A 115,343-nucleotide genomic window follows, 5' to 3' on the forward strand; every position below is an offset into this window, starting at 1 on the left:
TACTACGATCAAATTGGCTTGCTTCATCCATCGTCAAAATCAGAAAATGGAAAGCGCTCTTACTCAGAAACGGACTTAGTCACACTAGAGAAAATTACCCTTTTAAAAAACTTAGCCGTTCCTTTGCGAGATATTGAACTTATTCTTCATCAAGTAAGTATTGATAAACTTCTAGGGATTCATCAGCAAAAACTTCAGCAAAAAGCTTCAGAAATTCAGCGAGCTTTAGAACACACCCACACGCTTCGCAACAGTATAAAAATAGAAGGTGAATTAAACTGGAAGCAGCTCCTTCCTTTAGTTGACAATGAAACTAATGCCAAGAGCAGCTGGACTGATCTGCTTTCGCTTTCATTAGAAGAAAGCAAGATTCTGCAGCATGATTTGCCTAAAATGGAGAATGCGAGTGCCGATAAATGGATTAGCATGATAAAGCGAATTCAGCTTTGCTTAAAGCATCAGCGTGCACCTCAATCTGAAGATGGGCAGCTGATTGCAGCAGATATTCTGCTTTTATCAGCTGAACTATTTGGGCAGCATACCGCTTTAGAAGAAACTTTTTGGGATATTCGCAAATCTCCTGAGGCATCAAGTTCACTTAATCTCTACCCTATTGACAGCGAAGTCCTTCAATTTATTGAAGATGCGATTATTTTTTACGAACAACACGTAAAGGAATGAAGGTATTGAGAAAAGAAAAGCTGTTTGCTAATTTTTCTTATAAAAGATTATTTATTTCAAGCACCGCAGCAAGCTTCGGAGATTTATTTGATATGTTTGCGGTGATAACGCTTTTTACATACGTGTGGCACGCAAATTCCCTCTGGATTACGCTTATTCCTGTCGCGTACGCTTTGCCTAGCATCCTGCTAAGTCAAGCAGCAGGAAATTTAGCGGACCGCTATGATAAAGTACAGCTGATGTTTTTGTCTGAACTAGTCCGTCTTCTGTTCACATGTCTGTTATTTTTCACAAATGAACCGCTTTTGGCACTAACGGTGCTGACGCTGCGCTCGATGAGTTCTGTTATGAAAGTGCCTGCACAGCTGGCTTACGTTCGAGAAGTGGTCAAAGAAGAGCAGCTGCTGCAGGCCTCTACTTTACAAAACATTATGTTTCAAATTGCCAAAGTTGTGGGGCCGTTTCTCGGAGCCGCCGCGCTGACGTTCACAACGCCAAAAGCATGCATTTTAGTTAATGCCGCAGCTTGTATGATTTCTATTGGTGTGCTGTTTTCACTTAAAAAAGCAGGTAAAAACATTCAAGGGCAAGCTGCTCGTTCTTCCCATCAACTGAAAGAAACGTACTCAAACGGCTGGAAAATCGTTTTTCAGCACTCAATCCTTTTACGCGCCGTTATGTTGTTTCACCTTTCGTATTTTGTAGTCATGCTTGTTGACGCTCAAATCAGCATCTTCCTACGAGATGTGCTGCCTCACCATCCGGAAATGCTCGGCTGGCTGCTTTCTGGAATCGGGCTGGGAGCGCTAGCAACAGGAATGTATCTTAATAGAAAAAAACAGGTTCACCATCCATTTAGACTTTTATCACTCGGCCTGCTTCTATTTGGAAGTTCTTTATTTTTCATTAGCTGCTTTAATCCAGCCGTTATGTCACCCTATTTCATTTTGATTGCTGCACCTATTGGAGGGGCCGGAGTTGGGCTTAATTTACTGCTGTTTAACTATATCGTTCAAACCTACAGCGACAAGGAACACCTCGGAAAAGTGTACGGATTCATCAACACCTTAACGAGTGCCGTTTTACTTACTGCTCCTCTTCTTGGAGGCATGATCGTAAAGCTTGCAGGGGCTCAGACGACTTTTTTAACGGCGGCAATCATCGTAGTAGTCGTTGGATTTGTGAGTATGGTGATGCCTCTGCGTGATAAACGGGAAGGAAACGTTCAGATTGACGCATAAAAAAACAGCTTGAGGTTGTACCTCAAGCTGTTTTTTTAGACTTCTGTTCATCAACCACCGGCTACATAAATCAAAGCAGCTAATACGTTCGGTACCGCAACCGTTTTGCATCTTCAACTCGGCTCACCTTGCGCGTCTTTTTGGCTGAAAAGAATGTGCCTGTACTTCCTAGCACGATACTGTCAATAAGGTATGCCAAAGCTAAAACGAGCGATACTGCCCCCATTGTGCCTGACACAAAATAGAGATAGCTCCACTTCCCTGTAAAAGAAGCAAGAGCAAGAACAATCCCGACCATCACGATTCCTGCTATAAATCCTTTTTTAATCAATGCATCCCTCTTCCCTTTCTACTCTTCAAATTTTACCATATACTTCTTTTTTTGTATGACACCTTACATTTTATTCTACTATACTCATATCTTATGGTAAAATTAGTAAGAGAGGTGGTACATATGAAAAAACGTCAAGGAATCACGCTGCTTTTATTTATACTCGGAGCAGCCTCTATTTCTTGTGGGATGGCTTTAAAAAAGATCTTTCCTTATTCTCCTGCAGCCGGGTGGATTTTAGGGACACTGCTTTTGCTAGGAAACTCGTTTTATACGAGAAGATACTTACATAGAAGGTCAATTAAGAAGTAAATATCCGCCCCGAGCCGTATATACAAACCTTCATTCGGTTATGGTAAAATAGATAAGCAAAAACTGGATGTAAGGAGATTTTGAGTTTGAAAACAGGATTAATATCTGGCATTATATCTTTAATTATTGTGATTATCATTTCTATTACAGCAGGCAACTGGCAGTATATTTACTATATTTCAGGTCCTCTTGGCATATTACTTACAGCGATTGCACTCGTTACGCTTCTCGACGCATTTCGATTTGAAACAAGAGGTCCTTACTTTACACCCGTCCGGCAGCGAGAGGATACAGAGTGGATGAAACGTTTTATTATTGCAGCTGTTCCTCACTTAGTTGCTTCATGTATTTGTATTTTATTTTTATAGAAACCAAAAAGCCAATGAATGATATTCATTGGCTTTTCTCATTTCTTATATTAAATACCGCGCGACATACCGTAATAATCAATCCGGTAGTCCACAGCTCCTTCTGCAAATACATTTACAGCTGATTTGGAATCTTTTTTCGGGAAAACGCGGGAAGTGAAGACAATTTTGCCGCCGTTTATATAAATTTCGACGATGCTTTTGTCGACAAACACACGAACATCGACTTCATTTGACGCTGTCCATTTTTCAGAGCGAACCACACCGTATTCCGTTGCATATTGATGGTGGAATGAAGAACGGTCGAGTCGCACTTCTTGCTTTTCTGTATCAAACACGAGGCGAAGCTCTTCTTCTTTACTATTAAACAGCTCTAAACCAAACTGTTTGGCCGCTATCTCGCGGAACGTCATATTGATTTCATATGCATTGTTTGTTGCTTCATCAATAATCACTTCTTCATTTTTCAGCGTTCCTCTAAAATGAACCGCTTGATCTCGAAGCTTATTTAACTCTTCTACAGGCTTTTGAACAAGTTCATTTCCTTCAAGCGAAAGCTCACGAGGAAGCGTTAAGGCATGAGCCCATCCATATTCGTCTGACGGATAGTCAACGTCCGGGTTTCCAATCCATGCAAATAGCAAGCGACGTCCGCTTTCATCTTGGAACGTTTGCGGTGCATAAAAGTCAAACCCTTTATCAATTTCACGGTAATACTCCATTTCAAACGTTAAACTTTCCACATCGAATGTTCCCACCGCGTAAATCACATTATAAATATTATGAAAATCGTGGCCATCCGCTTTGATTCCTTGCGGTGAAAAGACAAACACATCTTTTCCGTCCAGTTTAAAGTAATCCGGGCACTCCCACATATAGCCAAAGTCAGGAAGCGATGTTTTAACTTCGCCTTTAAATGACCACTGAAGCGCATCGCTTGATTCATACACAATTAATGCGCCCGTCTCGTTTTCACGCTGAGCGCCTAGCAGCATATAATATGTATCATTTTCTTTCCATACTTTCGGATCGCGCACATGTCCTGTATATCCATCAGGAACGCCTCGTACCGCTGGATTATGCGTATACTTTTCCACGCTTCCATCTTCGCTTAGCATTGCGATACATTGATTAGCTGAACGTGAGCCGTCTTCGTATTTTACATTCCCCGTATAAAACAGCAGCCCTTGACCATCTTTTTCAATCGCGCCGCCTGAGTATGCGCCGTGCGATTCATATTCTTCCGTTGGCGTTAATGCAACCGGAAGGCGTTCCCACGTCACTAAATCCGTAGATTTCACATGAGCCCAGTGCTTCATTCCATGCATCGCACCGTACGGATACCACTGATAAAACACGTGATATTCACCGTTTAATTGAATCAATCCGTTCGGATCATTCATCAACCCGTACTGTGGATGAATATGATAGATCGGCTGCCAGCTGTCTTTGATTGCTTTCTCTTTTAATGCTTCTAACTCTCCAGATTTTGCTTCTAAAATCGTTCTGTACTTCGATTCAGCCATTTCTTCAATCCCTCCAGCATCTAAAAAAAAGAGAACGTATTCTCCTTGCATTCTATGATATAAAATTTCAAGTGAAAATGCTACCAAAGAACGAATGTTGTCGTTTTCTTGTGTCGGATTTTACAGATAAGTTTTTTTCTGTTTTTATAGCAGAAAAGAAGGTTTTTCTGTCAGGTGGTTGAATACTATATACAATCAAATTTCACCAGCCTGTACGAGCGTCCGACGGCACTTGCAGATTTTTTTAGCGAATCATTTGCGTTTTACAGGAAGTATTCAACAAAATGGTAAACCCTTCATATTACATATTATAAAAGGAGGAAATGTCATGACAAAAGAAAACGTAAAAGAAACAGTAGGTAAAGAAACAAAAGGTGGAAGCAAAGAGTTATTAGTCGGTACGTTAGTAGGTAGCGTAGTGGGCGTAACAACAGCTTTACTAGTAGCGCCAAAGTCAGGAAAAGAGCTGCGTGCTTCTATTCAAGACGGAGCGAATCAAGCACTTGCTAAAACAGGTCAAGTGAAAGAAACGGTATATGCAAAAGGCCAAGACCTCAAACAGCGCACGGCTCGTCTTTCACAAAAAGTCTCCGAACAGTCTTCGCAAGTTGTCAACAAAGTGAAATCTTTGCGCACGGCTAAAGAGGAGCCGCTTGCAGAAACGGCTGCAGCAGAAGAGCTTGAAACGACAGAAATCGTTCAAGATCCTGTTCTTGAAGCGGAAGCGGTGCAAGAAGAATTAAATACAATTACGCAAGAAGTAAGTGACTTAGAACAATCTGTCGATGAAACAAGACGTTAATAACGAGCTGTAGAGATATCTCTACAGCTTTTATGTATATTCGCTACCCTTCCTTCCACCCTTCAAAGAAATAGCCTCCGTACGGACACGGCTCTGATTCCGGCAGTTCTTCATAACGCTGTCCGCTGTAATACTTCGCCAGCACAATCTTAGGCTTAAAAGCCACTAACCCTTCACTGTCTTCTTTCTCCGCTCCGTCTTCTCTCATCAAACAAAAAATATCTATTCCTGCAAACTCTCCGTACCCTTGATAGCACGACTCATAATAAACTTTACCAGGTGTCACCAAATAACACTCCCGCTGCCACGACGGCTGCTTACTGTAGACACTTGCAATACTTATTCCACTCACCGCACACTTCCAGCTGCAAATTCCAACCATACAACGCCTCCAACGACTTGATAGTCTATTCATCTACAACTTTTGATAAAATCAAACATCCGTTGAAATGTACAAAATTCTCTCTTCAGTCTAAAAGCCACACTCCCAGATTCCCAGTCCCCTTAACTTCACCCCAAAAGGTTCATCTAAGCGTAAGTTGGCAGCCCGCAAGGGAGGCCAACTTACGCTTAGGTCTAGCGCTGTCTCCTTGGCTGCTCTTTAGCCAAGGAGACAGCGCTACATCGATAAAAATAAAAAAGGTCTGATAAATCGACCATTTCTGGTGATTATCAGACCTCAAGTTTTTCTGCATTTGAGCGGCTTATTTGCTGTTCAAGCGATTTAGCCAGCAGTACGATTTCATGATCTACATATTTTGTTTTGATTTCTTCGATTTCCATTAATGTTTTAGAAAAGCTTTCTGCATTATTTCCCTGTCTGTGCTGCACATCTTTAAAGAAATCAAGCAGTGCCTCGTTAGACTGCGTTGGACGGCTAAAATCAATCGTGTACATTTTGTACCCCAGTGTTAAATTTGTTGTAGTTGTCATAATTATTTCCCCCATTCTTCCTATAGTGATATATCTTCTACTCTTTACCCTTTAATTCCTTCTTTTTAACCTAAATTAATTATTTTTTTCAAAAAAACTTCCCATTATAAGAAAAAACACCCTTATAACAAGGATGTTAGAGTATTCTTCCCTTCGGTACAATTCCAGATGCAAAGTCATCTTTGAACTTAAAGCTAGCAGAATTGTTTTCCGTTAGAAAATGTATTTCCCATTTAAAGACCGGATATTCGGGCTTGTACATTTCGACTTTCTGATGGGGATTTTCTTCTAATCTTGCAATTACTCGTTTGAACCCTTCATATGCAATCCACCAATCGCTTCCGGTTTCATCGGTAATAAAACAAATAGAACCGTCAATTAAATGAAGGTTTTGCTTGATATCATCAGCATTTGTAAAATACGCATTTCCAAACTTTTGCAGACAATGATCGCAATAACCTGCTTTGCCTCCATCTTTATAAATCCAGTGCGCGATTGGCTCACTGCAGTCTTTACACGTATTCGTCACTTCTTGGAGAAATGTTTTTCCGCTCCACTGTTCCTTTTCATCTTCAAAAACGGTCCATACTAAATAACTTTCCGTTTGTTCTGAAATAAAAAGGCGAAACGGCTCGTCTCGATGCCAAAAGTGAATATTTTGTTCGTCTGATTCTTCAAAGTCAATGACAAAATTATCTCGTTCTAGTATATGTCGAATAACGTTGGTTAAAAAGGTAACATCCATATAAGGACCTCCCGTACTAAGCGTGGCTTCTAGTAAAAATAGCGTTTATGAGTTAAAACATATCACGCGCGCTGAAATACCGTCAACGATTACCTCTTGCTTTCTCCGAAAACTGGAAAAGAAATGGTCAAACGCGTTATAATGGTAGTCGTGTTGAAACGGAAAGGAGATTTTATGAAGTTTACCGTTCAATCAACTGCACTTTTTCTTTTCTTTTTTATTTGTTTAAGCGGCTGTTCTGATAACGCCGAGCAGTCAAAAAAGCCGGCCGGCTATTTAGTTCAAGGGCGAATTTTAGAAGTGAAACAGGATGAAATTCTTATTGCAAACGTCATTCCGCGAGATACCGCGCTTGACTATACAACAAAAGAAATACTTGGTTCTAGCGATGTACAGCCTATTTATGTAAAAGTTTCGGATGATCAAACATACAAAAAAGGACAGCTCGTTAAAGCATGGCTCAAAAAAGACAAAAGCGTTCAGTATTCCGTTCCGGCAAAAGGCGAAGCTGTTGAAGTCAACATTTTAAAACAGCCGTAGAAAAGCTCCTGTTACGGGAGCTTTCTTCGTGTCAGCTGCCGTCCGGTTCGATTCATTTTATGCTGTTCAAAATCCCACTTTTCTAAAAAGCGCTTTGCTGATATATAACCAGATTCATATAAAAATTCGATTTCTTCTTCCTTTAAGGCAAAATCCGTTGCCGTAATCACACCGGTTGGAATTTGCACCGTTCGTTCTTTTGTCTCCGCGTTCAAATACCGCAAATCATGAGCTTGCAGCATCGTCGTAAACATACTTTTAAATAAATGGACCGGCGTCGGAATAATAGCGGCTGTATCAATTTCTTCTTTGACAAATCGAAAACCAAATGTCGGGAAACGCGGATGCTCCGTATCAAACAGCCAAATCGGAAAATTGCTTAAAAGCGCTCCATCGACAATGTATGATCTCTTGAACCCTTTGGACTTCCAGATAACGGGACGAAAGAAAAAAGGAATGGACGCACTCATCATCACGGCTTGTGAAATCTTCATATCGCTTGGCTGCATTCCGTAGCGAGGCAAGTCGTCAGGCAGCACAAGCATCTGCCCGTTCGAAATGTCTGAGGCAATAATTTTCAGCTTATCTGCCGGCAAATCCGCAAACGTTTCGATTCCTTTTTCACGCAGCAAACCGTACACCCATTTTTCCAAATAATCATTTTTATAAAAACCTAAATGAATCATCAGCTCAATCAAGTTTCCAATCAGAGGAATTCGGTTAATGATCGTTTTCCCGCGAAACTTAGCATAGTCCATGTTTTGAAGCTCCCTGCGAATTTCACTGCTTTTATAGCCACTCGCCAAAAGAGCCGCAATTAACGCGCCTGCTGACGTACCTGCTAGACGCTGCCATTCTACATTACTTTCTTCCATCGCTTCAATCGCACCCGTGAATGCAATTCCTCGAACGCCTCCCCCTTCAAATACAGCATCTGCTTTCACATTTTCCCCTCCAATACAACTCTCTACTTTTTATATACCCTTTTTTTATATTCAGGGTTTCATTACTCCATACCTTTTATTTCCCAACAAAAAAAGACTGTTTCTTTGATCGAAACAGTCTTTTCTTTACAGTCGCTTTATTACCATTCGGTAGTAATTCATTGTCAGCCAGTAGAAAAAGAAATAAATAATCCCGTATACTGCATCCGCTATTAAAACAGGGACTATCAGACTTTCACCGGTTAGATTCGTAATGACCTTCAGCGCAAATAGACTGTGCAAGATGCCAATTACTAAAGGCAAACCAAACGTAAACAGCTGCTGCTTTCGAACGGCACTCATCATTTGAGACACTGAAAACCCAAGTTTACGCAGAACTTCAAATCTTTTGCGCTCTTGTTCCGCTTCAGAGATTTGTTTAAAATAAATAATACTGCCCGTTGCCATCAAAAAGACAAGCCCTAAAAACCCTCCAATAAAAATAAACAATCCTTTACTCATTAAGCCTGCCTGAAACACATCATAGTATGAAGTACGGCTTTCGCCAGCTTCTTTTGCGATTTGATGATAGTTCTTAGCAAGTTCATTTTGTTTATTTCCATCATCGGTATTAAATACGTACACCGCTTGCTTTTGTCCAGCCTTTGAAAGTTTGATAAACGTGTCGTGATTGACTACAAACTGATAGCCGGCACTGTCAGAGTCAAGAATAAGTGAAGGTTCTGATTTAACGACTTTTAAAGCAAGCTGTTCTGATTTGTTCAGCTGCACAGCTGCGGTTTTACCTGTACTAGGCTTAAACACTTTTCCTTTTGCCATTGAATCAAAAATAACGGTTTCGTTTGCGCTTAGCGCAGGAACCGAAACGCCATTTTTCCGCACTTCTTCTTCATCTAAAAAGCTGATTTGTTCCCTATCTTTATAGTAGCCCGATGTAATAAATCGAAAATCCGATAAATCAGCAGAGTACTTCACGATATGATAGACATATCGATTTGATTGGATATCTAGCTCATCCAGTACATTCATAAATTCTTGCGCTGCTTTTTTGCTGTGCAGCGTATAGTCATAAGGCTGCATGCTTCTGGCGTCGGCTTTTGTGTTATAGTACGAGGAGTACGTCACACCAACTGCTACAAGTGTAGTAGCCGACAAGATTGTAATTAATGTTAAGACTCGTGCATTTGCTTTAATTCGATACATCATGGTAGAAACGCTTAGCATATTTGCAAACGAATAATATCCGCTTGCATGCTCTCGGTAAAGTCCCATCAGCCACTCAATTGTGGCTTTAAAAAGTAAAAATGTACCGAAAATGACCGAGAAAAGCACAACGACTACAACTAGAAAAAACTCAGGCGTCACAATGTTTCCCGATGAAAGGTAGTACCCATAGCCAACGAGTAAGATACCCAGTCCTCCCACTGCAATTGAGCGTTTCGAATTCATTTTATTTACGCGTTCACTTTTGCTTTCTGCTTGAAACAGATCTAATAGCGTATAGCGGTACATAATAAAATAGCCTTGAAACGATATAAAAATGGTAACAATCAAAAACACTACGGCTGTTTTTAAAACAGCTTGAAGAGAAAATGTGAGCGTAATAGAAAACGACAGTCCCATAAGCTTTAGTAAAAACAGCACAAACAGCCTTGAAAACACGGTACCTAGTAAAATACCGACCACCAAAGAAAAAATCCCCAGCAGCATATTCTCATAGAAAATCATTTTCCCAATCGTACGCTTTTCAATACCAACTAAATGATACAGCCCGAGCTCTCTCTTACGCTGCCTGATAAAAAATGAGTTTGTGTACCAAATAAAGACAACAATAAAGGTAAGCAGAACGTAGTTTGAAGCATTAAAAATGCCCTGCAGCCTCAGCTCTTCTCCAATAACCTTTGAAATCGATTGGTCGTACTGAAGCGTAGCAAACACATAGTACACAACAATACTAAAAATCATTGAAAAGAAATAAAGGCTGTACCGGCTAATATTTTTGCGCATATTCTTTTTAACAAGATCAAATACGGTCATAGCCTTCACCGCCTAATGCGCCTTGAATGTTCATAATTCGTTTAAAAAAAGCTTGTCTCGTTTGTTCGCCTTTAAACAGCTCCGTGTAAATTTGTCCGTCTTTAATAAACAGCACGCGGCTGCAGTAGCTTGAAGCCAGCGGATCATGCGTCACCATAATAATCGTGGCACGGTCTTCTTGATTTAATTGCGACAGCTTTTCAAGCAGGCTTGAAGCAGCTTTTGAATCAAGAGCTCCGGTAGGTTCATCGGCGAAAATAACAGCTGGATTCGTAATCATTGCTCTCGCTGCTGCAACGCGCTGTTTTTGTCCGCCAGAAATCTCATACGGATACTTATCCGCTAGCTCATAGATGCCTAGTCGCGTTGCGGTGTCTTTAAGCTTCGCTTCCATCTCTTTCTTAGACATTTTTGTAACCGTAAGCGGCAGAAGAATATTTTCTTTTACCGTTAACGTATCCAATAAATTATAATCTTGAAAAATAAACCCTAAATGATTGCGTCTGAAAGCAGACAGCTTCTTATCTTTCATGAGCGCCACGTTTTCTCCTTGAATCCATATCTCGCCGTCGGTGGGACGATCAATCGTTGAAAGAATGTTCATCAGCGTCGTTTTTCCCGCTCCAGATGGTCCCATAATACCGACAAACTCTCCTTCTTCGATTGTAAAATCAATTCCTTTTAGCGCTTCGTATACATTTCCTCTTGATCCAAACGTTTTGGTTACATTTTTTCCTTCAAGAACAATGCTCACTTTTCCTCCTCCTTTCGTTCTTTTGTAGGCCACACGCTTTTCACTCGCTGCGGCAGCTCATTCTTTGTTATAATGTCATATTTCCGAACTTCATTGCCTCGAACGAAAAGGTCAATAACCGTTCCTTCTTTTAACTGTTTAATCGTTGTAAACGTTTGAAACGTTGTTTGTCCTTTTTCGTTTATCACTGAAATGGTATATTGAACTCGTCCATACTCATCCACTTTTTTTGCTTCTTTTGGGATAATCCCGTATTGATGCTCCGTTGCAGCTTTTTGATAAATCTTTATTCCTCCTATACCTGCTCCTACAACCAAAAGCAGAGCTAAGAGGCTAATCCACTTTCGCTTCATGTACGTTCCCTCCTTGTGTATAGCTTTATCTTACTTTGAAACAAGGAAAGATTCGTTTGAAGCAGATGACAATCTCAGCGTGCAATCTTACATTTTTGAAAGGTTATCAAAAGAATTCCGTTTGTAGAAGGTCAGAACCACCGTGGTTCCTTCGTGTAAAAGTGAATTCACTTCTATTCGATGGCCCAGAGCATCTGTAATTTTTTTTGAAAAATACAGTCCTAGCCCCGTAGCTCCCTTCGTTTTTCTTCCCGCATTTCCTGTGAATCCTTTTTCAAAAACCCGGGGAAGATCTTGAGTTGGAATCCCTTTCCCTTGATCAGCGATAAATAACTTTACGTACTTTGGCGTTTCTTCACTAAAAAAAGAAAGCTTTCCTTCTAGAGGACTATATTTAATGGCGTTAGACAGCACTTGTCTCACAACAAACTGCATCCACTTTGGGTCAGTGTGCACCAGTGTGTCTAAATTTTTTTCATCAATATGCAGCTTCTTTTCAATACACCATTTTGAGAAATACGCAACGTTTGGAAAAACAAGTTCACTTAGCGACACTGCCTGCACCTGATAATCTTTTTCTAAGTACTGCAGGCGTGCGGAATATAAATTCTGATCTACTAACCCGTCAATTTTCATCCACTCATCTTCAATATCCTTTAGCCAAGGCCATTTATAAAGCTCTGTACGATGAGCATTAATAAGCAGCTTCATCGCAGTAAGCGGCGTCTTGATCTCATGAACCCAAGTCGTCACATATTCCTGCTGCTCTCGCTGCTGTACGTGAAGAGCATGAGTTTGTCTGCGATACACACTATCTATATGCTGCAGCAAACTCAGCATGTCTTCATCTGCTTTTGTTCGAACGTATGAATGCATTTCTTGTAAATCGTACGCATCATTCCGCAGCATTAAGCTCAACTTTTTTAGAAATCTTCTTTCTTTTATTCCTCTCCATAAAAGAAACAGAATCAGCAGGCACAGCGTTAATAGATTTAAATACCAAAACGAAGTGGACGACACCTTAATATCATACTCAAGCAGCAGCAGAGCATCGATTACACTCAACCATATAAGAACAAATAAAATCCAGCTTAGTCTTTCTCTTAAAAAACTTTTCCACATCTTAATTCACCAAATATCCTTGGCCTTTTTTAGTCACAATTTTATCATTCAGCCCGATTTCTTCCAGCTTGGTGCGAATGCGTGTGATGTTGACAGAAAGCGTATTGTCACTTACAAATTTCTCATCTTCCCATAACCTTCGCATAAGCTCTTCTCGCGATACAATCTTGCCTCGTTCTTCCAAAAGAAGCCGTAAAATAAAAAATTCATTTTTCGTTAAATGAATTTCTTGATCGTTGTAATGCAAACTTCCTTTTTTTAAGTCCAGTACCGCGCCGTTCCACTCGATAACATCTGAAATCGTGTCTCCATATGAATACGTTCTGCGCAGAAGCGCCTGCACTTTAGCAACAAGAACATCTAAGTTAAACGGCTTTTGAATATAGTCATCCGCGCCAACATTCATTGCCATAACAATATCCATCGGGTGTTCACGAGAGGAAAGAAAGACGATAGGAGCTTTTGAAACCGTACGTATTTGCTGACACCAGTAAAACCCGTCATATACAGGCAAATTCACGTCTAAAATGACCAGCTCTGGGCTTTCTGCAATAAATACTTCCATTACTTTTTGAAAATCTTCTACTCCAGCCACTTCAAATGACCACTGTTCAAATTTCTCTTTTACTAATTCATATATTTTACCATCGTCTTCTACAATTAAAATTTTCATACATTCACCTCTATATTCTCCTATATATTATGTATACCCGGCCGTTGAGTATTTTCTTAAAAGCTCATCTAATTCATTAGCATGACAGCAATTTTCTTAAAAATAAACCATTTATTTCTGTAAAACGAAGAATGAACGAGTATTATCGTAGTGTAAACTTGTATATGTTACAAGTTTCTCTGTTTAAATACTACAAAATAATGACAATATCGTTAATAAGTAATCTTTAAACTCCATTAAGTGCTCATTTTTTGTTACTATAGTATATAAGATGAAAACTTAAACTAATTTGACATGTGGATATGTAAAAAGGAGCTAGTTATCAATGAGTGTACCCAACAAATTACGCGACAACGCAATGGTGATGTTAAAAGAGACAAGCCGAACATTTTTTATTCCAATTAGCCACTTGCCGGCAGAATTGCAGGATGCAGTAGGATCTGCTTACTTATGTATGAGGGCAATTGATGAAATTGAAGATCACCCTGAGCTAGAAGCCGGTGTAAAAAGCCGCTTGCTTTACGCCATTAGTGACCTGTTAAAAAAGTCTTTTAACGAAGACGAGTACATGGCATTAGTAGGTCCTTATCAAGCTGATTTACCTGACGTAACGCTTCAGCTCGGCAACTGGATTGCGCTTTGTCCGACTGGAGTTGCAGATCAAGTATTAGATGCAACTTCTATTATGGCCAAAGGAATGGCCGATTGGGTAGAAAAAGACTGGCATATTCAAAATGAAGCGGATTTAGATGACTATACGTTCTACGTAGCTGGTCTAGTAGGTGTGATGCTTAATGACATTTGGAAATGGTATGACGGCACGGAAACAGACAAAGAATTAGCTATTGCGTTTGGACGCGGCTTGCAGTCTGTTAATATTCTGCGTAATACCTCGGAAGATTCAGAGCGCGGAGTCAGCTTCTTTCCTAACAATTGGAGCAGAGAAGATATGTTTGCCTACGCTCGCCGCAATCTTTCACTAGGAAAGAAATATTTAGAAGATGTTAAATCGCTTCCGATCCTTCATTTCTGTAAAATTCCGTTAGCGCTTGCTGATGGAACATTAAACGCATTGATGAAAGGAAAAGAAAAAATGACGCGTGACGATGTAAATAAAACGGTAAATGAAGTTGTGGATATGTAAAAACAAAAGCACGGAGCCCCTTGGTTCCGTGCTTTTTATATTTCCACCTGCAGACTTTCATATAAAGCGACTATTTCTCCTTGAATAATTGGATAGTGTTTCAGGGTCGGAACACTTGAAAGCTTTGGCGCTCGTTTTTGCTCAGCTGCTGCAGCTAGCTGAGCAAACGTTTCCTTAAGCTCTCGTTTCTCCGTTTCTGACAGCTCATATCCTTCATACGACGCAAGAAGCATATAACCTAACTGCTGGGTAGCGACAACTGCCGGCCACAGTCCTTCAAGCTTGACGGCCGTTTTAGAATATTCTCCAATCACATTATCGTACAGCGCCCGAAGATTAACAAGTTCCCCTTGAAGCTTATTTCTTTCTTGTTTAATTCTTTCTTCATCTTGTTCGGTGCTTAGCATTTCTAAAAATTGTCCTTCTTTTCGAATGACATCTCCAAGTAAATACGGCAGACGAAGCGAAGAAGCTCGTTTAAAAACTAATACCGTACCGACCACTCCAATAACAGAACCAATAACAATATCAATCACCCGAGCGGACGTAAAGTAGCTAATCGCTTTGTCCGGATGACCGCTTTCAGCAATTAAAAGAGCATTCGGTGTGATAAAAAGCGTGCCGAGCGCGTAGTTTTTAACAATTACAATTTCAATCGTTGACTGAAGCACAAAGACAATGAGCGCAATGACGATTCCCGTTGGTTCAAGCATGAGAATCCCGGTTCCAATTAAAATACCTAAAATGGTTCCGACAGAGCGTTGAATACCTCGCTGAACCGTTGCACGAACGGTTGCGCCAAGCATCACTCCGGCACATGTGAGGGGAATCCAGTAAGACCTTGGAATATTTGTCGTGTAGGCAACGGCTGCTGCGATGATCATAATAATTCCATAGCGCAAAGCATTTTTAAGCACATACGAACGTTTGTGAAAAGCAGCTTTTAACCGTGTTTTTACACTGCCTTGTGAAAATTGAATATACTCCGTTTCTTTTAATTCCTTCATTTGAAGAACGTCATTTACATCCAATAGCAATGTGCGCAGCTCTTCTTTGATGGACAGCTCTTCAATTTCTTCACGCACGTCTCGAATTTTTTTATGTTTTTTTAACGTGGCCATTTCAGATGCGAACGTTTCAATCACCGCTTGTGCTTTTTTAGAAACAGCCGGATTAAAATCATTCGCAGCGGCCATTACAAAGATAAACAGCCCTTCGGCTTTTTGATTTAATAAAAACAGGCGATGCGCAAACGATGATTTTTTTCGATTAATTTTCGCTTGTTTCATCGCCGTTTCCGCTGCTCGAAGCTCTACAACCGTTTTATGCTGCTCGGCGTGAAACGATTCCGTACCAAGAGACCCGACAAATGAAGCTAGCTGCCTGTACGCTTTCGCCACAGCGGCAGTTTCAGGTCCGCGCGGGTTAATAAGCCAGCCGCTCATGCTAATAAACCAAGATAGTGCTCCCCCTAAAAAAACGAGTCCTGCATGCAAAAACACGGACTGCAAATTCGGAGCTGGAATGCTTGTGCTCACCGCAAATGACAGAACAAAAAACATGGCTGAAGGCCCCGGAATTTTTAATGCACCAAAGATATAAACTGATACAGCTCCAATCACACCAAATAAAATAGTTTTGATCCAAGCTACGTCAGCAAATAATGAGCCGAGTGTGAAACAGAGCGTAACGCCAAGCAAAGCTAAAAATAACTTAACGGCACGCTGCGCATAAGGCTCATCTTTTGTATATAAATATGTAAAGCCTCCAATACTTGCAATGAGTCCGTACTGCAAATGATCAAACAAAATTCCTATTAAAATCGGCAAACTTGAAGACAAGCCTGAGCTGATTCCTCTTACCCACGGAGAAGAAGCGTGGTTAAAGCGAAAAGCAGCTTTGATTCCCGGCGCTTTTGGAGAAGCCTCAATATTATGATGAATTTCCGTATGGTTATATGTTGGTGACTTTTTGTCATCACTCATCTTGACCTCCTCCTTTCTCTCCATATATCTTTCCTGTTCTTAAAACGAGATAAACCTAAAAAACCGCTGTTCCTATCCGTATTGTGTTTAGGAACAGCGGTTTTTATCCTTATGAGCAGCGTACAGTGAAAACAAAAAGCAGATGAAACGAATGTCTCATCTGCTTTTTACTAACAGCTCTACTGCTTCTTTTACTAAGTTTTCCGTATTCTCGCCTTTTTCAATGCTTTCTCTTACGCATTGTTCAAGATTGGTGCTAACAATAACACCCATCGTGCGATCAATTGCGCTTCTCGCTGCTGAGAGCTGTGTCACAATGTCACGGCAGTCTTTTCCTTGTTCCATCATATTTAAGACACCTTTTAACTGACCTTCAATACGTTTCAAACGATTTTTAACTTGCTTATCATATTCCATCATACTACTACCTCCGCTCATGCATGATTGCGTTTCTTGCTTTGAAGCTGTACGCAAGAAGTAAATGTATACACAACTTTATACCTATCAGGGTATAATGTCAAGTAAAGGAAGTTGACTCTTTTTTTCACTGCTGAGATTTCTTTTCGTTACCTACCTCTTCACACTGCATTTAACCTGACTGATAAGCAGGTTCACAATAAAAAGTATAATTCCCGGAATATTACGCAGCTTTTTTACTCCTTACAGATAAGACAAAAAGATCATTTTTACATAAATGTTAATACTTGTTTACACCGTATTTATTGTCCTGTAATCTAAACTTAGCAATCTGAGAGTATAGTTAAGCTGTAAAAACGACTTACACTGGAGGTTTGAGATGGCTACATACGGGAAAAAATTAATGGCAAGTCTATTCATTATCATGGCATGTATTTTAGGGTTTATGGGACATGCGGCTTTTTTAGCTCCTGAAAAAACGGAAGCTGAAGTAAACTATGATGCGACGCTTTATTTTCCGTTAGACCGATATCCTGAAACGGGTGATCATATTCGTGACGCAATTGCCGCTGGGCACTCTTCCGTTTGCACAATTGATCGCGACGGTGCTGAAGCGAACCGAGAAGAATCCCTGAAAGGATATCCGACAAAAACAGGTTATGACCGTGATGAATGGCCAATGGCTATGTGCGAAGAAGGCGGAGCAGGAGCTGACATTCGCTATATTTCACCTTCTGATAACCGCGGAGCCGGCTCATGGGTTGGAAATCAGTTAGAACAGTATCCAGATGGTACACGCGTACAATTTATCGTGCAATAATAGCAGAACAAGCTTTATTTTGAAGAGGTGAAATCATGAAAACAAAATGGAAAGAACAAGAGCTAACCATGTCTTATCATCAGTTTACGCTATTTCAAAAAGGACAGCCAAAGCCCCATCACGACTGGAGTGATGAAGATATTCAAAAAGGATATGTCGCAGACGATAAAGCTATTTCATTTGAAGCAGTATCCAACACAAAAGCCATTATTGAAGTGTGGGTAAACGAAACTCCAGACGCATCACGGGCTGAAAAGACCACTCGCCTTCCTTTTCATGTTGAAAGCGATGGGATTGAAATCAAAAGTGTCCTATCTGAAACCTTAAGCTATGATATTCCAAACGGGTATTATTACGTCACATGCCTGACCATTCCTCTTCAAGAAAAAACAAACTCAGGCCTTTATTTAGTAAAGTATTTGCTGCATTTTGAAAGTCAATGAAAAAAAGGCGGCCTACTGTAAACATTTCAGGCAATATACAACAGTGATAACTCATAAAAAGCTCAGAGCGATATATAGCTCTGAGCTTTTTGGTGCAAGATGCTAAAATATCCATCCATTAAAGACCATACCTAAATTAATAATAAAATGAAAAACTATGGCTGGGTATATGCTTTTCGTCTTTAAAACGACAAATGCATAGAAAAGTCCACCAAAAGAAAAAAGTAAACTCATGATTACAGGAATTCCTATTGATATATGCAAAAGACCGAATCCAATACTCGTAATGAAAACAGCGTAAAAAGTCGATAGATTACTTTTTAAATGAGATAACATGATCCCTCTCCAAAGCAACTCTTCTAAAATAGCGTTTATAACGGAGAATACTATACCGTATATGACGAATGATTTTGTATAGCTTATATCTTCAACGAACAGTAACGGTACAAAGATTGTAGCCGACCCAATTAGACCAAACAGTAAAAAATACGTTAGCTTAATCGAATGATATGGCATCACTATACGTTTCTGCCAGTCTGGTAACGATGCAAAAAGAAATACCTTTTGTTTGGACAACAAAATGGAAAGCAATAGTCCACCTATGATAAACAGAAGTAAAACTCTGTTTACAATGATGTTCATCTTTTTAGATAGATCCCATTCAATGAAATAATTGCTTCCTACTTGAAACATACATATTCCTACTAAAAAGAATAGAAAGAGAGAAACCGTTGAACGATATTTAGAGGTTAAAGCATAGATAAAAAGTAGACCTATGATGAGCAACATTCCCCAAGCAAATAACTTATAAGAAAAAAGAATAATACCTGAGAAAAATAAACTTATTATAAGGATGAGTAATACATTTATTCGTAAATATGGGATATAAAACTCCTCCTTTCACTGTCCTTCTGATTCGCTTTATGGTAGCTAGACTTTGACCAAACAATTTTTATTTAAGCAATAAAAATAAAAAATCGAGGGTAAAACCTTTGCGATTTCACCCTTGATTTTCCGTCTACTATTTCAAACACTCAAGATACTGACCGTTCTCTGTTTATTTACCATGGTATTCATAAGTTTCTTTATTTGATATAAACGGGCTGATTTCACCAAGTGAGAACAAGTGCAGCTCATGCATCGCTCTTGTGCATCCTGTATAAAATAAATTACGCTCGTATTCATCTTGGTAACATTCACTCGACGCATTGTAAATGATGACGGCATCAAATTCAATTCCTTTTGCTAAGTAAGCAGGCAGGACAAGCATGCCTTTTTCAAATGAACTTGTTTCTTTTGTCAGCAGCCTTGCAGACATCGAAGCAGGCAGTGCTTGGAATGCTTCTCGGCTTTCTTCAGCAGTTTTGGCAATCACAGCGATCGTTTTATAGTTTTGTTCCTTCAATTTATTAATTTTGTCTATGATCGCCTCATGTAGGTCTTGGACGTTATCTGCAGCCGTAACGGTTGGCTTCGCACCGTCTCGATTAAACGGCTCGATTAAATGACCGTTTGCTACCATATCCCTTGAAAACTCGACAATTTGACGTGTTGATCGGTAGCTTCTCGTAAGAGTCAGCGTTTCTGCTTCTTTCTCTTCGTACAGTTCGCTTGAAAGAATGGTCGGTGCGTTCAAGGCGTGCGCATAGATCGCTTGATTCAAGTCTCCAAGCAGCGTCATTCTGGCATGCGGAAACAGCTCTTTTAAAAACGCCAACTGAAACGGTGAATAGTCCTGTGCTTCATCAATAAACAAATAGCGAATGACAGGATTGGCTTTGCGCCCTTCAATTTGATCTTTTATATATAAGTAAGGCGTTACGTCTTCATAAGACAGTTTCATGTTCATGACTCTGTGCACCGTGTTTTTAGCAGTGTCTTCCCATCCCTCCACGTAGGAAAAAAGGTGATTTCTTTCAAACAGCTGCATATAGATACGGCGAATGTCGATAAATTTAAGCTGCTTGATGGCCTGCTTAATAAATTTTATTTTCTTAGCTACAACCGCTTTAGCTAAATACGCTTGTTCCCGGTCGAAATCATCAAATGAGCTTTCCGTATAGCCTTCCTTTTTCTGCAGGTGCTGATAGGCCTCCACATAATCTTCTTTTTCTAAAAGCTGAATTTCTTCTTGAACCCAATCTTTTTTACGCTCCAGTTTTTCAAGCTGGTTGATGAGCTTAAGCGCCCACTCGGCTACGAGCTGCATCCTGTTAGGAATGGAAATTCCCGTATCAAGCGAATAGAAATAAGACAGCAAACGCCGAGCAGATAACACGATTTCGCCGCGAAACTTAATATTTTTAAAAATGATGTCTTTAGTAGACAGTTCTTCAATATACGCATCTACCTGCTTTTTAAATTCACGGCTTGCTTTGTAGCGAATTTCCTGCATTTTTTGTTTTTTTGCCGCAGCATCTTTTTCCGTTAGCAAATATTCGATTTGAACGAACAAGTCCTCCACTTCAAACTCGTTTCCTAACCGGCCATCGGCATATTGCTGAAACGTTGTTTGTTTCATATTGTCTTCTCCAAGCTCCGGAAGAACGGTTGAGACGTAGCTGTTAAAAAGCGGATTTGGTGAAAACAGCATCATGTTTTCTGCAGTCAGCTGCTTTCGGTGATGATAGAGAAGATAAGCCACGCGCTGAAGAGCCGCAGACGTTTTACCGCTCCCTGCTACCCCTTGAACGATCAGCACTTTATTTTTTTCATTTCGAATAATTTGGTTTTGTTCTTTTTGAATGGTCGCTACAATACTTTTCATTTGACTGCTTGCATTGTGTCCGAGCACTTCTTGAAGCAGCTCGTCTCGAATGGTAATCCCTGTATCAAACATGCTTTTAATTACGCTATTTTCGATAATAAACTGACGCTTTAGCTTCATCTCGCCTTTAATCGCTTCACCTGGCGTTTCATACTGCGCTTTTCCAGGCGAATAATCATAATACAGACTCGAAATAGGCGCACGCCAATCATAAATTAAAAACTCTTCATCTTTTTGATCCATTAAAGAGCCCACGCCCACATAAATAGCTTCCGCTTCTTTTTCACCATTTTCTATAAAATCAAAACGTCCAAAATAAGGGGATTGCGTTAGTTTTTTTAATGTTTTTAATTGATCATACGCTTGTCTATGGGTAATTTCACGTTCAGCTAAAAGTTCTGCCTGCTGCTTAATACTCGTAAATGTCTCAATCACGTCATCCGGCTCATCCATATTAACCGTGACATCGTCCCAAAACGTGCTTCGCAAATCGACAATTTCGCCCTTTACGTTTCCTACGCTTTGGCCTATTTTTTCAGCTTTTTGGCTGATTTCTTCTACTACCCAATCAACTCGCTGCTGTTCTTCTGTTAAATTTTTGTCTTTCACTTATCCACACCCCTTACACACGTTACCCGATAACAAAACTTGTTACCGGGTAAAAGCGATCGTTGTTTATTTTTTTTCAGAGTCTACATACTTCCCTACTGAATTCGTAAATCCCTGCTATGTAACCATATTATGTCTTAATTTCCACCGTTAGTATACTGAAAAATAATGAACTCCACAACAAAAAGGGCTGAGAAAGTCTCAAGCCCCTTATCTTTATAGGTCATTCCTCTACTTATTAGCTATTACTGTTTCCAAAAAGTTAGCATATGAATGATGGCTGACACCACTTCTACCCCTTGAAACGCCAGTAAACCTGCTGCTGCCGCTGTAAACAATCCGACTACCGCTTCTTTAAAAATGAATGGCATTGATACCAGCTCCTTTGCTTATTTAAAATAAGTAGATTTGTTATCATTCTACTCCTTTTTTCAGAATTTTCAATACCTTTTCATCAACAAAATAAAATAAAAACGCTTTCACTTTATAAAAATAAAGTGAAAGCGTTTTTTAAGCTTCTTTTTCTAATGCGTTCAGTGCAAGTGAATATTCTAATCCTTTTCCTTTTTGCACAACGTGCTGTACTTTGCCCATATTGCACGCTTCTTGCGCACTAACGGTCATGCCGTTTGTTAACTTGAGCTGCACAGGTTCTTCCGCAATTCGTACGTCGCATGCTAAAGCTAACTCATACCCTCCGCCAAACGTAAAGTTTGTAAGAAGCGCAATCGTTTGTTTGGAGCTGCATGAAATACGCTGAAAAATCGCTCGAGCTGTTACTGCATGAATTGGCTGATAAAGCCTTCCTGTTTCTTCACGTAGGAAAGAGGTTGTTCTATGATCTCCGTTCATTTTATAGTACTCTCCCATAAATACAATAGATCCAACCGACGCGTCGTGCTGCAGCTCATTCATCGTTTCTTGCAGCTCATACATAACTTCACTGTTCAAACGATTAAGCATCGACTGATTCATTCGTATAACCGCCACATGATTTCTTTTTTCTACTTTGATAAATCTTTTCATCGTTCCTCCGCCCTTTCCCCTGTTGTTCTTTATGAATAAAGCGCTTTCAAAATATTTCGCTTTTTAATAGAAAAGTTATTTTCATAGTTTCATCATACAACAAACTCATAATTATTTCCATTACTTTTTTAATTTTCCGTCAATAATTCCATAAATCATTTGCATGTTTTTATCGAATAAGACGTGCTATAGTATAAACAGCACAAATGCAGCTGAACTCACTGATAAAAGGAGTAATCACTATGAAATACGACTTAACAAAATGGGAGCCTCACGGCTATTCTTGCCCTGTGGAAGCAGCCGTTGATGTAGTCGGAGGCAAATGGAAAAGCGTCATTTTGTATCAATTATCGAAGGAACGCCGTCGCTTTAACGAACTGCGCAGACTCATTCCCGGCGTAACTCAGCGAATGCTCACGCTGCAGCTTCGCGAACTTGAGCGCGACGGAATTATTCACCGCGAAGTCTATAAACAAGTTCCGCCTAAAGTAGAATATTATTTAACACCCTTTGGAGAAACGCTCATCCCTATTATCGAGCTGATGTTTAAATGGGGATATGATCATACGGATAAAATTGCTGAAGCGAGAATTCAAGCAGAGAAAGAGTAAAAAGCACGCAAAGCGTGCTTTTTTTATACATGTTTACGAATCAATAATTCTTTTAACCCGTACACAAACGTGCTTTCAATCGGCTTTAACTCAAATGACGGGCTCCAGTCCATCTGCGGATAGCGGTCAATCAGCTCAGCGAGCATAATTTTTGCTTCTATTCGAGCAAGCGGTGCTCCTAAGCAAAAGTGAATGCCTCTTCCAAATGCCATGTGCACATTTGGCTTTCGATCGATTTTAAATACATTCGGGTCTTCAAAATACTGAGCGTCTCGATGCGCAGATCCCATCCATGGAACGACGTGTTCACCCGCTTTTAGTTTCTGACCTGCAAGAGTCACATCTTCTTTTACGATTCGGTGAAGAGCCTGAACGGGTGAACGATAGCGAAGAACTTCTTCAATCGCAGAAGGCAAAAGTTCTTTCTCTCGTTTGAGTCGTTCAAAAGAAGCTTTATCTTCCATTAAACAATAAATCGTATTTGAAATTAAATTTGTGGTTGTTTCGTTTCCTGCAATCAGCAGCAAAATAGAAAAACCGACGATTTCTTCATCCGTTAGCTGTTTCCCTTCTTCTTTTGCCTGAAGAAGCACGGAGATAATATCATCTCCTGGACACGTGCGTTTTTCTTCAATGATTCGATAAAAGTAAGTTTCTAGCTCATCATTTGCTTTCATTTTTTCTTGCTGCAATTTTTCGAGCGTTTCACGTTCATTATTAGAAGGACCGGCTACGATAATATCCGACCAATCTTTAAACTGACGCTGATCTTCTATCGGCACGCCTAAAATATCGGCAATTACCATAACCGGAAGCGGATAGGACAGATGCTCGACTATATCAATATCTTCAAGATGCTCCACTTCTTGTAATAATTCAGCTGTAATACGCGCAATTTTAGGCTCCCATGCTTTCATTGCTTTAGGCGTAAAAGCTTTATTAACAAGCGCTCTCATTTCAGCATGCTTGGGCGGATCAATATTAATTAGGCTCGTTCCTAGAGCAGTTTGTCTTTGGTTTTGTGGAGGTCTGCGATCAGAAGAAAAAATATTCTTTTGTTCTAGCACTTCTTTGACCCCGTCATAGTGAAAAACATCCCATACCTGCCTTTCTTCATCCCATTGCACAGGCGCGCTGTTTCTCATCTCTTCATACCATGAAAAGGGATTAAAGCGTTCTTCTTTTGTTTGAATTGTATTCACTTGACGGACAATTCCGTTTTCTCTTTCGGTTTTCATGTTAAAACCTCCCCGTATCGTTCAAATAGAATGACTGTGTAGTCATCTATGACCAAATAGTACCATATATACGAATTTTCTTAAAAATGATAGCTGTATATTTTAGTAAAAATGAATCGATAGAAGGATATTTTTTACAAAAAAGGGTAGGCGCATAGCGCCTACCTTTTTAAGAATAATGTTCTTCTGTTTTTTGTAATCGGTTGTCTAACGCGTACGCGCCGCTTCCTGCTAGAATCATATGAAGCGAAACGACAAAAAGGGCAACCTCGAGCTCATAGCCGCCTGTAAAACCAGCACCGCTTTTCGCTGTAAAAATAGCGCCAATCATCACAATCGCAAACAAGACACCGATTAAACGCGTTTGAAATCCAAGAATCATAGCGGCTCCCCCTACGAATTCAATAACCGCAACCGCATAAGCGAAAAACGCAGGAATGCCCATGCTGTGGAAGAAACCGACCGTATTATCAATACCGCTTTGGAATTTGCCAAGACCATGAATAAAAAACGTTAGCCCTAACATAAGGCGAAGTAAAAACGTTCCAAGCTGATAGCTTTTCATTTCTTTTCCTCCTTTTTTACTTTTGTCTGCACATGTAACAATTTTAGTTACAACTGTGAACAAATTCAAGGGGTTAGAACAGAAAAACAAGATATCAGCAAATTTCTTTATCCCATTTTAAACGTTTTTTTGGAAATAAGGTTATACTCTATGCTCAGTCACGCTGAAGATAAGAGAGAAAAGCAAAAATATGGTCGTGAATAATAAGTTCTGCCGTAGGAGAATGGCTCTTCAATGGCAGGTGCTCAGAATATCGAAACCGATTGAATTTATTTACGTCAACATGGTGAACGGCCTGCACATGCAAATCTTCTATTATCGCTTTTACTTGAGCAAAAGCCGGTATCACAAGAGATTCGGCTCCAATTTTTTGCAGACACTCTCTGCTTATAGCATGAGGAACAGCTGTCATCGAGCTCATTAATAAATCTTTTCTTCCTACCGTCTCATTTAACACGTACTTCCACCCCTGCACAACATGCGTGAGCTTCGCTTCATCTTCACATACGTTTAAAGCTACATCAACGCCGCTCGCTACCGCTGAAGCAAACGGATACAACTCTTGAGCTGAAAGAACAAAATCCCCGTCTATAAAGAGAAGTATATCTCCTGTTGCTGCAAGGGCCCCCGCAGCTCTTCCGCAATCATGCCCTAACCGCTCATCGTAGACGAGGGTTTTGACACCCTGTTCTTTAGCATACGCCTCCGACTGATCAGTAGAACCGTTAATCACGACAATGATTTCTAACGGCTCGAGTTTTCTTGCTTCTGCAATCACTTGTTTGATTGTTTGTTCTTCGTTGCAAACTGGAACAATAACAGACAGCTGTTTGCCTCCGTAAAAAGAAGATAATTTCCCCCAGCCGTGCTCCACAACTGGAATGGGCTGCGCAAGCATATCCACTCGCCTTTTACGATTTGACGCCTGCGTATAGTATGTTTGAAGAAGCTGCTGATAGGAGTGCATTCGTTCTTTGCTGCGCAGCGGGCGATCAAACGGACGAAAGCTTCCTTTCCCCTGTGTTTCAATCGACATAGACATACTTACGCGGTACTGTGTTAAAAATGTCACAAATAATGAAAGAGGAGACAGCTCCCAGTAGTTTTTCAACACACTTAACTGTACACCGTAAGGCGCTTTTAAATAAGCGTTGGCATGATGAGGCTTCCCAATGGCATGATGCAAAACCGTGCTCCACGCCAGCTCGCTGCGGTTAAAAGCATTCATTTTCGTTTTTCCCCATTTGTTTAGCACCACGTCGCTATGTGCAAATAACAGCGGCTGAACAAAACGCTCAAGCTCGGAAGCCGAAAGAATAATATCTCCGTCTACAAATAAGACGGCATCTCCTTTGGCAGTCTTTGCCCCTTCCATTCTCGCTTCATGTGGAGACATACGCTTTTCTATTACTTTTACCGTGCACCCCTCTTCTTTCGCTATCTTCACTGAAGCATCGGTACAGCCATTTGCGACCACAATAATCTCAAGCACATTCACTTTTTTAATTTGCTTGAGCACGTTTTTTAACATTTCTTCCTCATTGTAAACGGGCAGAACGACAGAAAGAGTTTTCATTGATATCCCCCTAAAAAAAGAACCACTGAACAATTCAGCGGCTTCATTCATTTAAAATACCTCTTGTATCCACAACTTTCTTTGCACATTTTACAACTGACCAATCGATTTGACTGTGGTCGGTTAACACAAGTACAACATCGCTTTTTTCAACTTCTTCTTTTGTCAGCGGGACAGAAAAATACGTTTGTTTATTTAATATAGCAGAGTCAATGTAAGGGTCATGATACGTCAGCGCATATCCTTTTGCTAAAAGACCTTCACATACCGTGAGCGCCGGCGATTCACGCATATCATTTACGTCTTTTTTATACGCCATGCCTACAACAAACACGCGTTTCTCATTTGCTGCGAGCTGCTTTTCAACACGTCTAATTACTTTATTTGGCATTTCTTCATTAATATGATGAGCAGCTTCAATAAGTTCGCTTGTTAACCCATTTTGCTTTAGTTTCCATAAAAAATAAAGCGGATCAACGGGTATGCAGTGTCCTCCAATTCCAGGGCCTGGATAATACGGTGTGAACCCAAACGGCTTAGTAGATGCCGCCTGTAAGACCTCATGAAAATCAATCCCTAATTCCTCGCACAGTTCATTTGTTTCATTCACCAACGAAATATTGACAAGGCGCTGAATGTTTTCAAACAGCTTGCACATTTCCGCTACTTTTGGAGAAGAAACAGGTACGACTTGCTGAAAAATACTTTCATAAAACGTCTGCACGTGATAAAGGCAGTCTTTGCTGTAGCCGCTAATCACTTTTGGAATATACTCAATGTCGTATGACTTGTTTGCTGGATCGACTCGCTCTGGAGAGTAAGCTAAATAAAAATCAACTCCCGCCTGCAAATCAGACTCCTTTAAAATAGGTAAAACGACTTCTTCAAGCGTGCCTGGATAGGTAGAGCTTTCATAAATAACGGTTTGTCCTTTTACCATATGTTCTTTCAAAAATGTAGATGCGCTAATAACGGGCCCTAAGTCTGGATTATGATTCTCTGTAATAGGAGTTGGCACGGTTACCACTACATAATCGCATGCTTGAAATGCGGAAATACCTTTTTTTAATTCATATGCTTGAAAGTTTTTCTCGCTTTGAATCGCATCATTACGTACATCTGGAATATAGCTTTTCCCTTGTTTTAGCGCTTCAATTTTCCGGACGTCAATATCAAGTCCAATCACGGTATAGTTTTTCTTAGCAAACAAAAGAGCAAGCGGCAGTCCCACATACCCTAGACCAATAACGGCAACTTTTTTATTCATTCTTCAACACCTCAAACAAAAGATCATGTCTTCGTATGTCCGGAAGAAATTCGCCTCTTTCACTAGTTTGGCTAATATAGTACGCCATGGCCTCTACATAATCTCCTAGAATTCTCTGAGTTGATGCTGCTAGACCTTTGACTTTCATGTGCTCCTTTCGAATACGATTTGTCCGCGCCACGTCAACAAAATGAACGGCCTGAACCGTAAAGCCGTACATGATACTTTTTAATTGAAATAAAGGGGGAATAATAAGAGAATCATAGCCCACTTTCTCCATTACATCTCGTTTAATGGCATGGGGAATAGCCGTCGTTGTATTAATTGTTAAATCAGGACGTTTACAGACAAGGTTCAGAAAATATTTGGCAGTACTTACCGAGTGAATAGGATGCACTTCGTCAAGCAGACACTCTAAATTATTAAGCGCTACATCAATTCCTTGATCAGCAGCTTCTAAATACCGACGTAAATCTTCCGCAGAAATCACAATGTCTCCATCTATGAACAGGCAAATCTCACCGCTGCTGTACATCGCACCGATTGCTCGAGGTACGTTATGCCCAAGCCGCTGCTTGTAATGAAGAACAGTAGCACCCGCTTCAATTGCTCGCTTAACCGTCACTTCGTCTGCTCCGTTAGCAACCACAATGATTTCTTCCACTCCGGCTTTTTGCACTTCTTGGATCACGCTTGCAATCGTTTCTTTTTCTTCACCTACTGGAATAACAGCGCTGTATTTAACGCCTGTTTTCCGTTTCACATTCGGTGTATAAGCCGAAACAACTTCCCGGTTTCGATTGCCGTCTGTTAGTCCGCCTCTTATTCCTTTTTCTTCAATAAGATGAGCTAATGCTTTAATGTGATCTCCAATGATATAGTTAGTGGAAATAGGAAAAGGGGAATTGGTAGGAATGGTTTTATGAGTGTTTCGAATCTTGTTTGTATAAATAACGTCTGAAGAACAAGGTGCAACAATTGACATTCCTTTTAAAAGAGCAATCGTATGAGCTAGGGGCGGATGAGCTAAGTTCTCGTACCCGATTTTAGCTGCTGATGTTTTTTTGATAGCATGAGGAATAGCTGTTAATGCTTGAACAGATAAATCTTCACGCTGCAAGCATAAGTTCAGCATGTATTTCGCAATGGAAACAGGATGAGGACGCACCTTTCGTTTCATAATCCACGTAAGATTATTCAAAGCGATATCATGACCGGTTTCTATAGCTTGCGTATATTTTATCAGCTCTTGATGAGGAACCGCGATATCTCCGTCCAAAAAAAGCAAAATGTCTCCTTTTGCTTTTTTAGCCCCAATGGCTCTTCCGATATTTATGCCAAGAGCTTCCTCATAATAAATGACGCGGCAGCCTGCATCCTCAGCTATTGCCTTAGTTGCATCACTAGATCCATTTACTACGACAATAATCTCAAACGGCTTTATTTTTTGAACTTCTTTAAGCACAGGTAATAATGAATCTTCTTCGTTACAGGCTGGAATAATCACTGATACTTTCAAACTCACTCAACTCCGCTGAAAATTCGAACATACGTGATGGCTACTAGTGGAATGGTTACGTCCGTTGGCTCACCATATGAGCTTGATGTACGTACAACAGCCGCTGCGTCCGTAACAGCAAGCAGTGTTCCATTAATAACGTCAATAGCTGTGATGACTTGCACAAATGAGCCAACATTTTCTCGTAATGTATCTTGAAACATACTTTTCTCTCCTTTCGTTTAAGCGCCTTGAATAGTAACAATGCTTGTAAATGGAAGTAATACCGTTGATGTTGGAGACTCTACTAATTCTAAATAATCATCTCCTACAAATGTTACAACACCTTCTAGTGGACCAGCAGTTGTTTCAATCAAAACTTCTTTTCCGATATACTGCTCGGCAATTTCTTTAAAAGGTGATTCTTGAGATTCTTTAATAATGCTTATTACGTATTCTTTGAACGTGTCGGAATAAATAACGTCTTCTACTGCTTTTTTTGTGTTTTCCTGAATAAATTCAGCAAATCGATTTGAAAACAACAGACGTTTTATCTTTTCTATATAGCGACGGTAACAACAAAAAAACATAAAGTTTGTTCCTCCTTTTTATACTGCTATCCCTTCAAATTACCTATAACCATTGACGTAACCTAAGAGATTACTTTATCAATATATACAAGCTTTATCAGAAAGGTGACAGAACTTTCATTATATTTCCATACAAATACGCACATGACCAGCCCGTTTTGCATATGATTACTTCCTACTTCCTCCTACCTACTGAAACCCAAACAAAAAAAAAGACAAAGCTCCTAAGCTTTGTCTTTTCTTATCTATTAAATGAAGAATCAGTTGGCTGCAATACGCTTTGCTCCTATATAGCGCTCTTTCCAATAGCTTGAATTTTTATCGCTAATTGTAACGCCTTTAGAAGACGATGCGTTAATAAATTTTCCGTCTCCAAGATAAATACCTGCATGAGAAGGGCCTTCTTTGTACGTTTCAAAGAACACAAGATCTCCTATCTGCGGTTCACTTACATTTTCACCTGCTTTATAGATATCTTCAACCGTTCTTGGAATATCAACGCCTACGCTTTCTTTATATACATACTGAAGATATCCGCTGCAGTCAAATCCTGAAGGTGTAGTGCCACCCCATTTGTACGGCGTGCCCATTAAAGATTTTGCTTTGCTGATTACTTTATCCGTATTCACTTCTGATTCGCCTTCTACAACGCCGCCTTTACCTAATGCATTGTATGTATTCTCTCCAACAACTCCATCTGCCTCTAGATTATGTTTCTCTTGAAAAGCCATAACCGCTTTTTTTGTTTCATAATTAAAATAACGCGATACTTCGCCTTTTAAAAATCCTTTATCTTTTAACACCGTTTTAACTTGTTCAACATCATCATTTGTCATCCCTTGTTTTAAAACCGTGTCGCCAAACGCAGCGTGTCCCATTGCCGGACTTGCAAATAATGCTCCTCCTACAAGAAGCGCCGATAGCATTTTTTTCATTTCGTTTCCTCCCCGAATCATGTTTTAAGCACCGTACAACCATACCATCTGCGGATAACAATTCAATTAATAGAAGATAACAATTTGATAACAATCTTCTTAAACAGCCTCAACTCTTGGATGTAAAACGCCGAAATATAAGAAGAAGAGAAAACAACTATTCTAGCAAGTAAAGGTGATAAACATGAATTGGTTTAAACGAAACAAAGCGCACCCCGAAGCAGCGGCTGTCGAATCCGTCACTGTAAAGCTTCATGTATCGGACCCGATGATAAAAAAACAGATTAACATGATTTCCTTAACAGCAGAGGATCTCGAACGGATTGCCAGATTTCAAGTTCACGCGCTGAATGCCATCGAAGAGATCGTGAACGATTTTTACAAAGCTATTGGCGAACAGGCTCATTTGGTTGCGATTATCGAAAAGCACAGCAGCGTCCATGCATTAAAGCAAACGTTAAAACGGCATATTTTAGAAATGTTTGATGGACAAATAGACGATGCTTTTGTGGTAAAACGTCAAAAAATTTCCAAGATGCACGTCAAAATTGGACTTGAGCCAAACTGGTATTTGTGCGCATTTCAAAATTTATTTACTTCGCTTCTTTCAGTATGTGAACGTACGATGGAATCAAAAGAAGAATGTCTGGCTTTTATTGCAAGTATGACAAAGCTTATTAGTCTAGAACAGCAAATTGTGTTAAAAGCCTATGAGCTTGAATATGACGAGCAGCGCGCTGGACTTCAGACTCAAAAAGAGAAAATTCAGCTAGAAATCTCGCGTACATCATCTATCCTTTCTTCGTTATCTGAAGAAACGAAGACGTTTATGAATCAAATGCACAGTCAGTCTTCTGACGTCGTTTCTTATGCAAACAAAAGCTCTGAACTAGCAGAAGTCATTGAGAAAGAATCTGTTACGAGTCAAGCAAAATTAAAAGAAGAACAAAACATGCTTGGAAGCATACAAAAAAATACGTCGCTCATTCAAAACAAAATGAAAACGCTCGAACATACATCACAGCAAATTCATCAAATCGTTTCGATTGTTACTTCTATTGCGGAGCAAACGAATTTATTAGCACTAAACGCTTCAATTGAGTCTGCTCGAGCGGGCGAGCATGGAAAAGGATTTGCAGTGGTGGCACAGGAAGTACGGAAGCTTGCAGAAGAAACGAAGAAATCTATTGCTAATATTTCCACTTTTATCGGAGACATTCAAAAACAAATCGAAAGCGTCTCGGCATTAGGCGGAGAAGTCGCTACATTAACAAAAGATACGGCTGACAATATGAACAACATTACTTCTTTTTTCACGAACGTTCTTAGCATAACAACCGAGAACAAACAGCAAACCGTTCTAACAAAAAAAGAGCTTGAAAAAATAGCCGACGTAATGAAGCAGCTGTCTCTGCGAATTGAAAAGATGGCCCATTCCTCAGAAGAACTTGAACGGTTAACTGAAAAAAGTTGATATACAAAAAAGCCTTCTCAGCTTGCACAAGAAGGCTTTTTTATTTTTTCAAGCTAGCGGGCTCTTGAGAAGAACGTTCGATAAACTGGACAAAATCCTCTCCGTATATACTTCGAATCAGAGCCGTCAGCTCCACAAAGTCAGGCAGCTCTCCGTAAACATCTCGAAGCGGCATCGCTCCTTGAAACAAAGGATTTTCAAGAGGGTTATAATCCTCAAGCGTTCTTAAAAACATCTTTTTTCCTTCTTCTGTGAGCTGTACGTATGTATTCCGCTTATCTTTCTCATTTTTGGAAAGGGTAAGATAGCCTCGCAAGTGCAATTTTTTTGCAAAGTTAAAAGCTGTGGATAAATGCATGACGCCTAGCTTTGAAATGTCGGTCATCGACGCAATTTCCAGCTGATAAGCAATCCCCAAAATGTGATGCTCATTAATGCTCAGATCGTACGGCTTAACCCACTGCTCCCAATCCTTTTCAGTAGACTTCCAAAGAGCTTTGCTTACTTGCATCACAAGCTGATTAAACAGCATGGCATCTTTAATTGTATCTTGATTTAACGTGCGTTTCACCTCTTCACTTCCTCTCTAGAAATGCAACCGTTCACATCATTTTCCCCTAAGACTTTACAAACAAAAAGAATGAAAATATATACAGAATATTATACATGATTGCTTATATATTTCAACTTATTTTGCATAAAAATAAATTTAAACGTTTCTTTATGTAAAAAAACAGGCGTGAACGTTCAGCGTTCACGCCTGTTTTTTAATGAATATACCGTTTACCAACCAGAAGGTTTGAAATAACGTCCGTTGGAATTTCAAACTCAACGTTTCCCATATATCCTGGGGCGACTTTGTATTTATCAAATACAATTCTAAGCTTATGATCTTTCGTAATGTAGAAGCTTTGATTTTCATCAATCTCTTTAAAAGGATCCATATCTTCTTCAGTCAGCCAGTAGATTTTGCCTTCTTCATGTTTCATTTGATCTTTCATTTGCTGTTTAATATTTTCACTAATGACCTTTATATAGCTTTGATCTTTGAACAAACTTGGAAGCGTAACGAGCACTTCGTGTTTTTTATCAATCGTGTCGTACTGATTGACGCTCGACGTTGTTAATCGATTCTTGCACAATATCAAGCGCATCTTCTTGATTCTTTACATAGCTAAAAGCAAGCCGGTAAAAATCCGCTTTATGCTCGGTTACGCACGCTATGAGCACCTGATGTGCATCATGTTTTTTCATCGTCTTTCATACCCTTCTATTTTCTCTTGCTGAAGTACATCTATAAGGTAGACGGAATGAGTAGAAAAATAGTTTGGTTTTTTTTAAAAAAAGTAAAACTAAATGATGGTCTCATGCGTCTATTAGGTAGATATATACAAAAAGGGGAATATTACTACATGAAAACCATGGGCTACAAACGTATTTTGACACTGCTTGGATGCTGTATTTTGCTTCTTGGTACAGCAGGGTATATTGTCAAAGCAAACAGTACAGAGAAAAAAACGGCAAATATTCAAACAGATCAAACCTATCCAAACGTTGAAATTCAGACGCTAGTTAAGGACCTTACCGACGGAGGCTATGCCATTAGCTACCCTTCCTTTGGTAAAAAAGAAATCGATCAATCTATTCAAGCTTACGTAACAGATCAAGTTGCACACTATGAAAAAAAGCTGAAGAAGCAGTCAAAAAAGAAAAAAGCTGAGTTAACGATTACATATAAAATCGTCCATTACAGCAAGCAAACGCTAAGCGTTGTCTTTGATGAATATGAATCTGTAAATGGAGAGAAAGGAACGTCTTCTCTCAAAACCTTTACCTTCGACCTGCCTGTTCAAAAACAAATGACGTTAAAGGATTTATTTAAAGAAGATGCAAACTATTTAGATCGCCTTTCGGCTATTTCATATGCTGAATTAAAAAAACAAATGAAAACAGCTGATTTTGACCCGGACCTTCAAAAAGGCACTCAGGCAGCTAATCAAAATTTCAGTCAGTTTGCGCTGCTTGAAAACAGTATTGTGATCTATTTTAAGCCTTATCAGCTAGGTGCTGAACAAACGAAAACCAAAACAATCGCTATCCAAAAAGATTTATTTAAAGACATGCTGAGCGATGCTTACAAAGACGAAGCAGCAAATAAAAATAAAGTCAAAGAAACGCCTCCAAAACATATCGTTAACGAAATGCCGCGGCAAGGAGCGCCTATTGATCCAACTAAAAAAGTCGTTGCGATGACCTTTGATGATGGGCCTAACCCTTCATCTACCAATTTGATTTTAGATGGATTAAAAGAAGTGAACGGGCACGCTACCTTTTTTGTGTTAGGAAGCCGCGTTCAATATTATCCTGAAACAATCGAACGTATGGTCAAGGAAGGCAACGAAGTCGGAAATCACTCTTGGGATCACCCTCAGCTCACACGTTTGAACGAAGCGCAGGTCAAACACCAAATAGGCGATACCCAAGCGCTCATTAAACAAGTGAGCGGCTATGAACCGCTGCATGTACGCCCTCCCTATGGAGCCGTGAACGCAAATGTAAGACGTTATATCGGAAATGTTGGCGTGACTCTATGGGATATCGATCCCGAAGACTGGAAATATAGAAACGTTCCTCACTCCGTTCAAGCGGTTATGAGCCAAGTCGGAGACGGAAAAGTTATTTTAATGCATGATATTTATCAAACAAGTGCCGAAGCAGCGGTTGAAATTATGAAGCAGCTTCACGCACAAGGGTATCAGCTTGTTACGATTTCACAGCTAGAACAAGTAAAAAAAGAGCGGGAGCAGCTGCATGTGCAGTAGCAGATAGCAGACGAACGCGCTGCAGCCATCCTAATGGCTACAGCGCGTTTGCTTTTTTCATGCGATGTTTAATAAATGCTATACAGAGCAGCGTAAACGGAATCACTACGTGAAAAGGGATAAAAAGCAACACCGGCATAATCGTTAGCCCTTCTTTTAAATGCTCTTGAAAATTACTTGCAATCGTCAAAGAAAAAAATAAAATTACCGTGCCCACAGGATATGTGAGCGCAGAAGGTCGTTTCACCTTAAACAGTGTGGAAAGTCCAACAATCACGGCGTAAAAAAAGACGCTGATTTTAACAAATCCTCCGATGACTAAGGCAATCATAAAAAACACGTCCAGCCGTTCTAAAAAATCAGCTACCCTAATGCTCTCTACCGTACTTAAAAGCGGAAAGACTGACCTGTTAGTCAATCCTATCCCTAATACACTCACATTAATCGCCATTGTAATTGCTAAATTAATGCCGCTTAACACAATGCCGCAAAGGCCTACAAGCTTTACTTTTTTAGGATCTTTTACATATGGAAAAATCATCGTAAACACAACAGCTTCTCCGTACGGAATATACAGAGTCTGAGTAGCCACCGTTTTCAAAACTGGCCAAATCCCATCTTCGAGTATCGGTTTTAAAGAGCTAAAATCAATTAAGCCTGAAACAAAAATAAGCACAAATCCTGCTACAGCCAAGATATACATCAAAATAAACATTAGCTCTCCTGCCCGAGCCACTACTTCAAGTCCTTTGTGCACGGTATAAATAATCAACAGCATCAGCATCGCGTTCACCACAAACAAAGGGCTGTCGGGATAGCCAAATGTCAGCAGCATTTCTCCAAAATCTCGAAGTACGCGAGCGGCAGCATATGAAAAATGAAGCAAATATAAAAAAGCAAGTGCGGATCCCAAGACTTTTCCTAACAGCTTTTGCATGTATTCTGTCGGCAGCATGTTAGGGTAGTACCTATACAGCCGGTAGTAAATGAGGTAAAGCAACAAGCTCCCAAACATACCGAGTAAAATAGCAAGCCAGGCGTCTTGTTTTGCATCCATTGCAAGCGGAATGAGCAATGCGCTTCCATGTTCAAAAAGGACGATTAAAATAAAAAACTGCACAGAGCTAATTTTCACTTTTTCCACTCATTGCTCCCTCCTGTTTACTGTCGTTGTTTTACCGCATCAGACATAAACGACTTGTTTCGCAAACCTGCTCGTCTTACATACGCTTCTACTTTTACATCCATCTCCACTTCAGGAAAATACACATCGCTCCACTCGTGCTGAAGCCTTTTCCACTGCCTCGGATAATTTTCGTGCACGACTTCTCCAAATCCCACAACATCCGTCTGTTTCTTTTGAGCAAAAGCAAACGCTTCTTTTATTTCGTTTTCAATCGCTGCTTCTATTTTTTTTTCAATATCAAGAATCACAAATGGATTTTTAATATCTACAGGTACTTCCATTTCACCAATATCTCCTTCTACCCTAGTTCTTACAATCATCTTTGGTTTGCCGTTCACCATATTTGCACTCACGTTTGTTCGCTGACGGACGACTTGATAAGCAATAGCTTTCTTTTTATCTTTCCATGAAATATTCACATCTGTTCCCTGCACTTTATCCCGCAGCCACATTACGCCTCGCGCTTTTTTTCCATATAAAAATGTAATCAGCCTGCCATCTTTAAACATGCCGAGTCCTTCTGCACGAAGAGTCGATTCAGGAGCAGTTTGCTGCAGATTTTGCAGCGTTTGGGCTTTTTGAGCACTACCTCTTATTCCAAACCCTGACATCAGCGCTTGACTTCCAGGAGATTCGAGGTTTTTCATAACTTCTTGAGCCGATACTTTCATATGTTCTCCCCACTTTTGCTCTGTGAGCTCCAGCGTTTTAAGGACTTTATTAGCTGGAATTTTATCAATTGGCGTAAGAGATTTTACAAAGCTGGAAGCTTTTACGCCGTTTGCAATGACCATATCAGATGTAATTCGAAATTCCGGATCTCGGTCAATGGCATCAATAATAACATCAATGCCTTCGGTTCTCGCAAGACTTTCTCCGATAACAATTAAGTTTGTATGAGCGTAGTACAGTCTTCTTGATACAGTGCTCGATGCTCTTCTGCTTGCTTCCACTAAGTTTGCGCCTTTTGCTCCGTATACAGAAACAGACGGACTTTGTGTACCTCCGCCGCCTCCTTGAAGACCGCCGGCTACGTTGCCTGGATTAATAATTTGCAGCGTGATTTGATACTGACCATCTTTTGTTTTATCAATTCCCATCGCTGCGACAATCGCTAGATCGGTTAATTCCTTACTGCTCCAGCAGCTTGAAAGAAAGCAAATCGTAAACGCCATTACTGTACATAAGAGCCCTTTACGCATCATTTTGATCGCCTTCTTTCACCGTAGTGTTTGCCATTCCTCGGCTTTTAGGAGGCATTGGCCGCTGTCCGTCTCCTTCTCTCGTCATATTTCCACTGCTAATGAGCCTTGGTCTTTGTCTAAGCATCCACCATGGCATGCGAACAATGGTATCACCTGAGTTGCTCGGAATAAATGGAGCAAGAGGCGTCATATATGGAACGCCAAATGAACGAAGACTGCAGAGGTGAACAATCATCATTAAAAAGCACAGAATAATGCCATAAAATCCAAAAGTAGCTGCTGCAATCATAAAAACAAAACGAATGAGCCGTGCAGAAATCGCAATGGCAAAAGAAGGTGTAGCAAAGCTTGCAATTGCCGTCATCGCCACAACAATAACCATCGCTGGAGATACAATCCCCGCTTGAACCGATGCTTGCCCAATCACGAGCGCTCCTACAATTGAAACTGCAGAACCGATCGCCCTTGGAAGTCGAATACCGGCTTCTCGCAAAATTTCAAATGTGACTTCCATAATGAGCGCTTCAACCAAGGAAGGAAAGGGAACATCTTCCCGCTGTGCAGCAATGGCGATGAGCAGCTTTGTGGGAACCATTTCCTGATGAAACGTTGTGATCGCTACATACGTAGCGGGTGCAATTAGTGAAATAAAAAAAATAAGAATGCGTAAAAAACGAATCGATGTTGCAATATCAAAGCGCGAATAATAATCTTCAGGAGACTGAAAAAACTGAATGAAGACAGCCGGTGCAATCAGCACAAATGGCGTTCCGTCTACAAAAATCGCAATACGCCCTTCTAACAAATTTCCTGCAACGATATCGGGACGCTCCGTGTGATACATCGTAGGAAAAGTAGTGTACGTTTGGTCTTCAATAAGCTGCTCCACATAGCCTGATTCTAAGATGCTATCGATATTAATTTGGTTAAGACGCTGCTTCACTTCTTTTACGATTTTGTCATTGGCAATTCCATTAATATACATCATTGAAACATCTGTCTGCGTTACTTTCCCAATTTTCATCGTTTCTACCCATAAGTCGGGCGATTTGATAATTCGCCTAACCATGGGCATGTTTTTAGCAATCGATTCCGTGAACCCTTCCTTCGAACCCCGAACGACAAGCTGTGTAGTCGGCTCTTGAATCGAACGCCACTCTCCGCCTTTCGTACCTGCACTCATTGCATGGTTGTTTCCATCTATTAAAATAAGCGTGTCTCCTGACATCAAGGCTGGAAAAACTTCACTCCACGTATGTAAAATCGCAACGTCTCCAATTCCTACTACATCTTCTTTTAATAACGTAAAGGCGTTTTGAGGCGTTATTGGTTCAGAAAACACGTCATCTTTCATCATGGTGTCTACTAAAAGCTCTTGAATAGACTGATTGTCTACAATCCCGTCTATATAGATAACAGCCGCTTGAATGGATGCCCGTTCCCCGATTTTTATATAGCGGATCACCATATCCGAGCTGTTCCCCGTTCGCTTTTTTATGTTGGCTATATTACCTTCAAGCGACTGCTTCAGCAGTTCTTGTTCCTCCGGTAGCGAACCTTCTGTTTCCTTTTTATTGTCTTTGCTTTTTTTATTTTTAAATAAAGAAGGCACGATTAAAAACACCTTTCTTTTCTTTTTTTTAGCTTTTTCCAAATAAATGCTTTGTATGCAATTTTTAATAGAGCAATCAAAGCGTAAGACAAAAAAAACAACAAAAACTATCGGTAGAATGTTTTTAAGAAAAAAACAAAAACGGAGAGTGAGACGTATGAAAATCGTTTGGATATCAGCTTTGCTGTTAGGATGCTTAATGGGATTTTCGATCAGTGTGGATATGATGCAAGGGTTTAGTTTTTCAATGGCTCTTCAAAATGCCTACAGCCCGTTTCGCGTAATGGAGTTCGCCGAATTATTTGTTCTTTTTTTCCTTTTATTCTGTTTTGCAGCTGAAATATTTTACCGCTCATACAGAGTAAAAAAGGCAAAACAGCGCCAAAGATAAAACTCTGCGAAAAACACATATTTCTCCCTTTTACCACCTATTCTCCTTTTCATTTAAATGTTATAATTTTCATAATTGGAAAAACTTTTACACGCCTTTCTGCATGGAAAGCTGTACGCTTAAACTACAAAATAAACATTGACTTTGAACTAAAAGGTGAAGAAATGATGAAAAAAAAATTAGCCGTTATTAGTACAGCTTGCTTACTTATTCTTGCAAGTGATCCCATCCCTTCTTATGCTACTCCCGATTCCCCGGATTCCTCTTCCGATGTTTTGGACCAGTCAACAGACGTGGATACAACTGAAGATGTAAAAGCTATTTTTGACTCTCTCTATCAAGAAGGCTATTCGCTTGGAGAAGAAGATGGATACGCACAGAAAAAATTTGAACATTTTGATCAAACAACAGGGCTGGACAAATCTTCTGAAGAATTCACGTGGTTTATGATGGGGTATACGGTAGGATATAAAAAAGGTCAGCAGCAAAAAGAGGAAGAGCTTAAGACTGAACAAGAAAATGAAATGGCTGCCGGCGAAGAGGAAGGCTATCAGCAAGGCGTCCTTGATTACAAACATGCTACTATTCAATCAGAAATCGATCCTTTCCCTTCTAAGTCCTCCGACTGGAATAAAGGTTATGTTCAAGGCTACAAAAAAGCTATTTCTTTAATGGACTTATCTGTTAAAGCAAAAAAAGAAGGCTATGACCAAGGTCTTGAAAATGATTCAATGAGTGTTCCGAGCATGTATGATGATGAGGATGTCACACGTCAGGCTTTTACAGAAGGCTTTGAAACCGCTCAAGCCGAAGTGCTGGAGCAGCAAAAAAAGCAGTTTGAAAAGCAAGGCTACGTACAAGGTTATCATGACCTTCCACTCCAAGTACCTGCAGAAGCAGAAGGCGAATTGCAAACAGCCTTTGAGCAAGGATATGAAAAAGGACAGAAACAAAAACAAAAAGACGTAAAAGCAGACGGATACGACTCAGCTTTCACTTATCAGACCTATAGAGCGCCTAAAAGTCTTCAGGACAAGCCTGAGCTAGAAAAATGGTACAAAGCAGGTTTTTATTCGAATAAAGATGTGAAATCTTTACAGCAAAAAGCTTATAAAGACGGCTGGAAACTCGGAAAAGAAATGAGCGTTCCGAAAAAATACAAGCAAAATAAAGCTGCGGTGGCAATGTACAAGAAATATTTTGAACAAGGCCAAAAAAAGCAGGATAAAACAGTGAGTCATATCCTGCTGGGCAGCGGTATTGTTCTTACACTGGTTGCCCTTATCACACTATGGAGGCTCCGCCGACGTAAAAATGAAGACACAACACTAGATAGCTAAAAACGAGTACATAAAAAACCCGGAAAATCGTGCTTTTCCGGGTTTTTTATGTTAAATAATCATTCGTTTATTTTCCGCAAGCTGAACTTCTTGCTCTTGTTTTGACTGATTTTGTTTTCGAATTTTCAAATAATAATAAACATAGCAGCCTATAAAGAAAATACCTCCGCAGTATAACGCCATTCGCTGTTCAGGATCAAATGCAAGACTGATCATAACGATACAGTTCGTAATAAGCGCTACGATAGGAAGAACCGGATAAAGAGGTGTTCTAAATTTCAGATCTTCTACTTTTCCACCTTTAGCCACGTAAGCACGACGAAACGCAAGCAGTGAAGCTGTAATCGCAATCCAGCCAATTTGAGCGCCAAGTCCAGCTAGTGAAATCAGCCATACAAAAACGGTTTTAGCTGCCACTACGCTTGAAAGCAGCGAAAAACATGAAATTACAAGCGTAATTAATAGTGCATTAAACGGAACTCCTCTTTTGTTAACTTTTCCAAGCGCAGGACTTGCCATTCCTTCTCTTGAAAGAGAATAAAGCATACGTGTAGCCGCGTAAAATCCAGAGTTTGCGACTGAAAGAAGAGCAGTTAAAATGATAAAGTTCATAATATCCGCCGCGTAAGGTACACCTACACTGTCTAACACAACAACAAACGGACTTTCTACGACGCCTGCTTTTTCACGAGGAATCATGCTTGCTAGGACAAACACGGATAAGACGAAAAAGAAAAGCGTACGCCAAACCGTTTGCTTAATCGCTTTTGGAATTGTTTTTTCTGGATTTTCACTTTCCCCTGCCGCAATTCCAATCAATTCTGTTCCTTGGAACGAAAAATTCACCGTAATCATTGTAATTAGCAAAGCCGTTACGCCATTTGGAAACAGCCCTTCGGCAAAGAAGTTTGATAGAAGCGGTGCTTCCTGTCCGCTTTTCATATCAATGAGTCCAAACATTGCCGCTCCGCCTACAACAATAAACATAATGATGGCGAAAATTTTAACGCTTGAAAACCAAAATTCTGTTTCACCAAATGCTTTAGCTGAAAGTGCATTTAGTGAAAAAATTAACGCTCCAAAAATGGCGCACCATAACCAAACGGGCGAGTCTGGGAACCATCTTTGCATTAATTGCCCGGCAGCTAAAAACTCAAGTGCCACCGTTACTGCCCATCCTAGCCAGTACAGCCATCCAATCGCAAAACCGGTTGCAGGGCCGATAAATTTAGTGGAGTACGTTTGAAACGATCCTGCAACTGGCATAGCAACGGATAATTCTCCAAGACACAGCATCGTTAGATACATAATGATCCCTCCTACTAAGTAGGAAATCATTGCTCCCATCGGACCTGCTTCATTGATGGTATAACCTGAACCAAGAAAAAAACCGGTACCAATACATCCTCCTAGTGATATCATAAAAAGATGTCTTGTTTTCATCGTTCTTTTTAATTCTCCTGGCTGCCCCTGTGGAATATTCATCCCATTTCCTCCCTTTGCTGCATAAAAATGAAATCGCTTTCATTTTTTTAGGTTTATTTTGTTTTTCTAGCCGCTTACTAGGTAGCTCTTCATGGCTGAAGTCCATTAATGCCGGATGTTTTTCAAATGGCGCCAGCCCCGTAGCGAGGATGGCAGCCGATTAGCCCTGCATGACCGTTTATTGATCATAACAGATTTTCTTCTACACGATACCTATAAGTAGCTCTTTCTTATAAAAGCTTATCGCCAAACAATGAACTCATTAACGCAACCGCTACTTCTGCAGTTTTGTTATGCTGATCTAAAATAGGGTTCACTTCTACAAATTCAGCAGATGTCACCATATCTGCTTCCGCTAGCATTTCCATTGCTAAATGACTTTCTCGGTAGCTGATGCCGCCTTTTACAGGTGTACCTACGCCTGGTGCATCATCCGGATCTAAGCCGTCTAAGTCCAGCGACAGGTGCACGCCGTCTGTACCGCTTAAATAATCAATCGTTTCTTTCATCACTTGCGTCATACCTAAACGATCAATTTCATGCATGGTATACACTTTAATTCCTTTTTCTTTAATTAACTCTTTTTCACCATCATCCAATGAGCGTGCACCGATAATAACCAGATTTTCAGGTTTAATTTTTGGGGTATACCCTCCAATATTTAAAAGTACAGGATGTCCAATACCCAAGCTCACCGCTAACGGCATGCCGTGAATGTTGCCTGATGGGGATGTTTCAGCTGTGTTTAAATCACCGTGAGCATCATACCAAATAACGCCTAAATTTTCTGAACCTTTTGCGACTCCTGCAAGCGTTCCAATTGCAATGCTGTGGTCTCCGCCTAATATTAACGGAAAGCGGTCTTGCTCTCTCACCTCTTCAACTCTTGCAGCAAGCTGTTCATTTCCGCTGGCTACAGCCGCTAAGTTTTTCAAATTCGTATTTTTATCTACGTCTGCCCGCTCTTTAATTTCTACTTTAATATCGCCTTCATCGTGTACGGTATAGCCAAGAGCTTCTAAGCGTGTATTCATGCCTGCATAGCGGATCGCGCTCGGCCCCATGTCTACACCCCTTCTTGTTTGTCCGTAATCCATTGGTACACCGATAATTGAAATGTCTTTTTTCATTTTCTATACCTCCGTTGCATTTTATTCTGTGTGAAGTAAACATAGGTGTTTATGTAACTATGTATTTTTTTCATTGATACAGCCCCTCATCTATTTCTTATGCAAAAATGATGCCAACTTTGTTTGTAGCATTCTATCAGTCTTTTTATTACGGGTTTTCTTACACACGCCAAAAAAACTGTCAGTTTCTACAACTTTTTGGCAAAACACGCAAATTTTTTTGTCGTTCGGTTTAAAATCGCCAATTTTATTTGCTTTCATAAAAAAAGATTGCGACATAACAAAATCCATTCAATTTAAAGATGAACAAATGGAATAAAGGAGCGAGTATGGATCGCTCGTTACACCGCTGTTGATTTCCGTGCAACAGCTAGAAGTAACTACACACTGAAAACCTACGTTTGCCATACCAATAAAAAAATCCGAACGAGTTGGATTCTTCATCAAGAATCTCAATTCATCGTTCGGATTTTTCTTCACCTAAAATACTTTTGTCCCAGTTTCTTTTTTAATTTGTAATAACGTCTCCGTCTTCATCATCGCCGGCATCGTCTTCACCAGGATCTTTTTCTAATGAGACCACTTTCTTTTCGTCATCCCATTTCACTTTGTAGCCAAGTGATTTGGCTACTTTGATAACTGATAAATAAGAGTGATGATTTGGTGTATACAGCTTTAAGTCACTCGAATCAATGACGCCTAAGCCTAACAGCAGGCGATCAGACTGAACGTAAGGCTTTCCATCAATCAGCTTCACTTGCTTATCAGTAAATGGATAAACGGCACGGTTGACTTCAACTGTAAATTCTCCTTTTTTCTCTTCTTTAATTGGTTTTGGCTGTTTGGATACATATTTAATTGCGTCTACTCCTAATACCGTGCCCTGGCGCGTATTATCAGCGCCTCCGTACATTTTCCCCGTTTCATAGTCATAGATAACCGCTTGAACGTTTCCAATATGCTCAGGCTTTTCTTCAAACGCATGTCCTTTAGCCATCATTTCAAGAATTGTATCTTGGCTAAAGCCAGGTTCCCATCTTACGGTTGGATAGCCGCCTGAATAAATACGAGGTGTTAAAATCGCTTTTTGAATCGGCATCTTATGGTCAATAACATTCATAATCGTTTCTGCTACAGACGCAATAATGGTTGGGCCTCCCGGTGAACCAATTGCCATGAACGGCTTTCCGTCTTTTAACAGCATCGTTGGAGACATGCTGCTTCGAGGACGTTTTTTAGGCTCAACCTGGTTCACGCCTCCCGGAGTGGCATCAAAATCTGTCATTTCATTGTTGAGCATAAATCCGTAGTCAGGAACCATAATTCCTGAACCAAAAACTTGTTCAATGGTAGTCGTGTAAGAAACCATGTTTCCCCATTTGTCTACAACAGAGAAATGAGTCGTTTGGCCGATTGGATTTTCTTCCTTTACTGTTGCTTTATTTGGATTTTCTTTTCCTTCATATTTCCAAGGGTCTCCTTCTTTGACATTAGGCGTTGCTTTGTTTGGATTAATTAATTTACGACGTTCTTTAATATAATCTTCATCTAACAGTCCTTTTTTCGGCACTTCGTAAAAGTCTTCATCTGCCATATACGCCGCGCGGTCCGCGAAAGCTAAGTGCATCGCTTCCGTTAAATGCTGCAAATACTGAGGCGTATTGGAACCCATTTTTTCTACATCATAACCTTCCATTAGCTTTAAAATCTGCTGCACGGTTAATCCGCCGGAGCTAGGAGGAGCCGCACTAACCACATCGTAGCCTCGGTAAGTTGTTTTGACCGGCTCACGTTCTTTTACAACGTAATTTTTCAAATCATCCATGGTCATGTTTCCATCGCGTTTTTGAACTTCTTTAACAAGCGCTTTTCCAATTTCTCCTTTATAAAGAGCATCTGATCCTTCTTTTTGAATAAGCTTTAATGTTTTAGCAAGATCCGGCTGAACAAGCTTATCTCCTTCTTTCAACGGCTTGCCATTCGGCACAAATACATTACCGGCCGTTTGGTATCTTTCAAGCTTGTCTACATTTTCATCAATGTACTGAGCCATCGACCAATTTACTTTGATTCCTTGTTCTGCTTGAGTAATAGCTGGTTTAATAACATCTGATAAGTCCATTGTTCCATAATCTTTAAGGGCTGTTTCTACTCCTTTTAGCGTACCAGGAACTCCAACTGCCTTTCCTGTTATGTGACGCTTACTGAAAGGGATGACTTTTCCTTTTGAATCTAAAAACAGCTTAGGCGTAACATCAGTTGGTGCCATTTCACGGCTGTCTAGCATCGTAATTTTATCTTTCTTTTTTTCATAAATCATCATAAAGCCGCCGCCGCCGATACCTGACATCATCGGTTCCACAACGTTTAGAGATAATTGAATGGCAGCTGCCGCGTCCACAGCGTTTCCGCCTTCAGCTAAAACTTTCCTTCCCGCTTCAGCAGCCAGCGGGTGAGATGCCGCTACAATTCCTTGTGTAGCACCTCGTTTCATTGAATGGTCGACACCCGGAACTTCAGCAGCAGCTGGTGTGACAACTAAACTTAAACTACATAATGCAATAACCAACATCTTCATAACCTTCATCTGGGTCTCCTCCTTCAAATACATTATTTCACATCGCCTGAAACGATGGATTTCACAAAGAATAAATTGGTTTATTATAATATTTTTTACATATGTGTATAAATAAAAAGCAAAGTAAATCAGACCTTTGCTTTTTTAATTAGTCGCATGTTTAACTTTTTTCTCTATCCATTTACAATTATCTATATTTTCTAACAATTTATCCATAGGCTGATAGTTTCTTACTATTTTTGGAATTATGTAGACTGAACGCTCTAATAATGTAGAAAATCTAGCAGTTAAGAAGTCGTTGGACTTACATGCACTTCTTAAAATTTTTACAAATATTCTTATTGTTATATAAAAAGCAATTCTTTATGAAAATCAGCATATGTTTCCTTAAAACCAAAAATAAAACAGGACTTTTGATTCACCGTCCTGTTTGCAGCATGTTTTCGACTTTTTTAATATCTCCGTGAGTAGGATTGATTTCCCGGGCATAGGCGATTTGTTCTTTTGCTTTTTCCATTTCTTTTAATTGAATATAGGTTTTGGCGAGTTCGAGCGGCAGCATAATCCCTTCAAAACCAAGATCTCGCGCCCGCTGCAAATAAGATAGCGATTTTTCGTAATCCCCTCCAAACATAAGCGGAGTTTCCCGGTATTTTATTCCTCGAACGAAGTGCGCCAAGCTTGAAGATGGATTTAATGTTAGTGCCTGATGAAGAGCTCGGTCCATTTCTAAATTTAATACCATTTTTTCAAAAATAATTGATTCTTCGATTTGCTTTGCTAAACAAACCGCTAAGTAACAGTACAAATCAGATGCTTGAGGTTTTTTCTTCATTTCTTGTTGAATTTCACGTTTGATCTCTTTCCACTTACCCTCTTCTAGCTGATTCATGACGTATTCTACATGTATTCCCACCACTTTGCCCTCCTTTTCCTCTTTATCATAAAGGATTTCTGCACAAATGAAAAAAGTAAGTGTTCTTCAGTCTTCTCAAAAGATCGTTACCGTTAAAAAATAGGCAAATTTCTCAATCACTTAACCCAATTAGTACATAGGATATAGAGACTCTTACTAAAGGGGGTTACACATATGGGCGCAAAAGGCGGTTTTGGTTTTTCATTTATCGTTGTTTTATTTATTCTATTAGTAATCGTAGGATGTTCTTGCTACTACTAATTTTTTAGAGGGGATGAACATCATTCATCCTCTTATTTCAAAAAAAACCATGCTTTCGCATGGCTACATACCGATTAGATGAATGAGTAGAGGAACTCATTGTTCGGCAATATTGAAGAAATTTTTGTTTTTTACTTCCGCCTAGTATGCCCTTTTTGACGGGAGCTATGCGCAAATAAAGTTAACGTTTAAAAGCGAAAGCCAGATGCACCTACAATAACAAGTAAAACAAATAACACAACGATTAACGCAAAATTTTGTTTTCCCACGTACCATCCCTCACTTCCTGTTATCTGCTTTTAGTGTATGCAACAGCTTGGCAAAATGTTTAGGACAGGGGTGCGGATTTTTTTAACGAGAAAAACCTTCAAATTTCGTCAAAAAAGTGAATCATATTTTTGTTTCTTTCGTTATATATAGTAAGAGATTTTTTTACTATAAAAAAGGGGGATCTTTAATGCGCCGACATTCCAAATTGCCCAGTGTTCTTGTCTTTGCCTTCTTTTTATTCATCGCAACTGTTTTGTGCGTAACTTCTTATATGTCTTGAACGTATAAATAATATAAAAAATCGCCTCATCGAAGGCGATTTTTCTACCCTAGCATTATATCTTCATTTGGATAACGAACGGCTTCGCGCTTTTGCTTAGATAATGAAAACGCAAGCGTTAATGGCCCCACTTTTCCTAAAAACATGATAAAGATAATAATTACGCGTCCAAAGTACGAAAGCTCAGGAGTTGCTCCCATTGATAAACCTACTGTTCCAAACGCAGAAACAACTTCAAACATAATTTTTACAAACGGCAGGTTTTCCGAAATATTTAACAGGAAAATGGCCCCAAATACAAACATAATTGAAATCATCGTGATGGCTAGTGCCTTAAACACGTGAAGAGGAAGAAGTCGTCTCTTTAATAGCACAATATCTTCCCGGCTTCGTAAAAATGCCCATACAGAAAAAATAATCACCACAAACGTCGTGAGTTTGATACCGCCTCCTGTTGACGCACTTCCTGCACCAATAAACATTAATAAGACCATTAAAAAGACCGTTGCGTCATGCAGGTGAGCTAAATCGATTGTATTAAATCCAGCGGTTCTTGTCGTTACCGCTTGAAAATAAGAAGCCCATACTTTGTCTCCTAATGATAAACTTCCGAGCGTATGCGAATTGCTGTACTCTAAGAAAAAAATAAAAAGCATGGCAATCACATTAATGGCAAACGTGCTGACAATCATAATTTTTGAATGGAGCGTTAGTTTTTTATACGATTTTTTCACCCACATATCAGCAAGAACGGTAAACCCTAACCCGCCAATGATGAACAAAAAAGAAATCGTTATGTTAATAATAGGATCTCCAACATACTGCACTAAGTTATCCGACAGTAGTCCAAACCCTGCGTTATTAAAAGCTGAAATTGAATGAAACAAGCTAAAGAACAGCCCCTTAGACCATCCGAATTCCGGAACCCAGCGTATTGCTAAAAAGATAAGTGCAACAAATTCAATTAAAAATGAAAAGATAAACAGCCTTTTAACTAGCAGGACAACTCCGCCGACGCTCGTTTGATTTAATGCCTGCTGAACGAGCACGCGCTCTTTAAAGCCAATTTTTTTACCTAGCATTATAAAAATCAACACGGCAAATGACATAATGCCAAGACCGCCTATTTGAATTAGCAGCATAATAATCGTTTGACCGATGACGGTAAAACGCGTACCTGTATCTACGACGGCTAAGCCGGTCACTGTCATAGCGGAAGTAGATGTAAAAAGGGCGTCTACCCATCGGATTGGCTCGGTAGTAGAAAAAGGCATCATCAATAGAAGAGCACCAATAATAATTCCTCCGCCAAAAATGGAGACAAGCAGCTGCGGAGGAGTGAGTTTAATGATTTGTTTTTTCATGAGTTAAACTCCTTCTTCTTCAAAACGGTTCAAATCGCGGTTATGTCCGATAACAATCAGCATATCTCCTTGTTCAATTATTTCATGCGCGGTAGGCGAAATCACCATTTCCCCGTCTTTTCGCTGAAAGCCGATAATATTGCAGCCGTACTTGGCACGAATGTTTAAATCAAACAGCGTTTTATTATGAAGTTTCTTAGAAGCGACAATTTCGACAATACTATAATCCTTTGACAGTTCAATGTAATCAATGATTTTTTCTGACACCACGTGATGAGCAATACGCTTAGCAATATCGCGCTCAGGATGAATGACTTTGTCCGCTCCTATTTTCTCCAGTACCTTTTGATGATACATATTCACCGCTTTTACCCATACTTGCTTAACGCCCATATCTTTTAAAAGCATCGTTGCGAGCACGCTTGCTTCGATATCATCCCCAAACGAAATAAGCGCATGATCAACATTGCGGATACCTAGCCCCTTTAAGCTAGCTTCATCAATCGCGTTTGCTTGCACAACATATGTAGCTGAGTTGCTAAATTTATTTACTACCTCCTGATTGCGGTCAATAGCGAGCACATCCACATCCAGATTTGCAAACTCTTCAACCAAACTGCCTCCAAAACGACCTAATCCCAATACAGCAAACTGTTTTTTCATAATGTATTTATTCCTTTCTTCAACTGCTGTGTGTTCTCTTAGCTTATACTTTTTCTAAAAAATTACATCTTTTTCTTAAAAAAAGCGCAAAAAAACACAGGAAGGCTCCTGTGTTTTTTCACACTCTTCCCCCTCAAAACGCTTGCGAAGTTAGCTGTCGGGTTCGGGTTTTAAGAGTAACCCTACCTTTTTAAGGATTCACCCCGGAGCACAATATGTGCGTAAATAATGGGTCCTCCGCTCCGTAATGGATTAAGCGATTTTTATTCAAATGTCTTTGATCTATTTTTTAGAATAATCGATTCGATTCATGATACGTTTCACTTCACGAAAGCTATCTTACTCCTGTGAATTTTGTCTGTCAAGATATTTTTAGCGAAGGCCTCACTTGCGCTGCAAGCTGCAAAAATCATATAAATCTAAACTGACAATCATTTTGTGAAATTGATCAAATAAATTAATAACAGCCAAAAGCTCTAACAGCTGCGTATCACTGTAAAATTTTTTTAATTGATCCATGTCAGCATCGGTCAACTCCCTTGGACGCACTCGGTACACATCAATAAATCGAAACAGCAGTCGATCTTTTTCTTCCAGCTCTTTTTCTCTTAACACTTTTTGATTAAGCGTCTCATCGCCTACATATGACATGCTCATACACGTCTCACAGCCGTTAACACCTGCTAGATAAAGCCTCATTTTTTCCTTGGTCTCTCTCTCTACTATATCGCTGTTCCAAAGCGTGTCGTAAAGCTCATCATACAATCTTTTTACATGCGGAATTAAATTCAATGCTTTTTCAAAATTTGTTCCCTCTTCGTTTGCTAACAAAACTCTTGCCATTTTTTACTCACTCCTTTTTAATTATTATAGTAAGAAAAATGGGAATTTCAGATTACATATAAAACATCTTATCTATTATTACTAATCAAATGAAACGTTAATAAGAAAGAAGGTTTTCAATTGAAAATTGATGAAATTGATTTATCGATTTTGCAGGCGCTGCAGCAAAACAGCCGCCTTTCTTTACGAGAGCTAGGAAAACAAATTAATTTGTCTCCTCCTTCGGTGGCAGAGCGAGTACGCCAGCTAGAGAGCTTTGGCATTATAAAAGGATATACAATCGATATTGATTATGAAAAGCTACATTTGCCCGTGTCGTGTTTTATTGAAGTAACGATGAAAAACGGCGAGCACGAGCGTTTTAAACGATTTATTTCTCAGTATCCCTACGCTTTATTCTGTGAACGCATCGCCGGGCAAGCCTGCTTTATTACAAAGCTTCAGCTTCCTCACCTGAACGTACTCGAACAATTTATTAACGAAATTACACCTTATGCCAAAACGATTTCACATATCGCTCTTTCTCACGTGGAGATGGCTCCTGCATTATTGAGTCATTTAAAAGATGAAAAGTGATTGAAACGTAACGAAAGCAATCCAATCTAAAAGCAAACAATGGAATCAATAAGCTCGTATGAATCACTTTTGACACTGCTGTTGATTTTCGTTTCAGGCTTCGCTTTCCGCACAGGAGTCTTCGCCTTGCCCTCTAATCAACAGCCAGAAACAAATAAATAGATTAAACCTACGTTTACCCTGTCAATAAGAAAAAACCGAACGCGTTTGATTCTCCATCAAGAATCAAACGCGTTCGAATCTCCCTTTAACGAAACTACTTTTGTCCCAGCCTCTTTTATTCGTCCAACAGCATAAAAAATAACCCTCCAAAGCTGGAGGGTATAAATTTTCCGAATAATGAAAGTTTTACAACTTCATTTTATCAGGTGCCGACATTTCTGTCTACTTAAAAATGTAAAAGAGCTCTCTATTAATAGAAAGCTCTTTTACCTGCTTGTTTTTTGAAAACAATCAATCTATATAAAAGGGAACTACCTAAGGTTGAAAGTCACGTGAAACCTTGGCAGTTCATCCTGGATATACCGGTTGATATGATTCAAAACAAGTTCTTTCATCATTTCTTCTTTGACTTCTGATTCCGTTTTTTTATCTTTTTGTTTTAAAATAAGAATATAATAGACTTTACCCATTTTAATGGGCTCACTACTCTCTCCGATGTGCTGTTTTTTTAAAACATCTATAAAAGAGGAAGATAGACTTGAAAGCTTTAGGTTATCAGCATTCTCTATTTTGCTGATTGTCTGGACATCAGCAAATTTTTTTTGAACACTTTGAAGAGATGTTCCCTTTTGCAGTTCAGCCGCAGCGGCAGAGGCATCATGTAAAGTGGAAAAAGCCAGCTGCGTAAAAGATACGCGCGTTAGATCGTTTTCAATATGTTTATAGTAAGCAGTTAGTTCATCAGACGTAATTTGTTTACGGAAATATTCTTCTAATTTAAACTGATTTGTTAGCTGGTTGGTTACATCACTAGAACGAATATTTAACACTTCATAACCTTGTTTTCTTGTATCCTCGTCATATGAGCGTTTAATTTGCTTCCACATATCCTCGACTTGTTTTTGTACTTTATCGCTTGTCTTCAGATGCGAAATTAAAATTTTTTGCATAACAAGCTGCCGCAATAACTCTTTGCGGTAGCTTGTATCATTTAGCGGAGCATCTGGGTTTAAGAACCCTTCAACGGCTAAAAAACGGTTGAATTCAGCTCCTGTCACCTTGCCTCCCTCATACGCTGCCAGTTCTTTGGTAGAAGATAGCTGACTAATTTCTACAGAAGGAAACATCGTGTTTGAATGCTGCTCTCCGCAGCCGGTTAAAAATACGAACGCTGTTAATACTGCTAGCAGCAGCTTTAACGGTGTTGAACTCATCCATTGTTATCCTGCTGTTCTGAAAGCTTCAGAGAAATGGTTTGTTTTTTTCCATTTCGATACACGTCTAATTTTACCGTGTCTCCTACTTTGCGTTTTGTGTATAGATATTGACGTAAATCACTGGATGTTTTGACTTCGTTTCCATCAATGGCAACAATCACGTCTTTTGATTGTAAACCTGCATCAGAAGCAGAAGAGAATGGTTCAACCGTCGTTACGACAACTCCTTCAGACGTATCGCTTGTTAGGCCTAGCTGGTTTTGTTTTGTTGCAGCTGAAAGCTGACCTACATCTTGAAGACCTACCCCCATATATGGACGCGTTATTTTTCCGTTTTTCATCAGCTGTTCAATCGTCGGCTGCACTTCATCACTTGGAAGAGCAAAGCCGATGCCTTCTACATTGTCTTCTGAAATTTTCATACTGTTGATGCCCACTACTTCACCGGAAGAATTGATCAAGGCACCGCCGCTGTTTCCTGGATTAATCGCCGCATCCGTTTGAATTGCATCTACGTTCCAATTTTCTGAAATAGGGACAGAGCGTTTTGCTGCGCTCACGATACCTTGTGTGACCGTACGAGAAAATTGTTCACCAAGAGGATTTCCGATTGCAAGCACCGTTTCACCCGCTACTAAATCCGATGATTTCCCGAACTTCGCGACTTGCTCTACATTTTTGTCAGACATTTCAAGCACGGCTAAATCCGTTAGCGCGTCAGCTCCGACAATTTTAGCTTTTTCTTTTTGTCCGTTTGAAAGTGACACTTCTACTTCGCTTGCGCCGTCAATAACGTGGTTATTGGTCACAACGTATGCTTTTCCATTTTCTTTTTTGAAAATAACACCGGAACCCGTTCCTGCTTCTTGCGTTTGGGTATCTCCAGAAAATGGATTTGTTTGCTGTTGAATATTGTTCACGCCTACAACAGCAGCTGATACTTTATTTACAACTGAAACAAGATCTGACTGATTGACGGTTGTGCTTACTGTTCGAGGCGTTGTGCTCGTTGTTGTTGCCGTTTGAGTCTGCGTTGTTTGATTCGCTGTTTGCGTATCAGCTGAATCCATTAACCCCAGCTGGGGAGCACCGTATAGCACAATTCCTCCTCCAAGTACTGCTCCGGCGATAGAAGATGCAATCACTGGAAATAAGCGTCTTCTTGGAGGCTGTGATGATGACGCAGGCTGATACTGATCGTAGCGCTGCTGGCGATTTTCGTATTCTTCTTTTCGTTCTTGCTCTCTTTCATAATCACGTGGATCCATGAAAAACACTCCTTTTAACGTAGCAAATTTTATGTTATCTATACTATAAAATAAAAGTTTGGGATAAGTATCAAAACAATGTGTGAAATTGTGAAAAATTTCTTTATAACAGCAAACACGTAGTATAATAGCGGGTACATAGGCCTTTAAAGAAACGCGCATAGATGGCGTAATATGCTTTATTTACCTTAATTTTCATATATTCAGAGGGAGGTGTCAAATTTGAGCTTTACACTATATTTAGTAGAGGATGAACAAAATTTAAACGAAGTTTTAAGCCTTTACCTTCAAAAAGAAGGCTGGGACGTTCGCTCATTTTTTAACGGCACGGACGCCAAAGAAATGATTGCAACTCCTCCGCATCTGTGGATTTTAGATATTATGCTGCCTGACATTGACGGGTATCAGCTCATTCGCGAAATCAAGCAGCAAACACCACAAGTGCCTGTTATTTTTATCTCAGCCCGCGATGCCGATATTGACCGGGTTCTTGGGCTTGAAATGGGCAGCGACGACTATTTATCAAAGCCTTTTTTGCCTCGTGAACTAGTTATTCGAGCAAACAAACTGCTAAACCGCGTATATGGTTCCAATCAAAAGAAAACCGATACCATCACGCTGACTCCTTATGAGATCGATTTACATACCCGTACAGTCAGTGAAAATGGAAAGCCGATTGATTTAACGTCTAAAGAATTTGATTTTCTTGTCACTATCTCAAAAGACCTTGGACAGGCTTTTTCACGGGAGCAGTTGCTGAATCTCATTTGGGGAGAAGATTATTTTGGCACAGACCGAGTGGTGGATGATTTAGTAAGGCGCGTGCGTAAAAAAATGCCGCAAGCACGAATTGAAACGATTTACGGATATGGATACCGGATGATGAAAGCATGAAAAACAAGTCGCTTGCATTTCAAATTTGGCTCGTCATCTCCGGTATTTTACTGCTTATTTCAATTTTGCTCGCTATTTTATTCCCAACGACGCTCAGGCAGTTCTTCACGAATGAAATTTATACCACTATTGAAAATGAACAGCATATTTTAAAAGAATACGGCCTGCCAAGCCGCTCAGGTGAATACTACTTTAGCAATGAAGACAGTGAACCAACACTTGGTAATCGAACCGTGGATCATATTTTATTGCCTGAACATGCGGATATCTCTTATTTTTCATCACGGGTGTTGCCTCAAGACTTTTTGAGAAAAGCACAGGAAGATGCAATCAATCAGCGAAAAATCGTCGCTCGCTATGAAAAAGATCTTGGCAACCGGACGCTTTTTTATGTAATTCGAAAAGTAAGTGTAAACGGACAGCCTGCTTTTTTACTTTCATTTTCGTGGGATACGTATCGCAACGCGCTCACTTCTACTCTGTTTAAACAGCTGCTTCTTGTAATTTCAATTGTATTTCTATTCAGCTGGCTTCCATCTATTTGGCTATCAAGATATTTAAGCAAGCCGCTTGTATCGCTTGAAAAAGATGTGAAAAAAATTGCCGAACAAAATTGGCATGAGCCCGTTACAGTGAACCGTTCAGATGAAATTGGCAAGCTAGGCGCGTCCATCGAGCAAATGCGCAAAAGGCTCGTATCTAAAGATGAAGCACAGCAAACGCTGCTTCAAAATATTTCACATGATTTAAAAACACCGGTTATGGTGATTCAAAGCTACGCTCAGTCGATTCAAGACGGCATTTATCCAAAAGGTGATTTATCGCAAACGGTAAAAGTTATTGAAGATGAATCCAAAAATCTCGAGAAAAAAATCCGCGATTTGCTTTACTTAACCAAGCTTGACTATATGTCCACTCATCAGCTTGCACAAGATGACTTTGATTTTACTGCACTACTTCATGAAGTAGTGGATCGCTTGCGGTGGAGGCGCCCTGAAATACAGTGGGAATTTGACGACGCAAACGCAACGATTAAAGGAGACAAAGAGCTGTGGACAAAAGTTCTTGAAAATGTACTCGACAATCAGCTGCGCTATGCCGAGACGAAGGTTTCACTTTCACTTGCTAAGCACCAAACGAACATTCAATGTACAATCAGCAACGATGGTCCGCCCATTGATCAAAGCGTGCTTCAACACTTGTTTGAACCGTTTAAAAAAGGAGCAAACGGTGAATTCGGTATCGGCTTAAGTATCGTAAAGCGTATTGTTACGATGCACGATGGAGCAATTACGGCTGAAAATACAGACACCGGAGTAACGTTTTCACTTACTATCCCTATATAAACTAAAAAAGCAAGGGAGCCAAATCCCTTGCTTTTTTATGAAAAAATTGATGTATAGGCATAAAGAGCCGGTGAACCGCCTGAGTGGACAAACACCACATTTTCATCCTTATTAAAGTAACCTTTTCGAATTAAATCAATTAGACCAGCCATCGCTTTTCCTGTATACACAGGATCCAATAAAATCCCTTCCGTACTGGCGACAAGTTTGACTGCTTCCACCATCTCTTCTGTCGGAACAGCATACCCCGGACCTACGTATTCATCCATACACACAATCTCTTCTTCTTTAAAAGGCGTTTTACTATGTAAATGATCATAAAGTTCACTCGTCAGCTTAGCAACTTTTGCTTCTTGTTCTTCTTTAGCACGACTAACATTCATTCCAATAACAGATACGTCACTTTGAAGACCTTGAAAGCCTGCCACTAATCCTGCGTGCATGCCTCCGCTGCCGCTTGTGCAAACCACGTGGCTAAGCTTTATTTGCTGCTCATAGCTTTGCATAAGCAGCTCTTGTGCACAGGCAGCGTATCCGGTTGCACCGATAACATTCGAACCTCCTACTGGAATTAAATACGGTTTATGACCTTTTTCAATTAGCTCTTGCTCTACTTTTTTCATTTCCGCTGTCAAATCAGAACCTTCAGCGACAAACCGCATGTCATGAGCGCCTAGTAAATGATAAAGAAAATAGTTCCCTGTCGGCTGATCACTTGCTTTATTTTCCCCTTCTTCTAATACGAGCACGCATTTCATCTGCTCTTTTACGGCAGCAGCGAGCGTCAAACGACAGTGATTGGATTGTATCGCACCGCACGTTACAAACACGTCTGCTCCTTGCGCTTTTGCATCAGCTACTAAATATTCAAGCTTGCGCGTCTTATTTCCTCCCCCTGTCAGTCCAAGCATATCATCTCGTTTCATATAAATTGAAGGTCCATTTAACTGCTGAGATAAAACCGATAGCTTTTCTAAAGGTGTAGGGGAATCCGTATATTTTCTTCTAGAAAATTGAGTTAAGTTCATGCTCTCATCCTCTCTTTCATATTTGTTCTATTTTACCATATAGAAGCTTTTGAAGAGCTTTTTACGAAAGGGCTTTCTATAACTTGTATACATAAGAACAAGTAGTCAACATACATTAAACCATATAAACAGTTTGAAGGAGTGTTTTCAATGAGTGAAAAAGCAGTACTTTGCAGCGTCTCACGAGTAGTCAAATCACAGCACATTTTTCCAAATGACCTAAACAATCACCACACCCTTTTTGGGGGAAAAATTGTCGCTGACATGGACATGACAGCTTCTCTTTCAGCAGCTAAACATTCCCGAAAGACGTGTGTTACGGCTTCCATTGATCACGTTGATTTTATCGAACCCGTCACCGAAGAAGATTTTATTTCATATGAAGCATTCGTTGTTGTTACAGGAAAAAGCTCCATGATTATTTTCGTTAAAGTGATTGCCGAAAATTTGTTAACGGGAATAAAACGTATTGCAGCTACTTCTTTTCTCACCTTTGTTGCATTAGAAAAAGGGAAACCTGCCCCTGTTCCTCAAGTTATTGCTCAAACTGAAGAAGAAAAAAGTCTTCAAAAAGTAGCTCTTGAACGAAAAGAGTCAAAAAAAACGCAGGTTGAGCACAGCAAAGCGATTGCGAGCATTTTATCTAAATCTTTGCGCAGCAGTAATTAAGCTCTTCATCTAAAAAGCAGCTGTCTGCTTTTTAGACGAAGTTTTTTTAGTTTTCACATTGTTATTTAATCTAATATGCGATATATTGGTTTTATGAAAAATAACATTCAACCTCTCAAACGACTTTCTTTAAGAGAAGAAGTCTATCAAACACTTAAACACAATATTGTCATGCTTGAATTTCAGCCGGAACAAAAGCTTCAGGATAAAGAACTGGCTGAGCAATTTGGAGTTAGCCGCACTCCTGTTCGAGAAGCATTAAAAAGACTTGAAGATGAAGGCCTTGTCCAAACGACACCCGGCTCTTCTACAAAAGTGGCTCCATTAAACCTTGAGGAGGCAAAACAATCTTTTATTGTCGTCGCAGCTCTTCATGCACTTGCTGCTAAGCTGGCTTGTACTTCGTTACAAGAAGAAGATATGGGCGAACTAATCAAGCACAATCAATCTCTAGAACATGCGATCAAAACAAGAAATGTCCTTAAAGCAATCGAAGCGGATGAAGCATTTCATTCCGTCTTTTTAAAACGGGCGAACAATATAGAGCTAGAACGTGTTGTAAAACAAACAAGCGCCAAAATTCAGCGTCTGGAAATCGCTCGTTTTTCGTCTCTTGCTAGCCTTGCTTCCGTTGATCAGCACAAAGAAATCATAAACGCTTGCGGTCAAAAAGATGCCGCACTGGCATCGCAGCTTGTCGAAACGAACTGGCTGACGTTAGGTGAAGCGCTGACAAGTGAGGAGGAATCCAAGTGAATCCTCTTTTATTAGGCATTGCTGCTTCATTCTTTTTTGCTTTTACATTCGTTTTAAATCGAGCAATGGATTTATCCGGAGGCAGCTGGGCGTGGAGCGCATCGCTGCGCTATTTTTTTATGATACCTCTTTTGCTTGTACTCGTTTATTTTTGGGGTGGTATTAAACCTGTGGTGGCAGAAATAAAAGCCCAGCCGCAAAAATGGCTGCTTTGGAGCACGGTTGGATTTGGGTTATTTTACGCTCCTCTTTGTTTTGCTTCAGCCTACGGTCCCGGCTGGCTTATTGCAGGAACTTGGCAAATCACAATTTTATCGGGGTCTCTCCTAGCTCCTTTGTTTTACAAGGAAGGAAAGAAGCGAGGAGGCATTCCTTTCAAGCAGCTAGGTTTTTCGTTTATTATTTTAATAGGAGTTGTGCTCATGCAGCTTGAACATGCGACTGAACTGTCCGCCGCTACTGCCTTGCTTTGTACCGTTCCCATTTTGATTGCCTCTTTTGCATACCCGCTTGGCAACCGTAAAATGATGGAAGTGTCGTCACTTAATACGTTTCAGCGTGTGCTTGGAATGACGCTTTCAAGCCTGCCGTTTTGGATCATTCTTTCTGTCTATGCCTACGTGACCGATGGATTACCAAAAACAACTCAAATTTATCAAAGCAGTTTAGTTGCGTTACTTTCAGGAGTATGTGCAACGGTCTTATTTTTTGCAGCAACCGACCTTGTTAAAAAAGATTCTCAAAAGTTAGGTGCAGTTGAAGCTACACAATCGATGGAAGTTTTATTTGCCCTGCTAGGAGAGGTCTTCCTTCTATCAAGCCCTTTGCCATCGATTCTTTCTTGGGTTGGAATGGGCGTTATCATAGCAGGCATGGTGCTTCACAGCTACCAAACGAGTCATAAAAAAGCTATACCGCAAAAAGAATTGACCTACTAATCAATAACAAAAAAGAGCGTCTCAGTCGGCGCTCTTTTTGTTTATACAACAGATCTTCTTTCTAAATTGAAGACATTCACCTGCTCAGCATCAAAGCGGCTTAGCAACGAATCTACTCCGTACTCAAGTGCAAAAGCACGTTCATTTTCTGAAATCGGAACGGCCTGCAGGAACGTTACTTTTTTATCAGATAGTTCAATCGTTGAAAAATTATCCCATAAAAACGGCGGAATCAGCAAAATGTGCTGCATATGAAAGCTGTCATCAAGGACTGCAATAACGTCTTTATAAATAGCTCCTGGGAAGATGGACACGTGAGATTTCATCATATGGAAAATACAGTTTGCTAAAATAGCAGAATAAATACCGAATTCCTCATGACAAGCCCCAACGATTTCAATTCGAAGCGGGATTCCTCCAACTGTGTAGCCTGTCGGACATTGATGACCACCGAGCGTTGCATACGCGGTTACGTCTTGACGCGGATGATTTTCGCACGCCACAACGTGAATACCATGCTTTTTTCTTTCATCTGAATAATCTTCAATTCGATCCTTTTGACCAAATACATCTATTGCTTTATGTATAATTAATTCTTCATCTTTTGTAAAATTACTCATAAAAAACCTCCTTGCTTGCGACCTTAAAAAGCTCCCTACTGTACAGCATATACTACTGCACTCGCTTACGATATAGTTTTTAGAAAATGTGATAGAAATGTTATCGTTTCGTAACATACTATGAAATTGTATCAAGAAGCAAACAAGAAACCTTAACCAATTTTTTCTTTTCCTATAAAAATAGAGCCTGCACCATGGCAGCCTCTATTTTTTATGACGTTATTATGAAATAATTTGTAATTCTTTTGGGTACTTCGTTAACGTTTCGTATCCATCTTTTGTAATGATTACATCATCTTCAATACGCACGCCTCCAAGTCCTGGAATATAGATACCCGGTTCAATTGTATATACCATGCCTTCTTGAAGCACATCATCATTGTTGCGGCTCATTGAAGGAAACTCATGCACGCTAATACCAAGACCATGACCAAGACGATGCAAGAAATACTCTCCATATCCTGCTTCTGTAATAATATTGCGTGCTACCATGTCCAAGTCGCCAATGCGAGTGCCGGGCTTGGAAGCTTCAAGAGCTGCCTGCTCAGCGCGCTGTACCGTTTCATAAATTTCTTTTTGCTTATCATTAATAGACTTGTAAGCGACTGTACGCGTAATATCTGAACAGTATCCGTCTAGCACTACACCTAAATCGAACAGAACCATATCTCCTGGCTTTAACGTGCGAAGACCTGGGTTCCCGTGCGCTTCTCCCGTTTTTTCACCAAATAAAACCATCGTTGAAAACGACATCTCACGAATTCCTTTTCGCTTTAACTCGTATTCAATTTTAGCCAAAACATCCATTTCCGTAACGCCTTCTTTTAAAGCAGATACGCCTACTTCTACACCAAAATCAGCTAAGGCAGCTGCCTTTTGCAGAATCTCAACTTCACGCTCATCTTTAATTAAACGCAGCTGATTTAACTTCTCTTCTGCTCCGACTAGCTCAGCATTTGGATATAAGCTAAGCAGTTCTTCGGCTCTCGCATACAGCAGCTGCTCTTTCTCTACAGCAACCTTTTTCACATCTATTACGTTTCGTTTATGTAAAGCTTCTTTAATAAGTTCCCAAGGATTTTGATGGTCTTCATATCCAATCACATCAAACTTCCACCCGGCTTCTTTTGCTTGTCCCACTTCCATTGATGGACAAACAAGCATTGGCTCTGCTTCGTTAAACACAAATAAGCCAAGTAAACGCTCATGCGGATCCGTATGAAATCCAGTTAAATAAAATACGTTTTCGGTTGACGAAATAAAGGCCGCTTCTACATTTTTTTCTTCCAGCCACGATACGACTTTTTGCAAACGTGCTTCCATTAAAAAAACCCCTTTCATTGTGCAATATTACTATTATAACATAGTTATTTAGCAATATTGTACAATGAATAGAGGTTAAGACAAAGCCGCGTGAAGAGTAGTAAGCTGCTCTTTAATCGCTTTTCGCTGAATGCTTACTTTCATCAGCCAGCCATTTTCTCCGTATCTATAAATAAATTCGTACGTACCTTTAGGAAAATATTCTTTTACCAGCATATCCCGGTTTTCAACAAATCCCGGATCGCCAATAAAATAGGTACCTTCTTCAAGCGGAAGCTCATGAACTTTTTTTTCTAGCTGCTTCTCTTCGTCTTCATCATCATCTATCACAATGTGCAGACCGCCTTCATCACGTACAACATCAAATTCACCGTTTTGTTCAAGCTCGAGCACCGGCACCACTTGTCCATTGACCGTTAGCAGCTGCTTCGTTCCTTCAAGGACCTGGGACCAGTGATCATCGTATAAAGTAGAAGAATAAAAAATATAGCCCTGAGATTTATATAGTAAAAGCAGCTGTTCAAAATGATTTTTCACTTGTTCTTTATCAAATAGAATAACAAAATGCTTTCGATAGAAAAAACTTGTAAAAGGCAGAATAGACGATTGATTAAGCTCTTTAATTATTTCAGCACTATCTTTACCTGAAATAATAGCTCCGGTCAATTCCCCCGTGCCATAAGGTTTCCAATGACTTAACGCCGCTTCTGGAATCAGCACAAGGTTCGAAGATGACACATATATACTCATTCGCTTCACTCCTTTTTTCTGCATTTAGACCTATATTTGATTCTCCGCAAACAGAGACTTTCCTCTTATTCCATTCTTAAAAGACAGAACTTTTTCCCTAACTATGATAGATTATAACAAATATCTTCGAAAAAAATAACCTTTATTTCCTCTTTCTTCTATTTATACACTTTTCTTATTTTAGCTGTCTTCGCAGATTTACTAGTGAACGTACTTGCTAATCTAATCCCTTAGTGTTAATTTTATTATGTTGTTTTATAATTTTTTGCATAATTGGTTTCAAACAAAAAGTATTAATATTTTTGAATGCGATGGTGAGACATTTGGAAGAACGTACAGAACGTAAACAACATAAAAGAAAAAAGCAAAGAAAAAAGAAACGCTTTAGAAAGCTACTTCTTTTCTTTCTCATTCTTGTAATCGCCGCTGGTGCGTATGTGTATTATCAATACCAACAAGGGTTAGCAGAAGCAGACGGAGCTTTTGGGAAAGATGGACAATTTGATTTTAATGGTGCAAGTGCCAATTTAGATAGCATGAATGTGCTGCTTCTTGGAATTGACTCTCGAGGTGAAGAACATTCGCGTGCCGATACAATCATGATTGCTCATTATGACAAAGACAGCAATCAGCCTAAAATTGTTTCTTTGATGCGTGATTCATATGTGGATATTCCTGGACATGGCAAAAACAAATTAAATTCAGCCTATGCATTTGGCGGGCCCGAATTAATGCGTAAGACAATTAAAGAAAATTTCGGCGTAGATGTAAACTATTATGCCGTTGTTGATTTTAAAGGTTTTTCTAAAGTTGCCGATACGATTGCCCCTGAGGGAATTACGGTTACCGTGCCGCACGAAATGTCATCAGGAATCGGCATGACGCTAAAACCTGGAAAACAAACTCTTCACGGAGATAAATTACTAGGATACGTGCGATTCCGACATGATAGCCAAAGTGATTTCGGGCGCGTGAAGCGTCAACAAGAAGTGATCGGTAAATTAATGGATGAAGCTCTTCAAGTAAAGACGCTGGCAAAAGCTCCTAAGCTATGGGGCGTCATTGATCCATATGTGGATACAAATATTCCTCCAAAAACATTTATCGTGATAGGAAAAGATTTCTTAGTTGGGAATCAGCCAGATTTAAAATCTCTTCGTTTACCGGTCGAAGGTTCCTATTCAAATGAACGAGTATCCGGTATTGGTGCTGTTTTAAGCATCGACCTTGAAGAAAACAAACAAGCGTTACAGTCATTTTTAAATTAGGAAAAGGTGTCCATTAGCGGACACCTTTTTTATACTATTCAAAAAAACTTCTGTTTTTCCTCCCTATCCTTCAAAAAAATTTGAGCTTCGACAAAAAATGAAGCCATTTTCCAGGAAACAGCTATTTCTTTGAAGTTCTATTTTTTCTACTACATGCGTATATGAAAGGAGAAGGACTTCTTTTTTATATTTTTGATTCAAGGAGATGAACGTATGAAATTATATGGTTTTCAATCTGAAGAAGAGCGTTCCTTTCTTCATTCCACCTATAAAGTGAACCCGCTGCTTTCTCATACTGGAGATGTTAAAATCAGCTTTTTATCTTTTCAAGAAAATGATTATACCCCCCGTCAAGAAGCTACGATTCCACAGCTTCTTTTAGTCGTTCACGGGGAAGGCTGGGTAGCTGGCGATAACGGACTGAAAATTTATATTAAACAAGGTGAATCCGCATTTTGGAGAGCCGGGGAATCGTTTGAAGTCGGGAGTCTAACGGCTATGACGGGATTACTCATTGAAGGATTAGATATCGCTCCTCAAAAGCTGCTTACTTCTTTTTCACGAACAAATGTAAATTAAAAAGCCGCGTTAACGCGGCTTTTTTTTATTATCTTAGTAATCGAGCGTAGCTTTCTGCACTATCTTGAATAACTTTGTCACTCAGGTCACCGCCTGCTCCTTGAAATAGAAATGGCGTTTGGAACTTCATGCCTGTTAAATTTGCCGTAGCTTGAAACGGAAGAAGCAGATGATTCATTGGATAGCGGTTGTATCCCCCTTCTTGATAAGCTTCTGGAGGGCCTCCTGTCGAAGTAGCTACGACAAACTCTTTTCCCTGAAGTTTAGTACCTTTGCTTCCATAAGCCCAGCCGTATGTTAAGACAACATCTTGCCACTCTTTTAAGAGTGCTGGTGAGCTGTACCAGTAAAATGGAAATTGAAAAACAATACGATCGAATTGAACAGCTAACTCCTGCTCTTTTTCTACATCAATTTTGAAATCGGGGTAGTTTGCGTATAAATCATGAACGTACACATTCTCTTCTTTTTTCACTCGCTCTGCCCACGCTTTATTAATACGAGAAGATGCTAAGTTTGGATGCGCTAAAATAACCAGTGTTTTCATTTTGATACTCTCCTTCTAATGTCTGTGCTTGCTTTTTCTTTTCTGTTTTTTACGCTTGCCTCTCACAGCTTGTTCAGTCATTCTTCCTTTTCCTTCAGGAAATACGAGTTAGTTTCCACTTATAAACTACCAGTATTATCATTTTGCTTCAATAAAATTGACTTTGGTTTTATCACCTTTAATTTTTTTATGTACCCAAAACGGCAAATAAAGGACAAGAAAGCTAAGAATCATAATTCCTTCAATCCATACTAAATACCAAGGATGAGGTCCAAGAACATCCAGCAAGGAAGCGTGCCCTGGTTTTTTCATCATGTATAAATAATTCGCCCCGAGTAAACGATTGATAGCATAGATAAAACCTCCGTACAGATTAACAAATACTACGCTTACCCACAAAGAACGAAACGTCGGCTCATATCTGCAAACAGCAATTAGCATACAGCAAGCAAGTACCACACCGCCATGCGATACATAAAACTGCACATAGCGAAACTGGGCATATGCATAGCCGCCAAGATCCGGGGTAATCATGGCTTGAACAGAGCTGCTGATTCCCGCGAAGTACACAAAATAAAAAAGAAACCTGCTTTTGGTTATCAGCATAATAGCAGCCAGCAGCACGACTATATCACTGAGCTGAAGCGGCAAGGAAGTTTCAGCAGACCACTGATGACATCCGATTTCCCAAGCCTGGTAGGCTGTTTCTGAAGCAATTAGAACGAGTGAAAGCAAAACGAACACAAACCTCTTTTGTCGTAGCTGCTTTCGACACAAAAAAATAAATGCTCCTATGATCACGATAATAGCTAAAGTTACAAGATGTTCAACTGAAAAAAGCTGAAAGGAATGTTGTACAGGATGGCACGTAAAAAATGAATTCATAAAACCGCCTCCCTTCCATCAGAAAACAAATTTGGTACCTTTAGCTTGTTCATAAGGCCTCATTTTCATTAATGCTTCTCTCGCATTAAAAAGAGATTGAGACATAACGAGATCACGCCAATCTAAAGACGGACGAATGGAGTAAATAATCGAGTATGGATAATCAACTGCTAGAAACAGCTAAAATAAAAAGATCCGAACGATTTATCATTCGGATCTTCTTTCAACGAACATACTGTTGTCCTAGCTTTTTTCTTCGTTTTTACTCTTTAATTAATCCTTTTTTCACTAAGAATTGATGAGCAACTTCTTCAGCTGTTTTTCCTTTTGCATTTACTTGATAGTTCATTTCACGCATTTCGTCATCACTGATTTTACCGCCCAGTTGATTTAAGATTTTTTTCAGTTCAGGATGCTCTTTTAGCATATCTTCACGAAGCACAGGCGCTCCTTGATACGGAGGGAAGAACTGCTGATCGTCTTTTAAGACTTTCAAACCAAACTGTTTGATTTCAGGATCTGTTGCGTAAGCATCCAGCATATTAATATCGCCTTTTTCTACAGCGCGATAGCGAAGCTTCGGCTCCATCGTTTTAATATTCGGGAAGGTAAGACCATATTCTTTTTGAATGCCTACATAGCCGTCTTCACGATCTTTAAACTCAAGCGTAAACCCTGCTTTTACTTTATCTGTTGCATTTGCCAAATCTGAAACGGTGGTTAGATTATTTTCTTTTGCAAATTCTTTTGTTACTGTCAATGTGTACGTATTATTAAACTTCATTGGATCTAAATAGACAAGGCCGAATTTCTTTTGAAATCCTTCTTTTGCCTGGTTGTACACCTCTGTTTCATCTTTGCTCTCCGGCTGTTCCTTTAGATGCGTCACAATGGCTGTACCCGTATATTCAGGGTACAAGTCAATTTCCTTGTTACGCAGAGCCTCAAATACAAATACTGTTTTTCCAAGCGACGATCGAAGATTTACTTTCATATCGGTTTGATCTTCAATTAATTCTTTGTACATATTAATTAAAATATCTTGTTCTGCACCAATTTTACCTCCGATAACAAGGTCTGGTTTTGTTGCGCTCATCGCTGCAAACGGAGAAACAAGAATGAGTATTAATACGATGATCATAATAAACGAGCGTTTTTTGGACCCTTTTTTAGCTGAGTGTTCAATCGTTCGCAGAATTCCATCAAAAATAAGCGCTAATAATGCTGCTGGAATGGCTCCTAATAAAATCAAACTATTATCGCTTCGGTCAATACCAAGCAAAATTAAGCTTCCGAGTCCGCCCGCTCCGATAAGAGCCACGATTGTCGCTGTACCAATAATGAGTACCATCGCTGTGCGAATTCCGGCCATAATGACAGGAAGAGCTAGAGGAAGTTCTACTTTAATTAATCGTCTCCACGAGTTCATCCCCATAGCTTTGGATGCTTCAATTAAAGATGGGTCCACTTCTTTAATTCCGGTATATGTATTTCGTACAATAGGAAGAAGCGAATATAAAAACAGGGCAATAACCGCGGGAAAGGTTCCAATTCCGACAAGAGGAATCAGTAATCCTAATAAAGCGAGTGAAGGAATGGTTTGCAGTACGGCTGTTACGCCAATGATCGGTTCAGCAATGCGGTCATGTCTCGTTAAGTACAGTCCGAGCGGCACTGAAATTAATACGGCGATAACAAGGGCCAGTACTGAAATTTGAATGTGTTCAAGAAGAGCTTGAAACAGTGCGTCTCCTCGTTGATCTAATAATGTGCTTAGTGCATTCATTACAGCGTTCCTCCTTCTTTCGTCTTATCAGAAAGAAACGCTAATAGAGTTTTGCGCGTTACAACGCCAATGCGTTTGCTCCCTTTTTTCACGGCTATTGCTTCATGGTCGTAAAGGGCGTCCATTGCCTGCTGAACAGTAGCGGTTGAAGCTAGCTCTTCAGTAGGTTCTACGTCTGGCTGTTCACTTTCTTTGAGAAACATATCCAATGTCTCAAATAAAGCATTTCCTTGATTTCCAATAAACGTTTTTACAAATTCATTTTTAGGCTTTTGAATGAATTCCTCCGGGGTTCCAACTTGAACAATTTCCCCGTCTTTCATTAGGCAGATACGATCTCCAAGCGTCATCGCTTCGCTCATATCATGCGTAACAAACACAAATGTTTTTTTGATTTTTTCTTTTAAGCTAATAACATCTTGCTGAAGCTGTTCGCGGCTTAACGGATCGAGGGCACTAAAGGGTTCGTCCATTAAAATAACGGGGGGATCAGCTGCGAGGGCACGCGCTACACCTACACGTTGCTGCTGGCCACCTGAGAGCTCAGACGGCTTTCGGTTTCGATACTGCTTTGGATCTAGTCCTACCAAGGTAAGCAGTTCATCAGTGCGCGTTTTGATTTTGTTTTTCTTCCAATGCTTCATCTCGGGTACAATAGCTATATTTTCAGCAATGGTCATATGAGGAAAAAGAGCAATCTGCTGTAGGACATAACCAATGTTCCAGCGCAGCTCATGTATGTTGTGGTCCGATACGAGCTTATCTTTTATGTATAGTTCTCCTTCGGTAATATCATGAAGACGGTTAATCATTTTTAAGGTGGTTGTTTTCCCACACCCACTCGGACCAATTAAAACGAAAAACTCTCCTTCTTTAATTTCTAGATTAATATTTTTCACGGCGGTCGTACCGTCTGGATATTGCTTTGACACATTCTTAAACGTAATCAAATTATCGTTCACACTCCCTGTTGAAATTTAACCCCTAGTTTCGTGTACCCAATGCTTAGAGGCAATAAACATTCTTTTAAGAATATTTCTAAATATGATTCATAAGACATAGTGAAAAAGATATACATGTTTTCTCACAGCGTCCTAATAAGGCTATCAAACTGTTAAAGTTTTCACAAGGCGGAGAAGAATTTTAAAGCCATCACAAATAAAAAAACCTTCTTTCAACAAGAAAGAAGGTTTTTTAGTATGCTAGCGACAGGGATCGAACCTGCGACCTCTTGCTTACCATGCAAGTGCTCTACCTACTGAGCTACACCAGCGTCTTGGAAAATTATATCACGTTTAAATTCATTTAGGAAGCGCTTTTTTAAATTTTTTTATTGGTATATTCTCTAATTTACGTCTTCTTAAATTCGCACTTTCTACAAAGTTCCATATTTTATGTTAGAACTCCTTACATAAATTATGTGAATTTTCTTTTTTTATATTACCCTTAGTAAAAGAGCTTACAAAAGAAGGGAAGAAAATAGATGGAACAACAACCAACCATGACCAAATCAAAAACGGCAACTCCCTACCCAAGAGACTGCACGTTCAGCCTGGAAGATTGGACGACGCTCGCTAAGTATTGGTACCCCGTCGCACGCTGCAGTGAGGTAACAGAGAAACCAACGTCCGTAAAACTGCTAGATGTAAATCTAGTTCTATACCGTACCACACACAAAGTAGTGGCGGCTCGTGATTTATGCGTTCACCGAGGCACCCCTCTTAGCATGGGCTGGGTGGAAGATGATGAAATTGTCTGTCCTTACCACGGCTTCCGCTATGCAACGGACGGCGCATGCACGTCGATTCCAGCTCACCCTGATGCCAATATTTCTCCCCGCTTGTGTATGGCCGTCTATCCAGTTATTGAACGATTTGGATTAGTGTGGACTTCCCTGACAGGGGAACAAGATAACCTGCCTTACTTCGATGCGTGGGAGGACCCTGATTTTCAGCAAATTGTTTGTCCGAGCTTTGATATCATGGGTTCGGCCGGTCGTCAAATGGAAGGCTTTTTAGACGTAGCTCATTTTGCTTGGGTTCACACGGACACATTTGGTGATCGAAACAACGCCTTTGTGCCTAAGTATAAAGTAAGCGATACAGAGTATGGGCTTCATGTAGAATATACGAGCACCGTGAGCAATTATTCCAAAGAACAGCAGCATTTAAATCCACCTGATTTTAAATGGCTTCGTGTCTTTGATGTTTATCCACCGTTTACAGCTACGCTAAAAGTATACTTCCCAGAAGGCGCAGAGCTGTGGATTATGAATGCAGTCTCTCCTATTTCAGCCCGCGAAACACGTTTATTCGCACCAATCGCTCGAAACTTTGACAAAGATTCTCCCGTTGAAGGTGTGTATGACTTTAACCTTCGCGTCTTTGACGAAGACCGTGAAATGGTTGAAAACCAAAAACCTGAAGACTTGCCTTTAGACCTGCAGATGGAAGCGCACATTATGGCTGATCAAACGTCCATCGGCTACCGAAAATTATTAAAGAAAATGGGGTTAAGTTTTAGATATACAAGCTAAAAAAATCCCCGCTGTCTCAGCGGGGATTTCTTTTTCATTTAGCGAACTGCTCACGTCCTGCTTTTTCCTTTATCACTTCATCTTCACTTGCCGGCGTTGCGCGTTTCATAAATAATGAAAGAATTAAGGCAACCACCACTAGTACTACTGAGACGGCAAACGCATCGTTAATCCCTTGTACCATTGCCTGCATCCCAATCTGTTCTTTCATTTGAGCTGCCCCGGCTGCGGTTGCATTCGCTGCTCCCGCTCCGCTCATTGCATCTTGAGCGAGCTCTTTTGCATGCGTAGCTGTACGGTTTGACATCACCGTTACTAAAAGAGCCGAACCAATAGCTCCCGATACTTGTTGAAGCGTGTTATTCATCGCAGTACCATGCGGATTAAAGCGCTGCGGCAGCTGATTTAATCCGTTTGTCATAACCGGCATCATCACCATAGACATTCCGAACATGCGAAGTGTGTAAAGCGTAATGAGCGTTGTATACGTCGTATCAAGCTCTAAGTTACTGAAGAAATACGTCGTAACGGCTGTAATCGTTAGACCCGTTACAGCCAGTGCACGCGCTCCAAATTTATCAAATAATTTTCCGGTAATCGGTGACATCACACCCATTAATAGCGCACCCGGAAGCATTAGTAATCCTGAATGAAGCGGAGAAATGCCTCGTACCGTTTGAACATAAATTGGCATTAGCAGCATGGCTGAGAATAATGCCATTGTGATCACCATTGAAATCGTTGATGATAAAGCAAACATTGGATATTTAAAAATGCGGAATTCAAGCATAGGTGTTTTAAGCTTGAACTGACGCGTAATAAATAAAATCAGCGCCACAGCTCCTACGATAATGGTGCCGTATACTTCCACAGAATCCCAGCCTTTATCTCCTGCTGAGCTAAATCCGTATAGAAGTCCCCCAAATCCAATCGTAGATAACACAAGCGATAGGAAATCCAAATTGATTTCCACTTTTTCTTTTTTGTCTTTTAATAGGAAGAAAGAGCCTATTAATACAATTGCCGCGATTGGCGTAACAAGGTGGAACAGCATTCTCCACTCATAGTGTTCAATTAGCCACCCTGATAAAGTAGGACCAATTGCCGGAGCAAAAATCATAACTAAACCGAAAATCCCCATCGCAGCTCCGCGTTTTTCTAATGGAAAACTTGTGAGCAATACGTTCATTAAAAGCGGCATCATAATGGCTGCGCCTGATGCTTGGATAATACGAGCGGTTAACAAGACCGAAAATACGGGCGAAGCACCGGCAAGTATTGTTCCTGCTGTAAATAAAGTCATTGCCGTTAAAAATAAGCCTCTGACAGAATAGCGCTGAATTAAAAAAGCGGTTGTTGGAATCATAATACCATTCACTAACATATAACCAGTAGAAAGCCACTGGACAGTTGACGTTGTCACCTCTAAGTCTTTCATAATAGACGGCAGCGCCACGTTTAATAATGTTTCATTCAACAATGAGATAAAAGCGCCAATTAACAAAATAGCAATTATGCCATAAGGCGGCTTTTCCATTTGATTTATCGATTGACTCATTATTGTACCTCCTTATACTTTAAGTTCATTTTTTTAGACACATGTTCTACATAGAGTATATTATACTGTGAGTTCAATTTATGCAAGTGAAAAATCTTGCGTTCATATCCTTTATTTTATCGACTTTTTTAGTCCTATAATCCTTTTATATCAATGCATTTTCGCGGTATCGTCTATTTTTTCGAAAAGAACATTTGTGTAAACGCTTTAAATCATGTATCATAAAGTTGGATCATGAGTCTAATTTTATATTTAGGTGATAATAATGAATAACCGAAAACAGCAAGTTGTAAAAAATGCACACCATCTCTTCGTTGAGAAAGGATTTCAAGCTACTTCTATTCAAGACATCATTGATTATAGCGGCATTTCAAAAGGAACATTCTACAACTATTTTTCTTCAAAAAATGAATTATTAATCGCTGTTTTCACATGGCTTCATACGACCATTGAACAAGAGCGGAATCAGCTGCTGGTTGGTAAAAGTCTGACCGATGTAGATGTATTTGTTAAACAGATTGATGCACAGATGAAAAACCATCATAAACATAAATTTTTCACATTACTTGAAGAAGTATTTGTTTCCAATGATCCTGACTTAAAAGCGTACATAAAAAAAACCCAGTTTATCGAAGTAAACTGGGTTTACAAGCGGTTCATTGATTTATTTGGACAAGAAAAGAAACCGTACCTGCTAGATTGTGCAATTATGTTTCTTGGCATGCTTCATCGCAACTTTCACTATAATTTTATGGTTAATGGCACAAATACTGACCCACATGAGATCATAAGCTACAGTGTCAAACGCTTGCTTCCTCTTGTAGACGAAGTAGCAAATTCAGGAGACATTTTGCTCGATCCGCAAACGATTAAAGAATGGCTTCCATCTTGCCCGAATACTAAAAATCAAATAGAACAGGATATTTCTGCAGCACTTATCGATTTAAAAAAACAGGTTCACAAACAATTTACTGATGAATTCGAACGTCAAAAATGCACAGAGCTTATTAGTTTTATTGAAGAAGAGCTGTTTAAACAGTCAAATCCCCGGAAGTTTGTTGTTGATAGTGCTCTTCATTCGTTACAGCAGCTGTCTGTCAACAAAAGTAAGACAACGCTAGAGGATTTACAGACGATGATTGATCAGTATGTGAGTGAACTTCATTAAAAACAAATTAAGCCATAACGAAATCAATACAATCTAAAAACGAACAAATGAGATACATGAGCTGAACCTCTTGTTCCACCGCTGTTGATTTCCGTGCAAGGCTTCGCTTTCCGCGGGCGGCCGGTGAGCCTCCTCGTCGCGTACGCTCCTGCGGGCTCTCACCTGTGCCGCTTTTCCTGCAGGTGTCTTCGCCTTGCCCTCCCATCAACTGCTAGAAGCGACTAAGTAGATGAAACATACATTTACCCTGCCAATGAAAAAATCCGAATGCGTTTGATTCTCCCTCAAGGATCAAACGCATTCAGATCTTCCTTCAACTAAACAACTTTTGTCCCGGCCTTTTTATTCACAAAGTGGAAACTCAAGTGAAAAGCACGTTTCTTTCCCTTTTATGCTAGACACACTCACTTTTCCCTTCATATAATGAATAATGCTGAAAGATACCATCGTTCCAAGTCCCGTACCTTTTTCTTTTGTTGTAAAATACGGTTCGCCTAGCCGGTTGATTTGTTCTTGCGTCATGCCGCAGCCCGTATCAATAATATCCACGATAACAGCTCCGCCTTCTTTTCCTACTTTAATAGTTAACGTGCCTCCGTTTTGCATCGCTTCAATACTATTTTTAAATAAATTGATTAAGCACTGCTGAAGCTTTCTTCTTTCTCCCATTACGAAGCACTTCACTTCTTCATCAAATGTAAAATCAATCGCGACTCCATTCATATTGGCAAGAGGCGTCATAATATGGGTGACGTGATGAATCTCTTCTGAAATATTCATTTTTTCATTTCGTTCTGGTGCAGAATTGGCAAACAGCAAGTAATCATCAATGATTTCTTTTGCGCGGTCTAGTTCATTAATCGCAATTGAAATGTAGCGTTTTTTAGTAGGTTCTTTTTCATCTTCTTGCAGCATTTGCATAAATCCTCTGCTTGCCGTTAGAGGATTTCGCACTTCATGAGAGATGCTGGCAGCTAAATGACTGACAATTTCTAGTTTCTCTGCTTTCATCAGGCGCTGCAGCACTAGTAAATTTGCCCGTATCGCTTCCCACAGTATGGTAATTACAAACATGCCTGCTACATCTAAAATCGCGAATTGAACCCACACGCTAATAGGAATGCTTGTTACGTGCAAGACAAAAATGGATACAAGCATAGCTAATAAAGAACCGATTATACTAAGACAGGTGCTCACGATAATTCTATTTTTTAATGAGAAATGTAAAAAGTATTTTGTTAGGAAAAATAAAGGAATGGATAAAATCGGAAGAGCAATTAATGTTGATAAAAACCCTACATCATACCCGCCAATTAGCAAGCGCAGCAGTAAAATAAAGACAAAAAGCAAGCTCCCTAGCGGCCAGCCTCCATATAACGTTCCTAAAATATAAGGAATTCTTCGTAGATCCATTCGATAGTCATCCGGGACATAAGCTCCGTTGACGGGAAACAAAAGGCAGAAGGTAATAGCTAAAATCGGAAATACTGCGATATAACGATCTTTCCACCAATGAATTTTTTTAGCATACTTGATTAAATAAAACATCTGAACTAAAAATAGCGCCAATAAAATAAATAGAAAATTAATTAACAAATCTTTTGTGACAAAACTCATGCATTCACCGGTCTTTCAAATGAGATAAAAATAAACTCTTTTATTGCATTTACATTTGTAACACAAATTAGAGCGTAATCATAGATAAATAAACGTATTCTATTTACTTTTTTACAACTTCCTATCACTTTATCGTCCGTTCCCTAAAATAGTGAAGGCTAAGAAAACCTTTTCAACTCCACTAAAAATATTCAGAATTTTATTTACATATGAGCTACAATGCTCTATAATCAGATCAATGTACTTGGTTTTGAGAGTAGGAGGACGAAATATGGAACTATCAATTACCTTAATGGGATTATTCGTTGGAACCCTTGTAGGCTTAACGGGGGTTGGAGGTGCCGCTTTATTAACACCTTTACTGATTGTACTCGGCATTAACCCTTCCATTGCCGTAGGAACAGATCTTGTCTACAATTCTATCACAAAATTATTCGGAGTCGCTCAGCACTACAAACAGCGAACCATTAACTTTAAATTAGCAAAATATTTAGCTTTCGGAAGTATTCCGAGCGCTGTGCTGGCTATTGTCACACTTCATGCATTTCCATCTTTTCACGAGCATCAAGAAACGATTATTAAGCACGCTCTTGGATATGTCATGACGCTGGTTGCCATTTCAATTATCTTTCGCGTCTTTTTTGATAAATTAATTCGCCCAAATCGGTTTCAGGAAATGGACTTAAATCAGAAAAAAGGATTAACAATCGGAATTGGCGTAGTCTTTGGATTTATTGTCGGACTAACATCGATTGGTTCGGGCTCATTATTTGCGATTGCGATGCTGTACTTATTTAAGCTTAAGACATCTGAGCTGGTTGGAACTGATATTGCACATGCATTTCTTCTCGTTACGGTGGCTGGTATTTTAAATGCAAGCTTTGGAAGCGTGGATTACATGTTGACTGCTAACCTATTAACTGGATCTATTCCAGGTGTGTTAATCGGAAGCCGTTTATCAACGAAAGTGCCTTCAAGACCGCTTCAAGCCATTATGGCAACCATCATTCTAATCAGCGGAATTAAATTAATTTAACAAATAAAAGCACATGCCTTTGCATGTGCTTTTTATTAGTTTTTTTAAAGATTTACATTAAAAATAATAATGTTTTAAACCACTCCCTTCCCTTCTTATACACTTCAACTAATATTTTTATTAAATTTTAGTCAAAGAGACCAATGACACCTCAAACAACCTTACGTTAAAATGTAAAAAATTATAACATCTATTGTGATATCTAAAAAATTGTACGACGAAGGGAGAACACATGACACAAACAGCGGCAAAAAGTAAGCAAAAACCTTTTTACAAAGGTCTTTTCTTTCAAATTATGATGGCAATTGTACTTGGCATAGCCGTAGGATATCTGTGGCCAAGCTTTGGAAATGCTGTGAAACCGATTGGAGACGGTTTTATTAAGCTTATCAAAATGCTGATTGCTCCTCTTATTTTTGGAGTAGTCGTTGTTGGAATTGCGAAGGTTGGAAACATTAAAACAGTTGGGCGTATCGGCGGAAAAACCATTCTTTACTTCGAAATTGTCACAACATTCTCTCTATTGATCGGTCTATTAGTAGCAAACATAATGAATCCCGGCACCGGTATGAATGTTGACCCTTCAAGCTTAAGCACAAGCGAAGTGGACACGAAGACTAACGGCTCCGAACTTCCGAGTGAAGGTGATTTTTTTCTTAATATGATTCCAGACAGTGCAGTTGGTGCTTTTTCAAGCAACTCCATGCTTCAAGTGCTTTTAATTTCTTGTTTGTTTGGCATCGCGCTTGTCCATATAGGTGGAAAAACAGCAGAGACCCTTTTAAATGTATTGGAGAAAGTAAATGATGTATTGTTTAAAATTATGGGATACATTATGAAATTAACGGCTCTTGCCACGTTTAGTGCCATGGCATTTGCAGTTAGTCAGTACGGTCTTGGAACACTTGCTGCATTCGGAAAGCTATTTATCGCTATGACAATTGCTTGTCTAGCATTTGTTCTTGTTTTAGCTGTTATTTTACGAATCTATTTAAAATTAAGTTTGTGGAAAGTCATTCTATATATACGAGAAGAAATTATGCTGGCATTTGCTACGGGTTCCACTGAAGCCGTTATGCCGCAGCTCATGGATAAATTCGAACAAGCAGGATGCAACAAAGCAGTCGTTGGCCTTGTTGTGCCTACGGGCTATTCGTTTAATCTAGACGGTGCTTCCATTTACTTGTCTCTTGCCCTCGTCTTTTTGGCACAAGCAACGGGCGTAGATTTGAGCCTCACTGATCAGCTTTTAATGCTTGGTGTTCTTCTTCTTACATCTAAAGGAATGGCTGGCATTCCAGGCTCAGCCTTTGTTGCTCTCTCTGCTACAGCAGCAGCAACCGGAGCCATTCCGGTAGCAGCCGTTGCTCTGATGCTCGCTCCCGATCGCTTTATGGGTAATTACCGGACCACAGTTAATATTATTGGTTATGCGGTAGCTGCTTTTATTATCGCACGATGGGAAAATTTATTAGATCTACAAAAAGCAAATGATGTGCTGGACGGAAAAATTGCATATCAGCCCAAAAATGCTGAAATTTCTCTCCCAGAGAGTATTCCAGCTGCCAATGAAAAAGCATTTTAACAAAAAAAATTCCTGGCCGAGACAAGTCTATTTTGCTTGTTTTTCGGGCAGGAATTTAATTGTTACATGAAAGGCCTTTTGCTGAAACTTATTTTCTTCGAGTATTTTATATACCATTTGTTTAATCGTTTCTTGCGTTTTGGCATCAGATGAAACGGAAGGCTCCATATACACGTCCAGCTCTACTCTGTCCTTTGAGTAAAGGGAAGAATTCACGCCCCTTGATTCATAGCCCGCTTCAGTTAAACCTCCGCTGATTTTATGCCAAATATCCAGTTTGTCCATTTGTTTAATAACAGGTTTTGCCTCTTCGTATGCTTGTGCTTGTTCTGTTTTTGACACTTCTTCTTTTTTAATAAAAACTGCATATCCTGAACCTACTACTAAAAACGTCATAATAGCAAATGCTCGCATTCTTTTCATTCTCTCACCTCATTTAGAGATATAGATTATAAATATGCGATCAATTGCTGCAGTATGACGGCTTGTATCTCTACTTCTTTTCCACTATACTCAGCAGTCGTTTAGAACCGACTTCTACTTCTTCTATCATACTGTTAAAAAGCTCTTGCACCGTTGGGATACTATCAATCAGTCCAACGACTTGGCCTGCCCATCCATAGCCTTCATCGATTTTATTTTCATAAATATACCGGCAGTTTGCCCCTCCGCTAATGACGTCTTTTAACTCTTCGTACCGCTCTCCTTGCTGCTCACGCTCGATAATGTCAAGAGTGTAGTGGGACTTCAATACGCGTCCAGGTGCCCCGAACGAACGTTTAATAACCACAGTATCGGTTTCTTTTGCTTCTACAATAGCTTGTTTATACGCATCATGGGCATCTACACATTCTTTTGTCGCGATAAAACGTGTTCCCATTTCTATCCCTTCGGCGCCTAATGATAACGCTGCCAATAACCCTTGTCCGTTTCCAATCCCTCCGCTTGCTAGGACCGGAATTGACACAGCCGCAGCTACTCGAGGAATTAATACCATTGTGCCGAGATCCTCACGTCCGATATGTCCTCCTGCTTCTTGCCCCACTGCCATGACAGCATCTGCTCCTAGCTTCTCAGCTTTTTGAGCTTGACGCACGTTTGCCACCAGTACGAGCGTTTTAATTCCCGTTCCTTTTAATCTCTCAAAAATAGGTGCGGGATTTGCTCCTGTTATGGAAACAGCCGGAACGCTTTCTTCTACTGCTACGTCGAGAAGTTCTTTATAAGAACCTTCCGTTTGACCTCCAACAGCAAAATTAACGCCAAAAGGATGCTCAGTTAAGGAACGCACTTTCTTAATTTCAGCTCGAAGTTTCTCAGGGGTTCGGAGCGTCATAGCTGTAATTTGTCCAAGCCCTCCTGCATTTGAGACAGCAGCGGCAAGTTCTGCGTACGCTAAATACGCAAGACCTCCTTGTACAATTGGATATTGAATCCCTAATAAATCTGTTACCCGTGTTTTCATCTATGTATCCCCTCTCCTTTTATTTTTTAATTATGAATGCTTATTCATAATCATAACAAGAAAATAACGGATTTCCTACGAAAAAATTCCAACATTTCTGTTTGCTTCAACTTTTGATAGGGTACACATTTTGTAATGATTATTAACTGAAAATCAAGGAGGAAGACATGTATGACAAAAAAGCACCCTGTAAATGAAAAAAGCAAGCAAGAACAGCTTGAGCAGTTTAAAACAGATGATCGAAACCAAGCGCTCACAACCAATCAAGGGTTAAAGCTTTCCGAAGATGAATTTTCTTTAAAAGCAGGTGAACGCGGTCCAACCCTTATGGAAGACTTTCATTTCCGTGAAAAAATGACGCATTTTGACCACGAGCGCATTCCTGAACGCATCGTTCATGCACGCGGCTTCGCTGCTCACGGAGAATTTGAACTGTATGACTCTCTCGGTGAATATACAAAAGCTAAATTTTTACAGGATCCGTCTGTAAAAACACCTGTATTTGTCCGTTTCTCTACTGTAGCTGGTTCTAAAGGTTCAGCTGAAACGGTGCGCGACGCCCGTGGTTTTGCAACAAAATTTTATACAGAAGAAGGAAACTATGACTTAGTTGGAAATAACATTCCCGTGTTCTTTATCCAAGATGCGATCAAATTCCCAGATTTAATTCATGCTGTTAAGCCTGAGCCACACAACGAAATGCCGCAGGCGGCTTCAGCACATGATACGTTTTGGGATTTTGTCGCCAATAACCAAGAGTCTGCTCACATGGTCATGTGGTCAATGTCAGACCGTGCAATTCCACGCAGTTTGCGTATGATGGAAGGCTTCGGCGTACATACTTTTCGCTTAGTTAATGCAGAAGGAAAAGCTCATTTTGTCAAATTCCACTGGAAGCCTGTGCTCGGAACGCATTCCCTTGTTTGGGACGAGGCTCAAACAATTTCTGGGAAAGACCCTGATTTTCATCGCCGCGATTTATGGGAATCGATTGAAAACGGAGACTATCCTGAATATGAGCTAGGCATTCAAATCATAGATGAGGAAGATGAATTTAAGTTCGACTTTGACATTCTCGATCCAACTAAGCTTTGGCCAGAAGAAGACATTCCCGTCAAATTGGTTGGAAAAATGATCTTAAATCGAAATGTAGACAACGTATTTGCCGAAACGGAACAAGTCGCATTCCATCCGGGGCATGTGGTACCGGGAATTGATTTTTCCAATGACCCTCTCTTACAAGGAAGATTGTTTTCATACACGGATACCCAGCTTATTCGTCTTGGCGGTCCGAATTTTCATGAACTTCCGATCAACCGTCCAGTGTGCCCGTTTCATAACAATCAACGAGACGGTTACGGACGTCAAACGATTAACAAAGGGCCTGTCAGCTATCACAGAAACTCTCTTGCAGCCAATACCCCGGCTCCTGTCTCAGAGTCAGAGGGCGGTTATGCTCACTATCAAGAAAAAGTGGAAGGAAGAAAAGTTCGAAGTCGAAGCGAAAGTTTTAAAGACCACTTTTCACAGGCAACGCTATTTTGGAATAGCATGAGCGACCCTGAAAAGGAGCATATTATCAGTGCTTTCAGCTTCGAGCTTGGAAAGGTGAAAAGCAAATCTGTTCAGCAGCAGGTCGTTGATATGTTTGCCAACGTCAGTACAGTGCTAGCTAAACAAGTAGCACAAGCGATTGGTGCAACGCCTCCATCAGGAGAAGACGCGCCAGTGACCAAGTCATCTCCGGCTCTTAGTCAGGAACAGACGATTAAAAAGCCGAATACACGTAAAGTAGCTGTCATTGTAGCTGATGACTTTAGCAGTGACCTACCACAGGTGTTAAACAGTTTAAAACAACAGGGTATTCAGCCTGAAATTGTAAGCACAACCCTCCAAAACGTAAAAGGAACAGATGGGTCAGAACTTGAAGTACAGCACACGTTCTTAACAAGTGATTCTGTCTTATTCGATGCGGTTTATGTTGTCGGAAGTTCGTCGGCTGATGAAAAGTTTCGTAAAGAAGCACTGACGTTTGCTCAAGAAGCATTCGAGCATTTTAAACCAATTGGCGCGACGGATGAAGGTGTTAAGTGGCTAAAAGCTGCTGGATTAGATAATAGTCCCGGTGTCGTAACTGGAGAAACTACACGCTTTACAGATGAATTTATTGAAGCTATTTCAGCTCACCGCCACTGGAATCGTCACGTTATATAAATACAAAAGCCTTTGAAATCAATGATTTCAAAGGCTTTTTTTATTAAACTGATTTTCTAAATGCCATAACGTGCAAATCTTTTACCGGATAAAAATCGTTATCAGGAAAGCGAACGTAACCTCTTTTAGTGTACAGCTTAATGGCATGTTCCATTGAATGATCTGTATGTAAACCTAAATAAGAACATCCTAGCTCCCGAGATTTTTTTTCACACGCTTCAAGAAGCGCATTCGCGACTCCTTTTCGGCGATGAGACGGAGCAACTGCCAGCAGACGAATTTCAGCCCATGGAAACGGCTTTAACAATCCTCCGTATACGTCCGTATTCGGCGGATAAAACAAAACGCTTCCTGCCATTTCTCCATCAATTTCAGCTACAATGCACTCAAATTTCTTTTCTTCACTCAGGGTATGTAAAATTCCCTTTCGATATCTTTTCCAGTGTGCTTCTGATTTTACAGCTGCATATTGCTCATAAGCAGCAAGCGTCACTGTTTCAATGGATAATGTTTCTTCTTCTCTAGCTTTTCGAACGATCAACTTCTTCTCCTCCATTTACCTTCTTCGTTAGTTCTTATTGTCTATGGTGAACCATGTTTATGCAACACATTTGCATCTTAAAACAGCTTCCTTTGCATATATTTAATCCGTTCATTATGATTTCTGAAGCGGTCTTTGTGCTGAAACTCTGCTTGTCTTCATATACATATAAAGAGATTCATAGACAAGGATGAGACAGCATGTATAAAAAATTAATTGCAATTGGAATTGGCAGTGTGTTTGTTAGTATCGGAATTAACGTTTTTATTCTTCCGCTTCAGCTTGTAACAGGAGGCATTACGGGAATTAGCTTAATTCTTAATTATTTACTTGGCTATAAAGTAGGCGTGATGATTTTTTGCTTAAACTTGCCGATTTATCTTCTCGCCCTAGGTTTTAACCGTTCTTATTTTTTAAATGCTATCTATGGCATGGTTCTCTCAGCCGTTATGATTGATTTGCTGTTTCCGCTTCACGGGATTTTTCACCTTCCCATTATCTTAAGCGCTTGCCTTGGAGGTGTTTTTAACGGAATCGGAACCGGCATCATGCTCCGGCAGCACGCAAGTCAAGGTGGGGTCGACTTATTTTCTCTGATACTTGCGAAATGGTTATCTTTAAACCCCGGCATCATCATTTTAGTGATTGACGCATCTATTATTATTTCAGGTATTTTACTGCTTCAAAACGATACAGCTATTTATTCATTATTTATTGTTGTATGCTCCGGTATAGTGACCAGTATCATTACGTCATTCAAGCGCATCATCGTCTATGTGTAAGGAAAAAGCCTCGAGACATGCTCGAGGCTTTTCTTTATTTGTCATTTAAGAATTCTTGCAGCGCTTCTTTATTTTTATCTAAATCAATATCAAGCACCATACCAACACCGCTATACGTTTTGTTTTCAAACGATCCGTCTAACGGCAGTCGCAGGCTTTGAACATCTTTCATCTTTCCTGTTACCACATCTTTAGCTAGAAGCATCATGCTTTTTGTATCTAAATTTGTATCGATGTAAGGATCCATTACGCCGAGAAGCTTCGGTATTTTAAACACGCTGTTTAGGCTTGCTACTTCATCTTTAAGCTTTAAAACGACTTCTTGCTGCCGTTGAACGCGTCCAAAATCACTCATGTTATCATGGCGAAAACGTACGTAGCCAAGCAGTTGTTCACCGTGTAAAACTTGGGTACCTTTGTGAAGCGTCATACCAATTCCCGAAGACATGTCGTGAGGCACGGTTACTTCAATGCCATCAGGTGCAATCGTATCTACAATTTTTGAAAACCCTTCGAAGTCCACAACTGCATAATAGTTAATATCGATATCAAAATTTTGTTTGATTGTTTTACGCAGCAGCTCAGGACCTCCGAACGCGTAAGCAGCATTCAGCTTTTGCTTGCCGTGTCCTGGAATATCCACGTACATATCCCTCATAAGGGAAACAATTTTCGGGTGTTTGCTTTTAGAATCGTAGTGAGCAATTAAAATAGAATCTGTACGAGAATGCTTTTCCCCGCGCGAGTCACTTCCTAACAGCAGCATATTTACTTCTCCGTTATTTGGGAGACTGCCTTGAAACTGTTCAAATGTCGTGCCGTCATCCGCAAATTTACCATCGCTTGCCATCGATAGCCCTTGCTTATATTGGAAATAGCTGTATATGCCTCCAACGATAATAAAAAGAAACAACAAAGCAAAGAACACTCTGCCCCATCGAACTCTTCTTCTTCTTTTGCGTCTTGTTCGCTCCACGTTTCTGTCACCAGCTTTCTTTTCAATGAAGTTCTCATAAAACAAGCAAGTAGCTAAGCTTTTAAAAAGCTCCTCTACTTGCTTGTTTGGATTGTATGGTGTGAAAGCTTACATTACTTTTCTGTTTCCTGGTCTTTTCCATACATGTATTTTGATGGATCGACCGGTTTAAAGTCATCTAATTTATTAAATCGTAATAAATCACCGTATAACACTTTATCAGAAAGTTCTAGCTCTCTTCCAACTTTCTTTTTATAAGCTTTCGCTTCGTCTGTTGCTGTGATTCTTTCTCCCGTGTTTGTATCGTAATACTTGCCGTCAATTGACGTGTATTTCGGAGAAACATAGTCACCGTTTCTAAATGCTACTACCTGATCATGGTCTTTTGATAATAAATCTGTACCGAATTGAACATACTCTTTACTATCAATTCCCACTAAGTGAAGAAGCGTAGGTACTACGTCAATTTCACCGCCGTACGTATGGTTCACTCCACCTTTTACACCTGGTACATGAAGGAAGAACGGTACGCGTTGAAGCTGAGCGTTTTTATATGGCGTAATTTTCTCGCCAAGAACTTTTTCCATTGCTTTGTTATGATTTTCAGAAATACCGTAGTGGTCACCGTAAATCATAATAACTGAGTTGTCATATAAGCCTGAAGCTTTTAGCTCCGTAAAGAATTCTTGCAGTGATTCATCCAAATAACGAGCCGTTTGGAAATAACGGTCTACCGTTCCATCTCCTGTGTTTGCCGGCTCAATGCTAGCATCGCCTTTATCAAGGACAAATGGGAAATGGTTTGTTAATGTAATCATATGCGCATAGAAAGGCTGCTTCAATGACTGTAGCATTGGCATAGATTCTTTGAAGAATGGCTTATCTTTTAATCCATAGTTTACTTTGTTATCACCAGTCATATTGTAATAACTTGCGTCAAAAAATTTATCCACACCGAACTGTTTATAAATTTCATTACGGTTCCAGAACGTTTTATAGTCTCCGTGTAAAACGGCACTTGTATAGCCGCCCTCTTGATCTAAGATCGCTGGTGCTGCTTGGTAAGTATTGCGGCCTTTTAAGCTAAATGCTGATCCTTGAGGCAAGCCGTATAATGACGTATCCATCATAAGCTCTGCATCAGCTGTTTTACCTTGTCCTGTTTGATGGAAGAAGTTATCAAAATACATAAATTCATTTCCATTTGCTAATGAGTTTAAAAACGGCGTTACTTCTTGCCCGTTTAACCTGTAGTTAATCAGGAATGACTGAAATGATTCTAGATGAATTTTAATAATGTTTTTTCCTTTTGCTTTACCGGCATACTCAATATTTGGAGCTGCATAGTGACTTGTACTGAAGTTTTTCACTGTTGTTAAGTCATCACTGCTTGCGAATGCTCGCTGCTTTGAGTTTTTAAACGTTTGAACTGCATCATACACCGTGTAGTTGTATGCTCCTAAATATTTCACTAGGTAGTTGCGATCAAATGTTCTTGTTAATAATTCAGGGCGATCTTTTTCAGCATAGTGCAGGTTAATTGCAAAAGCGATAGCTCCTGCCGCTAATACCATGAACGTATAGCGGAATTTAAGGCGTGCTTTTGGCCATTCGATTTTTCTAACAAACAATAGCGCAATCAGTAAAATAATATCTACAAAGTAAAAAATATCGTGAGCTTTTACTAAATCAGCGATACTGCCTCCTAAATGACCCACATTGCTTGTTTGCGTTAAAGTAGGCAATGTCACAAAGTCATTGAAGAATCGATAATATAAAATATTGCTGTACAAAATGACCGTCATGATTGTACTAAGGATAAGCGTCCAAACGATGGCTCTTTTCCCTCTTGCAAACAATGCTAACCCTAAAAAGATCAAAGTTGAACTAATTGGATTAATAAACAATAACGTTTTTTGCATTGAGTCACTTATATCTAAGTTGAACTCCACTTTGTAAGACATGTAAGACTTGATCCACATGAATAAAACCGCTATAAAAAAGTAAAACAACGGCTTTGAAAATAGTTTTTTCATTTTCAAATTCCTTTCACTAAAAAGTAGAGATTTCATGTTCAGCTAACCTCAGGAAAATCCCCTACATTAAATCGTAACGGTTACGTCCTGCAAAAGATTACCTGAAAATGATTCAATTTGTCAAACAATATCATCTTCATCTCTTTTTTTAGTCATCTACAAAATTTACACTTTAACTTGTAATCTCTTATTTTTTTATCTTGATGTTAATATTACACAATTGTTAATTTGTAAATTTTGTTCTCCCTATATTGCATACATATTAATTTACCACATTTCTGCTCTGCAATAAAAGTATTTTTATTTTATTAGGCATAATATTTCACTTACTGAATGAAAAGGTACTATTGTACTGGACGGTATGCTTCGCTTACTGTTAGGACTAGTAAAAATAGACTGATCTATGCTTAGTCTTTATCTTCATCAACAGCTATGCGGTCTCCTTGTGCAAAGGGCTGTGAAATAACAAGAAACTCAATCTCTTCACTCAAACGATTCATCATTTGATGAGGAATGGATGGAAGCACTTCTATTCCTTCATGTGCTTTTACATCATAAATAATTCCGTCTACTTCTAGAGCAGCTGTTCCTTTTAGCACAAAGAAAAATTGCTGTGCTCTCGTATGATAATGCCTTACCTCTTTTGTATGAGGGGGCATGCGCTCATGAATAATACTTACGTCTTTATTTTTCACTAGGTGCCACCCATCGCATCTTCCTCCCCACACGTAGTGTTCTGCGTTTTGCTTACTGACTTTCATGACTAGCTCCCCTTTTTTAATAAATGAACACCTGCAGTTAAAATAGAAATTCTATGTGATCTTTTTAATCTTGCTATTGGAAATACTTTTTTTAGATGAAGGTTTTGGCTTCAAAGTAAAAAGCATTCCTAAAAAGATCAAAACAATGCCTGCCAGCTGAAAAAGCGTCGGGCGAAATCCCGTGAATGCTGTATCTAATAAAATAGCAACGGCCGGATCTAAAAATACCAGAACTGAAATCACTTGAGTTTTTAAGTAGCGCAGGCTATCGAAAAACAAATAATACACTAAGCCAGTATGTACAAAGCCCGTTACTAAAATAGCTGTCCAGTTGGCCGTTGTTAGGAAATGAAAATCACTGAAATGAACAAATGGCAATAATAAAAAAATCCCTAAAAAAGTCTGAAGAAATGTAACAGCGTAAGCACTCGTATGAATAATTCCTTTGCCAAGCAGCGTCGTGCATGCATAAAACAAAGCGGCTAAAAGCGCCCACAGTATTCCCGACGACATGAAGCCATCAATCGTAAGTTCCTTCACCCCAATAATCAGAAGTGTTCCTGCAAAACAAATGATGATAGACATAACGCCAAGAACCGTTAATTTCTCCTTAAACATAAAGCTCCCCAGAAGCAATACTAAAACGGGTGCAAGATGATAAATAGAAATAGCTACCGTAACGGACATCATTTCAAATGCTTTAAATAGAAACACCCAGTTAAATACAAGGAATATCCCGCACAGTAAAATCTGCTTTATTTCTTTGGCATTCCATTTTTCTCTTTTATATTCACCCGTTACAAACCAGCACATTCCGAGAAAAAGCGTTGCACAAATACAGCGAACAAATACTAAATCAAAAGAAGGCAGTCCAGTTTGTGTGGAGAAAAAGCCAATTGAACCAAAAATACTCATTGAAACCATCATTTTTACTGTTGGGCCTGCTTTCATTTTTCTACCTCACTTTCAGAAAACTATTATTATTCAAACATAAAGAAGCCCATTTGTAAATTAATGGTTCAAAAGCTCTGTTCCATAAAAAAGCAAAAAAGCGCAAAGACATGGAGTCAGTCCCATCGTCTTTGCGCTTTTCTGTCTTTCTTTTAATCTTCAACCGGGAACCAGCCTGGTGTGTTAATAACGGCTTGCCACAGCGGGTCAGGAATCACAAGCTTTTCCTGATCTTTTTTGCTTAATGTTGTCACAATTTCATTTTCCCGGCCTTCTTTGACTTTTTGAACCCAGTCTGGATCCATAATTAATTCACGGCCAATCGCAAGCAGTGGAATGCCGGTTTCAAGAGCTGCTGCTGCTTCGTCTGCTGTATGAATAGAACCTACGCCCATCACAGGCACGCGGCTTCCTACGCGCTCTTGAATAATCTCAATACGTGAACGAGTATCTTCCACGCCTCGGCGCGGTTTTGACCAGAATTCTATTAGCGATACGTGAAGGTAATCAAGGTCTTTTTCTGCTAGTGCATCAACTAACTTCAATGTATCAGCCATTGTAATTCCAGGCGTTTCAGGCTCTTCTGGTGAGAAGCGATAACCTACTAAAAATGACTCTTTTGCATGTTTAGAAACGGCTTGCTTTACTTCGTCTACAATTGCTAGCGGGAATGTTAATCGTTTTTCTACGCTGCCTCCCCATTTATCTTCGCGGCGATTAGAATGCGGAGAAAAGAACTGCTGAATTAAATAGTTATTTGCTCCGTGGATTTCAACCCCGTCAAATCCTGCTTCAATGGCACGGCGCGTCATCTCACCAAAATCATGAATAATGCCTTCGATTTCTTCATTTGTTAACTCTCGAGGCACCGGTGCTCCTTCTTGTTCTGCAGCAACAGCACTTGCGCTAACAACCTCTCCATTTGGAACAAGCTCAGGCGGACACATGCGGCCTCCGTGGAAAATTTGAAGAACGGCTTTTGCTCCTTGATTTTTAATGGCTGTTGCTAAGCGGCGCAGGCTAGGAATCATTTCATCGCTGTCTGCAGCAAACTCTCCGTGAAATCCTTTGCCGTTCGGCGTTCCGTATGTACATGCTGTAATGACCATGCTAACACCTTTTGAACGTCGTACATAGTAGTCTACTTCTGCATTTGATACTGTTCCATCTTCATTTGATGAAAAATTTGTCATAGGCGCAAGAATAACGCGGTTATCTAATTTAATGCCATTTGAAAAAGTAAATGGCTGTAGAAGCGGCTCATACTTTTTATTTGTCATTTTATTTCCCTCCAAAAATGATACGGTCAAAAATAGTGGCATATTATAGGTAGAAACTATTTTCCTTCCTATAATATTAATATGTGCCATTTAAAACTGTAACTTTAAAATATACTGTGATTTTAATCTGTACAGTTTTTCCTGTCAAAGAATAAGACTTTCTCATATAAAAAAGCACTCATAGACTGAGTGCCTTTTTATCATTGCGAAAGAGGTTCCTGATTATACATAAATGCTTTTACTTTTACATATTGAGCTTCTAACTCTTGAAGTGTCAGTTCGTATAGATGCCGATTTCCTTTTTTATAAATACCAAAATTCAATAGCGCATTAATAAACCAATTTTTCTTATGTTCCGTTTCAGGCTGTGTGTGTTGTTTCACGATTTCCACCACCTAAGTTTATCTCATTTTAATTTTGCAAAGCATTCGCTTTTACATAATTCGCTTTTACATAAATGATTTTACTTCTGTACGATGAAAAAACAGTGAAATAGAAAGCTTTTTTATTTTAAATTCCTGCAGCCAGACCAGCCATTTTTTTGCGTCTTTTTACTCTTGTTAATATTTTTTCAATATAATAAATAATGATAATAAAAACCGACATAATAGCAAAATAAGTACCGATTACAACAAAAGGATTCGGACTTTCAAAACCGCCTTCTTTTCCTTTCATCCCTCTTTCCAAACCTTCGCCATCGTGATCAAAGTTCGGACGTTCGTGACCAGCAGATGCCGTCGCTGGAGATTTGTTCTCGCTAAATGAACGGCGATCAAAATCCGGCTTCCCACCGCTTTTTTGTGGCATATCTGAGGAACTTAAATTCAGCACTCTCGCTACTCCTCCAAGCTTTCCAAGAAAATCAGTCTCATTTATTTCGTATATGCCAACGACTAACAGTGCAACGGTTGCGAGCTTAGCTGCTATGCTCAAGCTTTTCTTTGATTTTTTGAATTTCGTCATATTTTTGCATACATTTATAACCCATTGCCAATGAAGACCTATGTGAGCGGCTACTAAAATTAACACTAAGAATGATACCGAAATATGCGAAACCTTAAACCACTGTTCGTTCCCAACATTAATATTTGGAAATACTACTCTTGAAATAAAAATACCGCTAATCATAATAAATGACATCGTAATCAACAGCATGATATTTAAAAAATAACCGAACTTTGTTCTGCGCGGAAGCTTACGATCAAATAATTTAACCGTAACTTTCTTTACCCACTGCCAGTTTAGTAGCACGTGGGTAAAAAAGGCGACGGCAATCGCCAACCCCGCAATTTCATGAAACGTTAACCCTCCCAATACTTGTTTGTTAAAAAATAAAACAAACGTAACGGCCATTAAAAGATCCAGTCCAAACCGGACGTACATCATCTTTTTCACTCTATTCATTCTCCTCACCTATGTATTTGTCAAAACAACCTCTTTTTCATATTTCTTAATGTAAGCAGAGTTGGTGAAAATTAGGTGAAATGACTGATTTTTTTACCAAAATAACCAGTCTTGAGTTCTATAAAAAACAGAGTTCAATCATTTTCACTTTTTCAAAAATAGCTGTTGACAAAGAAAAAGGAAGCACGTATAGTAATGGTTATTCATCAAGAACTTTCAGATTTCAATCAAAAACACAGCGATTGGGAGTAGTAGAAGCTTATTATTCGGTCAAGAGAGCTACGGGTTGGTGCAACGTAGTCCAATAATACTTTGAACTCGCCCAGGAGTGGTAAATCAGAAAGAATGCAGAAGTATTCTCTAAGTTTTAACGTCTAACCTTCGTTATCAGGTTTTAAGCAGGGTTCTTTAAGAGCCAACAAGAGTGGTACCGCGGTTAGCTAAAGCTTATCGTCTCTTCTCTCATTTGATAATGAGGTAGGAGACGATAAGCTTTTTTTATTTTATAAAAAAGTGGAGGGAAAAGTCATGAAGAAGGACAACCAAGGTTTGCAGCGAACAATGACTTCACGTCACATTATGATGATGGCGCTAGGTGGAGCAATTGGCGCTGGTTTATTTAAAGGAAGCAGCTCAGCTATTGATATGGCAGGACCATCAGTTATCATTGCTTATTTAATTGGCGGAATTATTTTACTATTCATTATGCAAGGTCTTGCTGAAATGGCGGTTCGAAACAGTGATGCACGAACGTTTCGTGATTTAGTTCAGTCGATTTTAGGAAGCTACCCCGCTTATTTTTTAGACTGGATTTACTGGAAAATGTGGGTGTTAAACATTGCAGCTGAAGCCGTTGTAGCAGCTATTTTTATTCAGTACTGGCTTCCTGATTATCCAATTTGGATGCTTGCTCTAGGCGTATCCGTTATTGTCACAGTTATTAACTTGCTTTCGGTTAAAGCATTTGCTGAAACGGAATACTGGTTAGCATTAATTAAAATTACGGTCATTGTGATCTTTATCATTGCTGGACTTCTGTTACTATTTGTATCATTTGGTCACCATACCGCAGCGGGCTTTTCGAACTTGAGCAATCACGGCGGTTTCTTTCCAAAAGGACCAACTGGGTTAATTACAGCGATGCTAGTTGTCATCTACTCTTACGGTGGAACTGAAATAATCGGGGTAACGCTAGCTGAAACAAAAAACCCTGAAAAAGTAGTACCAAAAGCCGTGCGCAGCACATTAACGCGCATCATTGCTTTTTATCTGTTCCCATTTTTTATCATCGTGAGCTTGATTCCTTGGAATGAAGTGAACGGCGTTTCTCAAAGCCCTTTTGTGATGGTATTTAAAATGATTGGAATTCCTGGAGCAGATCATATTATGAATGCCGTGATCTTGTTAGCCGTTATTTCTTCAATGAACTCAGGACTTTACGGTTCATCACGTATTTTGTATACGCAAGCAGTAGACGGTCGAGTGCCGAAGGTATTTTCGAAACTTTCTGTTAACAAAGTTCCTGTCTATGCAATCTTAATGTGTACATCATCCCTTTATGTGGGCGTGTTGATTTCCTTATTTGCAGGAAGTAAAACATTTGATTATTTGATGGGCTCCTTAGGATATACCGTGTTATTTATTTGGTTGATTATTGCGATCGCACACTTAAAGTCCCGCAAAGTTCAGCCAGAAGCATCGAGCAGCTACTCTGTTAAATGGTTTCCTTATACGACGTGGACTGCCCTAATTGCGCTAAGCGCTATTTTAATTGGTGTTATCTGCACAACATCCGTTGTCATTACGACTATTACACTAGCTATCTATTTATTTATTACAGCTACGTATATCTTTAAAGGTCGCTTTTATCAATCTTCAGCAGTCAAGCATGCTAAATAAAAAAACGCCTCCTCCGAGTCATCAGAGGAGGCGCTTTTTTATTTAAAATGTTAAGTACCAATAGCCAAGTGCAAAGCCGATATAGTTGCCAATAATATAGCCAAGCGTTCCTACTACCAAGATAGGACCAACCAAACTTCCCCATCCTTTAGCAATCGCCATTGCGCTTGCTGTCGTAGGCCCTCCTACCGTTGCATTGCTCGCTAGTAAAATATGTTCTAAATCAATTTTAAATACTTTTCCTAGAATAAGTCCCACTATTAAATTACTCATTCCCACAATGAGCACAAATAGAATTAAAAGAGGTGCTTTTTCAACAATTAATGGAATAGACGCCGGTACTCCAATGACAACAAAGAAAATATAAATGAAGTACGTGCCGATTTCTTGGCTTCCGCTAATGTTTTTAAAATAAGAAGGAAACAGATAAATGACAAGAAACGTAAGTGTGGAAAGCAATAAGTATTTTTCGCTCAAAATAGTATGTAATAATGTTTGAATTACCGAAACATTTGGACCGGTTGGAATGATTGTTCCAAACCATTCGGCTAATTTAAACGATGCAACCACTAGAAAAAATGATGTACCAATTGAAGCCGCCACGTCTTTTAACGAAATTTCTTTTTTTGCCCAATATTTTTCTGCAAGCGTATGACGATCATTTTCTCCATATTGCCCAGCCTCTACTTCTTGAATATGAGGCGTCTTAAAATGTTTTCTAAAAAACTTCATAGAAGGAACAAACATATACACGGCAAACAGCAAAGCCATAACCATATTATCAGCAACTACCGTCGCCGAAACCATTTGACTTGATGGTTCAAATTTAGCCGTAACGGTAGCAAAGTTAACCCCTCCGCCTACATAAGAAGCGCCGATAGCAGCTGCAATTTTTGCTAGTTCAGGAATATAATCTTTTAATAACAAGAAGCCTGCTGTGCTCCCTATGACCGTTCCTACTGCACAGATTAAGAAAATAAAAAGCAGTTTCCGGCTTTCTTGAAATAATTCTTTCATATTGACTTGAAATAACAATAATGGAATGGCAAGCGGTACTAGATACGCCCAAACCGCATCATAGACCGGAGACTCTGTTGGAATAATTTTTAAATTTGATAGGATAAGCGCTCCTGCTAGCGCAATAATAGCTCCTGACAGAAAAGAAGCCCACTTATACTTTTGTTCGAGAAAAATACTAACAGAAGCCCAAATCGCTAGAATTCCCCATAGTGCCCACGTATCATCAGCTTGAATAATAGTAAAAATCACGAGCTACTCCTTTCTTTCTTTTTCAAGAAATAGAATTTTCAGAAAATATACCTTTAAATTTTATCAATATATGCCAAATTCCGTCAATCCATAAAAAAAAGCTTTCCACTCTAAAAGTGAAAAGCTTTTTTTTTATTTGCGAATCAGAACCGGAATCTGCTGCTGAATCTGCTGCAAAGGAGCGCTTGTTTTCTCTGTTAACGAACGCAAGATTCCTCCTTCGATCATACAGTTAATCACAACCGCGAGCTCTCCTGCCTGCTTCTCTTGAAATCCGCTCTCTATCATTTTTTCTCTAAAAAGTTTTTCCCAATCTTGAAACGCTGCGTAGCAGACTTCTCGCAGCGGTTCATTAATAAGCGCCGTTTCTCCAGCCAGCAGTCCAACAGGCATACCAGCAATACTTTCTTCGTGTTCAAACTGCTTGGACAATTCTTCAATAAAATACTGAATAGCCTGCGCTGCGTCAGAAGATTTATTTAAACTTTCTTTAATTTGGATTTGGACGTATTTATTCGTATATTGAACAGCGTGAATCGCCAGTTCTTCTTTCCCTTTTGGAAAATAATAATAAAGAGACCCTTTTGGCGACCCACTCTCTTTAATAATTTGATTTAATCCTGTTGCATGATAGCCTTGCAGCTGAAAAAGCCGCGATGCTGTTTCTAAAATCTTATCGCGCGCATTTGCTTTCTTCACAAAACGATGCCTCCCCTATATAATAAGTGGTTTCTATAACACTACTTATCATATAAGGAAATGAAATTTTTGTCAAAATAAAGTGAATATTTTACCATTTATTTTTTCTTTCTTTCATTCCTTATGACCTAATAATTGTTTTTCTTATTTCTTCCGCTAACGGTTGAAGAGGCGTAATAATACGGTCGCTTACCTCCGCCGCCGCTTCTACCATCGAGAGCTGCGCTACTGAAACAGCAGTATTATGCTCTTTTATTAGCTCATGTAAGACATGTTTCACCTTCTGTTTATACTTCTCTAGGTTTCCAGTCATTACTAGTTCAAAAGCACCTTCTATCACAACAGGGCGAACATTTATCTTTACATTTTGATAAAATACAAATTCGTCTAGACGCTTCATTGTTCCTTCTACGGTTTCCGGATTTGTAAACACGATAAGCTGCGGTTCTTCTATTTCACATATTCGGTGAAAATAAGGCTCATCGATTTTAATAATTGGAACATCGCTTGTAAATGCTTCTGGTAAAAGAGCAATGTAGTTCGTACACGTAAGTAAAATGGCATCCGTTGAACATTCTTCCATCCACTTTAACTGCTTCTCTACTTCTGCAGCTGCTGACTCCGCTGCAAACTTAGGGTCGGTTGTTACCCGATGTACAAGGCCTGGGTCTACGAAATGCATACAGTTCGCAAACGGCAGCGCTTTTTCTATATAAGAGATGTTCGAATGATGAGCGTGCAGGCAAGCAATTTTCTTCATCGTTTTCCTCCCGTATGATGGTCTTTGAAATACTGAATTAAAAATTCCTGGAACTTTTTTGCAACAGGAGTTAAATATTTATCCTTGTTCCACGCAATCCCAATTACCCTTGAAGCTGTGTCTTCTTTGAGCTTTATTTTCTTAATGCCTCGCAAGTCTACTCCCTTTATTTCAGGAAGCAAGGCAAACCCTAAATGAGCCGCTACAAAACCAAGCACCGTTAAAAATTCTTCTCCTTCAAACGTAATATTTGGAACAATCTCGGCCTCTTCAAACAGCTGATCAAAAATTGTTCGGCTTCCATATCCTTTTTTTAACGCGATAAACGATTCATGAGCCAACTCTGAAATCGAAAGCACTTGTCTTGAAGCAAAAGAATGCGTATCAGGGACATACGCGTACAGCTCGTCTTTCCATAAATATTCCCACTGAATTCCTGCCCTAGATTCCGTTACAGAAGACATACAAAAATCAATTTCCCCCGTTTGAAGCTGATCGAGCATGATGTTCGTGGCGTTCTCAAAAATTTGAAATTGAACGTTTGGATACTCTTGTAAAAAAGCATGAACTAGTTTTGGAACGGACGAAGCGCCTAATGATTTTAAAAAAGCAAACGAAATACTGCCGCGGTGAGGGTGAATCAAATCTGAAAGCTCACGTTTAGCTTCTTCCATTTCGTTTAATACTTTAGCCGTTCGTTCGTAAAAAAGCCGTCCGTATCGATTTAAAATAACTTGCCTTCCTTTTCTTTCAAATAGCGGCACGCCAAGCTCTGATTCTAATTTAGAAATTGAGCGGCTGAGCGTAGGCTGTGCGATTGATAATTTTTCTGCGGCCTTTGTGAAATGTTGCGTTTGAGCTACAACATTAAAATATTCGAGCTGCTGCCATTCCATTTTTTCACATCCTTTACTTATTACATAATACTATCAATTTCATATAAATTATACATTGGACGTCATAAAAAATTCATGTTTAAATGAAGAACGTAGCACTTTCTAAAAATGTTATGTGTCTGCATAGAATAAGTGTTGAAAGAAGGAATTAGTTTATGGATGTTTCAATTGTTTTAACAATGTTAGCCGTCGGACTGATCTTAGGATTTGTCGGAGCAGGCGGATCAGGTTTTATTATTTCGATTTTAACGCTGCTGTACGGCGTATCTGTACACGTTGCACTCGCAACGGCTCTTACCGCAATGATTTTCTCTTCTTTATCTGGCGCAGTCAGTCATTACCGCGAAGGTAACGTATCTTTAAAATCCGGTATCTCTGTTGGTATCCTCGGTGCATTAGGCGCTTGGATTGGGTCTAACCTTTCATCCTTTATTCCAGAAGGCGAGCTAAAATGGCTAACAGCCGGTATGCTTTTATTATCTGGTGTTTTACTTTGGGTGCGAATGTTTTTATTTTCCCGTCAGCAAAAAGAACGTACTGTGCCAACAGGAGCTAAATTTGTCGTCTACTCTTTACTAATTGGCTTAATTACCGGCGCTCTATCAGGAATGTTCGGAATTGGATCAACTCCATTTATCCAGCTTGGCCTTATGATGGTGTTAGGCTTGTCTATTCGTCAGTCAGCCGGAACGACAATGCTCGTTATTATTCCGATTGCCATCGGCGGAGGAATGGGCTATTATCAGCAGGGCTTTTTAGATATTCCACTGTTGATCCAAGTAGTAGTCGGCACAATGGTCGGTTCATATATTGGAGCAAAGTTTACAAATCGCGTCCCTGCTCCCGTATTAAAAACGTCCCTTGTAGCGCTGCCTATTTGCTCTAGCTTCCTACTTGTTATATAAGAAAAAAGCTTGAACTTTGGTTCAAGCTTTTTTTATGTCCATCTGATAAACAAACTGCTTTCCTTGGCTTCCAAAGATATGCCGGCCTGTGTTGATAAAGCCGCTTCTTTTGTACAGCTGCTGCGCGGCCGTGTTTTTATAGTTCACGCCTAGCACCACTTCATTTTTAGTCGGAAAGTGATGGTTGATAAAAGAAGGAAGAAGTTTCAATGACTTTTTGCCAACTCCCTTTCCTTGATAATCAGGATGAATGGAATACGACCGTATTAAAAGCGCGCCGGATCTTTTAGTATATTCTTTAACGGCTTCCCCTGCGTCGAGCACGAAAAAGCCGACTAGTTTGTTTTCTGCCAAAATCAAAACGGGCGTTCTGTCTCTTTCCTGCTCACACTTAGCTAAGGCTTCAGCGGGAAGTGCCGTATAAATGAGCTGCTCTTCAGGCAGCGTATAGCTATGTATAGACGAGTCGTAGGATTCACTATAACAAGCTAGCGCTACGTTTTTTGTATTCTTCATTTTCTGCTGTACTCCTTTTCTTTTTTCATAGTATATCACTCACAAAAAAAGCCGCATAAAGCGGCTTTTCCTTTATCTAGCGTCGGATACAACGGTAAAGCGTTCGTTTATATGCTCTCCTCGCTCAATTTCATCAATGACTGCAATGGCGTAATCAGCATAGCTGACATGGCTGTTTCCTTCTGAGTTTAAAATAACATGATCTTTTCCAGTTTTATAAGCATCCGTTCGTTTTCCTGAAGGATTAAAAAATGCTGCCGGGCTAATAAACGTCCAATTAATATCGCTTGTACTTTCTAAGTCTTTTAAATTTTGAGCTTGATTGTCAGCTGTCGCTTTATACTCTTTTGGAAAATCAGGCATATCTGCTAGACGCGTCGTTTTCTCCTCATCAACAAACAAACTGCCTGCTCCTCCTACAACAAGAAGACGAACGTCCGGAGCATGTTTAAATACACGAATTAACGACTGTCCCGCTTCTACATGCAGATGTTCTTTTCCTTCAGGAGCTCCAAATGCATTCACTACTGCATCCAAGCCTTCGATATCTTTTGCTGTGATATCAAAGATGTCTTTTTCCAGTGTACGAACATCTCGTTCATCTACTTTGCTCGCATCACGTACGATTGCCGTTACATCATGTCCTCGATTTAAAGCTTCTTTCACGATAAAACTTCCTGCTTTTCCTGTAGCACCTACGACTCCAATTTTCATTTTATAACCTCCAGTAAAATTCTCTATATTTAGGTAATAGCCTTTTTTTGCTATGATAAAACACAGCAAAACGGTTTAAGCAAGATAGAGAGAACAAATTGGATAAATGAGTTAGTATGGATTACTTTTAACACCGCGGTTGATTTCCGTGCAGGGTTTCGCTTTCCGCGGGCGGCCGCTGAGCCTCCTCGTCGCTTACGCTCCTGCGGGGTCTCACCTGTTCCGCTTTTCCCGCAGGAGTCTTCGCCTTACCCTCCAATCAACCGCTAGAAGCACCTACATACACGAAATCTACGTCCTCCATTCATCGTTCGGCCCTGCTCTTCCTTCAACTAAAATATGTTTCTTCCAGTTTCTTTTGAAAAAATAAATAAGTGCTTATTCAATTTCAATAAATAATACATGAGCCATAGAGTGAATGGATTTAATCAATTCTACTTTATTCCCTTTCTTTTTTGCCTTTCCTTTTATTTCAACGAAATAAAGCAGTTCCCCTTGATGATGATCCTGCTGAATTTCATAGGATGAAATCATAATATTTTCCCTTTCAATCTTATCAAGGAGCTCATAAATATCCTCTTGATTCGCTGCACGAAACTTAATTAAAAGAGAATGAGTAGAAAGAGATGTAAACATCACGTTCAATATTTCTAAGCCAATCAGCACTAATATAGTTGCGCTAATGCCGACTGTATACATACCCGCCCCAATGGTTAAACCAATTCCCGACGTTGCCCATACGCCTGCGGCTGTTGTGAGCCCTCTAACATGCTGCTTTTGAATAATAATCATACCTGCTCCTAAAAAACCAATACCGCTTACTACTTGTGCGGCAACTCGGCTCGGATCAAGAGCCATATGATCTTGATGAAGCACATCTGAAAAGCCGTATTTCGAAATTAACATAATGAGCGTACTACCGACAGCAACTAAAAAATGAGTGCGAAAACCCGCTTCTTTTGCTCTAAACTCTCTTTCTAAACCAACCAAAGCTCCTAACAAACCTGATAGCGCGAGACGACTAATAAAAGCTGCGGTCATTTCCCCCCTCCTTTCTCTTCACTTTTTTATAAACGAACCTATTAACTATTCCTATTTTTGTTATAATTTACTATAACTAATTTTTGAAGTGGAGGCTAATTAAAGTGGATAAAGTTATCGATTATTACAGCAGGTTTGATGAGTGGGGAAGATTAGAACGGGAGCCTATTGAGTTTCAAGTAAACTGGCATTTTATAAAAAAACACCTTCCTCCCAGCGGACATATCTTAGATAACGGTGCTGGACCTGGAAGATATGCCTTAAAACTAGCAGAAAACGGCTACGAAGTAACTCTAACTGATTTGACGCCTCATTTAGTTCAAACAGCTAAGGAAAAGGCTTTAGAACGGCAAGTATACAATGCATTTCGTGATTTTCACGTGGCAGATGCTCGGAACCTTCAATGTTGCCTGGATGACCAATTTCATGCGGCACTAATGCTTGGACCAATGTATCATTTGCAGAAGAAACAAGATCGCATTCAAGCTGTACGAGAGCTGTATCGAGTCACAAAGCCAGGCGGAACTGTCTTTATTTCGTTTATGCCGCGCGTCCAGCACGTCATTTCTTCTTTAACATCCCCGGAGCGTTTAAAACCAAACAACACGGCAAAAGCGCTTCATGATTTTTATGAATCAGGCTGCTTTAATCATGCCGAAGAAGGCCGGTTTACTCACGCTTATTATGCTAATATTGAGGATATTATTCCTTTTTTAAAGAAGCATGGATTTCAATGCATTGAGCTGATTGCCTCTAACGTTGCTTCGTCCGTTAATTCTGAGGAATGGACTTACTGGAAAGAAAAGTCTCCTGAAGAAATGGACAGCATCGTTCAACTGCTTATCCAACAAGCATCAAGTTCTTATCACCTTGGACTTTCTTCTCATTTACTCTATATCGGACGGAAATACTAATAATCACCTCTACCTATCATAGGATAAATAGAGGTGATTATTGATGAACCGTTTATTCAAATGGAGTACGAGCACTTTGCTATGTTTGATGTACTGCTTTTTGATTCCCCTTCCCTCTTATGCAAGCGGTGACTCTTACTCTTCCTATGCAGAACTGCAACAGCACGAGATTCTCCATCAAGACTACGATATTCGCTACGAACAGCGCTTTAGCTACCTATCCATTATGGCCATTCACGGCGGAGGAATTGAACCGGGCACATCAGAAGTTGCCAAAGAACTTGCTGATCGCTTTTCCGCTTCTTATTATTTATTTGAAGGCATCAAGTCCACTAACAACGGAGTTCTACACATAACCTCAGAAAATTTTGATGAACCGATTGCTAGAGGAATTGCTCAGCAAAGTATGTCCGTGATGACGATTCACGGATACAGCGGCAGCCAGCCTATCGTATACATAGGCGGAAAAAATCAGCTTTATAAAGAGCTGGTGAATCAATCGCTGCGCAAACACGGCTTTACCGTCCGTGACGCTCCTTCTGACATTGCCGGAACAAGCGAACAAAATATTGTGAATGATAATTTGCTAAGAGCCGGAGTACAGCTTGAACTGACGGCCGAACTAAGAAAATCATTTTTCGCAAACCATGACTGGTCGAGAAACAACCGCATGAATGTAACGCCGCTTTTCCATACATTTATCACTTCCTTACAAGAAGCATCTTCTTCCTATCAAACTTTCCTTTACTTTCAAGTTCACTAACTTATCAACTCTTGCCTGTTCCTTGATTTCCAGACAAAAAAGCCAGCGCAGTCTGTATAATCAAACGCGCTGGTTCTTATCTATTTCTCTTGCTAAAATAGACCGTTTAAATCTTTTCTGCTCAAAAAACTCCTTGATTTCACTTGGACTTTGATAGGAAAGCCTAATCACATAGTAGTTAATATATTCAAGCCAAGCAAACGCGTAAAGGCCCAGAAAAAAAGCAAGCCCCTTAATCCCTAACTGCACACAGTGATAAATGAGTACACCTACACCTAACACAAGAAGAATTTTATTCATTTTTTTAAAAAGCAGAAACAATTGAATGTAGCTAGAGGGCAAATGAGAATCTTCTTTTCGCCTCACTCGCTTCCATTTCATAAACCAGTACAAGCTTCCTTGAAACAAGATAAACTCAAGTATGATAAAAGCATACACACTAGAAAATGTTGTTAAATAAAAACTTAGATGAGAAAACTCATTTAAGTACCCTACCCACAGCGCAGCAAACAGTATAGCTGCCGTAAGCTCTCCTGTCCATAAACCAAACAATTTCCGCTTTACTTTCATAGAAATCCCCCCAGCATATCTCTCAATCCTACCGTTCAAACCAAGCTTTAAACAGCAGGTTTACACCTGTTTTTATTTCTTCATCAGACAATCCCGCAAATCCAAGCAATACATAGGGCGTCTTGTTTTCATCGGCACTATGATAATAAATAGACGTTGGATAAATCGTTACCCCTTGCTCGGCAGCTGCTTCAATTAGTTTCTGTTCACTCATTCCGTTTTTTACCTTAAGAAGAATATGTAAGCCAGAATGTTCTCCAACAATATCTACACTTTCTCCCATAATAGTAGTCAAGCAATCTAGCAGCAGCGCTTGTTTTTTGCGGTATGCTGTTCTCATTTTATTTAAGTGACGTTCCCAGTGTCCTTCTTTCATAAAAAGAAAAAGCGTATGCTGATGAAGTCTTGAAACAGGCTGTTTAAACAGTCCACAGTGCTTCACATATCTTGTAAAAAGCTGGTGTGGCAGCACGGCATAGCTTATTCGAAGAGAAGGCATCAACGATTTTGAAAACGTCCCCGTATAAATAACGCGATCGTCTTGATCTAATCCTTGAAGCGCCGGAATCGGTTTTCCTTTGTAGCGAAATTCTCCGTCATAGTCATCTTCTATAATATAGCCATTCGTTTTTGCCGCCCACTCTAGTAGTTCAAGTCTTCTTGCTATCGGCATGACCATACCAATGGGAAATTGATGAGACGGCGTAATGTACACCGCATCCGCTCCGCTTTCTTTCAGTTCCTTGACTTGCAAGCCAGAATCATCAAGAGAAATAGGGAGCACCGACATACCTTGTTCTTGAAAAACGTGCCTTGTTCGGTGAAAACCTGGGTTTTCGAACCCAATTATCTTTTCTTTTCCTAGAATGACAGAAAGCAGCCACATGAGGTACTGTGTACCTGCACCTATCACAATTTGCTCCGCTGTGCAGCGCACTCCTCTTGAGTGGTAAAGGTACGACGCAATTTCTTGGCGAAGAAGCAGTTCGCCCTGTGGATGTCCGCTGTAAAAAAGCTGGCTTTCATCATGATAAATAGCTTGCACCGTTAGCTTTTTCCACGTATTATACGGAAATTTTTCCACATCTATCTTTCCGTGGCTAAAATCAATAGCAGTCGATTTCCGTTCTTCTTGCGGTAAAGAGACATAGGCGGGAGGCTGTTTTTGAAGCACAACTTCATTTTTTATCTCTTTTACAAATGCTCCTTTTCTAGCTAGTATCTCGATATATCCCTCTGCTTCTAACTGTACATAAGCTGCTTCAACCGTATTTTGGCTAATGCTTAAATGAAGAGCTAACTTTCGTTTAGAAGGCAATTTTTCATGAGGCGGAATGGTACCTTTTTGAATTTGTTTTTTTATGTAGATATAAAGCTGCATGTACAAGGGATCTGCTTTTCTTTTATCAAGCAAAGGCATTAGCTCTAACATAGTGTTCTTTCCTTTCTAACTGATACTATTAAATTCGCTGTTTCTGACACTTACTCTCAGTTCAGTTTCTTCATATACTGGACTATATCTTATAAATTAAGGAGATGACGCAATGACTATCACTTATAAAACTAACGTCTTAATCCGTGCGGAACAAGCTGCTGAAGTATTTATACATTCCGGTATTAAACGTCCTGCACAAGATCTTGATCGCATTCAAAGAATGCTCGATCATGCTTCTCTTACCATTACCGCTTGGAACGACAGCGAACTCATTGGCATAGCCAGAGCGTTAACAGATTTTAGCTACTGCTGCTATTTATCGGATTTAGCTGTTGTAAAAGATTATCAAAAGCAAGGAATCGGTACACAGCTAATCAAACACGTTCAATCAGAAATCGGCGAAGAAACCGCGCTGATTTTACTTTCCGCTCCTTCTGCTATGAACTACTATCCAAAAGTCGGATTTCATCAAATTGATAATGGGTTTAAAATTGAGAGAATTCGATAGATAAAAAAGACAAAAAACTTCCTGCCCTACTAAACTATTATTATTTTACATCTTTTCAATATGATGGTACAATATTCAAAGATTAAGGCTATGATACTTCTTCCTTCTCATCCAACTCTTAGAATTTAGAGGTATCTCTTTCCTTAATCCATTAACATAACTATACATATATTCAAAGTCAGGAAGCACAGCGCCTGGCTTTTTCTATGCAAATCATACATGGTGGTGTTTGAATGAAAAACGATATTTTTTTAAGAAGACAATTTAAAGTAATTATAAAGCAAGGATCAGATATATTAGCCCCTGCTTATGTAGCTTCCATGTTAAAAAACATTGAGGCATTAGGATTTACAGCTTCAGCTTCTTTAATTAATCGGTTACTCACTCTTTCGTTCTACGAATTTATGTCTTTTTATGAGCAGCTTCTCTTATCTTTAAAAAGACTCGTTGGCGCTCATGTCAAATATAAACCGATGTATCCTAACTTTCCAAACGAAGTCATGCAAGCGTCCGAAGCAGAACTATACATAAATGCCGTGGTTCACTATCTGACTGGGATTTTACCAAACAGTGAAAAACAAGATGTTTTTCCCCTGTTAGATACTACAGATTTGCGGATTATTGACCTCGGAACGGATGAAGAATTCGGTCTTATGATCCGTCAATTAATTGGTGCCAATACCTCATTATCGCAAACGGATCGAGCAGACATCGAATGGTCTCTTGTCAATTTACATGTATTAGACCTACTTCCAGAAGTCATTCCTCAAAAAGAAAATGCTGCATTTGTTAGCTCAGTTTTAATTAAAACAAAAAAACTACCTATTAATGTCTTGTCTTCTTATTTTAAAACAGCAACAGACGTTTTACGTTTGGCAACCGCTTTATCTGATGGCGATATTAGCCTTTCATCACCCACTTTATTTAAGAAGTTTAGTCGTTTTGAACGTCGAAGCTTGTTGCAGCTGCTAGAGAGCACTTCAAACGCGGAAGAAGATATGTTTCGCTATAAAGTAAAGTGGATTCGGTTAGGTGAAATTTTACATCCTGGGGAATACAAACATCGATTTCCTCACGCTGCTAAAGGGTTTAATGCTGTTCGAAATCATAAAAAACCATTGACCTTCTATAGTAAAGTAGAGAAAGCACTCGAGCAAAAAGACGTCTCAAAAGCAGTTTCACTTTTAGAAAAACGTCCAGGTGACTTTGCTAGACGAATTGACCATTTACTGCGCTTATCTACTGGGGAACAAGAAGCAGCTTCTATTATTACAGCATTTGCAACGGTCGCTCATTATGTCTCTACGCAAGTACTGCTTCAGCTCTATTCACATATGAAGCATCGACATCATAGACAAGATATGCGCGTAGTGTTTCCAAAAGGGAATGTGTCCAAAGTAATGGCGCTTGATAGTCCCTTACCTTCTCTTCGTAAAAATCTTTGTGATGGTGTAATAAATGCCTGCAAAGATGCTTTACATGACCGTTTTTCCAAGCTGCCACCTCTTGGAAATGTATGGGTTGATAAACGCTTGCGTGAACAAACCATACCATTTTCACAGCGTTCAAGCAGCAAAACATTAAAAACGATTAGTAGAGGTAGTAAATTAACAATACCTGAAGGCGATACGCTTCGTTTTTTCATTTGGTGGAAAGAAGGCTTTGTAAATGGTGAGCACACCGGTAGTGTAGATATTGATTTGTCTGCCGGAATTTACGATGAAAACTGGCAGTATAAAGAGCATATTTCTTATACAAACTTATCTTCAGAAAGCTTCAAAGCTTTTCACAGCGGAGATATTACATCTGCTCCTAACGGGGCATGTGAATTTATTGACTTGCATATCCCTACGATTCTAAAAAAAGGCGGCCGTTATATATTGATGAACGTTTATTCATTTTCTGTTCAACCTTTTGTTATGCTTCCCGAATGCTTTGGAGGATGGATGATGAGACAGCACGTAGAGTCCGGCGAAATATTCGAACCTTCTACCTTACAAAATAAAGTAGATCTTGCTAGTGATTCCACCATCTCCATCCCTTTAATTTTTGATTTACAAGAGCGAAAATTAATCTGGACGGATATTTCGCTGCATCATCATGTTGAATTTCAAAATAATCTTGAACAAAACAATGGATCTGTCTCTCTTATGGGGAAAGCCATGACAAAGCTGTTGAAGCCAACGCTTTATGATCTTTTTTCATTTCACGCACAAGCTAGAGGAACACTTGTCCATGACAAACAAAAAGCTGACACTATTTATTCGCTTGATGAAGGTATTACTCCTTATGATATTGAAACAATTATTGAAACCTACCTAAACTAATTATTTATAGGAAATTAAGAACAAATATAATAAAAGAAAAGACCTCTTTTCAAGAAAGAGGTCTTTTCTTTTATTTCACTAGCTTTTGCTCAGCTGCAGCTGAACCTTGACTTCGTTTGTGGAATCCTTTTGCATAGTACGCGATAATAAGACCGATAAACCATAATGGTCCGATGACAACTGCAATTCTTGTATCTGGATTATATGCCATGAGAACCACTACCAGCGCTAGGAACGCAAGTGACACATAAGATGTTAACGGAAATAAAGGCATTTTATATTTCAGCTTTGCCTCTTCACCTGTTTTTAACGTTTTGCGATACTTAATTTGAGAAAGCAAAATAATTCCCCATGTCCAAATCGCACCGAATGTTGCAATGCTTGTTACCCACGTAAATACTTTGGCAGGCACAATGTAGTTTAACGCTACTCCGACTAATAGCGCACCCGCTGATGCTAAAACAGCTTTTCCCGGTACGCCGCCTTTTGTAAGCTGGCCGTATCCTTTTGGCGCTTCTCCGTGTTCTGCTAAGTTAAACAGCATACGGCCTGTACTAAAAATACCGCTGTTACAAGAAGAAAGAGCTGCTGTTAGTACAACAAAGTTAATAATGCCTGCTGCCGCTGGAATGCCGATTTTTTCGAACGTTAATACAAACGGACTTCCCTGTGCACCAATTTCTTGCCAAGGATAAATCGACATAATGACAAATAACGCACCGACGTAGAAAATAAGAATACGCCAAAAGACAGAATCAATCGCTCTTGCTAGAGATTTTTCCGGATTTTTCACTTCTCCCGCGGTAACGCCGATCATTTCAATTCCTAAATACGCAAACATGACCATTTGCAGCGACAGCAAAATACCTTTGAACCCGTTCGGGAACAGTCCGCCATTGTCCCACAAGTTTTTAATACCCGTCGCAACGCCGCCGTTGCCGATTCCAAACACAATCATTAATAATCCAACGGCAATCATTAATACAATCGCTAAAATTTTAATAAGTGCAAACCAAAATTCCAGTTCACCATATGCCTTAACAGCTAAGAAGTTAACCGTTGTCATGATGACAAGCGCCGATAACGCCCAAATCCAGTTTGGTACATCCGGATACCAATACCCCATATAAATACCAACGGCTGTAATTTCAGCCATACATGTTACAACCCATAAAAACCAGTAGTTCCAACCTGTTAAATAACCAGCAAGCGGCCCTAAATAGTCGCGTGCGTACTTGCTGAATGAACCTGCAACAGGCTTTTGAATCGCCATTTCTCCAAGTGCTCTCATAATAAAAAACATAATCATTCCGCTAAATCCGTACGCCAATAATATTCCTGGCCCTGCTAATTTAATAGCAGATGCAGATCCGAGAAACAGTCCTACCCCTATGGCTGCTCCTAAGGACATCAGCGTCACATGTCTTTCTTCTAACCCGCGTTTCAATTCTTTCCCCTGAGTTTTCCCCTGCATAAATGTCTCCCCTTTTTCCAATCTGTCAAAACGAGATGAACACAGCCTTTTTGTTAGCGCTTTCATATAAGTTTGTGCTAAAAGACAGCTAGGCTGTATATTTGTATTCTATCACCTTTCTCTCACTTTTCTTTTGTCGAAAAATAAAAAAATTATCTTATCATTTTGTTTAAACGCACAATTAGACATAGGCCCTGCTTTTTTACTATGTATTTATTATTGCACCTAAGTAATAGTATTTTAAAAAAATAGAAAAACGCCGACTCAACTCCGTCAGCGCATCGTTCATTTTATGCTTTTTTATAAAAACTAGCATTTATTTCGCGGGTTCAAAAGTTTTACAGCCAGGTTCTTCCGTTTCAGAAACATGGTGACTACTTTCAGGACTCACAACGTAAATGGACTCTGCACTGCATTTATTTCCGGATTTCCAATACATGCACTCATTCACTTCACATAATACACCTTGGGCCACTGTTATCCCTCCTTTGCTTGTCTTATCTATTTACTACCCGAAATATAACGATTCTAACATTTTCACGCAAAAAAATCGCTTGTTTCTCAAGCGGATCTTTTTATTGCGTGTGTTCAACATACTGTTTTTTAGCTAAATATAACTCACGGCTCAGCGTGATCCGCCGTTCTCTCAAGCGGCTTAATTTAGCCTGAAATTGTTCGTTAGTTGGTTCTTCTTGAATTAAGCGATACGTAAAAGAAATATCTTCATTTAACTGTTTAAAATCTTCCCATATCTCTTGAACGAGGGCGGATTGTTTTTCTTCAAATGAACGGTTTTGCTGCGTTTTTAGCGCGGCCAAAATTTCCTGCTGCCACGTTTCGTCTTTTATTTCTTTCGCTAATAAGTATAGATCTAAATAATCATCAGTGCTTAACGCTGTTTGTCTATTGTTCAATGTCATCACCTTTTCTATACGAAATGTTTCTTCCTAAGAAGAGGATTTCATCATAGAAAAAGATTCCTCTTCTTATCTGTCAGAGCTAGGCTATGCTGGAATTAGCACCATTCAATAATTGTGGTTGCTGAGGCTTCAAAGGGCCAGTCCCTCCACCTCTCTAGATAAGAATATTCCGTTTTTAAATTATTTCTGACTATTCTAATATGTTTTATAGGTTACGTCAATAGCTTTTCAATAAAAAGAAAAAAGAAGTAAAATATGGTATGCTTTCATAAAGGATGGTGAGCACATGAAACGATATATGTTATCTGCTTTTTTGGGAAGCTTGCTGCTTCTTCTCAGCATTGCCTTTTCATCTACTTTCCATATTGCAATTGTCAAAACAACCGGAAGCATTGGAGGGATTATTTTAGCAGCGGCGGCTTTGATTATGAACGCGCTTGAAGATCCCCCCCCTTCAGACAATACAGGTGGAGGAGCCGTTGAAGTACTAGATAAAGGCGCCGTTTGGGCTACTTATTTACTTTTACTTTCATTACCGAACCTCATCGCATGTATAACATCTTATGTTTTATGGACTCGCTGACATTCACCAACGTTACGGACGTTTTACCACCTGCAGGCTCATTGATATTTGTTTATCTATAAATCCAAGTTCGCGATACACGTGCTGTGCAAAATTCCCAGCATGAACGCTGAGTCTGATTTCAGGGTAGCCTTTGATAGACAATTCATCAATTGCTTTTTGCATTAACGGCTTGGCTAGACCTTGCCCGCGGTATTCTGGTAAAACATATAACTCGTAGATAAAGCCAATTTCTTCTTTTGAAAAGAAGTCGGCAGATGGTCCCGCAAGAACCCAGCCTGCGAGTTTATTTTCTTGTCTAGATACTAAATAATAACATCCTTTTTGAAGGGCATTATCAATTAATTCATTTACGCGTTCAGCTGACGGTTGAAACTGATGCGTTGTTCCTTCAAACAGTGCATCAGCAGATTTCGTCCGAATTTCCTGTATTTCTTCTTCAGTAGCTTTTACAATCATTACGACCTCTCCTTTCGTGTTCGTCTTCCACATGCAGAGATAAATTCCTGCAAAAAAAGTCTTCGCCTAAGCGAAGACTTTTATTTAAATTCAAAATGTTCTTGATGATTGCCTCGTTCATCCGTCCAGTTAATCATGATGTCTAAGCCTGCTGCTTTTCCAGGAACAGCAAAATTGGCATAGCGAAAACGCTGACCGCTTTTGCTTAAGTTAGACCTTTCAATAGGAGAAAACAAGCTGTATTTCGTCTTGTTTTTTCCTTCGTGCCGAAAAGCTTGGACCTGCACGCGCTCTACGTCTTTTCCAATGTTTTCAACGGTTAATCCATATGTATGATAGACATTATTTTTCCACTTTAGCTGATTATCTCCCGTCATGCTCGCTTTTGTCAGTTCAACCGACCATTGTTCAGATGATTTCTTCATTGGAAGCTTCTCAATCGAAAGAGCACTAACATGAATAGTTGCAAAAGCAAGCCAAACAAAACAAAAAGTGCTGGCTGTATAAAATAGTCTTTTCATAGATGTTAATCTCCTTAGAAATTTTAGTAGTAGCATTTCCTGTTCACTTAAAAATTATGATAAACGCTTTAACAAAAAAGCCTCTCCATTTAGGAGAAGCTTCTTATTAATGCATAAGCAAATCTTTTTGTTTGTCTAATGAGTGTTTTGTATATAAATCTCTTTCAATCGCATATTTAGGACGCTGTTTCACTTCGTTAAAAATCTTGCCAATATATTCTCCGACAAGACCCATTCCCATTAGCTGCAGGCCGCCTACAAGCCAAATCGATAAAATAAGAGACGTCCAGCCAATTTGCGTATGATCTAAATATTTTTGAATCAGCGCATAAATACCAAACGCAATACTAAAGAGAAAAGAAGCTCCTCCAAGCAGCGTCAATAAGCGTATCGGCGCTACGCTAAAAGATGTAATCCCGTCGAATGCAAAAGCAAGCATTTTCTTTAACGGATATTTTGATTCGCCCGCTGTCCGTTCTTTGCGGTCATATGTGACTTCCGTGGAGCGAAATCCTACTAATGGTACAAGGCCTCGCAAAAAGACGTTTCCTTCTTTATATTTCATAAGTTCACCAAGAGCGCGTTTGCTCATAAGACGAAAATCAGCGTGATTTTGAACGAGCTGAATTCCTAGCTTATTCATAAAACGGTAAAACCCTACTGCCGTGGTTCGTTTAAAAAATGTATCGGTTTCTCTGCTGTCTCGAACACCATATACGACTTCATACCCGAGCCAATATTTCTCTACAAAAGTACGAATAACGCTGATATCATCTTGCAAATCTGCGTCAATGGAAATGACGCAGTCAGATTGCTTATGGGCTGCTTCTAGTCCTGCGAGCAAAGCATTTTGATGTCCTACATTCCGCGCTAACTTTAACCCTTTTACAAACAAATTGCTGCAGCTTTCTTTTTCAATAAGCGACCACGTGCTGTCTTTGCTTCCATCGTCTACAAATAAAATGGTACTTTCACTTGATACAAGACGTTCATTTATCAGTTCTTTTATTACAGTAGTTAATTGAAAAGATGTTTCTGTGAATACTTCTTCTTCGTTGTAACATGGAACAACAATCGTTAAAATAGGCCTGTTCATGTTATTGCCCCCTTACTTTGCTTCATATACATACACTTTCCAAGCGGACTGTTTATCGTTAAATGCTTTTAAAAAGTGCAAACCGTCACTTTCAGCATTTTCGATTGGCACAGCTGAAAAGATATAGCGACCGCCCATTTTTTTAAATTGGCTGATATTAAGCTGCAAATGACGGATTTTTTTCGTTGAGTCTTTTCGGTAATCATATTTTTTCCCTAGCTCGCTAACAAACACATAGCAGCGGTTCCCCCAGTGATCATAGTAGCTTTCTAACTTTTTATTTTTATCAAGCTCTTTGGCAATGATTTTGCGAAACTCATGTTTATACGTTAACGGATAGAAGTTGTTATACGTATCTAGCGTATAAAAGCCGTTATACTGAGCAATTGATGGATGAAGCCCGATGCTTGCTACCCGATAAGATGATTTAGGTTTCCCTATATATCTGCTGATTTCATCGAATTGATGGACAGCATAAAATTCTTTGACTGACGGCTCGTGATTGTAGCGATAATAAAGTTCAGGATTCGCTATAAACAACACAAGCAGCTGTAAAACCAAACACACCCACACAAACTTTTTCCACGCCTTGCCCCTTTTCCATAAAACATAGCCGCCAATGGCAAACATCAAATAAATAATGAGCGGGCGTAAAAAATGAAATCTAGCAAAGTTAAATGTATTAAAAAGCTGATATTTTTCTTTTAGCGGCTCCCATCCTTTATAAAACCAAAATGCATACCAAATCGACAGTAGTAGATTAAGAATAAATAACTGCAAAAACGTTTTTTCAAGCTTTTCCTTCTGATTCCGAGCAACGATCCAAAGTACGATAAAAGAAAGCGGTAAAATCACAAAGGTATGAAGCGTCATTACATGCGTATGCCCAAGCGTATAGTTCTTAAAAGCAAGGCGAACGGAATGTCCAAAGCTTAGAGTAGAGCTTAAAAATTCATTTCGACTCGTCGGGGCCTCTGGAAATAAAAGAGAATCAACAAGCCGGTATTCAATGAGCAGAAAGACAGCGGTCATCGCTGCAATACTGCTTAAAAAAGGAATGTTCCACGCTCGCTTTTTAACTGCATCTCTTAGCCATAGCAGCCCCATTGCCGTTAAAAAGAAGAAAAAGCCTAGCACAAAGCTCGCGTAAAACGGAAGCAGTAAAAGAGTAAGCCATTCCTTCCACGTTCCTTCGCGGTTTCGAATGGTTAAGAATGCCCACAGCGCCATCGGCTGTCCTAATGTACTCAGCATGCCCGAAGGCCAAAAAGGAGTAAGTGCAAAAGCAAGTGATACAAGCACTCGAATCGCATAAGCATCCTCGCTTTTAATAAAATGCTTTTTTAGTAATAAATACATTCCAATTAAAGCAAATACACGCGTAATCGTTTGGCTGAGGCTGTACGCAAGCATGGTAGGAAACAAACCATACAGCCACTGAATACCGCTGAATTCTGTTCCAAACGTATTCCTCGGCAATCCGTTAATGATTTGAGGCAATACGGCATGACTGGAGCCAAACAGCTCTCCGCTTCGATGCAGAACTTTATACCACGTAATATTTGAGTCTAAATTATCATGCACGCGTATATGCGAGTTTTCCCCGAGCAAAAACATAGGGGATACATACGCAAGCAGTAAAAGGACAGCGATAATAAGCAATGTTTTTTCTTTATTCATAGCTGTTTCTTTCTTCATCTGTTAACACCTATTTCCATTTCATAATTACTAAAAGCTAATCGTGTACAACGACTGCTTCTTTTTTTGCATTAAATACAAAGTATTTTTGACCCGTATAATTTAAAAGCGTATACAGACCTGTTCCGATTAATATACCGACATCTTTTTTGAACGGATGCACAGCAGCAGGAAGTTGATGCAATAACCAGCTGGAAAACTGCAGTCCAATATAGTAAGACAAGCCGTAGCAAACGCCAATAACCAAAATAAAACGCAGTATGCTTTTGGATAAATGAACTCCGCTTTTAAACGTAAATATTCGATTTAACACGTAGCTGACGACTGCTCCTGCTGCGTTTCCGATAAACGTTGCTGCCCAGTAGTGATGAAAAATATGAAGCAGCACATACATAATGGAAAGACCTACTGCTGTATTGACCAGCCCTACTACTAAAAAACGTACAAAAGATCCTTTCATACAAACTCCTTTTGATTTTAATACTTTCATAAAAATTACATGTTATGACTTTAAATACAGTTTCAGTGTAGCAACTCCACTTAAAAATCTAATGAAAATAACATTAAAAACAGATGAAAAAAAGCTAAAAGAATTAATAAAAATCAGGATTCTTTTAGCTATTTAGTAGAGCCTTCAATGATTAATTTTTGGTCGCTTTGATTGTCAAACGCATCCACTGCCGCTACTTCTATTTGATACGCAGTATGAGGCTGCAAACCCGATAATGGAAGACTTAGAACATCCGGAACAGGATCGCTGTAATATTGAGAAAATGCATTATATGTTTTGACCACTTCTCCAGTTTCTTTATTTTTGACGGTAATGCGATAAGAGTGAACCATCAGATTATCCACAGCTTGCGTAAACTGGATATAAAGCTGATTCGATGAAGCTTTTTCTTGTATAACAGAAATAGTAGAGCTTGGAAGAAAAATCGGTTTTACTAAATCTCGTTCATTCGTGTAGTGAAATTTTTTTGTATCTGCAGGTATGTCAATTTCCCACGCTTCTCCCGTCCACTTATTTGCATGAAAATCCCGCCTTTTAACGACTACTTTTCGATTATAAACCTCTACAAGAAGACCTTGACTCACATCTCGGTAGCCAGGAGGAAGTTCACCTTGTAAATATCCGGCACCAGGCCATATATACCGAACAGAAGACGTTGCAAGAGACGTAAAATCTCTTTGAAAAATAGTACGAGGGTCGTCCAACGGATGGTGGGTATGACCAGAAAACGTAATGACTTGCGGATAAGATTTTAACGCATTGTAAAGAAGCTGTTCATTCACTTCTATTCCCCATCTGTTTTTCCCGTACAGTGTATTGTTAATAGGCTGATGAATAAAGACAAAAATCGGTTTTTTAGGATCATCTCGCTTTGCTATTTTCAGCTGTTCAGCAAGCCAGTTAATTTGTTTGATTGAATAATCACCGGCGGTCAGACGGCTTTCTGTCCCAAGCATGATAAAATGATATCCTTTTATCACTTGGTGAAAATAAAGAGCTTTCATTTTAGTTTTAGATAAAAAACGCTGCTGCGCTTGCTGATTAGTTACGCTGTCCCGGTATTCATGATTACCAATCGTAAAAAGAGATACGGCCTGCGGCTGTTTATTTTGATTATAAATAGAAAAAAAGCGGTCGTATTCTTTTAACGCGCCGGTATCAGCCAAATCTCCTACTACTACAAATGCATCTTGTTTCGGTGCCTGTTCATTTAACTGCGTTAACGCATGTTGAAAAGTACGCAAATCAAGCGTTCCTGTTTCTTTAATATGAACATCACTGATCACAGGAAAAACTAGCTTTGGTTCGATGTATCCGCTTCGTCCGCTCTTCTCTTCAGCTCGTACGTTTAAGGTAATACCGCATATAAGAACACTTATTAATACTAAAGCGAGCCAGTCTTTTTTCAGCGTTTCCATAAAACCGCCGAGCATGATGCTTCCTCCTTTCTTCACTGCTGCGTCTCAGTCATTTTCTCTACGTGTATGAGCTTTTATTTTATGTAATTTCAAAATATCTAATCGTATAGTTTCAATATTTCTTTTCGCGTTTGCACACACTATGTTCACAATCAATTCATTACACTTTTCCTAGTCATAGTGGTATGATTTTCGTATATTACAGACTAATTGTTGAACATGTAGGAGTGAATATTTTGAAAACGGTCGCTGTTATTGGAGGAGGAATTACGGGCTTAACCACTCTGTACTATTTGCAGAAACTAAAACGAGAACGTAATCTCCCGCTTAAATTATTATTACTAGAGAAACATGCCCATCTAGGAGGGAAAATCAATACGCGTGAAGCTGGAGAATTTATTATGGAAACAGGGGCGGACTCTATTGTAGCTCGAAAAGAAAACGTTATGCCCCTGCTAGAAGAGCTGTACTTAACAAACGATTTAGTCTATAACGAAACGGGCAAATCGTTTATTTACTCTGCTAATGAGCTGCTTCCAATTCCTGAAGATACCATGTTCGGTATTCCAACAAGCGTGGAATCTCTTTTTAAGAGCGAGCTGATTTCTTCAAAAGCTAAAATTACAGCTTTAAAAGACTTAATTACTAAAAATACAACGTTTACGAAAGACAGCTCAATTGGACTCTTTTTAAAACATTTTTTAGGAGAAGAGCTAGTAGAAAAGCAAATTGCACCTATTTTATCGGGCGTCTACTCTGGCGATTTAGACAAACTCACGATTTCTTCGACTCTCCCGTATCTGCTCGACTATAAAAACACGTACGGCAGCATCATCAAAGGAATGGGAGCTAATGAAAAAAAATTTAAAACGGCAGGAAATAAAAAATTCATTTCGTTTAAACAAGGTTTATCAACGATTATTCACCGCTTAGAAGAAGAGCTTTCTGATGTAACGATTTTAAAAGATACGCCGACTACCAGCATAAAACGGAACGGTGAACGCTACCAAATCAGTACGCCGGGGCAAGCCCATTCAGCGGATTACGTGGTGTTAGCTACACCGCACACAGCTGCTCAGCACCTGTTGAACGATCCCGCATTAAACGAAGACTTTGAGCAGTTAAAAGATTCTTCTCTGATTAGCGTGTACATCGGCTATGACGTTCCAGACGAATACCTTCCCGCTGAAGGCACCGGGTTTATTGCCTCTCAATCAAGCAACTTAATCGCCAATGCCTGCACGTGGACGAGCAAAAAATGGGCTCACACCTCTAAGCGAGGGAATTTGTTAGTTCGCTTATTTTATAAAAGCACGAGTCACCACTTTGACAGCCTGCGGACGATGTCAAAAGCAGAGCTGCTAGCAGTGGCACAAAAGGACATTGAAAACAGCTTAGGAATCAAAGAGCAGCCCATTGAAAGCGACGTAACCAATTGGGATAAATTGATGCCTACCTATCACCTTAAACACGGTGAACTTGTACGCAGCTTGACTCAAAAATTGCATGACAAGCACCCCGCTATTACATTAGCCGGCTGTTCTTACTATGGAGTAGGCATTGCAGCGTGTATAACAAACGGCAAACAAACGGCTGAAGCTATCTCTCAACAGTTAACTTAAAAAAGTTTGAAAACAATAAAAGGCCTGAAAATAAATATATTATTTTCAGGCCTTTTATTACCTTTTCGTTAGCATATAAAGCTACTTTCCTTACTATTAACAACTCTTTTATCGCTTTTCTTTTTGCAAAGCAGCAGTAGCAAACAATACAAGATAGCGCTCGTCTGAAGTTAATCTAAGCCAATGTTTCACTTTATATCTCACAGGTTTCCGCTCCCTTCCTTCAAGGTTTTATATGAAAAGACTTTATATAAAGATTCAATAGCGATAAAAAATGATGCTAGGTATGTATTTTATTCCCACGCCCGCTTGTTTACAAACTTTTTTAAGCATAAGACTCTTCGTTTATTTCCCTGAAAATAACACTATTTTCGCCATTATCATCTTGCTATTTGAGAAAAAAGTGTACATTTCTTTCCTATTTTGACGAACATTGCGATAAATAAAAGCTGCCAACTGCGGCAGCTTTTATGTTAAAGGACTAATCTAATTATATTGCCTGATGGATCTTTTGTGATGAAATCTTGGTTTTCTTTAGACACAGCTGCTCCAATTTCACGAAGCTGACTTATTGCATGCTCCCTTGCTTCTTCAGCTGGAAAAACAAGTGTAAATGACTCCAAACCAACG

116 protein-coding genes, 1 tRNA gene, 3 pseudogenes, 2 riboswitches and 1 other annotated feature (2 of these 123 only partly in view) are annotated in these 115,343 nt (G+C 39.6%); of the genes and pseudogenes, 37 read left to right on the forward strand and 83 right to left on the reverse strand.

Features of this window, described 5'->3' with window-relative positions; translation table 11 throughout:
• Both LJC66_RS19615 and LJC66_RS19620 read left to right on the forward strand, forming a co-directional pair.
• Window positions 1–681: the 3' portion of a MerR family transcriptional regulator gene (locus tag LJC66_RS19615; protein ID WP_230933380.1), read on the forward strand. Its footprint begins 63 nt before the window's first position; only the last 681 of its 744 coding nucleotides appear in the window; the start codon falls outside the window, past its left edge; the stop codon is at window positions 679–681.
• Complete coding sequence (locus tag LJC66_RS19620; protein ID WP_230933381.1) at window positions 678–1,922, forward strand: MFS transporter; 1,245 nt, start codon at window positions 678–680, stop codon at window positions 1,920–1,922. The genes LJC66_RS19615 and LJC66_RS19620 overlap by 4 nt, the downstream gene beginning before the upstream one ends.
• A 79-nt stretch (window positions 1,923–2,001) precedes the next feature.
• Here LJC66_RS19620 and LJC66_RS19625 read toward each other — a convergent pair whose 3' ends face one another.
• The gene (locus LJC66_RS19625; protein ID WP_230933382.1) at window positions 2,002–2,253 is read right to left on the reverse strand and encodes a hypothetical protein; all 252 of its coding nucleotides are present in this window, start codon (window positions 2,251–2,253) and stop codon (window positions 2,002–2,004) included.
• A 123-nt stretch (window positions 2,254–2,376) separates the two neighbouring features.
• Here LJC66_RS19625 and LJC66_RS19630 point away from each other — a divergent pair, with 123 nt between their 5' ends.
• Together LJC66_RS19630 and LJC66_RS19635 are read left to right on the forward strand one after the other, a co-directional pair.
• Window positions 2,377–2,565, forward strand: a complete 189-nt coding sequence (locus LJC66_RS19630; RefSeq protein WP_230933383.1) for a hypothetical protein — start codon at window positions 2,377–2,379, stop codon at window positions 2,563–2,565.
• 86 nt (window positions 2,566–2,651) lie between these two features.
• Window positions 2,652–2,933, forward strand: a complete 282-nt coding sequence (locus tag LJC66_RS19635) for a hypothetical protein (protein WP_013058546.1) — start codon at window positions 2,652–2,654, stop codon at window positions 2,931–2,933.
• 50 nt (window positions 2,934–2,983) lie between these two features.
• On the opposite strand, the gene LJC66_RS19640 is transcribed toward LJC66_RS19635, so the two are convergent.
• The gene (locus LJC66_RS19640; protein WP_230933384.1) at window positions 2,984–4,459 is read right to left on the reverse strand and encodes a glycoside hydrolase family 32 protein; all 1,476 of its coding nucleotides are present in this window, start codon (window positions 4,457–4,459) and stop codon (window positions 2,984–2,986) included.
• A 328-nt stretch (window positions 4,460–4,787) separates the two neighbouring features.
• On the opposite strand from LJC66_RS19640, the gene LJC66_RS19645 reads away from it, so the two are divergent.
• Window positions 4,788–5,261, forward strand: coding sequence for a YtxH domain-containing protein (locus LJC66_RS19645; RefSeq protein WP_050689925.1), 474 nt, complete (start codon window positions 4,788–4,790; stop codon window positions 5,259–5,261).
• A 43-nt stretch (window positions 5,262–5,304) separates the two neighbouring features.
• Here the strand turns inward: LJC66_RS19645 and LJC66_RS19650 are convergent, their stop codons facing one another.
• The 3 genes from LJC66_RS19650 to LJC66_RS19660 form a co-directional block, all read right to left on the reverse strand.
• Window positions 5,305–5,643, reverse strand: a complete 339-nt coding sequence (locus LJC66_RS19650) for a hypothetical protein (RefSeq protein WP_230933385.1) — start codon at window positions 5,641–5,643, stop codon at window positions 5,305–5,307.
• 290 nt (window positions 5,644–5,933) lie between these two features.
• A complete protein-coding gene (locus tag LJC66_RS19655) occupies window positions 5,934–6,194 on the reverse strand; it encodes a hypothetical protein (RefSeq protein WP_016765166.1) in 261 nt (86 codons plus the stop codon).
• Between the two features lie 136 nt (window positions 6,195–6,330).
• Window positions 6,331–6,939 (reverse strand): hypothetical protein, encoded by a 609-nt coding sequence (locus LJC66_RS19660; protein ID WP_230933386.1) that lies wholly within the window; start codon window positions 6,937–6,939, stop codon window positions 6,331–6,333.
• A gap of 174 nt (window positions 6,940–7,113) precedes the next feature.
• On the opposite strand from LJC66_RS19660, the gene LJC66_RS19665 reads away from it, so the two are divergent.
• Window positions 7,114–7,479 (forward strand): DUF3221 domain-containing protein, encoded by a 366-nt coding sequence (locus tag LJC66_RS19665; protein ID WP_230933387.1) that lies wholly within the window; start codon window positions 7,114–7,116, stop codon window positions 7,477–7,479.
• An 11-nt stretch (window positions 7,480–7,490) separates the two neighbouring features.
• On the opposite strand, the gene LJC66_RS19670 is transcribed toward LJC66_RS19665, so the two are convergent.
• From LJC66_RS19670 to LJC66_RS19695, 6 genes are all read right to left on the reverse strand, one after another.
• The gene (locus tag LJC66_RS19670; protein ID WP_230933388.1) at window positions 7,491–8,423 is read right to left on the reverse strand and encodes a patatin-like phospholipase family protein; all 933 of its coding nucleotides are present in this window, start codon (window positions 8,421–8,423) and stop codon (window positions 7,491–7,493) included.
• A gap of 126 nt (window positions 8,424–8,549) precedes the next feature.
• Complete coding sequence (locus LJC66_RS19675; protein ID WP_230933389.1) at window positions 8,550–10,460, reverse strand: ABC transporter permease; 1,911 nt, start codon at window positions 10,458–10,460, stop codon at window positions 8,550–8,552.
• A complete protein-coding gene (locus LJC66_RS19680; RefSeq protein ID WP_025750066.1) occupies window positions 10,447–11,214 on the reverse strand; it encodes an ABC transporter ATP-binding protein in 768 nt (255 codons plus the stop codon). Before LJC66_RS19680 ends, LJC66_RS19675 begins: the two co-directional genes overlap by 14 nt.
• The gene (locus tag LJC66_RS19685) at window positions 11,211–11,567 is read right to left on the reverse strand and encodes a DUF1093 domain-containing protein (protein ID WP_050689920.1); all 357 of its coding nucleotides are present in this window, start codon (window positions 11,565–11,567) and stop codon (window positions 11,211–11,213) included. Before LJC66_RS19685 ends, LJC66_RS19680 begins: the two co-directional genes overlap by 4 nt.
• Window positions 11,568–11,654: 87 nt before the next feature.
• A complete protein-coding gene (locus LJC66_RS19690; protein ID WP_230933390.1) occupies window positions 11,655–12,689 on the reverse strand; it encodes a sensor histidine kinase in 1,035 nt (344 codons plus the stop codon).
• A gap of 1 nt (window position 12,690) precedes the next feature.
• On the reverse strand, window positions 12,691–13,362 hold the full coding sequence (locus tag LJC66_RS19695; RefSeq protein ID WP_153255240.1) for a response regulator transcription factor: 672 nt from the start codon (window positions 13,360–13,362) through the stop codon (window positions 12,691–12,693).
• Window positions 13,363–13,687: 325 nt separating this feature from the next.
• On the opposite strand from LJC66_RS19695, the gene LJC66_RS19700 reads away from it, so the two are divergent.
• Entirely contained in the window at window positions 13,688–14,506 is an 819-nt protein-coding gene (locus LJC66_RS19700; protein ID WP_013058559.1) for a squalene/phytoene synthase family protein, read from the forward strand.
• 35 nt (window positions 14,507–14,541) lie between these two features.
• Here LJC66_RS19700 and LJC66_RS19705 read toward each other — a convergent pair whose 3' ends face one another.
• On the reverse strand, window positions 14,542–16,491 hold the full coding sequence (locus LJC66_RS19705) for an FUSC family protein (RefSeq protein WP_230933391.1): 1,950 nt from the start codon (window positions 16,489–16,491) through the stop codon (window positions 14,542–14,544).
• Window positions 16,492–16,647: 156 nt separating this feature from the next.
• A complete protein-coding gene (locus LJC66_RS19710; RefSeq protein ID WP_013058561.1) occupies window positions 16,648–16,908 on the reverse strand; it encodes a metal-sensitive transcriptional regulator in 261 nt (86 codons plus the stop codon).
• Window positions 16,909–17,353: 445 nt separating this feature from the next.
• On the opposite strand from LJC66_RS19710, the gene LJC66_RS19715 reads away from it, so the two are divergent.
• On the forward strand, window positions 17,354–17,728 hold the full coding sequence (locus tag LJC66_RS19715; RefSeq protein WP_223269005.1) for a NucA/NucB deoxyribonuclease domain-containing protein: 375 nt from the start codon (window positions 17,354–17,356) through the stop codon (window positions 17,726–17,728).
• A gap of 35 nt (window positions 17,729–17,763) precedes the next feature.
• The gene (gene comJ / locus LJC66_RS19720) at window positions 17,764–18,171 is read left to right on the forward strand and encodes a competence protein ComJ (RefSeq protein ID WP_028411020.1); all 408 of its coding nucleotides are present in this window, start codon (window positions 17,764–17,766) and stop codon (window positions 18,169–18,171) included.
• 102 nt (window positions 18,172–18,273) lie between these two features.
• On the opposite strand, the gene LJC66_RS19725 is transcribed toward comJ, so the two are convergent.
• From LJC66_RS19725 to LJC66_RS19735, 4 genes are all read right to left on the reverse strand, one after another.
• Window positions 18,274–18,864, reverse strand: a complete 591-nt coding sequence (locus LJC66_RS19725; RefSeq protein WP_050689914.1) for a CPBP family intramembrane glutamic endopeptidase — start codon at window positions 18,862–18,864, stop codon at window positions 18,274–18,276.
• Between the two features lie 364 nt (window positions 18,865–19,228).
• Window positions 19,229–21,547, reverse strand: coding sequence for an RNA polymerase recycling motor HelD (gene helD, locus LJC66_RS19730; protein ID WP_230933392.1), 2,319 nt, complete (start codon window positions 21,545–21,547; stop codon window positions 19,229–19,231).
• Between the two features lie 245 nt (window positions 21,548–21,792).
• Window positions 21,793–21,918: a hypothetical protein gene (locus LJC66_RS27855; RefSeq protein WP_264467362.1), complete on the reverse strand. Its 126-nt coding sequence runs from the start codon at window positions 21,916–21,918 to the stop codon at window positions 21,793–21,795.
• A gap of 139 nt (window positions 21,919–22,057) precedes the next feature.
• Complete coding sequence (locus LJC66_RS19735) at window positions 22,058–22,573, reverse strand: enoyl-CoA hydratase/isomerase family protein (protein ID WP_050689912.1); 516 nt, start codon at window positions 22,571–22,573, stop codon at window positions 22,058–22,060.
• A 242-nt stretch (window positions 22,574–22,815) separates the two neighbouring features.
• On the opposite strand from LJC66_RS19735, the gene LJC66_RS19740 reads away from it, so the two are divergent.
• Entirely contained in the window at window positions 22,816–23,184 is a 369-nt protein-coding gene (locus LJC66_RS19740) for a winged helix-turn-helix transcriptional regulator (protein WP_013084552.1), read from the forward strand.
• Window positions 23,185–23,207: 23 nt separating this feature from the next.
• Here the strand turns inward: LJC66_RS19740 and LJC66_RS19745 are convergent, their stop codons facing one another.
• The 8 genes from LJC66_RS19745 to LJC66_RS19780 form a co-directional block, all read right to left on the reverse strand.
• Window positions 23,208–24,422, reverse strand: coding sequence for a cytochrome P450 (locus tag LJC66_RS19745; RefSeq protein WP_230933393.1), 1,215 nt, complete (start codon window positions 24,420–24,422; stop codon window positions 23,208–23,210).
• Window positions 24,423–24,591: 169 nt separating this feature from the next.
• Window positions 24,592–24,987 (reverse strand): DoxX family protein, encoded by a 396-nt coding sequence (locus LJC66_RS19750; RefSeq protein ID WP_154992285.1) that lies wholly within the window; start codon window positions 24,985–24,987, stop codon window positions 24,592–24,594.
• A gap of 154 nt (window positions 24,988–25,141) precedes the next feature.
• A complete protein-coding gene (locus tag LJC66_RS19755) occupies window positions 25,142–26,563 on the reverse strand; it encodes a glycosyltransferase family 2 protein (protein ID WP_230933394.1) in 1,422 nt (473 codons plus the stop codon).
• 43 nt (window positions 26,564–26,606) lie between these two features.
• Window positions 26,607–27,830 (reverse strand): nucleotide sugar dehydrogenase, encoded by a 1,224-nt coding sequence (locus tag LJC66_RS19760; RefSeq protein ID WP_230933395.1) that lies wholly within the window; start codon window positions 27,828–27,830, stop codon window positions 26,607–26,609.
• The gene (locus LJC66_RS19765) at window positions 27,823–29,349 is read right to left on the reverse strand and encodes a glycosyltransferase family 2 protein (RefSeq protein ID WP_230933396.1); all 1,527 of its coding nucleotides are present in this window, start codon (window positions 29,347–29,349) and stop codon (window positions 27,823–27,825) included. The genes LJC66_RS19760 and LJC66_RS19765 overlap by 8 nt, the downstream gene beginning before the upstream one ends.
• Window positions 29,350–29,351: 2 nt before the next feature.
• The gene (locus tag LJC66_RS19770; RefSeq protein WP_230933397.1) at window positions 29,352–29,552 is read right to left on the reverse strand and encodes a hypothetical protein; all 201 of its coding nucleotides are present in this window, start codon (window positions 29,550–29,552) and stop codon (window positions 29,352–29,354) included.
• An 18-nt stretch (window positions 29,553–29,570) separates the two neighbouring features.
• Window positions 29,571–29,918: a DUF2642 domain-containing protein gene (locus LJC66_RS19775; protein ID WP_230933398.1), complete on the reverse strand. Its 348-nt coding sequence runs from the start codon at window positions 29,916–29,918 to the stop codon at window positions 29,571–29,573.
• Window positions 29,919–30,178: 260 nt separating this feature from the next.
• Entirely contained in the window at window positions 30,179–30,853 is a 675-nt protein-coding gene (locus tag LJC66_RS19780; RefSeq protein ID WP_230933399.1) for a C40 family peptidase, read from the reverse strand.
• A gap of 184 nt (window positions 30,854–31,037) precedes the next feature.
• Between LJC66_RS19780 and LJC66_RS19785 the strand changes: the two genes are divergently transcribed.
• Window positions 31,038–32,327: a globin-coupled sensor protein gene (locus LJC66_RS19785; RefSeq protein ID WP_230933400.1), complete on the forward strand. Its 1,290-nt coding sequence runs from the start codon at window positions 31,038–31,040 to the stop codon at window positions 32,325–32,327.
• Window positions 32,328–32,367: 40 nt separating this feature from the next.
• Here LJC66_RS19785 and LJC66_RS19790 read toward each other — a convergent pair whose 3' ends face one another.
• The 3 genes and pseudogenes from LJC66_RS19790 to LJC66_RS19800 form a co-directional block, all read right to left on the reverse strand.
• Window positions 32,368–32,898: an HTH-type transcriptional regulator Hpr gene (locus LJC66_RS19790; protein ID WP_230933401.1), complete on the reverse strand. Its 531-nt coding sequence runs from the start codon at window positions 32,896–32,898 to the stop codon at window positions 32,368–32,370.
• Between the two features lie 196 nt (window positions 32,899–33,094).
• A pseudogene (locus LJC66_RS19795) lies at window positions 33,095–33,430 on the reverse strand (RsiV family protein); the annotation flags it as partial.
• Between the two features lie 22 nt (window positions 33,431–33,452).
• Window positions 33,453–33,581 (reverse strand): annotated as a pseudogene (locus LJC66_RS19800) (RNA polymerase subunit sigma-70); the annotation flags it as partial.
• 158 nt (window positions 33,582–33,739) lie between these two features.
• Here LJC66_RS19800 and LJC66_RS19805 point away from each other — a divergent pair.
• On the forward strand, window positions 33,740–35,149 hold the full coding sequence (locus tag LJC66_RS19805; RefSeq protein WP_230933402.1) for a polysaccharide deacetylase family protein: 1,410 nt from the start codon (window positions 33,740–33,742) through the stop codon (window positions 35,147–35,149).
• Between the two features lie 37 nt (window positions 35,150–35,186).
• Here LJC66_RS19805 and LJC66_RS19810 read toward each other — a convergent pair whose 3' ends face one another.
• From LJC66_RS19810 to LJC66_RS19820, 3 genes are read right to left on the reverse strand one after another with little or no spacing between them, the layout of a single operon-like run.
• Window positions 35,187–36,293 (reverse strand): GerAB/ArcD/ProY family transporter, encoded by a 1,107-nt coding sequence (locus LJC66_RS19810; RefSeq protein ID WP_195696134.1) that lies wholly within the window; start codon window positions 36,291–36,293, stop codon window positions 35,187–35,189.
• Between the two features lie 17 nt (window positions 36,294–36,310).
• A complete protein-coding gene (locus LJC66_RS19815; RefSeq protein WP_014458677.1) occupies window positions 36,311–37,540 on the reverse strand; it encodes a Ger(x)C family spore germination protein in 1,230 nt (409 codons plus the stop codon).
• Entirely contained in the window at window positions 37,530–39,152 is a 1,623-nt protein-coding gene (locus LJC66_RS19820; protein ID WP_195696133.1) for a spore germination protein, read from the reverse strand. Before LJC66_RS19820 ends, LJC66_RS19815 begins: the two co-directional genes overlap by 11 nt.
• 157 nt (window positions 39,153–39,309) lie before the next feature.
• On the opposite strand from LJC66_RS19820, the gene LJC66_RS19825 reads away from it, so the two are divergent.
• Window positions 39,310–39,543: a YczF family membrane protein gene (locus LJC66_RS19825; protein WP_014458674.1), complete on the forward strand. Its 234-nt coding sequence runs from the start codon at window positions 39,310–39,312 to the stop codon at window positions 39,541–39,543.
• A 167-nt stretch (window positions 39,544–39,710) separates the two neighbouring features.
• Window positions 39,711–40,883, forward strand: coding sequence for a hypothetical protein (locus tag LJC66_RS19830; RefSeq protein WP_230933403.1), 1,173 nt, complete (start codon window positions 39,711–39,713; stop codon window positions 40,881–40,883).
• Between the two features lie 51 nt (window positions 40,884–40,934).
• Here the strand turns inward: LJC66_RS19830 and LJC66_RS19835 are convergent, their stop codons facing one another.
• From LJC66_RS19835 to LJC66_RS19850, 4 genes are all read right to left on the reverse strand, one after another.
• The gene (locus LJC66_RS19835; protein ID WP_043978423.1) at window positions 40,935–42,368 is read right to left on the reverse strand and encodes an amino acid permease; all 1,434 of its coding nucleotides are present in this window, start codon (window positions 42,366–42,368) and stop codon (window positions 40,935–40,937) included.
• A gap of 230 nt (window positions 42,369–42,598) precedes the next feature.
• The gene (gene rocF / locus LJC66_RS19840; protein ID WP_013058586.1) at window positions 42,599–43,498 is read right to left on the reverse strand and encodes an arginase; all 900 of its coding nucleotides are present in this window, start codon (window positions 43,496–43,498) and stop codon (window positions 42,599–42,601) included.
• A 508-nt stretch (window positions 43,499–44,006) separates the two neighbouring features.
• Window positions 44,007–46,085, reverse strand: a complete 2,079-nt coding sequence (ggt, locus tag LJC66_RS19845; protein ID WP_230933404.1) for a gamma-glutamyltransferase — start codon at window positions 46,083–46,085, stop codon at window positions 44,007–44,009.
• 409 nt (window positions 46,086–46,494) lie between these two features.
• A complete protein-coding gene (locus LJC66_RS19850) occupies window positions 46,495–46,992 on the reverse strand; it encodes a tetratricopeptide repeat protein (protein WP_230933405.1) in 498 nt (165 codons plus the stop codon).
• Between the two features lie 174 nt (window positions 46,993–47,166).
• Between LJC66_RS19850 and LJC66_RS19855 the strand changes: the two genes are divergently transcribed.
• On the forward strand, window positions 47,167–47,253 hold the full coding sequence (locus LJC66_RS19855; RefSeq protein WP_016765201.1) for a YjcZ family sporulation protein: 87 nt from the start codon (window positions 47,167–47,169) through the stop codon (window positions 47,251–47,253).
• 188 nt (window positions 47,254–47,441) lie between these two features.
• Here the strand turns inward: LJC66_RS19855 and LJC66_RS19860 are convergent, their stop codons facing one another.
• The 4 genes from LJC66_RS19860 to LJC66_RS19875 all read right to left on the reverse strand — a co-directional run bounded on the left by LJC66_RS19860 (window position 47,442) and on the right by LJC66_RS19875 (window position 50,673).
• Entirely contained in the window at window positions 47,442–47,522 is an 81-nt protein-coding gene (locus LJC66_RS19860) for a YjcZ family sporulation protein (protein ID WP_016765202.1), read from the reverse strand.
• Between the two features lie 325 nt (window positions 47,523–47,847).
• Window positions 47,848–49,167: a TrkH family potassium uptake protein gene (locus LJC66_RS19865; RefSeq protein ID WP_230933406.1), complete on the reverse strand. Its 1,320-nt coding sequence runs from the start codon at window positions 49,165–49,167 to the stop codon at window positions 47,848–47,850.
• 3 nt (window positions 49,168–49,170) lie between these two features.
• Window positions 49,171–49,830, reverse strand: coding sequence for a potassium channel family protein (locus LJC66_RS19870; RefSeq protein WP_013058591.1), 660 nt, complete (start codon window positions 49,828–49,830; stop codon window positions 49,171–49,173).
• Between the two features lie 124 nt (window positions 49,831–49,954).
• A riboswitch (cyclic di-AMP (ydaO/yuaA leader) is annotated at window positions 49,955–50,099 on the reverse strand.
• Window positions 50,100–50,214: 115 nt separating this feature from the next.
• Complete coding sequence (locus LJC66_RS19875) at window positions 50,215–50,673, reverse strand: carboxymuconolactone decarboxylase family protein (RefSeq protein ID WP_195696128.1); 459 nt, start codon at window positions 50,671–50,673, stop codon at window positions 50,215–50,217.
• A gap of 120 nt (window positions 50,674–50,793) precedes the next feature.
• Here LJC66_RS19875 and LJC66_RS19880 point away from each other — a divergent pair, with 120 nt between their 5' ends.
• A complete protein-coding gene (locus tag LJC66_RS19880; protein WP_195696127.1) occupies window positions 50,794–51,249 on the forward strand; it encodes an Lrp/AsnC family transcriptional regulator in 456 nt (151 codons plus the stop codon).
• A gap of 473 nt (window positions 51,250–51,722) precedes the next feature.
• Here LJC66_RS19880 and LJC66_RS19885 read toward each other — a convergent pair whose 3' ends face one another.
• On the reverse strand, window positions 51,723–52,625 hold the full coding sequence (locus LJC66_RS19885) for a peptidylprolyl isomerase (protein WP_230933407.1): 903 nt from the start codon (window positions 52,623–52,625) through the stop codon (window positions 51,723–51,725).
• Window positions 52,622–53,896: a S1C family serine protease gene (locus LJC66_RS19890; RefSeq protein ID WP_013084577.1), complete on the reverse strand. Its 1,275-nt coding sequence runs from the start codon at window positions 53,894–53,896 to the stop codon at window positions 52,622–52,624. Before LJC66_RS19890 ends, LJC66_RS19885 begins: the two co-directional genes overlap by 4 nt.
• 222 nt (window positions 53,897–54,118) lie before the next feature.
• On the opposite strand from LJC66_RS19890, the gene LJC66_RS19895 reads away from it, so the two are divergent.
• Window positions 54,119–54,790 carry a response regulator transcription factor gene (locus LJC66_RS19895; RefSeq protein WP_050689894.1) on the forward strand — a complete coding sequence of 224 codons (672 nt, stop codon included), beginning with the start codon at window positions 54,119–54,121 and terminating at the stop codon, window positions 54,788–54,790.
• Entirely contained in the window at window positions 54,787–56,136 is a 1,350-nt protein-coding gene (locus tag LJC66_RS19900) for a sensor histidine kinase (RefSeq protein WP_050689893.1), read from the forward strand. The genes LJC66_RS19895 and LJC66_RS19900 overlap by 4 nt, the downstream gene beginning before the upstream one ends.
• Before the next feature lie 35 nt (window positions 56,137–56,171).
• Here the strand turns inward: LJC66_RS19900 and cuyA are convergent, their stop codons facing one another.
• Window positions 56,172–57,164, reverse strand: coding sequence for a D-cysteate sulfo-lyase (gene cuyA, locus LJC66_RS19905; protein WP_195696125.1), 993 nt, complete (start codon window positions 57,162–57,164; stop codon window positions 56,172–56,174).
• Window positions 57,165–57,314: 150 nt separating this feature from the next.
• Between cuyA and LJC66_RS19910 the strand changes: the two genes are divergently transcribed.
• The 3 genes from LJC66_RS19910 to LJC66_RS19920 all read left to right on the forward strand — a co-directional run bounded on the left by LJC66_RS19910 (window position 57,315) and on the right by LJC66_RS19920 (window position 59,527).
• The gene (locus tag LJC66_RS19910; RefSeq protein WP_195696124.1) at window positions 57,315–57,833 is read left to right on the forward strand and encodes an acyl-CoA thioesterase; all 519 of its coding nucleotides are present in this window, start codon (window positions 57,315–57,317) and stop codon (window positions 57,831–57,833) included.
• Between the two features lie 75 nt (window positions 57,834–57,908).
• Complete coding sequence (locus LJC66_RS19915; protein ID WP_195696123.1) at window positions 57,909–58,589, forward strand: GntR family transcriptional regulator; 681 nt, start codon at window positions 57,909–57,911, stop codon at window positions 58,587–58,589.
• Window positions 58,586–59,527 carry a DMT family transporter gene (locus LJC66_RS19920; protein WP_230933408.1) on the forward strand — a complete coding sequence of 314 codons (942 nt, stop codon included), beginning with the start codon at window positions 58,586–58,588 and terminating at the stop codon, window positions 59,525–59,527. The genes LJC66_RS19915 and LJC66_RS19920 overlap by 4 nt, the downstream gene beginning before the upstream one ends.
• A gap of 41 nt (window positions 59,528–59,568) precedes the next feature.
• Here LJC66_RS19920 and LJC66_RS19925 read toward each other — a convergent pair whose 3' ends face one another.
• The 3 genes from LJC66_RS19925 to LJC66_RS19935 form a co-directional block, all read right to left on the reverse strand.
• On the reverse strand, window positions 59,569–60,147 hold the full coding sequence (locus LJC66_RS19925; protein WP_013084584.1) for a suppressor of fused domain protein: 579 nt from the start codon (window positions 60,145–60,147) through the stop codon (window positions 59,569–59,571).
• Between the two features lie 222 nt (window positions 60,148–60,369).
• The gene (locus LJC66_RS19930) at window positions 60,370–61,470 is read right to left on the reverse strand and encodes a M24 family metallopeptidase (RefSeq protein WP_230933409.1); all 1,101 of its coding nucleotides are present in this window, start codon (window positions 61,468–61,470) and stop codon (window positions 60,370–60,372) included.
• 75 nt (window positions 61,471–61,545) lie between these two features.
• Window positions 61,546–62,220 (reverse strand): hypothetical protein, encoded by a 675-nt coding sequence (locus LJC66_RS19935; RefSeq protein WP_075419345.1) that lies wholly within the window; start codon window positions 62,218–62,220, stop codon window positions 61,546–61,548.
• A 536-nt stretch (window positions 62,221–62,756) separates the two neighbouring features.
• On the opposite strand from LJC66_RS19935, the gene LJC66_RS19940 reads away from it, so the two are divergent.
• Window positions 62,757–63,488, forward strand: a complete 732-nt coding sequence (locus LJC66_RS19940; protein WP_372586484.1) for an LCP family protein — start codon at window positions 62,757–62,759, stop codon at window positions 63,486–63,488.
• Between the two features lie 213 nt (window positions 63,489–63,701).
• A complete protein-coding gene (locus LJC66_RS19945) occupies window positions 63,702–64,067 on the forward strand; it encodes a hypothetical protein (RefSeq protein ID WP_014458652.1) in 366 nt (121 codons plus the stop codon).
• A gap of 28 nt (window positions 64,068–64,095) precedes the next feature.
• On the opposite strand, the gene LJC66_RS19950 is transcribed toward LJC66_RS19945, so the two are convergent.
• The 5 genes from LJC66_RS19950 to LJC66_RS19970 form a co-directional block, all read right to left on the reverse strand.
• Window positions 64,096–64,614, reverse strand: a complete 519-nt coding sequence (locus tag LJC66_RS19950) for an NAD(P)H-dependent oxidoreductase (protein WP_195696120.1) — start codon at window positions 64,612–64,614, stop codon at window positions 64,096–64,098.
• Between the two features lie 138 nt (window positions 64,615–64,752).
• Window positions 64,753–65,499 (reverse strand): YwaF family protein, encoded by a 747-nt coding sequence (locus LJC66_RS19955; protein WP_195696119.1) that lies wholly within the window; start codon window positions 65,497–65,499, stop codon window positions 64,753–64,755.
• A gap of 262 nt (window positions 65,500–65,761) precedes the next feature.
• A complete protein-coding gene (locus LJC66_RS19960; protein WP_195696118.1) occupies window positions 65,762–67,285 on the reverse strand; it encodes an ABC transporter permease/substrate-binding protein in 1,524 nt (507 codons plus the stop codon).
• Window positions 67,285–68,235, reverse strand: coding sequence for an ABC transporter ATP-binding protein (locus tag LJC66_RS19965; protein WP_195696117.1), 951 nt, complete (start codon window positions 68,233–68,235; stop codon window positions 67,285–67,287). The genes LJC66_RS19960 and LJC66_RS19965 overlap by 1 nt, the downstream gene beginning before the upstream one ends.
• Window positions 68,236–68,485: 250 nt before the next feature.
• Window positions 68,486–68,558, reverse strand: a tRNA-Thr gene (locus LJC66_RS19970).
• Window positions 68,559–68,768: 210 nt separating this feature from the next.
• Here LJC66_RS19970 and LJC66_RS19975 point away from each other — a divergent pair.
• The gene (locus tag LJC66_RS19975) at window positions 68,769–69,821 is read left to right on the forward strand and encodes an aromatic ring-hydroxylating oxygenase subunit alpha (RefSeq protein WP_195696116.1); all 1,053 of its coding nucleotides are present in this window, start codon (window positions 68,769–68,771) and stop codon (window positions 69,819–69,821) included.
• Between the two features lie 34 nt (window positions 69,822–69,855).
• On the opposite strand, the gene LJC66_RS19980 is transcribed toward LJC66_RS19975, so the two are convergent.
• The gene (locus tag LJC66_RS19980) at window positions 69,856–71,379 is read right to left on the reverse strand and encodes a DHA2 family efflux MFS transporter permease subunit (protein WP_230933410.1); all 1,524 of its coding nucleotides are present in this window, start codon (window positions 71,377–71,379) and stop codon (window positions 69,856–69,858) included.
• 265 nt (window positions 71,380–71,644) lie between these two features.
• On the opposite strand from LJC66_RS19980, the gene LJC66_RS19985 reads away from it, so the two are divergent.
• Window positions 71,645–72,547 carry a TetR/AcrR family transcriptional regulator gene (locus tag LJC66_RS19985; protein WP_230933411.1) on the forward strand — a complete coding sequence of 301 codons (903 nt, stop codon included), beginning with the start codon at window positions 71,645–71,647 and terminating at the stop codon, window positions 72,545–72,547.
• A 7-nt stretch (window positions 72,548–72,554) separates the two neighbouring features.
• On the opposite strand, the gene LJC66_RS19990 is transcribed toward LJC66_RS19985, so the two are convergent.
• Both LJC66_RS19990 and LJC66_RS19995 read right to left on the reverse strand, forming a co-directional pair.
• Entirely contained in the window at window positions 72,555–72,755 is a 201-nt protein-coding gene (locus LJC66_RS19990) for a hypothetical protein (protein ID WP_308280733.1), read from the reverse strand.
• Window positions 72,756–72,889: 134 nt separating this feature from the next.
• A complete protein-coding gene (locus LJC66_RS19995) occupies window positions 72,890–74,164 on the reverse strand; it encodes an ATP-binding protein (protein ID WP_230933412.1) in 1,275 nt (424 codons plus the stop codon).
• Between the two features lie 271 nt (window positions 74,165–74,435).
• Between LJC66_RS19995 and LJC66_RS20000 the strand changes: the two genes are divergently transcribed.
• Window positions 74,436–75,200 (forward strand): sulfite exporter TauE/SafE family protein, encoded by a 765-nt coding sequence (locus LJC66_RS20000; protein WP_025750122.1) that lies wholly within the window; start codon window positions 74,436–74,438, stop codon window positions 75,198–75,200.
• A gap of 232 nt (window positions 75,201–75,432) precedes the next feature.
• Complete coding sequence (locus LJC66_RS20005) at window positions 75,433–76,785, forward strand: cation:dicarboxylate symporter family transporter (RefSeq protein ID WP_230933413.1); 1,353 nt, start codon at window positions 75,433–75,435, stop codon at window positions 76,783–76,785.
• Between the two features lie 27 nt (window positions 76,786–76,812).
• Here the strand turns inward: LJC66_RS20005 and LJC66_RS20010 are convergent, their stop codons facing one another.
• On the reverse strand, window positions 76,813–77,208 hold the full coding sequence (locus LJC66_RS20010; protein ID WP_014458637.1) for a hypothetical protein: 396 nt from the start codon (window positions 77,206–77,208) through the stop codon (window positions 76,813–76,815).
• Between the two features lie 70 nt (window positions 77,209–77,278).
• Window positions 77,279–78,250 (reverse strand): NAD(P)H-dependent flavin oxidoreductase, encoded by a 972-nt coding sequence (locus LJC66_RS20015; protein WP_230933414.1) that lies wholly within the window; start codon window positions 78,248–78,250, stop codon window positions 77,279–77,281.
• 171 nt (window positions 78,251–78,421) lie between these two features.
• Between LJC66_RS20015 and LJC66_RS20020 the strand changes: the two genes are divergently transcribed.
• Window positions 78,422–80,464 carry a catalase gene (locus LJC66_RS20020; protein WP_230933415.1) on the forward strand — a complete coding sequence of 681 codons (2,043 nt, stop codon included), beginning with the start codon at window positions 78,422–78,424 and terminating at the stop codon, window positions 80,462–80,464.
• Window positions 80,465–80,507: 43 nt separating this feature from the next.
• Here the strand turns inward: LJC66_RS20020 and LJC66_RS20025 are convergent, their stop codons facing one another.
• Complete coding sequence (locus LJC66_RS20025; RefSeq protein WP_057234052.1) at window positions 80,508–81,005, reverse strand: GNAT family N-acetyltransferase; 498 nt, start codon at window positions 81,003–81,005, stop codon at window positions 80,508–80,510.
• 200 nt (window positions 81,006–81,205) lie between these two features.
• On the opposite strand from LJC66_RS20025, the gene LJC66_RS20030 reads away from it, so the two are divergent.
• Complete coding sequence (locus LJC66_RS20030; protein WP_195696105.1) at window positions 81,206–81,787, forward strand: YitT family protein; 582 nt, start codon at window positions 81,206–81,208, stop codon at window positions 81,785–81,787.
• A 34-nt stretch (window positions 81,788–81,821) separates the two neighbouring features.
• On the opposite strand, the gene LJC66_RS20035 is transcribed toward LJC66_RS20030, so the two are convergent.
• The 7 genes from LJC66_RS20035 to LJC66_RS20065 all read right to left on the reverse strand — a co-directional run bounded on the left by LJC66_RS20035 (window position 81,822) and on the right by LJC66_RS20065 (window position 89,186).
• A complete protein-coding gene (locus tag LJC66_RS20035; RefSeq protein WP_230933735.1) occupies window positions 81,822–82,790 on the reverse strand; it encodes an LCP family protein in 969 nt (322 codons plus the stop codon).
• Window positions 82,791–82,876: 86 nt separating this feature from the next.
• Window positions 82,877–84,799, reverse strand: coding sequence for a lipoteichoic acid synthase (gene ltaS, locus LJC66_RS20040; protein WP_230933416.1), 1,923 nt, complete (start codon window positions 84,797–84,799; stop codon window positions 82,877–82,879).
• 407 nt (window positions 84,800–85,206) lie between these two features.
• Window positions 85,207–85,560, reverse strand: a complete 354-nt coding sequence (locus tag LJC66_RS20045) for a cupin domain-containing protein (protein WP_230933417.1) — start codon at window positions 85,558–85,560, stop codon at window positions 85,207–85,209.
• 51 nt (window positions 85,561–85,611) lie between these two features.
• The gene (locus tag LJC66_RS20050) at window positions 85,612–86,511 is read right to left on the reverse strand and encodes a DMT family transporter (RefSeq protein ID WP_195696102.1); all 900 of its coding nucleotides are present in this window, start codon (window positions 86,509–86,511) and stop codon (window positions 85,612–85,614) included.
• Window positions 86,512–86,663: 152 nt separating this feature from the next.
• Complete coding sequence (locus LJC66_RS20055; RefSeq protein WP_230933418.1) at window positions 86,664–87,791, reverse strand: NADH-dependent flavin oxidoreductase; 1,128 nt, start codon at window positions 87,789–87,791, stop codon at window positions 86,664–86,666.
• Between the two features lie 200 nt (window positions 87,792–87,991).
• Window positions 87,992–88,177, reverse strand: a complete 186-nt coding sequence (locus LJC66_RS20060; protein WP_013058636.1) for a Fur-regulated basic protein FbpA — start codon at window positions 88,175–88,177, stop codon at window positions 87,992–87,994.
• 124 nt (window positions 88,178–88,301) lie between these two features.
• Window positions 88,302–89,186: a DUF4405 domain-containing protein gene (locus LJC66_RS20065; RefSeq protein ID WP_374199235.1), complete on the reverse strand. Its 885-nt coding sequence runs from the start codon at window positions 89,184–89,186 to the stop codon at window positions 88,302–88,304.
• Between the two features lie 238 nt (window positions 89,187–89,424).
• Window positions 89,425–89,656 (forward strand) — a binding site (T-box leader).
• A 67-nt stretch (window positions 89,657–89,723) separates the two neighbouring features.
• Here LJC66_RS20065 and LJC66_RS20070 point away from each other — a divergent pair.
• On the forward strand, window positions 89,724–91,094 hold the full coding sequence (locus LJC66_RS20070; RefSeq protein WP_230933420.1) for an amino acid permease: 1,371 nt from the start codon (window positions 89,724–89,726) through the stop codon (window positions 91,092–91,094).
• A gap of 42 nt (window positions 91,095–91,136) precedes the next feature.
• Here LJC66_RS20070 and LJC66_RS20075 read toward each other — a convergent pair whose 3' ends face one another.
• The 4 genes from LJC66_RS20075 to LJC66_RS20090 all read right to left on the reverse strand — a co-directional run bounded on the left by LJC66_RS20075 (window position 91,137) and on the right by LJC66_RS20090 (window position 94,718).
• The gene (locus LJC66_RS20075) at window positions 91,137–92,363 is read right to left on the reverse strand and encodes a DUF819 family protein (RefSeq protein ID WP_230933421.1); all 1,227 of its coding nucleotides are present in this window, start codon (window positions 92,361–92,363) and stop codon (window positions 91,137–91,139) included.
• 132 nt (window positions 92,364–92,495) lie between these two features.
• A complete protein-coding gene (locus tag LJC66_RS20080) occupies window positions 92,496–93,062 on the reverse strand; it encodes a TetR/AcrR family transcriptional regulator (RefSeq protein ID WP_028410959.1) in 567 nt (188 codons plus the stop codon).
• 121 nt (window positions 93,063–93,183) lie between these two features.
• Window positions 93,184–93,822: a hypothetical protein gene (locus LJC66_RS20085; protein ID WP_230933422.1), complete on the reverse strand. Its 639-nt coding sequence runs from the start codon at window positions 93,820–93,822 to the stop codon at window positions 93,184–93,186.
• A complete protein-coding gene (locus tag LJC66_RS20090; RefSeq protein ID WP_230933423.1) occupies window positions 93,819–94,718 on the reverse strand; it encodes a LysR family transcriptional regulator in 900 nt (299 codons plus the stop codon). The genes LJC66_RS20085 and LJC66_RS20090 overlap by 4 nt, the downstream gene beginning before the upstream one ends.
• A gap of 155 nt (window positions 94,719–94,873) precedes the next feature.
• On the opposite strand from LJC66_RS20090, the gene LJC66_RS20095 reads away from it, so the two are divergent.
• The gene (locus LJC66_RS20095) at window positions 94,874–95,623 is read left to right on the forward strand and encodes a sulfite exporter TauE/SafE family protein (protein WP_230933424.1); all 750 of its coding nucleotides are present in this window, start codon (window positions 94,874–94,876) and stop codon (window positions 95,621–95,623) included.
• Between the two features lie 21 nt (window positions 95,624–95,644).
• Here the strand turns inward: LJC66_RS20095 and LJC66_RS20100 are convergent, their stop codons facing one another.
• The 4 genes and pseudogenes from LJC66_RS20100 to LJC66_RS20110 all read right to left on the reverse strand — a co-directional run bounded on the left by LJC66_RS20100 (window position 95,645) and on the right by LJC66_RS20110 (window position 97,894).
• Window positions 95,645–96,139, reverse strand: coding sequence for a GNAT family N-acetyltransferase (locus LJC66_RS20100; protein ID WP_230933425.1), 495 nt, complete (start codon window positions 96,137–96,139; stop codon window positions 95,645–95,647).
• 72 nt (window positions 96,140–96,211) lie between these two features.
• A complete protein-coding gene (locus LJC66_RS20105; protein ID WP_230933426.1) occupies window positions 96,212–96,853 on the reverse strand; it encodes an NAD(P)-dependent oxidoreductase in 642 nt (213 codons plus the stop codon).
• Between the two features lie 50 nt (window positions 96,854–96,903).
• Window positions 96,904–97,101: pseudogene (locus LJC66_RS28055) on the reverse strand (hypothetical protein); the annotation flags it as partial.
• A gap of 130 nt (window positions 97,102–97,231) precedes the next feature.
• A complete protein-coding gene (locus LJC66_RS20110; protein ID WP_230933427.1) occupies window positions 97,232–97,894 on the reverse strand; it encodes an MgtC/SapB family protein in 663 nt (220 codons plus the stop codon).
• Window positions 97,895–97,998: 104 nt separating this feature from the next.
• Between LJC66_RS20110 and LJC66_RS20115 the strand changes: the two genes are divergently transcribed.
• Together LJC66_RS20115 and LJC66_RS20120 are read left to right on the forward strand one after the other, a co-directional pair.
• Entirely contained in the window at window positions 97,999–98,808 is an 810-nt protein-coding gene (locus LJC66_RS20115) for a class I SAM-dependent methyltransferase (protein WP_028410953.1), read from the forward strand.
• A 43-nt stretch (window positions 98,809–98,851) separates the two neighbouring features.
• Window positions 98,852–99,571 (forward strand): poly-gamma-glutamate hydrolase family protein, encoded by a 720-nt coding sequence (locus LJC66_RS20120; RefSeq protein WP_230933428.1) that lies wholly within the window; start codon window positions 98,852–98,854, stop codon window positions 99,569–99,571.
• 60 nt (window positions 99,572–99,631) lie between these two features.
• On the opposite strand, the gene LJC66_RS20125 is transcribed toward LJC66_RS20120, so the two are convergent.
• Both LJC66_RS20125 and pdxR read right to left on the reverse strand, forming a co-directional pair.
• Window positions 99,632–100,141: a hypothetical protein gene (locus tag LJC66_RS20125; protein WP_230933429.1), complete on the reverse strand. Its 510-nt coding sequence runs from the start codon at window positions 100,139–100,141 to the stop codon at window positions 99,632–99,634.
• A gap of 28 nt (window positions 100,142–100,169) precedes the next feature.
• Complete coding sequence (pdxR, locus tag LJC66_RS20130) at window positions 100,170–101,573, reverse strand: MocR-like pyridoxine biosynthesis transcription factor PdxR (protein ID WP_230933430.1); 1,404 nt, start codon at window positions 101,571–101,573, stop codon at window positions 100,170–100,172.
• Window positions 101,574–101,685: 112 nt separating this feature from the next.
• Between pdxR and LJC66_RS20135 the strand changes: the two genes are divergently transcribed.
• Window positions 101,686–102,084, forward strand: coding sequence for a GNAT family N-acetyltransferase (locus tag LJC66_RS20135; protein ID WP_230933431.1), 399 nt, complete (start codon window positions 101,686–101,688; stop codon window positions 102,082–102,084).
• A 233-nt stretch (window positions 102,085–102,317) separates the two neighbouring features.
• The gene (locus LJC66_RS20140) at window positions 102,318–104,411 is read left to right on the forward strand and encodes a TerD family protein (protein WP_230933432.1); all 2,094 of its coding nucleotides are present in this window, start codon (window positions 102,318–102,320) and stop codon (window positions 104,409–104,411) included.
• Window positions 104,412–104,481: 70 nt separating this feature from the next.
• Here LJC66_RS20140 and alaP read toward each other — a convergent pair whose 3' ends face one another.
• From alaP to LJC66_RS20155, 3 genes are all read right to left on the reverse strand, one after another.
• Window positions 104,482–105,885, reverse strand: coding sequence for an alanine permease AlaP (gene alaP, locus LJC66_RS20145; RefSeq protein ID WP_075419374.1), 1,404 nt, complete (start codon window positions 105,883–105,885; stop codon window positions 104,482–104,484).
• 316 nt (window positions 105,886–106,201) lie between these two features.
• On the reverse strand, window positions 106,202–106,360 hold the full coding sequence (locus tag LJC66_RS20150; RefSeq protein ID WP_230933433.1) for a DUF1540 domain-containing protein: 159 nt from the start codon (window positions 106,358–106,360) through the stop codon (window positions 106,202–106,204).
• 100 nt (window positions 106,361–106,460) lie between these two features.
• A complete protein-coding gene (locus LJC66_RS20155) occupies window positions 106,461–106,799 on the reverse strand; it encodes a hypothetical protein (protein ID WP_230933434.1) in 339 nt (112 codons plus the stop codon).
• A gap of 69 nt (window positions 106,800–106,868) precedes the next feature.
• Window positions 106,869–106,970: riboswitch (SAM riboswitch) on the reverse strand.
• A gap of 121 nt (window positions 106,971–107,091) precedes the next feature.
• On the opposite strand from LJC66_RS20155, the gene LJC66_RS20160 reads away from it, so the two are divergent.
• A complete protein-coding gene (locus LJC66_RS20160; protein WP_230933435.1) occupies window positions 107,092–107,388 on the forward strand; it encodes a hypothetical protein in 297 nt (98 codons plus the stop codon).
• 12 nt (window positions 107,389–107,400) lie between these two features.
• On the opposite strand, the gene LJC66_RS20165 is transcribed toward LJC66_RS20160, so the two are convergent.
• The 6 genes from LJC66_RS20165 to LJC66_RS20190 all read right to left on the reverse strand — a co-directional run bounded on the left by LJC66_RS20165 (window position 107,401) and on the right by LJC66_RS20190 (window position 113,106).
• Window positions 107,401–107,847, reverse strand: a complete 447-nt coding sequence (locus LJC66_RS20165; RefSeq protein ID WP_230933436.1) for a GNAT family N-acetyltransferase — start codon at window positions 107,845–107,847, stop codon at window positions 107,401–107,403.
• Between the two features lie 80 nt (window positions 107,848–107,927).
• Window positions 107,928–108,368: a hypothetical protein gene (locus LJC66_RS20170; RefSeq protein WP_230933437.1), complete on the reverse strand. Its 441-nt coding sequence runs from the start codon at window positions 108,366–108,368 to the stop codon at window positions 107,928–107,930.
• Between the two features lie 106 nt (window positions 108,369–108,474).
• Complete coding sequence (locus tag LJC66_RS20175; RefSeq protein WP_057273881.1) at window positions 108,475–109,464, reverse strand: glycosyltransferase family 2 protein; 990 nt, start codon at window positions 109,462–109,464, stop codon at window positions 108,475–108,477.
• Window positions 109,465–109,476: 12 nt separating this feature from the next.
• Entirely contained in the window at window positions 109,477–111,162 is a 1,686-nt protein-coding gene (locus LJC66_RS20180; protein ID WP_230933438.1) for a DUF6044 family protein, read from the reverse strand.
• 37 nt (window positions 111,163–111,199) lie between these two features.
• The gene (locus LJC66_RS20185; RefSeq protein ID WP_230933439.1) at window positions 111,200–111,622 is read right to left on the reverse strand and encodes a GtrA family protein; all 423 of its coding nucleotides are present in this window, start codon (window positions 111,620–111,622) and stop codon (window positions 111,200–111,202) included.
• A 158-nt stretch (window positions 111,623–111,780) separates the two neighbouring features.
• On the reverse strand, window positions 111,781–113,106 hold the full coding sequence (locus tag LJC66_RS20190; RefSeq protein WP_195696082.1) for a metallophosphoesterase: 1,326 nt from the start codon (window positions 113,104–113,106) through the stop codon (window positions 111,781–111,783).
• A gap of 221 nt (window positions 113,107–113,327) precedes the next feature.
• Between LJC66_RS20190 and LJC66_RS20195 the strand changes: the two genes are divergently transcribed.
• Window positions 113,328–114,713: a protoporphyrinogen oxidase gene (locus LJC66_RS20195; RefSeq protein WP_050688323.1), complete on the forward strand. Its 1,386-nt coding sequence runs from the start codon at window positions 113,328–113,330 to the stop codon at window positions 114,711–114,713.
• Window positions 114,714–115,186: 473 nt separating this feature from the next.
• On the opposite strand, the gene LJC66_RS20200 is transcribed toward LJC66_RS20195, so the two are convergent.
• A protein-coding gene (locus LJC66_RS20200; RefSeq protein WP_195696080.1) for a VOC family protein crosses the window boundary here: on the reverse strand, window positions 115,187–115,343 show its 3' end. 695 nt of this gene lie beyond the right edge of the window; the window shows 157 of its 852 coding nt (coding positions 696–852); its start codon lies beyond the right edge, outside the window; it ends in the stop codon at window positions 115,187–115,189.

Origin of the sequence: Priestia sp. TSO9 (assembly GCF_021029645.1) — a bacterium.
GTDB classification, from domain to species: Bacteria; Bacillota; Bacilli; order Bacillales; family Bacillaceae_H; genus Priestia; species Priestia megaterium_E.

What these genes read in the sequence shown, in the direction of transcription:
- LJC66_RS19620 (WP_230933381.1), top strand. Translation starts at nt 678, where the DNA reads ATGAAGGTATTGAGAAAAGAAAAGCTGTTTGCTAATTTTTCTTATAAA.
- LJC66_RS19630 (WP_230933383.1), top strand. Translation starts at nt 2,377, where the DNA reads ATGAAAAAACGTCAAGGAATCACGCTGCTTTTATTTATACTCGGAGCA.
- LJC66_RS19640 (WP_230933384.1), bottom strand. Translation starts at nt 4,459, where the DNA reads ATGGCTGAATCGAAGTACAGAACGATTTTAGAAGCAAAATCTGGAGAG.
- LJC66_RS19645 (WP_050689925.1), top strand. Translation starts at nt 4,788, where the DNA reads ATGACAAAAGAAAACGTAAAAGAAACAGTAGGTAAAGAAACAAAAGGT.
- LJC66_RS19650 (WP_230933385.1), bottom strand. Translation starts at nt 5,643, where the DNA reads ATGGTTGGAATTTGCAGCTGGAAGTGTGCGGTGAGTGGAATAAGTATT.
- LJC66_RS19655 (WP_016765166.1), bottom strand. Translation starts at nt 6,194, where the DNA reads ATGACAACTACAACAAATTTAACACTGGGGTACAAAATGTACACGATT.
- LJC66_RS19660 (WP_230933386.1), bottom strand. Translation starts at nt 6,939, where the DNA reads ATGGATGTTACCTTTTTAACCAACGTTATTCGACATATACTAGAACGA.
- LJC66_RS19665 (WP_230933387.1), top strand. Translation starts at nt 7,114, where the DNA reads ATGAAGTTTACCGTTCAATCAACTGCACTTTTTCTTTTCTTTTTTATT.
- LJC66_RS19675 (WP_230933389.1), bottom strand. Translation starts at nt 10,460, where the DNA reads ATGACCGTATTTGATCTTGTTAAAAAGAATATGCGCAAAAATATTAGC.
- LJC66_RS19685 (WP_050689920.1), bottom strand. Translation starts at nt 11,567, where the DNA reads ATGAAGCGAAAGTGGATTAGCCTCTTAGCTCTGCTTTTGGTTGTAGGA.
- LJC66_RS19690 (WP_230933390.1), bottom strand. Translation starts at nt 12,689, where the DNA reads ATGTGGAAAAGTTTTTTAAGAGAAAGACTAAGCTGGATTTTATTTGTT.
- LJC66_RS19695 (WP_153255240.1), bottom strand. Translation starts at nt 13,362, where the DNA reads ATGAAAATTTTAATTGTAGAAGACGATGGTAAAATATATGAATTAGTA.
- LJC66_RS19700 (WP_013058559.1), top strand. Translation starts at nt 13,688, where the DNA reads ATGAGTGTACCCAACAAATTACGCGACAACGCAATGGTGATGTTAAAA.
- LJC66_RS19705 (WP_230933391.1), bottom strand. Translation starts at nt 16,491, where the DNA reads ATGAGTGATGACAAAAAGTCACCAACATATAACCATACGGAAATTCAT.
- LJC66_RS19710 (WP_013058561.1), bottom strand. Translation starts at nt 16,908, where the DNA reads ATGGAATATGATAAGCAAGTTAAAAATCGTTTGAAACGTATTGAAGGT.
- LJC66_RS19715 (WP_223269005.1), top strand. Translation starts at nt 17,354, where the DNA reads ATGGGACATGCGGCTTTTTTAGCTCCTGAAAAAACGGAAGCTGAAGTA.
- comJ (WP_028411020.1), top strand. Translation starts at nt 17,764, where the DNA reads ATGAAAACAAAATGGAAAGAACAAGAGCTAACCATGTCTTATCATCAG.
- LJC66_RS19725 (WP_050689914.1), bottom strand. Translation starts at nt 18,864, where the DNA reads ATGTTTCAAGTAGGAAGCAATTATTTCATTGAATGGGATCTATCTAAA.
- LJC66_RS27855 (WP_264467362.1), bottom strand. Translation starts at nt 21,918, where the DNA reads ATGCCATTCATTTTTAAAGAAGCGGTAGTCGGATTGTTTACAGCGGCA.
- LJC66_RS19735 (WP_050689912.1), bottom strand. Translation starts at nt 22,573, where the DNA reads ATGAAAAGATTTATCAAAGTAGAAAAAAGAAATCATGTGGCGGTTATA.
- LJC66_RS19740 (WP_013084552.1), top strand. Translation starts at nt 22,816, where the DNA reads ATGAAATACGACTTAACAAAATGGGAGCCTCACGGCTATTCTTGCCCT.
- LJC66_RS19745 (WP_230933393.1), bottom strand. Translation starts at nt 24,422, where the DNA reads ATGAAAACCGAAAGAGAAAACGGAATTGTCCGTCAAGTGAATACAATT.
- LJC66_RS19750 (WP_154992285.1), bottom strand. Translation starts at nt 24,987, where the DNA reads ATGAAAAGCTATCAGCTTGGAACGTTTTTACTTCGCCTTATGTTAGGG.
- LJC66_RS19755 (WP_230933394.1), bottom strand. Translation starts at nt 26,563, where the DNA reads ATGAAAACTCTTTCTGTCGTTCTGCCCGTTTACAATGAGGAAGAAATG.
- LJC66_RS19760 (WP_230933395.1), bottom strand. Translation starts at nt 27,830, where the DNA reads ATGAATAAAAAAGTTGCCGTTATTGGTCTAGGGTATGTGGGACTGCCG.
- LJC66_RS19770 (WP_230933397.1), bottom strand. Translation starts at nt 29,552, where the DNA reads ATGTTTCAAGATACATTACGAGAAAATGTTGGCTCATTTGTGCAAGTC.
- LJC66_RS19775 (WP_230933398.1), bottom strand. Translation starts at nt 29,918, where the DNA reads ATGTTTTTTTGTTGTTACCGTCGCTATATAGAAAAGATAAAACGTCTG.
- LJC66_RS19780 (WP_230933399.1), bottom strand. Translation starts at nt 30,853, where the DNA reads ATGAAAAAAATGCTATCGGCGCTTCTTGTAGGAGGAGCATTATTTGCA.
- LJC66_RS19785 (WP_230933400.1), top strand. Translation starts at nt 31,038, where the DNA reads ATGAATTGGTTTAAACGAAACAAAGCGCACCCCGAAGCAGCGGCTGTC.
- LJC66_RS19805 (WP_230933402.1), top strand. Translation starts at nt 33,740, where the DNA reads ATGAAAACCATGGGCTACAAACGTATTTTGACACTGCTTGGATGCTGT.
- LJC66_RS19815 (WP_014458677.1), bottom strand. Translation starts at nt 37,540, where the DNA reads ATGATGCGTAAAGGGCTCTTATGTACAGTAATGGCGTTTACGATTTGC.
- LJC66_RS19825 (WP_014458674.1), top strand. Translation starts at nt 39,310, where the DNA reads ATGAAAATCGTTTGGATATCAGCTTTGCTGTTAGGATGCTTAATGGGA.
- LJC66_RS19830 (WP_230933403.1), top strand. Translation starts at nt 39,711, where the DNA reads ATGAAAAAAAAATTAGCCGTTATTAGTACAGCTTGCTTACTTATTCTT.
- LJC66_RS19835 (WP_043978423.1), bottom strand. Translation starts at nt 42,368, where the DNA reads ATGAATATTCCACAGGGGCAGCCAGGAGAATTAAAAAGAACGATGAAA.
- rocF (WP_013058586.1), bottom strand. Translation starts at nt 43,498, where the DNA reads ATGAAAAAAGACATTTCAATTATCGGTGTACCAATGGATTACGGACAA.
- ggt (WP_230933404.1), bottom strand. Translation starts at nt 46,085, where the DNA reads ATGAAGGTTATGAAGATGTTGGTTATTGCATTATGTAGTTTAAGTTTA.
- LJC66_RS19855 (WP_016765201.1), top strand. Translation starts at nt 47,167, where the DNA reads ATGGGCGCAAAAGGCGGTTTTGGTTTTTCATTTATCGTTGTTTTATTT.
- LJC66_RS19865 (WP_230933406.1), bottom strand. Translation starts at nt 49,167, where the DNA reads ATGAAAAAACAAATCATTAAACTCACTCCTCCGCAGCTGCTTGTCTCC.
- LJC66_RS19870 (WP_013058591.1), bottom strand. Translation starts at nt 49,830, where the DNA reads ATGAAAAAACAGTTTGCTGTATTGGGATTAGGTCGTTTTGGAGGCAGT.
- LJC66_RS19875 (WP_195696128.1), bottom strand. Translation starts at nt 50,673, where the DNA reads ATGGCAAGAGTTTTGTTAGCAAACGAAGAGGGAACAAATTTTGAAAAA.
- LJC66_RS19885 (WP_230933407.1), bottom strand. Translation starts at nt 52,625, where the DNA reads ATGAGTTCAACACCGTTAAAGCTGCTGCTAGCAGTATTAACAGCGTTC.
- LJC66_RS19890 (WP_013084577.1), bottom strand. Translation starts at nt 53,896, where the DNA reads ATGGATCCACGTGATTATGAAAGAGAGCAAGAACGAAAAGAAGAATAC.
- LJC66_RS19900 (WP_050689893.1), top strand. Translation starts at nt 54,787, where the DNA reads ATGAAAAACAAGTCGCTTGCATTTCAAATTTGGCTCGTCATCTCCGGT.
- cuyA (WP_195696125.1), bottom strand. Translation starts at nt 57,164, where the DNA reads ATGAACTTAACTCAATTTTCTAGAAGAAAATATACGGATTCCCCTACA.
- LJC66_RS19910 (WP_195696124.1), top strand. Translation starts at nt 57,315, where the DNA reads ATGAGTGAAAAAGCAGTACTTTGCAGCGTCTCACGAGTAGTCAAATCA.
- LJC66_RS19915 (WP_195696123.1), top strand. Translation starts at nt 57,909, where the DNA reads ATGCGATATATTGGTTTTATGAAAAATAACATTCAACCTCTCAAACGA.
- LJC66_RS19925 (WP_013084584.1), bottom strand. Translation starts at nt 60,147, where the DNA reads ATGAGTAATTTTACAAAAGATGAAGAATTAATTATACATAAAGCAATA.
- LJC66_RS19930 (WP_230933409.1), bottom strand. Translation starts at nt 61,470, where the DNA reads ATGGAAGCACGTTTGCAAAAAGTCGTATCGTGGCTGGAAGAAAAAAAT.
- LJC66_RS19935 (WP_075419345.1), bottom strand. Translation starts at nt 62,220, where the DNA reads ATGAGTATATATGTGTCATCTTCGAACCTTGTGCTGATTCCAGAAGCG.
- LJC66_RS19940 (WP_372586484.1), top strand. Translation starts at nt 62,757, where the DNA reads ATGAATGTGCTGCTTCTTGGAATTGACTCTCGAGGTGAAGAACATTCG.
- LJC66_RS19945 (WP_014458652.1), top strand. Translation starts at nt 63,702, where the DNA reads ATGAAATTATATGGTTTTCAATCTGAAGAAGAGCGTTCCTTTCTTCAT.
- LJC66_RS19950 (WP_195696120.1), bottom strand. Translation starts at nt 64,614, where the DNA reads ATGAAAACACTGGTTATTTTAGCGCATCCAAACTTAGCATCTTCTCGT.
- LJC66_RS19955 (WP_195696119.1), bottom strand. Translation starts at nt 65,499, where the DNA reads ATGAATTCATTTTTTACGTGCCATCCTGTACAACATTCCTTTCAGCTT.
- LJC66_RS19960 (WP_195696118.1), bottom strand. Translation starts at nt 67,285, where the DNA reads ATGAATGCACTAAGCACATTATTAGATCAACGAGGAGACGCACTGTTT.
- LJC66_RS19975 (WP_195696116.1), top strand. Translation starts at nt 68,769, where the DNA reads ATGGAACAACAACCAACCATGACCAAATCAAAAACGGCAACTCCCTAC.
- LJC66_RS19980 (WP_230933410.1), bottom strand. Translation starts at nt 71,379, where the DNA reads ATGAGTCAATCGATAAATCAAATGGAAAAGCCGCCTTATGGCATAATT.
- LJC66_RS19985 (WP_230933411.1), top strand. Translation starts at nt 71,645, where the DNA reads ATGAATAACCGAAAACAGCAAGTTGTAAAAAATGCACACCATCTCTTC.
- LJC66_RS19995 (WP_230933412.1), bottom strand. Translation starts at nt 74,164, where the DNA reads ATGAGTTTTGTCACAAAAGATTTGTTAATTAATTTTCTATTTATTTTA.
- LJC66_RS20000 (WP_025750122.1), top strand. Translation starts at nt 74,436, where the DNA reads ATGGAACTATCAATTACCTTAATGGGATTATTCGTTGGAACCCTTGTA.
- LJC66_RS20005 (WP_230933413.1), top strand. Translation starts at nt 75,433, where the DNA reads ATGACACAAACAGCGGCAAAAAGTAAGCAAAAACCTTTTTACAAAGGT.
- LJC66_RS20010 (WP_014458637.1), bottom strand. Translation starts at nt 77,208, where the DNA reads ATGAAAAGAATGCGAGCATTTGCTATTATGACGTTTTTAGTAGTAGGT.
- LJC66_RS20015 (WP_230933414.1), bottom strand. Translation starts at nt 78,250, where the DNA reads ATGAAAACACGGGTAACAGATTTATTAGGGATTCAATATCCAATTGTA.
- LJC66_RS20020 (WP_230933415.1), top strand. Translation starts at nt 78,422, where the DNA reads ATGACAAAAAAGCACCCTGTAAATGAAAAAAGCAAGCAAGAACAGCTT.
- LJC66_RS20030 (WP_195696105.1), top strand. Translation starts at nt 81,206, where the DNA reads ATGTATAAAAAATTAATTGCAATTGGAATTGGCAGTGTGTTTGTTAGT.
- ltaS (WP_230933416.1), bottom strand. Translation starts at nt 84,799, where the DNA reads ATGAAAAAACTATTTTCAAAGCCGTTGTTTTACTTTTTTATAGCGGTT.
- LJC66_RS20045 (WP_230933417.1), bottom strand. Translation starts at nt 85,560, where the DNA reads ATGAAAGTCAGTAAGCAAAACGCAGAACACTACGTGTGGGGAGGAAGA.
- LJC66_RS20050 (WP_195696102.1), bottom strand. Translation starts at nt 86,511, where the DNA reads ATGAAAGCAGGCCCAACAGTAAAAATGATGGTTTCAATGAGTATTTTT.
- LJC66_RS20055 (WP_230933418.1), bottom strand. Translation starts at nt 87,791, where the DNA reads ATGACAAATAAAAAGTATGAGCCGCTTCTACAGCCATTTACTTTTTCA.
- LJC66_RS20070 (WP_230933420.1), top strand. Translation starts at nt 89,724, where the DNA reads ATGAAGAAGGACAACCAAGGTTTGCAGCGAACAATGACTTCACGTCAC.
- LJC66_RS20085 (WP_230933422.1), bottom strand. Translation starts at nt 93,822, where the DNA reads ATGAAGAAAATTGCTTGCCTGCACGCTCATCATTCGAACATCTCTTAT.
- LJC66_RS20090 (WP_230933423.1), bottom strand. Translation starts at nt 94,718, where the DNA reads ATGGAATGGCAGCAGCTCGAATATTTTAATGTTGTAGCTCAAACGCAA.
- LJC66_RS20095 (WP_230933424.1), top strand. Translation starts at nt 94,874, where the DNA reads ATGGATGTTTCAATTGTTTTAACAATGTTAGCCGTCGGACTGATCTTA.
- LJC66_RS20100 (WP_230933425.1), bottom strand. Translation starts at nt 96,139, where the DNA reads ATGAAGAATACAAAAAACGTAGCGCTAGCTTGTTATAGTGAATCCTAC.
- LJC66_RS20105 (WP_230933426.1), bottom strand. Translation starts at nt 96,853, where the DNA reads ATGAAAATTGGAGTCGTAGGTGCTACAGGAAAAGCAGGAAGTTTTATC.
- LJC66_RS20110 (WP_230933427.1), bottom strand. Translation starts at nt 97,894, where the DNA reads ATGACCGCAGCTTTTATTAGTCGTCTCGCGCTATCAGGTTTGTTAGGA.
- LJC66_RS20120 (WP_230933428.1), top strand. Translation starts at nt 98,852, where the DNA reads ATGAACCGTTTATTCAAATGGAGTACGAGCACTTTGCTATGTTTGATG.
- LJC66_RS20125 (WP_230933429.1), bottom strand. Translation starts at nt 100,141, where the DNA reads ATGAAAGTAAAGCGGAAATTGTTTGGTTTATGGACAGGAGAGCTTACG.
- pdxR (WP_230933430.1), bottom strand. Translation starts at nt 101,573, where the DNA reads ATGTTAGAGCTAATGCCTTTGCTTGATAAAAGAAAAGCAGATCCCTTG.
- LJC66_RS20135 (WP_230933431.1), top strand. Translation starts at nt 101,686, where the DNA reads ATGACTATCACTTATAAAACTAACGTCTTAATCCGTGCGGAACAAGCT.
- LJC66_RS20140 (WP_230933432.1), top strand. Translation starts at nt 102,318, where the DNA reads ATGAAAAACGATATTTTTTTAAGAAGACAATTTAAAGTAATTATAAAG.
- alaP (WP_075419374.1), bottom strand. Translation starts at nt 105,885, where the DNA reads ATGCAGGGGAAAACTCAGGGGAAAGAATTGAAACGCGGGTTAGAAGAA.
- LJC66_RS20160 (WP_230933435.1), top strand. Translation starts at nt 107,092, where the DNA reads ATGAAACGATATATGTTATCTGCTTTTTTGGGAAGCTTGCTGCTTCTT.
- LJC66_RS20165 (WP_230933436.1), bottom strand. Translation starts at nt 107,847, where the DNA reads ATGATTGTAAAAGCTACTGAAGAAGAAATACAGGAAATTCGGACGAAA.
- LJC66_RS20170 (WP_230933437.1), bottom strand. Translation starts at nt 108,368, where the DNA reads ATGAAAAGACTATTTTATACAGCCAGCACTTTTTGTTTTGTTTGGCTT.
- LJC66_RS20175 (WP_057273881.1), bottom strand. Translation starts at nt 109,464, where the DNA reads ATGAACAGGCCTATTTTAACGATTGTTGTTCCATGTTACAACGAAGAA.
- LJC66_RS20180 (WP_230933438.1), bottom strand. Translation starts at nt 111,162, where the DNA reads ATGAAGAAAGAAACAGCTATGAATAAAGAAAAAACATTGCTTATTATC.
- LJC66_RS20185 (WP_230933439.1), bottom strand. Translation starts at nt 111,622, where the DNA reads ATGAAAGGATCTTTTGTACGTTTTTTAGTAGTAGGGCTGGTCAATACA.
- LJC66_RS20190 (WP_195696082.1), bottom strand. Translation starts at nt 113,106, where the DNA reads ATGCTCGGCGGTTTTATGGAAACGCTGAAAAAAGACTGGCTCGCTTTA.